Origin of the sequence: Pantoea phytostimulans (assembly GCF_046118715.1) — a bacterium.
Lineage (GTDB): Bacteria > Pseudomonadota > Gammaproteobacteria > Enterobacterales > Enterobacteriaceae > Pantoea > Pantoea phytostimulans.
Genome location: NZ_CP173698.1, coordinates 2306339 through 2420990, shown reverse-complemented (window position 1 = coordinate 2420990; position 114652 = coordinate 2306339). Strand labels below are relative to the sequence as shown.

General features: G+C 52.0%; 107 protein-coding genes, 1 tRNA gene and 1 other RNA gene (1 of these 109 only partly in view). 67 read left to right on the top strand and 42 right to left on the bottom strand.

Features of this window, described 5'->3' with window-relative positions; all coding sequences use genetic code 11:
- The 7 genes from ACF2G4_RS11250 to mrdA form a co-directional block, all read left to right on the top strand.
- Positions 1–690: the 3' portion of a patatin family protein gene (locus tag ACF2G4_RS11250; RefSeq protein WP_409074836.1), read on the top strand. Its footprint begins 363 nt before the window's first position; 690 of the gene's 1053 nt are visible here — the last part of the coding sequence; the start codon falls outside the window, past its left edge; its stop codon occupies positions 688–690.
- Complete coding sequence (locus ACF2G4_RS11245) at positions 687–1463, top strand: TatD family hydrolase (protein WP_409074835.1); 777 nt, start codon at positions 687–689, stop codon at positions 1461–1463. Before ACF2G4_RS11250 ends, ACF2G4_RS11245 begins: the two co-directional genes overlap by 4 nt.
- A 350-nt stretch (positions 1464–1813) precedes the next feature.
- Positions 1814–2593: a deoxyribose-phosphate aldolase gene (deoC, locus tag ACF2G4_RS11240; RefSeq protein WP_243078968.1), complete on the top strand. Its 780-nt coding sequence runs from the start codon at positions 1814–1816 to the stop codon at positions 2591–2593.
- A gap of 61 nt (positions 2594–2654) precedes the next feature.
- The gene (gene deoA / locus ACF2G4_RS11235; protein WP_243078969.1) at positions 2655–3983 is read left to right on the top strand and encodes a thymidine phosphorylase; all 1329 of its coding nucleotides are present in this window, start codon (positions 2655–2657) and stop codon (positions 3981–3983) included.
- Between the two features lie 93 nt (positions 3984–4076).
- Complete coding sequence (gene deoB, locus ACF2G4_RS11230; RefSeq protein WP_243078970.1) at positions 4077–5300, top strand: phosphopentomutase; 1224 nt, start codon at positions 4077–4079, stop codon at positions 5298–5300.
- A gap of 28 nt (positions 5301–5328) precedes the next feature.
- Positions 5329–6042 carry a purine-nucleoside phosphorylase gene (gene deoD, locus ACF2G4_RS11225; protein ID WP_215845615.1) on the top strand — a complete coding sequence of 238 codons (714 nt, stop codon included), beginning with the start codon at positions 5329–5331 and terminating at the stop codon, positions 6040–6042.
- A 473-nt stretch (positions 6043–6515) separates the two neighbouring features.
- Positions 6516–8396, top strand: a complete 1881-nt coding sequence (mrdA, locus tag ACF2G4_RS11220) for a penicillin-binding protein 2 (RefSeq protein WP_215845616.1) — start codon at positions 6516–6518, stop codon at positions 8394–8396.
- Between the two features lie 391 nt (positions 8397–8787).
- Here mrdA and ACF2G4_RS11215 read toward each other — a convergent pair whose 3' ends face one another.
- Positions 8788–10107, bottom strand: coding sequence for a methyl-accepting chemotaxis protein (locus tag ACF2G4_RS11215; protein WP_409074834.1), 1320 nt, complete (start codon positions 10105–10107; stop codon positions 8788–8790).
- Between the two features lie 195 nt (positions 10108–10302).
- Here ACF2G4_RS11215 and ACF2G4_RS11210 point away from each other — a divergent pair.
- Positions 10303–10378, top strand: a tRNA-Phe gene (locus tag ACF2G4_RS11210).
- 542 nt (positions 10379–10920) lie between these two features.
- On the opposite strand, the gene ACF2G4_RS11205 is transcribed toward ACF2G4_RS11210, so the two are convergent.
- Together ACF2G4_RS11205 and ACF2G4_RS11200 are read right to left on the bottom strand one after the other, a co-directional pair.
- Positions 10921–11412 (bottom strand): type VI secretion system tube protein TssD, encoded by a 492-nt coding sequence (locus ACF2G4_RS11205; protein WP_215845620.1) that lies wholly within the window; start codon positions 11410–11412, stop codon positions 10921–10923.
- Positions 11413–11659: 247 nt separating this feature from the next.
- The gene (locus tag ACF2G4_RS11200) at positions 11660–12181 is read right to left on the bottom strand and encodes a DUF2778 domain-containing protein (protein WP_243078971.1); all 522 of its coding nucleotides are present in this window, start codon (positions 12179–12181) and stop codon (positions 11660–11662) included.
- 437 nt (positions 12182–12618) lie between these two features.
- Here ACF2G4_RS11200 and ACF2G4_RS11195 point away from each other — a divergent pair, with 437 nt between their 5' ends.
- Entirely contained in the window at positions 12619–13656 is a 1038-nt protein-coding gene (locus ACF2G4_RS11195) for a sensor domain-containing diguanylate cyclase (protein ID WP_332624854.1), read from the top strand.
- A 66-nt stretch (positions 13657–13722) separates the two neighbouring features.
- On the opposite strand, the gene ACF2G4_RS11190 is transcribed toward ACF2G4_RS11195, so the two are convergent.
- Complete coding sequence (locus tag ACF2G4_RS11190; RefSeq protein ID WP_332624855.1) at positions 13723–14280, bottom strand: antibiotic biosynthesis monooxygenase; 558 nt, start codon at positions 14278–14280, stop codon at positions 13723–13725.
- Between the two features lie 139 nt (positions 14281–14419).
- On the opposite strand from ACF2G4_RS11190, the gene ACF2G4_RS11185 reads away from it, so the two are divergent.
- The 4 genes from ACF2G4_RS11185 to ACF2G4_RS11170 all read left to right on the top strand — a co-directional run bounded on the left by ACF2G4_RS11185 (position 14420) and on the right by ACF2G4_RS11170 (position 18057).
- Positions 14420–15328: a LysR substrate-binding domain-containing protein gene (locus ACF2G4_RS11185; RefSeq protein WP_332624856.1), complete on the top strand. Its 909-nt coding sequence runs from the start codon at positions 14420–14422 to the stop codon at positions 15326–15328.
- Between the two features lie 1030 nt (positions 15329–16358).
- Positions 16359–16523, top strand: a complete 165-nt coding sequence (locus ACF2G4_RS11180) for a general stress protein (RefSeq protein ID WP_215845624.1) — start codon at positions 16359–16361, stop codon at positions 16521–16523.
- Positions 16524–17044: 521 nt separating this feature from the next.
- Positions 17045–17530, top strand: a complete 486-nt coding sequence (locus ACF2G4_RS11175) for a ferritin-like domain-containing protein (protein ID WP_243078975.1) — start codon at positions 17045–17047, stop codon at positions 17528–17530.
- Between the two features lie 14 nt (positions 17531–17544).
- Positions 17545–18057 carry a ferritin-like domain-containing protein gene (locus ACF2G4_RS11170; protein ID WP_215845626.1) on the top strand — a complete coding sequence of 171 codons (513 nt, stop codon included), beginning with the start codon at positions 17545–17547 and terminating at the stop codon, positions 18055–18057.
- Between the two features lie 47 nt (positions 18058–18104).
- Here the strand turns inward: ACF2G4_RS11170 and ACF2G4_RS11165 are convergent, their stop codons facing one another.
- From ACF2G4_RS11165 to ACF2G4_RS11155, 3 genes are all read right to left on the bottom strand, one after another.
- Positions 18105–19058 carry an aliphatic sulfonate ABC transporter substrate-binding protein gene (locus ACF2G4_RS11165; protein ID WP_409074833.1) on the bottom strand — a complete coding sequence of 318 codons (954 nt, stop codon included), beginning with the start codon at positions 19056–19058 and terminating at the stop codon, positions 18105–18107.
- A 115-nt stretch (positions 19059–19173) separates the two neighbouring features.
- Complete coding sequence (locus tag ACF2G4_RS11160; protein WP_215848219.1) at positions 19174–20832, bottom strand: alpha,alpha-trehalase; 1659 nt, start codon at positions 20830–20832, stop codon at positions 19174–19176.
- A 429-nt stretch (positions 20833–21261) separates the two neighbouring features.
- A complete protein-coding gene (locus ACF2G4_RS11155; RefSeq protein WP_409074832.1) occupies positions 21262–22116 on the bottom strand; it encodes an SDR family oxidoreductase in 855 nt (284 codons plus the stop codon).
- A gap of 104 nt (positions 22117–22220) precedes the next feature.
- Here ACF2G4_RS11155 and ACF2G4_RS11150 point away from each other — a divergent pair, with 104 nt between their 5' ends.
- Entirely contained in the window at positions 22221–22589 is a 369-nt protein-coding gene (locus tag ACF2G4_RS11150) for a helix-turn-helix domain-containing protein (protein ID WP_215845628.1), read from the top strand.
- A 101-nt stretch (positions 22590–22690) separates the two neighbouring features.
- On the opposite strand, the gene yghX is transcribed toward ACF2G4_RS11150, so the two are convergent.
- Positions 22691–23578, bottom strand: coding sequence for a YghX family hydrolase (gene yghX / locus ACF2G4_RS11145; RefSeq protein ID WP_215845629.1), 888 nt, complete (start codon positions 23576–23578; stop codon positions 22691–22693).
- A gap of 788 nt (positions 23579–24366) precedes the next feature.
- On the opposite strand from yghX, the gene ACF2G4_RS11140 reads away from it, so the two are divergent.
- From ACF2G4_RS11140 to ACF2G4_RS11110, 7 genes are all read left to right on the top strand, one after another.
- Positions 24367–25779 (top strand): cytochrome ubiquinol oxidase subunit I, encoded by a 1413-nt coding sequence (locus ACF2G4_RS11140; protein WP_215845630.1) that lies wholly within the window; start codon positions 24367–24369, stop codon positions 25777–25779.
- Between the two features lies 1 nt (position 25780).
- On the top strand, positions 25781–26785 hold the full coding sequence (gene cydB / locus ACF2G4_RS11135) for a cytochrome d ubiquinol oxidase subunit II (protein WP_409074831.1): 1005 nt from the start codon (positions 25781–25783) through the stop codon (positions 26783–26785).
- A gap of 1 nt (position 26786) precedes the next feature.
- Positions 26787–26954 carry a DUF2474 domain-containing protein gene (locus ACF2G4_RS11130; RefSeq protein ID WP_243078980.1) on the top strand — a complete coding sequence of 56 codons (168 nt, stop codon included), beginning with the start codon at positions 26787–26789 and terminating at the stop codon, positions 26952–26954.
- 178 nt (positions 26955–27132) lie between these two features.
- Positions 27133–28002 (top strand): helix-turn-helix domain-containing protein, encoded by an 870-nt coding sequence (locus tag ACF2G4_RS11125; protein ID WP_332624859.1) that lies wholly within the window; start codon positions 27133–27135, stop codon positions 28000–28002.
- A 184-nt stretch (positions 28003–28186) separates the two neighbouring features.
- Positions 28187–28390, top strand: coding sequence for a hypothetical protein (locus ACF2G4_RS11120; RefSeq protein WP_215845634.1), 204 nt, complete (start codon positions 28187–28189; stop codon positions 28388–28390).
- A 424-nt stretch (positions 28391–28814) separates the two neighbouring features.
- On the top strand, positions 28815–29606 hold the full coding sequence (locus ACF2G4_RS11115) for a siderophore-interacting protein (protein WP_409074830.1): 792 nt from the start codon (positions 28815–28817) through the stop codon (positions 29604–29606).
- A gap of 78 nt (positions 29607–29684) precedes the next feature.
- Positions 29685–30224, top strand: coding sequence for a PadR family transcriptional regulator (locus ACF2G4_RS11110; protein WP_409074829.1), 540 nt, complete (start codon positions 29685–29687; stop codon positions 30222–30224).
- A gap of 70 nt (positions 30225–30294) precedes the next feature.
- Here ACF2G4_RS11110 and ACF2G4_RS11105 read toward each other — a convergent pair whose 3' ends face one another.
- Positions 30295–30594: a SelT/SelW/SelH family protein gene (locus ACF2G4_RS11105; RefSeq protein ID WP_409074828.1), complete on the bottom strand. Its 300-nt coding sequence runs from the start codon at positions 30592–30594 to the stop codon at positions 30295–30297.
- Between the two features lie 246 nt (positions 30595–30840).
- Between ACF2G4_RS11105 and ACF2G4_RS11100 the strand changes: the two genes are divergently transcribed.
- The 6 genes from ACF2G4_RS11100 to ACF2G4_RS11075 all read left to right on the top strand — a co-directional run bounded on the left by ACF2G4_RS11100 (position 30841) and on the right by ACF2G4_RS11075 (position 37471).
- Complete coding sequence (locus tag ACF2G4_RS11100; protein WP_409074827.1) at positions 30841–33213, top strand: TonB-dependent receptor domain-containing protein; 2373 nt, start codon at positions 30841–30843, stop codon at positions 33211–33213.
- A 52-nt stretch (positions 33214–33265) separates the two neighbouring features.
- Entirely contained in the window at positions 33266–34297 is a 1032-nt protein-coding gene (locus ACF2G4_RS11095) for a hemin-degrading factor (RefSeq protein WP_409074826.1), read from the top strand.
- Positions 34294–35112, top strand: a complete 819-nt coding sequence (locus tag ACF2G4_RS11090; RefSeq protein ID WP_409074825.1) for a hemin ABC transporter substrate-binding protein — start codon at positions 34294–34296, stop codon at positions 35110–35112. The genes ACF2G4_RS11095 and ACF2G4_RS11090 overlap by 4 nt, the downstream gene beginning before the upstream one ends.
- Positions 35105–36094: a FecCD family ABC transporter permease gene (locus tag ACF2G4_RS11085; RefSeq protein WP_409074824.1), complete on the top strand. Its 990-nt coding sequence runs from the start codon at positions 35105–35107 to the stop codon at positions 36092–36094. The genes ACF2G4_RS11090 and ACF2G4_RS11085 overlap by 8 nt, the downstream gene beginning before the upstream one ends.
- On the top strand, positions 36091–36870 hold the full coding sequence (locus tag ACF2G4_RS11080) for a heme ABC transporter ATP-binding protein (RefSeq protein WP_409074823.1): 780 nt from the start codon (positions 36091–36093) through the stop codon (positions 36868–36870). The genes ACF2G4_RS11085 and ACF2G4_RS11080 overlap by 4 nt, the downstream gene beginning before the upstream one ends.
- Positions 36871–36976: 106 nt before the next feature.
- The gene (locus ACF2G4_RS11075) at positions 36977–37471 is read left to right on the top strand and encodes a CinA family protein (protein WP_215845641.1); all 495 of its coding nucleotides are present in this window, start codon (positions 36977–36979) and stop codon (positions 37469–37471) included.
- A gap of 91 nt (positions 37472–37562) precedes the next feature.
- Here the strand turns inward: ACF2G4_RS11075 and ACF2G4_RS11070 are convergent, their stop codons facing one another.
- The 6 genes from ACF2G4_RS11070 to ACF2G4_RS11045 all read right to left on the bottom strand — a co-directional run bounded on the left by ACF2G4_RS11070 (position 37563) and on the right by ACF2G4_RS11045 (position 43311).
- Entirely contained in the window at positions 37563–38546 is a 984-nt protein-coding gene (locus ACF2G4_RS11070) for an MDR family oxidoreductase (protein WP_215845642.1), read from the bottom strand.
- A gap of 337 nt (positions 38547–38883) precedes the next feature.
- On the bottom strand, positions 38884–40194 hold the full coding sequence (locus ACF2G4_RS11065; protein ID WP_409074822.1) for an NAD(P)/FAD-dependent oxidoreductase: 1311 nt from the start codon (positions 40192–40194) through the stop codon (positions 38884–38886).
- 17 nt (positions 40195–40211) lie between these two features.
- Positions 40212–40961 carry an amino acid ABC transporter ATP-binding protein gene (locus ACF2G4_RS11060; RefSeq protein ID WP_243078990.1) on the bottom strand — a complete coding sequence of 250 codons (750 nt, stop codon included), beginning with the start codon at positions 40959–40961 and terminating at the stop codon, positions 40212–40214.
- Entirely contained in the window at positions 40958–41764 is an 807-nt protein-coding gene (locus tag ACF2G4_RS11055; protein WP_243078991.1) for an amino acid ABC transporter permease, read from the bottom strand. The genes ACF2G4_RS11060 and ACF2G4_RS11055 overlap by 4 nt, the downstream gene beginning before the upstream one ends.
- Before the next feature lie 2 nt (positions 41765–41766).
- Positions 41767–42477 carry an amino acid ABC transporter permease gene (locus tag ACF2G4_RS11050; protein ID WP_409074821.1) on the bottom strand — a complete coding sequence of 237 codons (711 nt, stop codon included), beginning with the start codon at positions 42475–42477 and terminating at the stop codon, positions 41767–41769.
- 9 nt (positions 42478–42486) lie between these two features.
- Positions 42487–43311 carry a transporter substrate-binding domain-containing protein gene (locus tag ACF2G4_RS11045; RefSeq protein WP_215845644.1) on the bottom strand — a complete coding sequence of 275 codons (825 nt, stop codon included), beginning with the start codon at positions 43309–43311 and terminating at the stop codon, positions 42487–42489.
- A 241-nt stretch (positions 43312–43552) separates the two neighbouring features.
- On the opposite strand from ACF2G4_RS11045, the gene ACF2G4_RS11040 reads away from it, so the two are divergent.
- The 4 genes from ACF2G4_RS11040 (at position 43553) to ACF2G4_RS11025 (ending at position 49204) form a co-directional block, all read left to right on the top strand.
- Complete coding sequence (locus tag ACF2G4_RS11040; protein ID WP_243078994.1) at positions 43553–44353, top strand: IclR family transcriptional regulator; 801 nt, start codon at positions 43553–43555, stop codon at positions 44351–44353.
- Between the two features lie 155 nt (positions 44354–44508).
- Positions 44509–45213, top strand: a complete 705-nt coding sequence (locus ACF2G4_RS11035; protein WP_409074820.1) for an SDR family NAD(P)-dependent oxidoreductase — start codon at positions 44509–44511, stop codon at positions 45211–45213.
- Between the two features lie 15 nt (positions 45214–45228).
- Complete coding sequence (locus tag ACF2G4_RS11030) at positions 45229–46557, top strand: NAD(P)/FAD-dependent oxidoreductase (RefSeq protein WP_409074819.1); 1329 nt, start codon at positions 45229–45231, stop codon at positions 46555–46557.
- A 490-nt stretch (positions 46558–47047) separates the two neighbouring features.
- Positions 47048–49204, top strand: coding sequence for an ornithine decarboxylase (locus ACF2G4_RS11025; RefSeq protein WP_409074818.1), 2157 nt, complete (start codon positions 47048–47050; stop codon positions 49202–49204).
- 159 nt (positions 49205–49363) lie between these two features.
- Here the strand turns inward: ACF2G4_RS11025 and mltC are convergent, their stop codons facing one another.
- The 3 genes from mltC to mutY are packed head-to-tail and all read right to left on the bottom strand — an operon-like array spanning position 49364 to position 51851.
- Positions 49364–50440, bottom strand: a complete 1077-nt coding sequence (mltC, locus tag ACF2G4_RS11020; protein WP_243078998.1) for a membrane-bound lytic murein transglycosylase MltC — start codon at positions 50438–50440, stop codon at positions 49364–49366.
- 53 nt (positions 50441–50493) lie between these two features.
- Positions 50494–50766: an oxidative damage protection protein gene (locus ACF2G4_RS11015; RefSeq protein WP_243078999.1), complete on the bottom strand. Its 273-nt coding sequence runs from the start codon at positions 50764–50766 to the stop codon at positions 50494–50496.
- Positions 50766–51851 carry an A/G-specific adenine glycosylase gene (gene mutY / locus ACF2G4_RS11010; protein WP_243079000.1) on the bottom strand — a complete coding sequence of 362 codons (1086 nt, stop codon included), beginning with the start codon at positions 51849–51851 and terminating at the stop codon, positions 50766–50768. The genes ACF2G4_RS11015 and mutY overlap by 1 nt, the downstream gene beginning before the upstream one ends.
- A gap of 154 nt (positions 51852–52005) precedes the next feature.
- Between mutY and trmB the strand changes: the two genes are divergently transcribed.
- From trmB to ACF2G4_RS10995, 3 genes are all read left to right on the top strand, one after another.
- Positions 52006–52725, top strand: a complete 720-nt coding sequence (gene trmB / locus ACF2G4_RS11005) for a tRNA (guanosine(46)-N7)-methyltransferase TrmB (protein WP_243079001.1) — start codon at positions 52006–52008, stop codon at positions 52723–52725.
- Entirely contained in the window at positions 52725–53051 is a 327-nt protein-coding gene (locus tag ACF2G4_RS11000) for a YggL family protein (protein WP_215845650.1), read from the top strand. The genes trmB and ACF2G4_RS11000 overlap by 1 nt, the downstream gene beginning before the upstream one ends.
- Before the next feature lie 160 nt (positions 53052–53211).
- Entirely contained in the window at positions 53212–53928 is a 717-nt protein-coding gene (locus tag ACF2G4_RS10995; RefSeq protein WP_215845651.1) for a DUF2884 domain-containing protein, read from the top strand.
- A gap of 54 nt (positions 53929–53982) precedes the next feature.
- On the opposite strand, the gene hemW is transcribed toward ACF2G4_RS10995, so the two are convergent.
- Genes hemW through ACF2G4_RS10975 form a run of 4 tightly spaced genes read right to left on the bottom strand, consistent with a single transcriptional unit; the run spans position 53983 to position 57003 of the window.
- A complete protein-coding gene (hemW, locus tag ACF2G4_RS10990; protein ID WP_409074817.1) occupies positions 53983–55122 on the bottom strand; it encodes a radical SAM family heme chaperone HemW in 1140 nt (379 codons plus the stop codon).
- Complete coding sequence (locus ACF2G4_RS10985) at positions 55115–55708, bottom strand: XTP/dITP diphosphatase (protein ID WP_215845653.1); 594 nt, start codon at positions 55706–55708, stop codon at positions 55115–55117. Before ACF2G4_RS10985 ends, hemW begins: the two co-directional genes overlap by 8 nt.
- Before the next feature lie 20 nt (positions 55709–55728).
- Positions 55729–56283, bottom strand: coding sequence for a YggT family protein (locus tag ACF2G4_RS10980; RefSeq protein WP_215845654.1), 555 nt, complete (start codon positions 56281–56283; stop codon positions 55729–55731).
- Between the two features lie 12 nt (positions 56284–56295).
- Positions 56296–57003: a YggS family pyridoxal phosphate-dependent enzyme gene (locus ACF2G4_RS10975; RefSeq protein ID WP_243079002.1), complete on the bottom strand. Its 708-nt coding sequence runs from the start codon at positions 57001–57003 to the stop codon at positions 56296–56298.
- 14 nt (positions 57004–57017) lie between these two features.
- Here ACF2G4_RS10975 and ACF2G4_RS10970 point away from each other — a divergent pair, with 14 nt between their 5' ends.
- Positions 57018–58022, top strand: coding sequence for a type IV pilus twitching motility protein PilT (locus ACF2G4_RS10970; RefSeq protein WP_409074816.1), 1005 nt, complete (start codon positions 57018–57020; stop codon positions 58020–58022).
- Positions 58023–58095: 73 nt separating this feature from the next.
- On the opposite strand, the gene ruvX is transcribed toward ACF2G4_RS10970, so the two are convergent.
- The 8 genes from ruvX to metK form a co-directional block, all read right to left on the bottom strand.
- Positions 58096–58515, bottom strand: coding sequence for a Holliday junction resolvase RuvX (gene ruvX / locus ACF2G4_RS10965; RefSeq protein ID WP_215845656.1), 420 nt, complete (start codon positions 58513–58515; stop codon positions 58096–58098).
- Positions 58515–59078 carry a YqgE/AlgH family protein gene (locus ACF2G4_RS10960; RefSeq protein ID WP_215845657.1) on the bottom strand — a complete coding sequence of 188 codons (564 nt, stop codon included), beginning with the start codon at positions 59076–59078 and terminating at the stop codon, positions 58515–58517. Before ACF2G4_RS10960 ends, ruvX begins: the two co-directional genes overlap by 1 nt.
- A gap of 85 nt (positions 59079–59163) precedes the next feature.
- Positions 59164–60108 carry a glutathione synthase gene (gshB, locus tag ACF2G4_RS10955; RefSeq protein WP_243079004.1) on the bottom strand — a complete coding sequence of 315 codons (945 nt, stop codon included), beginning with the start codon at positions 60106–60108 and terminating at the stop codon, positions 59164–59166.
- A 106-nt stretch (positions 60109–60214) separates the two neighbouring features.
- Positions 60215–60946, bottom strand: coding sequence for a 16S rRNA (uracil(1498)-N(3))-methyltransferase (gene rsmE, locus ACF2G4_RS10950; RefSeq protein ID WP_215845658.1), 732 nt, complete (start codon positions 60944–60946; stop codon positions 60215–60217).
- A 75-nt stretch (positions 60947–61021) separates the two neighbouring features.
- Positions 61022–61729, bottom strand: coding sequence for a deoxyribonuclease I (gene endA, locus ACF2G4_RS10945; protein ID WP_243079006.1), 708 nt, complete (start codon positions 61727–61729; stop codon positions 61022–61024).
- 77 nt (positions 61730–61806) lie between these two features.
- Complete coding sequence (locus ACF2G4_RS10940; protein ID WP_215845659.1) at positions 61807–62319, bottom strand: SprT family zinc-dependent metalloprotease; 513 nt, start codon at positions 62317–62319, stop codon at positions 61807–61809.
- A gap of 84 nt (positions 62320–62403) precedes the next feature.
- On the bottom strand, positions 62404–63801 hold the full coding sequence (locus tag ACF2G4_RS10935; RefSeq protein ID WP_243079007.1) for a sugar porter family MFS transporter: 1398 nt from the start codon (positions 63799–63801) through the stop codon (positions 62404–62406).
- Between the two features lie 502 nt (positions 63802–64303).
- Complete coding sequence (metK, locus tag ACF2G4_RS10930) at positions 64304–65455, bottom strand: methionine adenosyltransferase (protein ID WP_215845661.1); 1152 nt, start codon at positions 65453–65455, stop codon at positions 64304–64306.
- Between the two features lie 853 nt (positions 65456–66308).
- Between metK and speA the strand changes: the two genes are divergently transcribed.
- Entirely contained in the window at positions 66309–68285 is a 1977-nt protein-coding gene (gene speA, locus ACF2G4_RS10925) for a biosynthetic arginine decarboxylase (protein WP_215845662.1), read from the top strand.
- 175 nt (positions 68286–68460) lie between these two features.
- On the top strand, positions 68461–69381 hold the full coding sequence (gene speB / locus ACF2G4_RS10920) for an agmatinase (protein WP_243079018.1): 921 nt from the start codon (positions 68461–68463) through the stop codon (positions 69379–69381).
- Between the two features lie 188 nt (positions 69382–69569).
- Here the strand turns inward: speB and ACF2G4_RS10915 are convergent, their stop codons facing one another.
- A complete protein-coding gene (locus ACF2G4_RS10915; protein WP_243079019.1) occupies positions 69570–69965 on the bottom strand; it encodes a pantoate--beta-alanine ligase in 396 nt (131 codons plus the stop codon).
- Between the two features lie 146 nt (positions 69966–70111).
- Between ACF2G4_RS10915 and ACF2G4_RS10910 the strand changes: the two genes are divergently transcribed.
- On the top strand, positions 70112–70522 hold the full coding sequence (locus tag ACF2G4_RS10910; protein WP_215845665.1) for a YidB family protein: 411 nt from the start codon (positions 70112–70114) through the stop codon (positions 70520–70522).
- A gap of 398 nt (positions 70523–70920) precedes the next feature.
- Here the strand turns inward: ACF2G4_RS10910 and ACF2G4_RS10905 are convergent, their stop codons facing one another.
- Entirely contained in the window at positions 70921–71676 is a 756-nt protein-coding gene (locus tag ACF2G4_RS10905) for a M48 family metallopeptidase (RefSeq protein ID WP_332624874.1), read from the bottom strand.
- 272 nt (positions 71677–71948) lie between these two features.
- Here ACF2G4_RS10905 and tkt point away from each other — a divergent pair, with 272 nt between their 5' ends.
- The 7 genes from tkt to ACF2G4_RS10870 all read left to right on the top strand — a co-directional run bounded on the left by tkt (position 71949) and on the right by ACF2G4_RS10870 (position 80539).
- Positions 71949–73943 carry a transketolase gene (gene tkt / locus ACF2G4_RS10900; RefSeq protein WP_215845667.1) on the top strand — a complete coding sequence of 665 codons (1995 nt, stop codon included), beginning with the start codon at positions 71949–71951 and terminating at the stop codon, positions 73941–73943.
- 318 nt (positions 73944–74261) lie between these two features.
- Positions 74262–75281 carry an erythrose-4-phosphate dehydrogenase gene (gene epd, locus ACF2G4_RS10895; RefSeq protein ID WP_409074815.1) on the top strand — a complete coding sequence of 340 codons (1020 nt, stop codon included), beginning with the start codon at positions 74262–74264 and terminating at the stop codon, positions 75279–75281.
- A 51-nt stretch (positions 75282–75332) separates the two neighbouring features.
- Complete coding sequence (gene pgk, locus ACF2G4_RS10890) at positions 75333–76496, top strand: phosphoglycerate kinase (protein WP_215845669.1); 1164 nt, start codon at positions 75333–75335, stop codon at positions 76494–76496.
- Positions 76497–76602: 106 nt separating this feature from the next.
- The gene (gene fbaA, locus ACF2G4_RS10885; protein WP_243079021.1) at positions 76603–77682 is read left to right on the top strand and encodes a class II fructose-bisphosphate aldolase; all 1080 of its coding nucleotides are present in this window, start codon (positions 76603–76605) and stop codon (positions 77680–77682) included.
- Between the two features lie 190 nt (positions 77683–77872).
- The gene (mscS, locus tag ACF2G4_RS10880; protein ID WP_409074814.1) at positions 77873–78781 is read left to right on the top strand and encodes a small-conductance mechanosensitive channel MscS; all 909 of its coding nucleotides are present in this window, start codon (positions 77873–77875) and stop codon (positions 78779–78781) included.
- A gap of 126 nt (positions 78782–78907) precedes the next feature.
- Positions 78908–79531, top strand: a complete 624-nt coding sequence (gene argO / locus ACF2G4_RS10875; protein WP_409074813.1) for an arginine exporter ArgO — start codon at positions 78908–78910, stop codon at positions 79529–79531.
- 282 nt (positions 79532–79813) lie between these two features.
- Positions 79814–80539, top strand: coding sequence for an oxidative stress defense protein (locus tag ACF2G4_RS10870; RefSeq protein ID WP_215845673.1), 726 nt, complete (start codon positions 79814–79816; stop codon positions 80537–80539).
- 34 nt (positions 80540–80573) lie between these two features.
- On the opposite strand, the gene ACF2G4_RS10865 is transcribed toward ACF2G4_RS10870, so the two are convergent.
- The gene (locus ACF2G4_RS10865) at positions 80574–81482 is read right to left on the bottom strand and encodes a LysR family transcriptional regulator ArgP (protein ID WP_215845674.1); all 909 of its coding nucleotides are present in this window, start codon (positions 81480–81482) and stop codon (positions 80574–80576) included.
- Positions 81483–81665: 183 nt separating this feature from the next.
- On the opposite strand from ACF2G4_RS10865, the gene rpiA reads away from it, so the two are divergent.
- Positions 81666–82325, top strand: coding sequence for a ribose-5-phosphate isomerase RpiA (gene rpiA / locus ACF2G4_RS10860; RefSeq protein ID WP_215845675.1), 660 nt, complete (start codon positions 81666–81668; stop codon positions 82323–82325).
- A 279-nt stretch (positions 82326–82604) separates the two neighbouring features.
- Positions 82605–83843 (top strand): phosphoglycerate dehydrogenase, encoded by a 1239-nt coding sequence (gene serA, locus ACF2G4_RS10855; RefSeq protein WP_215845676.1) that lies wholly within the window; start codon positions 82605–82607, stop codon positions 83841–83843.
- 178 nt (positions 83844–84021) lie between these two features.
- Here serA and ACF2G4_RS10850 read toward each other — a convergent pair whose 3' ends face one another.
- From ACF2G4_RS10850 to zapA, 3 genes are all read right to left on the bottom strand, one after another.
- A complete protein-coding gene (locus tag ACF2G4_RS10850; protein ID WP_215845677.1) occupies positions 84022–84615 on the bottom strand; it encodes a 5-formyltetrahydrofolate cyclo-ligase in 594 nt (197 codons plus the stop codon).
- Positions 84616–84706: 91 nt separating this feature from the next.
- Positions 84707–84890, bottom strand: a non-coding RNA gene (gene ssrS, locus ACF2G4_RS10845) — 6S RNA.
- A 39-nt stretch (positions 84891–84929) separates the two neighbouring features.
- Positions 84930–85259 carry a cell division protein ZapA gene (gene zapA / locus ACF2G4_RS10840; RefSeq protein ID WP_215845678.1) on the bottom strand — a complete coding sequence of 110 codons (330 nt, stop codon included), beginning with the start codon at positions 85257–85259 and terminating at the stop codon, positions 84930–84932.
- A 171-nt stretch (positions 85260–85430) separates the two neighbouring features.
- On the opposite strand from zapA, the gene ACF2G4_RS10835 reads away from it, so the two are divergent.
- From ACF2G4_RS10835 to ACF2G4_RS10800, 8 genes are all read left to right on the top strand, one after another.
- Entirely contained in the window at positions 85431–86009 is a 579-nt protein-coding gene (locus ACF2G4_RS10835) for a YecA family protein (RefSeq protein ID WP_215845679.1), read from the top strand.
- Between the two features lie 95 nt (positions 86010–86104).
- Entirely contained in the window at positions 86105–87427 is a 1323-nt protein-coding gene (gene pepP, locus ACF2G4_RS10830; RefSeq protein WP_409074812.1) for a Xaa-Pro aminopeptidase, read from the top strand.
- Positions 87424–88602, top strand: a complete 1179-nt coding sequence (gene ubiH / locus ACF2G4_RS10825; protein WP_332624876.1) for a 2-octaprenyl-6-methoxyphenyl hydroxylase — start codon at positions 87424–87426, stop codon at positions 88600–88602. Before pepP ends, ubiH begins: the two co-directional genes overlap by 4 nt.
- Before the next feature lie 14 nt (positions 88603–88616).
- On the top strand, positions 88617–89819 hold the full coding sequence (ubiI, locus tag ACF2G4_RS10820; protein ID WP_215845682.1) for an FAD-dependent 2-octaprenylphenol hydroxylase: 1203 nt from the start codon (positions 88617–88619) through the stop codon (positions 89817–89819).
- A gap of 438 nt (positions 89820–90257) precedes the next feature.
- Positions 90258–91355, top strand: coding sequence for a glycine cleavage system aminomethyltransferase GcvT (gcvT, locus tag ACF2G4_RS10815; RefSeq protein ID WP_243079027.1), 1098 nt, complete (start codon positions 90258–90260; stop codon positions 91353–91355).
- A 22-nt stretch (positions 91356–91377) separates the two neighbouring features.
- Entirely contained in the window at positions 91378–91764 is a 387-nt protein-coding gene (gene gcvH / locus ACF2G4_RS10810; protein WP_215845683.1) for a glycine cleavage system protein GcvH, read from the top strand.
- A 78-nt stretch (positions 91765–91842) separates the two neighbouring features.
- Positions 91843–94716 (top strand): aminomethyl-transferring glycine dehydrogenase, encoded by a 2874-nt coding sequence (gene gcvP, locus ACF2G4_RS10805; protein ID WP_409074811.1) that lies wholly within the window; start codon positions 91843–91845, stop codon positions 94714–94716.
- Between the two features lie 517 nt (positions 94717–95233).
- Positions 95234–95977, top strand: a complete 744-nt coding sequence (locus ACF2G4_RS10800; protein WP_243079028.1) for an SDR family oxidoreductase — start codon at positions 95234–95236, stop codon at positions 95975–95977.
- A 65-nt stretch (positions 95978–96042) separates the two neighbouring features.
- Here ACF2G4_RS10800 and ACF2G4_RS10795 read toward each other — a convergent pair whose 3' ends face one another.
- The gene (locus tag ACF2G4_RS10795; RefSeq protein ID WP_215845686.1) at positions 96043–97482 is read right to left on the bottom strand and encodes a 6-phospho-beta-glucosidase; all 1440 of its coding nucleotides are present in this window, start codon (positions 97480–97482) and stop codon (positions 96043–96045) included.
- A gap of 124 nt (positions 97483–97606) precedes the next feature.
- A complete protein-coding gene (locus tag ACF2G4_RS10790; RefSeq protein ID WP_215845687.1) occupies positions 97607–98326 on the bottom strand; it encodes a MurR/RpiR family transcriptional regulator in 720 nt (239 codons plus the stop codon).
- A 301-nt stretch (positions 98327–98627) separates the two neighbouring features.
- Here ACF2G4_RS10790 and trhA point away from each other — a divergent pair, with 301 nt between their 5' ends.
- Complete coding sequence (trhA, locus tag ACF2G4_RS10785) at positions 98628–99281, top strand: PAQR family membrane homeostasis protein TrhA (RefSeq protein WP_215845688.1); 654 nt, start codon at positions 98628–98630, stop codon at positions 99279–99281.
- A gap of 91 nt (positions 99282–99372) precedes the next feature.
- Here trhA and tal read toward each other — a convergent pair whose 3' ends face one another.
- Together tal and rpiB are read right to left on the bottom strand one after the other, a co-directional pair.
- A complete protein-coding gene (tal, locus tag ACF2G4_RS10780; protein ID WP_409075971.1) occupies positions 99373–100323 on the bottom strand; it encodes a transaldolase in 951 nt (316 codons plus the stop codon).
- Between the two features lie 159 nt (positions 100324–100482).
- Positions 100483–100941, bottom strand: coding sequence for a ribose 5-phosphate isomerase B (gene rpiB / locus ACF2G4_RS10775; protein ID WP_215845689.1), 459 nt, complete (start codon positions 100939–100941; stop codon positions 100483–100485).
- Positions 100942–101373: 432 nt separating this feature from the next.
- Between rpiB and ACF2G4_RS10770 the strand changes: the two genes are divergently transcribed.
- From ACF2G4_RS10770 to ACF2G4_RS10745, 6 genes are all read left to right on the top strand, one after another.
- Positions 101374–102723, top strand: a complete 1350-nt coding sequence (locus tag ACF2G4_RS10770) for an MFS transporter (RefSeq protein WP_215845690.1) — start codon at positions 101374–101376, stop codon at positions 102721–102723.
- Positions 102707–104452, top strand: coding sequence for a dihydroxyacetone kinase family protein (locus ACF2G4_RS10765; RefSeq protein ID WP_409074810.1), 1746 nt, complete (start codon positions 102707–102709; stop codon positions 104450–104452). The genes ACF2G4_RS10770 and ACF2G4_RS10765 overlap by 17 nt, the downstream gene beginning before the upstream one ends.
- 2 nt (positions 104453–104454) lie before the next feature.
- On the top strand, positions 104455–105231 hold the full coding sequence (locus tag ACF2G4_RS10760) for a triose-phosphate isomerase family protein (RefSeq protein ID WP_409074809.1): 777 nt from the start codon (positions 104455–104457) through the stop codon (positions 105229–105231).
- Positions 105231–106043, top strand: coding sequence for a sugar phosphate isomerase/epimerase family protein (locus tag ACF2G4_RS10755; protein WP_409074808.1), 813 nt, complete (start codon positions 105231–105233; stop codon positions 106041–106043). Before ACF2G4_RS10760 ends, ACF2G4_RS10755 begins: the two co-directional genes overlap by 1 nt.
- A complete protein-coding gene (locus ACF2G4_RS10750) occupies positions 106043–106900 on the top strand; it encodes a phosphogluconate dehydrogenase C-terminal domain-containing protein (protein WP_243079101.1) in 858 nt (285 codons plus the stop codon). The genes ACF2G4_RS10755 and ACF2G4_RS10750 overlap by 1 nt, the downstream gene beginning before the upstream one ends.
- Positions 106901–107021: 121 nt before the next feature.
- Positions 107022–107987: a sugar-binding transcriptional regulator gene (locus ACF2G4_RS10745; RefSeq protein WP_243079034.1), complete on the top strand. Its 966-nt coding sequence runs from the start codon at positions 107022–107024 to the stop codon at positions 107985–107987.
- 486 nt (positions 107988–108473) lie between these two features.
- On the opposite strand, the gene ygfZ is transcribed toward ACF2G4_RS10745, so the two are convergent.
- Positions 108474–109460, bottom strand: a complete 987-nt coding sequence (ygfZ, locus tag ACF2G4_RS10740; RefSeq protein ID WP_332624953.1) for a tRNA-modifying protein YgfZ — start codon at positions 109458–109460, stop codon at positions 108474–108476.
- A 241-nt stretch (positions 109461–109701) separates the two neighbouring features.
- On the opposite strand from ygfZ, the gene sdhE reads away from it, so the two are divergent.
- Positions 109702–109968 carry an FAD assembly factor SdhE gene (gene sdhE, locus ACF2G4_RS10735; protein WP_215845694.1) on the top strand — a complete coding sequence of 89 codons (267 nt, stop codon included), beginning with the start codon at positions 109702–109704 and terminating at the stop codon, positions 109966–109968.
- On the top strand, positions 109943–110368 hold the full coding sequence (locus tag ACF2G4_RS10730) for a protein YgfX (RefSeq protein WP_409074807.1): 426 nt from the start codon (positions 109943–109945) through the stop codon (positions 110366–110368). The genes sdhE and ACF2G4_RS10730 overlap by 26 nt, the downstream gene beginning before the upstream one ends.
- Here ACF2G4_RS10730 and fldB read toward each other — a convergent pair.
- The gene (gene fldB / locus ACF2G4_RS10725) at positions 110360–110878 is read right to left on the bottom strand and encodes a flavodoxin FldB (protein WP_409074806.1); all 519 of its coding nucleotides are present in this window, start codon (positions 110876–110878) and stop codon (positions 110360–110362) included. The two genes, ACF2G4_RS10730 and fldB, sit on opposite strands and share 9 nt — an antisense overlap.
- A 102-nt stretch (positions 110879–110980) precedes the next feature.
- On the opposite strand from fldB, the gene xerD reads away from it, so the two are divergent.
- From xerD to recJ, 3 genes are read left to right on the top strand one after another with little or no spacing between them, the layout of a single operon-like run.
- Positions 110981–111874: a site-specific tyrosine recombinase XerD gene (gene xerD, locus ACF2G4_RS10720; RefSeq protein ID WP_215845697.1), complete on the top strand. Its 894-nt coding sequence runs from the start codon at positions 110981–110983 to the stop codon at positions 111872–111874.
- 21 nt (positions 111875–111895) lie between these two features.
- Positions 111896–112609: a bifunctional protein-disulfide isomerase/oxidoreductase DsbC gene (gene dsbC, locus ACF2G4_RS10715; protein ID WP_215845698.1), complete on the top strand. Its 714-nt coding sequence runs from the start codon at positions 111896–111898 to the stop codon at positions 112607–112609.
- A 3-nt stretch (positions 112610–112612) separates the two neighbouring features.
- Positions 112613–114349, top strand: coding sequence for a single-stranded-DNA-specific exonuclease RecJ (gene recJ, locus ACF2G4_RS10710; RefSeq protein ID WP_243079037.1), 1737 nt, complete (start codon positions 112613–112615; stop codon positions 114347–114349).
- Positions 114350–114652: the final 303 nt, after the last annotated feature.

The following is a 114652-nucleotide window of genomic DNA, read 5'->3' as shown; positions in this document are numbered from 1 at the left end:
GCCACTGCGCAAACCCTGTTCAGTAGCGGCCGCGAGTTTTATATGTGTGCGTGCCGCAGCGACGACTATTCACCGGGCTACTTTGCGCCTACCCGCGACAACTGGCTAAACATCATTAAAGCGTCAAGCGCGATCCCTGGCTTTTACCGGCTTGGGGTTGATCTTGAAGGCATCAGTTATCTGGATGGCGGTATCAGCGACGCCATTCCGGTGCGGGAAGCGGCGAAGCGCGGCGCAGATACCATTGTGGTGATACGCACTGTGCCGTCGCAAATGTCTTATACGCCTAAATGGTTCAAACGGATGGAGCGTTGGTTAGGTGAAAGCGCGCTGAAGCCGATGATCCATGTGCTTAATCATCATGAGCAGAGTTATCGGGAAATTCAGCAATTCATCGAACAGCCGCCCGATAACTTACGTATTATTGAGATCTTTCCGCCGCGTGCGCTGGCCAGCAATGCGTTAGGTAGCCGCATATCGTCGCTGAATCAGGATTACCATTTGGGACGTCGTTGTGGTCGCTACTTTCTCGCCACGCTGGGACAATGGTTGAGTGATGCCGAGCCGTTTATGCAGCATGCGGCGATTACGCCGCCTGCGCCGGTAGCGAACGCGCCGGACACGCGTGCCATCATCACGCCGCCGTTGGCGGGTAACGACGCCGATTACGATAAAGGATCGCTGGCATGAGATTTATCGACACCCATTGTCACTTCGATTTTCCGCCCTTCGTTGATGATGCGGAACAGAGCATCGCCCGCGCCGCCGAAGCAGGCGTAGAAAAAATCATTGTGCCTGCGGTAGATGTCAGCCGTTTCGCCGTGGTGTGCCAGCTGGCTGCCGATCATCCGGCGCTCTATGCCGCGTTGGGTCTGCATCCGATTGTAATTGAGTCGCACCAGGATGTGCATCTGGATAAATTGGAAGCCTACCTCAAGCAGCCACCCGAAAAGCTGGTGGCGATTGGTGAGATCGGATTGGATCTCTATCGCGAGGATCCGCAATTCGACAAGCAAGAGCGTTTGCTGGATGCACAGCTCAGGCTGGCAAAAAATTACGATCTGCCGGTCATTTTGCATTCACGTCGCACGCACGACAAGCTCGCACTGCATCTGCGCCGCCACGACTTGCCCCGGCGCGGCGTGGTGCATGGATTTGCTGGCAGCCTGCAGCAGGCGCAGGCGTTTATCAAACTTGGTTACGCTATTGGCGTGGGCGGCACCATTACGTATGAACGCGCCAGTAAAACTCGCCAGACCATTGCCCAGTTACCGCTGGAATCGCTGTTACTGGAAACCGATGCACCGGATATGCCGTTAAACGGCTTTCAGGGCCAACCCAATCGTCCCGAACGGGCACGTCTGGTGTGGGAAACGCTGTGTAGCCTGCGCAATGAATCCCCGCAGCAGATTGCCGATGCACTGTGGCTAAACAGCCAAACGGTATTTCGGTTCTCCTGCTAAATCCTAAATCATTGAAATCACTGAATCTTGCTCAGGCAATTCATCTTCTGCTGTGCGGCATACAGCTATAATCCTTCTTTCCCACATTCGGCCGTGTGATTGACTAAGCTGAATACAAATACTGGCACGATTATTCGGCAAATGTGATAATAATAACATTGTCGCTGTTGGCGTATTGTTACGCTGGCAAGCTGTTATTTGTGATATTTATCACTCTATCAGTACCGAATTTGCAGTCTGACCTTACCTTGATGTGACTCTCACCACATAAACCATCGGCTGCATTTGTTAGTATTGTCACATTCACTCGGCCCGCTTGCTGGCCGCGACCGAACCTGTTGGAGAGCATCATGACCGATATTAAAGCGCAAGCACTGCGCGCGCTGAAACTGATGGATTTAACCACGCTGAATGAAGATGACACCGACGCAAAAGTCATTGCGCTGTGCCATCAGGCGAAGTCACCGGCTGGCAACACGGCCGCGATTTGTATCTATCCGCGCTTTATTCCTGTTGCACGCAAAACGCTGCGCGAGCAGGGTACGCCAGAGATTCGCATTGCGACCGTGACCAATTTTCCACACGGCAATGATGATATCGATATCGCGCTGGCTGAAACCCGCGCCGCCATTGCTTACGGTGCCGATGAAGTCGATGTGGTATTTCCTTACCGTGCGCTGATCGCCGGCAATACGCAGATCGGTTTCGATCTGGTGAAAGCCTGTAAAGAAGCTTGTGCCGCAGCGGATGTGCTGCTGAAAGTGATTATCGAAACGGGCGAACTTAAAGAAGAAGCCTTGATTCGTCAAGCTTCTGAAATTGCCATTGATGCGGGTGCAGACTTCATCAAAACCTCAACCGGTAAAGTACCGGTTAACGCGACGCCGGAAGTGGCGCAGATCATGATGAGTGTCATTCGCGATAAAGGCGTGAAGCAGCAAGTTGGCTTCAAGCCCGCTGGCGGCGTGCGTACGGCGGAAGATGCTGCGATCTATCTTCAGATAGCGGAAGAGACGCTGGGCGCCGACTGGGCCGATGCGCGCCATTTCCGCTTTGGTGCTTCCAGCCTGCTGGCTAACCTGCTGAATACGCTGGGCCATAACAGCGAAACCAGCAAATCCGGTTATTAATTCTTTAGGCGGTCATTGGCCGCCTTTCTAACACCGACCTTCCCTTTGTAAGGGGGCTACCTTGTTCCTGGCTCAAGAAATCATCCGCAAAAAACGTGACGGCCACGCGCTGAGTGAAGAAGAGATTCGCTTTTTCATCAACGGCGTGCGCGATAACAGCGTTTCCGAAGGTCAGATTGCCGCGCTGGCGATGACCATCTATTTTCACGATATGACGCTGCCTGAACGTGTGGCGTTAACCATGGCAATGCGTGATTCCGGTACGGTATTGAACTGGAAATCACTGAATTTAAATGGTCCGCTGGTCGACAAGCACTCAACCGGCGGCGTAGGTGATGTTACGTCACTGATGCTTGGCCCCATGGTGGCTGCCTGCGGCGGTTACATTCCGATGATCTCCGGACGCGGCCTTGGGCATACGGGCGGCACACTGGATAAACTGGAAGCAATTCCCGGTTTTGACATCTTCCCGAGCGACGATCGCTTCCGCCAGATCATCAAGGAAGTCGGCGTCGCAATTATCGGTCAGACTAATTCACTGGCACCGGCTGACAAGCGCTTTTACGCCACGCGCGATATCACCGCCACCGTTGACTCTATTCCGCTGATCACCGCGTCGATTCTGGCGAAAAAGCTCGCCGAAGGTTTAGATGCGCTGGTGATGGATGTGAAAGTCGGTTCCGGTGCTTTCATGCCCACTTACGAAGCCTCGGAAAACCTGGCGCAGGCGATCGTTGGTGTGGCCAATGGCGCGGGTTGTAAAACCACCGCGCTGCTTACCGATATGAATCAAGTGCTGGCATCTACCGCCGGGAATGCGCTGGAAGTGCGTGAAGCGGTGCGTTTCCTCACCGGCCAGCAGCGTAATCCACGCCTGCTGGAAGTGACGCTGGCGCTGTGCAGCGAGATGCTGATCTCGGGCAAACTGGCGGCAGATGACGCCGAAGCGCGTCAAAAACTGATGCAGGTGCTGGACAACGGCGCTGCTGCGGAGATTTTTGGTCGCATGGTGGCCGCGCAGAAAGGGCCAGTCGACTTTGTTGAGCGTTACGATGCTTATCTGCCGGCACCCACGCTGAGTAAAGCGGTTTACGCCGATCAGCCCGGTATTGTTAGCAGCATGGATACGCGTGCGCTTGGCATGGCCGTGGTGGGCATGGGCGGCGGGCGTCAACGGGCCAGCGACAGCATCGATTATAGCGTTGGCCTGAGCGATATGATCATGCTCGGCGAGCGTGCCGATACCGAGCGACCGCTGGCGGTGATTCATGCCAGCAGCGAAGCTAACTGGCAGCAAGCGGCAAAAGCCCTTAAAGCCGCCATTAAACTTAGCGACAGGGCGCCCGCCGCCACGCCGGTGGTCTATCGCCGCGTGACTGAAGCCGGTTAAATAATACAATCGGTGCCAGCCGCAAAGCATTCGGGTATACTGATCTGATCGCTTTTTTTTGACTTGTCACGCGCACAGGCGCAGGAGACTTGCATGAAACGTGCTTTTATAATGGTTCTCGACTCCTTTGGAATCGGCTCCAGCAAAGACGCTGAAAAATTCGGTGACGCAGGTTCAGACACTTTAGGCCATATCGCTGAAGCCTGTTTAAAAGGTGAAGCGGACAAAGGACGCAAAGGTCCGTTGCATCTGCCGAATCTGACCGCATTAGGTTTGGGTAAAGCCGCAGAATTATCTACCGGACGCTTCCCGGCTGGCCTCGATCCAGAGGCAAAAATCACTGGCGCTTATGCTTTCGCCAGCGAACTCTCTTCCGGTAAAGATACGCCATCTGGCCACTGGGAAATTGCCGGTGTGCCGGTTTTGTTCGACTGGGGTTACTTCAGCGACAAAGAAAACAGTTTCCCGCAGGAATTGCTGGATAAACTGGTTGAGCGCGCAGAGTTACCGGGCTATCTCGGCAACTGCCACTCATCGGGTACGGTGATCCTCGACCAACTGGGCGAAGAGCACATGAAATCGGGCAAGCCGATTTTCTACACCTCTGCGGATTCCGTGTTCCAAATCGCTTGTCACGAAGAGACGTTTGGCCTGGATCGCCTCTATGCGCTGTGTGAAATCGCGCGCGAAGAGTTGACCGAAGGGGGCTACAACATCGGCCGTGTGATTGCTCGTCCGTTTGTGGGCGATAAAGCGGGGCATTTTGAGCGTACCGGCAATCGCCACGATTTAGCTGTGGAACCGCCATCGGCGACCATGCTGAAAAAACTGGTAGATGAGAAGGGCGGTCACGTGATTTCCGTGGGTAAAATTGCGGATATTTACGCCGAGCAAGGCATTACCAAAAAGGTTAAAGCCACCGGACTTGATGCGCTGTTTGATGCCACGATCAAAGAGATGAAGCAAGCGCCTGATCAATCCATTGTGTTTACTAACTTCGTTGATTTTGACTCAACGTGGGGACATCGTCGTGATGTTGCCGGTTACGCAGGGGGGCTGGAGCTGTTTGATCGTCGTCTGCCGGAGCTGATGGCATTGGTGGAAGAAGATGACATTTTGATCCTGACCGCCGATCACGGCTGCGATCCTACCTGGGAAGGCACTGAACATACGCGCGAGCACATTCCCATTCTGATCTACGGCCCTAAAGTAGAGCCTGGCTCGCTTGGCTACCGCGATACCTTCGCGGATATCGGCCAGACAATTGCACACTATTTTGGCCTGTCCAGCATGGACTACGGCAAGAACATGCTGTAAAGCAGCTATTTAAAAAGGATAACGAACAATGGCAACTCCTCACATTAATGCAGAAATGGGTGATTTCGCGGACGTCGTACTGATGCCTGGCGATCCGCTGCGTGCCAAGCACATTGCAGAAACCTTTCTGGAGAACCCGGTTGAAGTGAACAACGTGCGCGGCATGTTGGGTTACACCGGCACGTACAAAGGTCGCAAAATTTCGGTGATGGGCCACGGCATGGGCATTCCGTCTTGCTCGATCTACACCAAAGAGCTGATCACCGATTTCGGCGTGAAAAAGATTATTCGTGTGGGTTCCTGCGGCGCGGTACGTGCAGATGTGAAACTGCGTGATATCGTGATTGGTATGGGTGCATGTACCGATTCGAAAGTGAACCGTATGCGTTTTAAAGATCATGACTTTGCAGCGATTGCTGACTTTGACATGGTGCGCAACGCGGTTGACGCGGCTAAAAACCTGGGCGTTGATGCGCGCGTAGGTAACATCTTTTCTGCGGATCTTTTCTATACCCCAGATCCACAAATGTTCGACGTGATGGAGAAGTACGGCATCCTCGGCGTTGAAATGGAAGCGGCGGGCATTTACGGCGTAGCTGCGGAATTTGGCGCTAAAGCGCTGACTATTTGTACCGTTTCTGACCATATTCGCACGCACGAGCAGACCACTGCGGCTGAGCGTCAGACCACCTTTAACGACATGATTAAGATCGCATTAGAGTCTGTCTTGCTGGGCGATTAATCGCGCGTTAAGTGCGAGGTCGTTTGTCCCCCACCTCAGTCCTCCCCCACGCATGGGGGAGGAAGACGCTGCAACATGCGAGTATTGAAGTTAAATGTGGCAGCGTCTCCTTCCCCCGCTTCGCGGGGGAAGGCCGGGATGGGGGACAGCGCGCAGATGAGATAGTTTGTCCCCCACCTCGGTCCTCTTAAGTGCGAGGTCGTTTGCCCCCCACCTCGGTCCTCCCCCACGCGTGGGGGAGGAAGATGCTGCCATATGCGAATATTGAAGCTAAATGTGGCAGCGTCTCCTTCCCCCGCTTTGCGGGGGAAGGCCGGGATGGGGGACAGCGCGCACCTTCCCTCTCGTAACATCTTCATTAAATGACACACTTTTGCCCAGGCTTGTGCATCTTCGCGCTGGCGCTGTGGGGAGAGCGCTTTATTATTAGCGCGACAACGAATAATAAACACACCGCTAAATAATGCCTCCTGATGAATTTTCGTAATTTCGAAGCTGAAGAAAAGCTGTTTGTCCGTCGCGCGGCGGCGGCCTTTGCGCTGGTCGTTATCTGTTTTACTGTTTTGGGTATCAACCTGTATCGTTTACAGGTGCGCGATCACAGCTATTACCAGACGCGATCCAATCAAAACGATATCAAAATGATCCCAATCGCCCCAACGCGCGGGTTAATTTACGATCGCAACGGCATTCCTTTGGTGCGCAATGTTTCCTGGTACGACATCACGCTGACACCCTATAAAATCAATGACATGCAAGCCACGCTGAAAGCGCTGACGCCACTGGTTGATCTCACACCCGACGACCTGGAAAGCTTCCAACGCACGCTGAAACAGAGCAGCCGTTACAAGCCGGTGATCTTGAAATCCGAGCTCACCGACGAACAGGTTGCCCGTTTCTCGGTAAATCAGTTCAATTTCACCGGCGTTAGTATCGATACTTATCAGGACCGCCAATATCCTTATGGCGCTGATTTAGCGCACGTGCTCGGTTATGTCTCTAAAATCAATGATAACGACTACAAACGGCTGAATGCGCAGGGCATAGCGGAAAACTACGCAGCCGATCACAACATCGGCAAGCAGGGAATTGAAGGGTATTACGAGTCGGTGCTGCACGGTAAAACGGGTTATCAGGAAGTGGAAGTGGATAACCACGGACGCATTGTGCGAGTGCTAAAAGAAGTGCCACCGCTTGCGGGTAAAAACATTACGCTGACGCTGGATCTGCACCTGCAACAGTATGTTGAAAGCCTGCTTGCGGGTCAGCGTGCGGCGCTGTTAATTGAAGATCCCCATGATGGATCGGTGCTGGCGATGGTTTCCAGCCCCAGCTACGATCCGAATCCTTTCGTCAAAGGCATCAGCTATAAAGCCTATGAAACGCTGCTACAGGATAAAAACCTGCCGCTGATCAACCGCGTTACTCAAGGTCTTTATCCTCCGGCCTCGACGGTTAAACCTTATATGGCGATGTCGGCGCTGCTGACAAAAGTGATTACGCCGCAAACCAGTTTCTTTGGCGCACCAACCTGGACGTTGCCCGGCACCGATCGGCGTTATCGTGACTGGAAAAAGAGCGGTCACGGCATGTTGGATGTCACTAAAGCGATTGAGGAATCTGCCGACACCTTCTTCTATCAGGTGGCGTTTATGATGGGCATCGACCGTATTCACACCATGCTCAGCCAGTTTGGTTACGGCAAACCCACCGGCATCGATTTGAACGAAGAGTATAATGGCCTGTTACCGAGCCGTGAATGGAAGCTGAAGGTCCATAAAAAAGGGTGGTATCAAGGCGATACGGTGTCGGTAGGCATTGGGCAAGGCTATTGGATAGCGACGCCGATTCAGATGGTTAAAGCGATGGTCACGCTGATTAACAATGGTCACGTAATCGCACCGCATCTGCTGGAGAAAACGCAGCGTGGTAAGCTGGTTGAGATGTATCAACCGAAGCTGCCGCAAGCCCAGGTTGGTGAGGCTAATTCACCTTACTGGTCGCTGGTGCGCCACGCGATGTTTGGCATGGCGAATGCGCCAAACGGCACCGGTTATAAATACTTTCACACTGCGCCGTATGGCATTGCAGCCAAGAGCGGCACCTCGCAGGTGTTTAGCCTGAAACAGAACCAAACCTATAATGCCAAAATGATTCCGGTTCGCTTACGTGACCATATTTTCTACACCGCGTTTGCGCCATTCAACGATCCCAAAGTGGCAGTTGCCTTGATTCTGGAGAATGGCGGCGGCGAAGGCGTAACGGCCGCACCCGTCATGCGGCAGATTCTTGATCACATATTCATTCCGCCGACCACGCCACCGCCGGTGCAAATGGCGCAGCAGAAGCCATGAAAAAAGGGGCTTAGCCCCTTTTTTAATTAAACTATATCCGTTCTCATTTTTTACTTAAATTATGGGCGATGTGGGTTTAATAAATTTTATTGAATTGATGCTGTTTTTACAGCGCCAATTTAAATGACTGGCAAAAAAAAGAATTAAATATATTTGAAGTATAAGGTCTTGAAAGCTTCGCCTAATCAATAAGCAACGTCACACGTTGAGCTTCTAATTCAGGTATCAGGCGCATTAGTAAGAGCGATTGTATGTCGAAAGTTTCCAGGCTCTTACTCAGGTCAAGGCATGAAGACCAGACGTAACGATCTCATTACCCGCGCTGCGGGGCGTATCAAAAATAGAGGTGGGATAAACATAAAAACAGCCGGTTGGCTACCGGCTGTTTACCCTATTTTTTAAGCGCTTCAGTGACGTGGCTAATGGCACGAACCACTTCGGTAGAACTGTTGCGGATATCGGCAATCATGCCGCCCGCTTCCTGTGCGAGAATCACACCTTGATCGGCGCGTTTAAGGTTGGATTCAATTCCTTTTAATGCCTTATTCGCCAGTAGATGGTTCTGCTGCACCCTGTTCTCAATTTCCGTGGTGGCACGGTTAATATTGGCAGCCAGAGTGCGTACTTCATTAGCGACAACGGCAAAGCTACGTCCATGCGTTCCGGCACGTGCAGCTTCAATTGCAGCATTAAGTGCCAGCAGATTGGTTTGATCAGCAATACGGCGAATGCTCTCAACGATAAAGCCAATGCGATCGGATGAATCGCTCAGACCTGAGATATCCCCCGAAATACCGTGTAACTCGCCTGCCAGTTCGTTCATGGTTTGCACGCTGTTAGCAATAACGTCAGCGCCCAGTTTGGTGCTTTCACTGGTTTGCAGCGCAGTTTGATAAGCCTGCTGTGCAGCTTTACGCTCTTGCTGGTTTTTCTCAACCTGTGCGGTGACATCAGTGGCAAATTTCACCACTTTATACAGCTCACCGTTTTCGTTGAAAACCGGATTGTAGGTTGCCCGCAACCACAGGGTGCGGCCTTGCTTATCAACGCGTGGAAACTGACCAGAGACAAATTCACCCCGGTTCAACTGTTGCCAAAGTGCTTTGTATTCGGCGCTTGTACGCATCTCTGCCGAGCAAAATATGCTGTGATGCACTCCCTTGATTTCATCGATGCGATAACCCATGGTTTTAAGGAAGTTATCGTTGGCTTTGAGCACTTCGCCTTTCAGGTTAAAAGCAATCACCGCCATTGATCGCTCGATAGCGGTGGTCATTGAACGCTGCTCTTGCGCATCAATAATATGTTCGGTGATATCGTTGGCGAGTTTGACAATTTTAAACACGCGGCCGCTGCGATCTTGTACCGGCACATAGTTGGCTTCGAGCCACACCGGTAGACTGTTTTTGGCTACGCGCAGAAACTTATCGCTGAAACTTTCGCCGCGATTCAACCGCTGCCAGAAATCGCGATACGCTCTGGATTGAAGCAGATCGGACGTACAAAACATGCTGTGATGCTGGCCTTTGATTTCATCCAGCGTATAACCCATACGCTCAAGAAACAGCGTGTTGGCGGTGAGAATGGTGCCTTCTGGTGAGAATTCGATCATAGCAATCGAATCTTTTAATGAATGCATTGTTGCCGATGAGTGCGCACGCTTTTGCCAGGCAAGGCGTGAAACGACTCCTGATGTAATGGTGGAGAACATGGTTGAACCTTTTTATTAGTGTTAGTCTTCATTACATTTTATCGGCGGTTGCGTTTAAAAATTCAGCGGATGTCGACTTGTTTACACAAAATTTCACCCATGATTCTTAGGGTTGATGGAAAAGGCGTCAGTCGATTTCAATTTTGTTAAAAGCGTTTGACGCTAAAAGTCAGTTAGGGTTTAATGCGCCCCGTTGCCCGAATAGCTCAGTCGGTAGAGCAGGGGATTGAAAATCCCCGTGTCCCTGGTTCGATTCCGGGTTCGGGCACCATATTTAAAGAACCCGCCTCTGGCGGGTTTTTGCGTTTTTGCGGGTCGAACCCGTTCATCGAACGTTCGATGATCTCGCCACATCCCTGTGGCTCGCCCTGCGGGTCATCGCGCAGGCGCGCTGAGCAAAAATGCTCCCGGCATTTTTGTCCGGGTTCGGGCACCCTATTTAAAGAACCCGCCTCTGGCGGGTTTTTGCATTTTTGCGGGTCGAACCCGTTCTCGAACGTTCGATGATCTCGCCACATCCCTGTGGCTCGCCCTGCGGGTCATCGCGCAGGCGCGCTGAGCAAAAATGCTCCCGGCATTTTTGTCCAGGTTCGGGCACCCTATTTAAAGAACCCGCCTCTGGCGGGTTTTTGCATTTTTGCGGGTCGAACCCGTTCTCGAACGTTCGATGATCTCGCCACATCCCTGTGGCTCGCCCTGCGTCTTAGCTGCTGGCTACAGCGCACAAAGCCGAGCTTAGTATGCTGTAGCCAGCTCAGATTTAATGGAATAAGCATCCCCCTCTAGCCCTGCTACAGCATAGGCATTTGCTAACTAAGCAGTAGGACGTTCATTCCATGCATCAGTGTACTGGATGTTGCCATCCACAATGCACCAGGTGATTTTTTCATACTGCATACTGACGCTTTCCGAGTGATTCATCTTATCGTTGCCAGACAATTTCACATTGGGTACACCACAGTGAACGCTAGTAATTTTCACATTTTCTAGTAGCACCGTGTAGTAACAGACCTCTTGCCCCGCATCGCTGATATTATAGAAGCGGATTTCAGCACTTTTTAATGTCTGCCCGGTAGCGGCGGCTTTATAAAGATACGGCGTTGAGCTATCAACTTCCTTTTCAATCCGCAATGGAGAGTGCTGGCGGGTGCCATTGATTTTTCCGGCTGCGGTGTCAACCGGTAGGCTGATGCCGTGACTTAATCCGATGATCTCAATGCTGCCTTCACGATCATGCACATCGACAGGACCTCTAATGTCTGCGCCGCCATCGTCTTTAAGCCACATATACGGAGGGATTGGCATTTAACTGCTCCTTATTTTTCGTATTAACTTCATTGTTAAAATGTAAATAATTAGGGTTATAGAAAACACAGAGATTATTGAGATATAAAAATACAGGTCGTAAAAGTTGTCAGCCCCTATTTCACCGTCGCCATAAAGGAATTTCGCAATGCGAGTGGCTAAATCTTGGTCAAACCATAATTCAGGGCTGCCCAGCATTCGTCCGACGATTAAAGAGATAGCGAAATAGAAAATAACTTTTGATGCTCTACGGACAAGTGTTGTTATTGCCACTGGCAATTACCTCAATCCATCCGCGCGCCATCAATGATTTCATGCAGGGAACCGGCATAGGTGTAGTCTGCATTAGTGCGTCACGAATCAGCGCGTAATCGGCGTTATGGACTAAGGTGATACATCCCTCCGATATACGCCCGGGGTGCAACCTGAACAATCCGCGTTTGACTCCCTCAATCCATGAGTGGTCGTCAATAGTCCAGTCATCCCTGAACAAAGCAAACCATTCGTCACGACCAAACTCAGCGCCGTTATAAATTCTGTTATAGAGATCTTGTGACTGCGCTTTTAACCGCGAGAAGATCCCTCCACCACCGCGCTCTACAATCCAGTATTTACCCGGTGGTATGGGTCCCTCATCAGGGATTGCTCCACACGCAGCGTTATTCATGTATACGCCTTTGCCGGAGAACGCCATGAAAACGCCAACGCCGTATAGGTTAAAAGGCACGTAATCTGCGCCGTTCAGAATCAGTGTTCCATTCAAAGCCATAGCTCATCCAATATCCATATAGTAACCATGCGTTACCATATCGATAATTGAACTTTAGAGCCATCAGTTATTAGAGTTATTTATCAAATGCGTTTAGGCTGCGCCTGCGTTGCAGGCTCGCAATAAGGATAAAGGTACTTTTTAAACGAAGCCGCCAGCGCCCTACACATCAATTCTTACGGACCCTTCTTGGTGACAACACGCCCGGCAATTTAATAAATGAATGAATAAAGGAATTTGTCGTAGTCAGGATTTATTAACCAGAACCGCCGATAAACGCAACAGTGGGCATTGCTCTGTGCTGATTTGCCTGTGGCTAACCGGCTAATATCCTGTTCGGTCTGCAATTATCCGCTGCTAATCGTGTTTTAATGCGCTCTCTTTACAGAAATAAACGGGCAGGCAAAATACCCTTTTTAATATTCAGCCTAATAGCCATGTCTGACGAAGCGCTGCACCAACAGATACAGAATCTGAAAAAGCACAATGCGCGGCTTAAGCGTATAGCGCATGACGCGCGCAACAAATTAAGCGCAGCGCTAGATGGCACCGGTTTATGTCTGTGGCAACTCGATATTCCCAGTGGAAAGTTAGTGATTTTTAATCGTCGCTGGGGCGCAATGCTTGGCTTTCAGCCTAAAGAGACCGATGCCAACTTTGAATCGTGGAAAGAGAGCCTTCACCCTGATGACGCCGCTGAGGTGTTAAAAGCCTTTTACGACCATATTGAAGGCATTGCGCCTTACTATGAGGCGTTGCATCGGATGATCGGTAAAAACGGAAAAGTCACTTGGGTATTGGATCGCGGCCGCATTAGCGAATGGGATGACGCAGGAAGACCTGTCAGAGTTACCGGCACGCATATCGACATGACGAAAGAGAAGCAATATGAAGAGCAACTCTCAACGTTGGCGCTGCACGATCCCCTCACGTTATTAACCAACCGTCATGCGCTGCAAACTCACTTTCGCGAACTGAAAGCGCAAGGTCAGTTGTGCGTGGCTTTTATCGATTTAGACAATTTCAAACACGTCAACGATACCTTAGGACATCGCAGCGGCGATGAAGTATTGATTCAACTGAGTCAGCGCTTGCTTGAAGCGTGCCCATCTGAAGTGGTGATTGGCCGATTAGGCGGTGATGAGTTTGTTCTGCTCATGCCTTATGCGCTGGATAATCCCTTGATACATCAAATGGCATACGCCTGCCTGGATGCCGCGCTAACGCCATTCGACATGGCCAACGGCAGCGCCAATATCGGTGCTTCGGTTGGTGTTGCACAGGTTGACGCAAAAGAGAGCTTTGATGAAGCGTTAGCGCGCGCTGATGAAGCGATGTATCGCATTAAAAAGAATGGCAAACGCGGCGTCGCGCTGGGGAGTGTGACTACGCTGCGGCATTATCAGCAAGCGAAGCTGGAACAACCTGGCACGACGCCGAATATCTTGTGGTCGGACACCGGCACCGACGACTGATACGCTGTTTTTTTGAATGGCAGGATTAAAGTGCCAGAAGCAGAAAGCCGCGTCCAGAAACCTCTCTTAGCGGCGTGGGATCAGCCAGTTTCTTAATAACCGCGTCAGCAGCGGCATCCACAGCCACACCACTAAAGCCACCACACACGCATCATCTAAAAAATGTCCCCACAACGTGCCGCGACTCATCGGCAGCAGCGCATCTACAAGCTGAGGAATCAGCAAGGTAGAAGGAAAGATAACGGCCAATGTCAGCAGGAATTGCTTCCATCTGGCGGGGCCGGGTTTCGCTTTGTCTACAGGCGTAAACCAAAACGCTGCACCGGGACGCACTTCAGTATGTTCAGGCGCGGCCAGCATGGCGGGCAGTGTGGCGATCAACGTTTTACGCTCAGCGGATTGCGTCCATTTAAACAGGTTGTCGAGGTTGTCAAAGCGAATCAATACCGTGTAAGTGTTTTCGCCATGCACCGGACGCAAGACGTTAACCCCTAAATGCCCTGGAAACTGCGCCGCCTGCGGCATGATCAGTTCTAGCCAGGCTTCATAATCGGACTGTTTACCGGGCTGCACGCTGTGAGTGATAACCAGCGTGACGTGATTAGCCTGTTGTGGATTGATCATGTCATTCTCCTGAATGCGCGACATCAGTGAAAAAGGTTTGCAGAGCGTCTGCCGTTGAATAAAAAATACGAGATAACACCGCTTATTGTTAGCGGAATGTTTTTGGGTTGTTGTTCAACAATTTTTGAGGAAAGGAAACATGCGGTTAAACCTTGAGGCGCTGCTGATTTTAGATGCGCTGGATCGCCACGGCACCTTTGCTGCTGCCGCGGCACGGCTGTTTAAAACTGCGTCTGCGCTGAGTTATACCGTACAAAAAATGGAGAGTGATCTGAAAATTACGTTGCTCGATCGTTCCGGGCATCGTGCGACTTTTACGCCGACTGGCCGCTTAATGCTAGATAAAGGGCGAGCATTGTTGCGTGCAGTCAATGAGCTGGAGCAGCAGGCGCGCTATGTCGAGAGCGGCTGGGAGAGCAATTTAGTGATCAGCGTTGATGCGTCGGTGCCGTTTTCGCTGCTCACACCGCTAGTTGATGAGTTTTATCAGCAACATCCGCATACGCAGCTGCAATTTCGCCACGACGTGCTGGCGGGCTGCTGGGAAGCGTTAAGCTATGGCGAAGCGGATATCGTCTTTGGCGCAGTACAAGAACCGGCGACGCGCAAAGATATTGGTTGCGTGGCGCTGGGTTGGCTGGATTATGTCTTCGCCGTTGCACCTGAACATCCCCTGGCGCAGGCACCGGAACCGCTGCTGCGTGAGCAGATCCGGCAGTATCGCGCGGTAACGGTGCATGATTCATCACGTCACAGCGCTGGTATTGATTTACGGGTACTGGATGAGCAAAAGACGCTCAGCGTCCATGATTTCTCTACAAAGCTGCAGGCGCAGCTGGCGGGGCTGGGATGTGGCTTTCTACCGTGCTATTTAGCTGAACCCTATTTGGCGGATGGCAGACTCGTGGCGCGTCAGTTAGATAGCGAATGCCGCCGTGATATGGCGTATCTGGCATGGAATGAGAATGCCAGCGGCAATGCGGCCCGCTGGTGGCGCGAGAAATTGCAGACGCTACCGGGATTACGCGACATTTATAGTGCGGCATAAAAAATGCGCACTGCGCTCCGTAAAGAGGAGTGCAGTGCGCAACAGGATTAAATGATTCGCTTTCGGCGCATCCTCGCCCTGATGATAGTGCAATACGTCACGTTGTAGCTCGGCATCGGCACGAGGCTCACTGATGCTGACGCAGACATTGAATTTGCCCTGCTTGCCTGGCTGAAGAGCAACAGGGATTACGTCACCGCTTTTACCAAAATATTCCCTTAGCGACATCGTCAAAATGGGCAGGCCGACGTGGGTGATTCACGGCAGCAAACACCCACTCGTTCCGTTCAAAGCCACAGGAAAACGTGTACACGAAATGATGGCCGGTTTAGATCTTAAAGTTTATGAGAATGGTCCGCCCGGATTCGCTGCTACGCATCCAGATCAGCGGAACAAGGCTCTGTTAGCCTTCTTACAGAAATACCCTTCTAAGAACTATTCCTAAAAGCACCCATCTGGGCGTTTTGTTTATTTATACTTGCCGCTTCGCTTATTCAAATCGATCTTTGGTCGATCTTTTCTTTTCACTATTCGCTTATTTAATTCATTCCGAGAAATAATTGATCATTTATTGATCAGATTGCATTTTTTTGAACATTCGATAGCACGCTTACCGCTTCGCTTATAATTATCCTCTTGATCAGCGCTTTAATTACTAATTTATTGCTTCTTTTAGCTAAAAAGATAATTTGTTGATCAAATTTTATGCTGAATAAGCGAAGCATGCCGCTTCGTTTATAGGAGTTTGTAGTGGACTTTTTGACGAAATGATCGATTAATACGAAACGGAAATGATCGGAAATTGAATGTAAATTTCCCCGATTCTTTTTTGTGATGTCATGACAAAATAATTTCATGGCTAAATCATTGATCATTATGTTAGGGCCGTAAATTAACCAAAATTTTGCATGGCTGAGTAAGCTAATCCGCTTGATCATGTAAATTTTATGGCTACATTTACTTTGTATTACCAGCCTGACGAAGTATTGTCTGTGATTGCTATATTATTAAACCTCATGAGGAATACAGGATGACTCAATATCGTGGTGGGGCAGGAAACTTTGCTGCAGACAAAGAGCGCGCAGCCGAAGCTGGCCGCAAGGGTGGCCAGAAGAGCGGCGGTAACTTTAAGAACGATCCTGAGCGCGCTATTGAAGCAGGTCGAAAAGGAGGTAAGATCAGCCGTCGCAGTTGAGTCTACATAACTCTTTTATTACAATAAGTTATGTAAATATCAAGGTGGCTATTTTTATATTTCCCTTCCCTTTCTGATAAAAGCCAGCTAATCCAATATGGCTGAGCGGCTTATTGCCTTCAGTCATAACTTATTTGAACCGGAATAGAACTCTATTCCGGTTTTTTTGTTTTTCAAAAAATAATCTGTACAGGAAAAAGTAATTGCGTACACATTTTATAAAAATAAAATAACGTCGGAAACTATTTATTTAGGCGTTATATGTATACGGTCTAACAAAAGTCTGTACAACTTTAGCCGATAAAGTCGAGGGTTACTGATTCAACAAAGTTAACTATTTAATGCCACTAACTCTATGGTGCAAAAAGAAAAATGCATTTTATATGCCAGTTTTGTTCACAATTCCAGCAGCAGCGACTCGCAAGATGGCGTTAATACGCTAGAGTTTTATTGAGTTCCCTTGATGACCATCAAGCGGCGTTAACAATTACCCTATCGAAACAAAATATGAGGCAAGAGTGATGACAGTTAAGACATTGAACGATCTCTTTATCCATGACCTCTCTGATATTTACAGCGCTGAAAAACAAATTACCCGCGCCTTACCTAAAATGGCGCGTGCAGCCACTGATGAAAAACTTATCGCCGCGTTTAATCAGCACCTCGAAGAGACACGAGGCCAAATAGAGCGGCTGGATGAAATCGTTGAAGTAACGCCAGAACTTAAAATTAGACGGATGAAATGTCATGCGCTGGAAGGCTTAGTCGAAGAAGCGCAGGAAATTATTGATTCTGTGGAAAAAGGTGAAGTGCGGGATCAAGGATTGATCGGTGCAGCACAGAAAGTTGAGCACTACGAAATTGCCACCTACGGTACGCTTTATGCGTTAGCGACTAAACTAGGTTATACCAAAGCTGCCGAGCTGCTGGCAGAGACGTTGAATGAAGAGAAACAAACGGATCAAAAGCTGACTGATGTCGCTGAGTCCATCACTGTGGCTTCCTGATAAGGAGAGAGACCATGTCTACATCCCCAGAAGAGCACTATCATGACTGGCTACGCGATGCGCATGCCATGGAAGAGCAAGCGGAAAGCATGCTCAATAAAATGGCCGATCGCCTTGAGCATTATCCTGAGTTGAGACAGCGTATTGTCCAACACATTGAGGAAACCAAACAACAGCAGAGCCTGCTCAAGCAGCTGCTGGATCGCCATGATATCCACAACTCCACCCTTAAAGATGCCATGGGCAAAATGGCTGCATTTGGCCAAGCCGTGGGCGGCATGACCACGCCAGATGAAGTGGTTAAAGGCGGTATCAGTGGCTATGTGTTTGAGAATTTCGAAATCGCTAGCTACACCAGCCTGATTGCCGCTGCAGAGCATGTCGGTGATGCGGAAGGCGTGACTATCCTGACGCAGATTCGTGAGCAGGAAATCGCGATGGCGGAATGGCTTTATACGCATCTGCCTGATGTGACGCAGCAGTTTTTACTGCGCTCGTCACAGTCGGGAGTAGAAGCGAAGAAATAAGTTTGAAAGGCTGGAGATGCGTTTAATCAGCATCCCCGGCAAATAGATTAAGGCGAGGCGGGCTGCCAGGTATTAACCGCTTGCGTGTCGATCGGTTTTGGCAGCAGCTTCGCCTGATAAAAAGCGTCAGCAATTTTTTGCTGTTCTGCCAGATCGGCTGATTTTACTGGCTCGATGTGATAACTACGCTGCGCATTGGCTTGTACTACGGTTGATATCGGTAATTTTCCCCACAGCGGTGACAGCAGTTTCGCTGCCTCAGCAGGATGCGCTTTCAGCCATTCAGCTTGGGTTTCCAACGCGTTATAGACAGCATTTAACACGGCAGGATGCGCTTTAGCATACTCTGTCGATGCCAGATAATAGCGTTGATAACTCGCCAAACCTCTGCCGCTCGTCAATACCCGCACATGCTGTTCAGCCTTCGCGCTGGTCACATAAGGTTCCCAGGTTACCCAAGCTGCGACGCTGCCATTTTCCATTGCAGCCCGCCCATCAGCAGGCGTTAACCAAGCGGGGGAAACATCACTGAATTTCAAACCCGCTTTATTCAGCGCAGCGATCAGCAAATAGTGGCTGCCTGCCGCCTTGGTGACAGCAATCTTTTTCCCTTTCAAATCCTGCAGTGTTTTAATCGATGAATCCGCCGGAACCAAAATCGCCTGCGCATCTGGTGAGGGTGTTTCGCGGGCGTAATACGTCAGATTAGCGCCTGCCGCCTGCGCAAAAACCGGTACGGTATCGGCGACATCAGCAGATAAATCAACATTATTCAGATTGAGCGCTTCGAGTAGCGGTAAGCCGCTAGAGAATTCATGCCAGCTGACTTTTACCCCTTGGCTGGCAAGAGATTTATCCAGCTCGCCACGCTGTTTAATCAGCGTCAGCAAGGTAGATGATTTTTGATAACCGATACGTAGGGTTTGTTCTGCGGCGTGGAGTGGAAAGGAAAACAAGGCGGCGACCAACAGGGCGCCGCCAAGAGCGTTAAGGCGGGTCATGATGCATCCTTATGAGTTACTAAGCCTCAGGCGATAATAGGGGAGGGTCCTCTATCCACTAAACGCCGTTTTCTCATAAGCTTTGCCGCGCAGCAGATAACTCGCTGCGCAACGATTAATCCGCCATTAAGTGGCCGTACATCACCATCAAGCGGCGGGTAACGCCGTTGGTCCAGCCAAACCCATCTTGCAAAGGATATTCACCGCCGCCACCAGGACGTGCACGATCGCCGCTGATATCATATTTCTCAACCAGCTTATGGTGTAGCTGATAGAAATTATTGACGGTGTTTAGCCAGTTCACCGCTATTTCGCTGGCAAGGGTCTCTTCGCCGTAGTTATTTAAGCCAACCACCGCCATCCACTGCATGGGAGCCCAACCGTTGGGTGCATCCCACTGCTCACCGCTGTCGACCATAGATGTTAATAATCCACCATTACTCAGTAGCAGCTGGCGCAGGGCGATAGATTGCAGATGCGCCTGATGCGGCGTAGCAAGGCCAACAAACAGCGGCACCACAGAAGCCGCGGTAAAAGCACCGAAGCGCGCACGTCGCCAGTCATAATCGCGGAACACGCCTGCGGTGCTGTCCCACAAGTAGCGGGTAATCGCACGTTTACGCGCCTCAGCTTTCTTTTGCCAGGCGAGTGCAGTTAACTCTTCACCTTTGGCGTGCGATAACGTGGCAATCATCAACTCAAGCTTGTAAAGAAACGCATTGAGGTCAATGGGAATAAATTGCGTGGTGCGAATGCTTGACAGACGTTTTGGATTACGCAGCCAGCGCGAAGAGTAATCCCAGCCGGATGCGGCACCAGCACGCAGGTCACGATAAACCTCACTTGCCGGACGTTTTGACTGACGCGCGGTTTCCACGTCTTCAATCCACGACTCGTCACGCGGCGTGTCGCGGTCATCCCAGTAACGATTCAACAATGAACCGTTTGGCATGCGCACCACATGACGATAAGCCTGGTTTGGCATCAGCTCACCCGCGCCATCCATCCAGAAGTGGTATTCCTTCATCAGCTGCTCAAGATAGCGCTTTGCGCCTCGCACACCATCTTCTTCAAACAGCTCAACCATGAGCGCAAATACCGGCGGCTGAGAACGGCTGAGATAATAGGTGCGGTTGCCGTTGGGAATATGGCCGTAATTGTCGATTAACCAGGCAAAGTTATCCGCCATGTGACGCAGTAAATCGTCACGACCTGATTCCGCCAGGCCCAGCATGGTGAAATAGGAATCCCAATAGTAAGTTTCACCGAAGCGTCCGCCTGGCACGACATAAGGTTTTGGCAGCGGCAGCAGTGAGGAATGCGGCATGTGTTGCTGCGGCATTTTGGTCAGCACCGGCCATAAATCATCGATGTGCTCGTTAAGCGTTTTGTCAGGGTTCGAGACATAAAAGCTCTCGTTAACGCCTGGCAAATAGAAGTGATCGGCCACGAAACGCGACAGGTCAAAGTCGCTGCTGCGTTTTTGACGGCGATAGCGCATCAGCACGTCGAGCGGATCATACTTTGGCGAACAGTCAGGAAAGGTTTTGCTATCTTCAAAAATGCGCGACATCTGAACATTTTCAAACAGTTCAAGGTAGCGATCTGCTGGCGTCAGCGCGTCTGGAGCCGGTAAGCCTTCGATCAGCTCGGGCTCTGGTTCAGAATCTTGCATGCCGTCCAATTTCAGTTCATGGGGATCGTATAGATACTCAACGTCCGCACCTGCACGAACTTCTTCGAATGCATTGAGTTGCTGGCGATTAGTATTAATAGCGGCCTCCAGAGCAGTCCGGTTTGCATAAAGAGAAAATTATAGACCTCTCAACCTGCCAAACAACAATGCAGATTGCCTATGAACGTAATAAAAATTGTCTATTAATCGGTTTTTTTGCATAAATTATAGCCATATCAACTAAATATGCGGTGGTTCACAAAAAATGCATTTCAGATGAATCTCTTAGGTAACTAAAGAAATCAGTTTAGTCTGACAAAAATGGGTATTTATTAACATTTAGACAAGTTTTACAGCCTAAAAAAGGGTGCATAACGTGGCATACGAAGCGACGAATGCAATAAATTAAGTGCTTAGGCGATGTCATTTATCAGTGTGTAATGAGGCCAATTGTTCAGCATGGGGAAAGCTGAAGAGGAATAATGCTATTAAGCACGATGTTCCCACGAAAGGGAACATCGCACTGACTCATTTTTTCATCGCTGCCCGAATCACATCTTGATAAGGGGTGGTTGCGCGACCAATCAGTTTACTCAGCGTATGGGAATCATCGAACAAACCGCCTTGCGCTGCGCCAGCGTCAGAATCCGCCAGCATATCAGCCAGCCCTTCTGGTAAGCCTGCGTTTTTGAGTGCGTCAGCAAACTCCGCTTGTGGCAGATTGATGTAATCCACTTTCTCGCCGCTTTGTGCCGCAATCTCTGCGGTGAACTGTGCCAGCGTATAATGATCATCGCCAGCCAGTTCATAAACCTTACCGGCCTGATCGTCGCGTAGCATGACTTCTGCGGCGGCCTCGGCATAATCCTGACGTGATGCCGACGCGATGCGGCCTCTATCTGCTGCGCCGATAAACGCATGGTGTGCCAGCGCCGGAGCAATACTTGCGGCGTAATTCTCGCTGTACCAACCGTTACGCAGCAGCGCGAACGGCACGCCTGAAGCCTGTAATAAGGCTTCGGTAGCGCGGTGCTCAATACCTAATCCCAGTGGCGATTTATCGGCATGCAGCAGGCTGGTGTAGGCAATGAATTTTACGCCTGCGGTTTTGGCCGCATCGATCACCGCTCTATGCTGAGCTTCACGCTGGCCGACTTCGCTGCCAGAGATCAGCAGCAGTTTTTCAACGCCCGCAAACGCGGCAACCAGCGTCTCTGGCTTATTGTAATCGGCTGCGCGCACCTGCACACCTTGCCTGGCGAGGTCAGCGGCTTTTTCCGGTGAGCGTACGGCGGCAATCAGCTGTCCGGCAGGAATCTTCTTCACTAATGCTTCAATCACTAAACGGCCTAATTGGCCAGTCGCGCCTGTTATTGCAATCATTTTGGTATTCCCTTTAATTTTGCTGTTGGTGAAAAACAGCCTACGAGATAAGCTAACTTTTAGTAAGTACTTACCTAATTGTTAGTATCAAGAGAACAGATTAAATGTCTGAAAAGCTAAGTGAAAAATTTAACCGTGGTGCGCTGTTAAACGTAAATTGCCCTTCCCGTGAGGTGTTAAAGCGTATTACCAGTCGCTGGAGCGTGCTGATTTTGCTGGCACTGAAAAAGGAAACGCTGCGGTTTAGCGAACTGCGGCGCACCGTGGGTGGCGTCAGTGAACGCATGTTGTCGCAGACGCTGCGTCATATGGAAGAGGATGGCTTTGTTGAGCGTATTGCTTACGAAGTGGTGCCGCCGCACGTGGAATATCGCCTTACGCCGCTGGGGCGTGAAGTCGAAGCGCAAGTCACCGGACTTGCCGATTGGCTGGAGGAGAATCTCAGTCGCATTCTGGCGCAGCGCGAGAATTAATTGACCGATAAGCGGATGCAATGTGAAGAGCAGGGCAGTGGTGAGAATCGATAAATGCGCGCTGCTTCCACAGCGCGCATGCGTGAAATCAAGCATGAGGTTTAGTGCAGATACTTTTCAAACCACGCCAGCGTTCGGCTCCAGGCTAACTCCGCTGCGGCTTTGTCATAGCGTGGCGTTGAATCATTATGGAAACCGTGATTCACGCCGGGATAAATATACGCTTCATAGACTTTGTCATTCTGCTTTAAAGCGGCTTCATACGCAGGCCAGCCAGCATTGATATTCTTATCCAGCTCAGCGTAATGCAGCAGCAGCGGCGCTTTGATCCGTGGCACATCTTCAGCCTTGGGCTGACGACCATAAAACGGTACGGCACAGGCTAAATCCGGGAAGGCCACCGCTGCCGCATTTGACACACCGCCGCCGTAGCAAAATCCGGTGATGCCGACTTTCCCGGTCGCTTCCTGGTGGTGCATGAGAAAATCGATCGCGGCGAAAAAATCGTTCATCAATTTGGTGGGATCCACTTTGGCCTGCATTTCTCGGCCTTCATCGTCATTGCCTGGATAGCCGCCTAGCGAACTCAATCCATCCGGTGCCAGCGCAATATAGCCCGCTTTCGCCACACGGCGCGCCACGTCTTCTATATAGGGATTCAATCCCCGATTCTCATGCACCACAACCACCGCAGGCACTTTGCCTTTGGCATTGGCCGGTTTCACGAGATAGCCGCGCACCTCACCATGACCTTGCGGCGAAGGGTAGTGAATGTATTCCGGTTTGATGTCGGGATCGGTGAATTCAACCTGACTGGCCAGCGCATAGTTAGGACTCATCATGCCGAGCAGCGTAGCGCCAGTCATGCCGCCAATCGCCAGCTTGCCTGCCATAGAAATGAATTCGCGTTTACTGATTCTGCCGTGTGCGTAGTAATCGTAGAGTTCGAGTAATTCCTGAGGGAAATCTTGTGCTGTTAGACGTGTCATAACAATTCCTTAACCCAGATTAACAGGAGGCGATGCCGCTTTAACAAAGCACAGCTTGTCAGCTGAGGCAACCGGGATGACTCATCGGGTTAAATGTAATTAACGTAACGGTAGGTGAAAATAACGTGATCGCTCACGCAAATTTTTTTATTGGCTATTTCCAGGTGGATTTATCTGCTACGCGCCAATAAGCTTCTTTACAAACTAATCTGTTAATTTAGTAAAGGAAATAAACTCAATTTATTAACATTAGCCGTTTGCTGAAAGCGTATGAATTGGCTCATTCCGCACCCCTTTATAATCGTGGCAAATTAACCTTAAGCACCTAAAAAAAGGCTAAGGCGCTGGTTGAAGTGGAAATCTGTCTAACGCATTAAAAAATAGGATTTTTGCATAACAAGCTCTACGATTAAGCCCCTGTTTTTGACAAGGTTTATACCAGAATAAACCGTAAAAACAGGATGTTGTCATGATTTTTATTCCTAAGCTTTTCTTTGCGAAATCAGCGTTTTTGCTGCTATTTGATATAACATTTATGTCACATAAAGGTGTTTGAATTAACTTTTGCGCCTTGTTTTTAAATAGATAATTGCCGCGAAAAACAATGACCAAAATCAAAAAAGACTGTTATAGTTTTTGCTCTCCCGATTGTTTCTGTTTCTCTTAGGCGAAGTGTTCTACATTTCGCGGCGGAAATTTAATTAAGCGCAATGTGAAATATTTACATTGTGCTTAACTTGTTAATTATAAGTAAATATATGGTGTTCTATGTGGCAAAGAGGTAAGCAATGTTTGGATTAGATGCCTTTCATCTGGCCAGGATACAGTTCGCATTTACTGTTTCCTTCCATATTATCTTTCCCGCCATCACCATCGGCCTGGCCAGTTTTCTGGCAGTGCTCGAAGGTATGTGGCTGAAATCCCGTAATCAAACTTATCGCGATCTCTATCATTTCTGGTCCAAAGTCTTTGCCGTGAACTTCGGTATGGGCGTGGTATCCGGTTTGGTGATGGCGTATCAGTTCGGGACTAACTGGAGCGGCTTCTCGCAGTTCGCGGGCAGTATCACCGGTCCGTTACTGACCTATGAAGTATTAACCGCATTCTTCCTTGAAGCGGGCTTCCTTGGAGTGATGCTGTTTGGTTGGAACCGCGTGGGTCCGGGCCTGCACTTCTTTGCCACCTGCATGGTTGCACTCGGCACCATTATCTCCACTTTCTGGATATTGGCGTCTAATAGCTGGATGCACACGCCGCAGGGTTACATCATCGAAAACGGTATTGTGATCCCGCAAGACTGGTTCAAGATTGTCTTTAACCCATCGTTCCCGTATCGATTGTTGCACATGTCTACAGCGGCATTCCTTGCCAGCGCCTTCTTTGTTGGCTCTTCGGCTGCGTGGCATTTGCTGAAAGGAAATGATAATCCAGCCATTCGTAAAATGTTCTCGATGGCGCTGTGGATGGCGCTGATTGTGTCGCCAATTCAGGCGATGATCGGTGACGCGCACGGCTTGAATACGCTGGAGCATCAACCGGCGAAAATCGCTGCCATTGAAGGCCATTGGGAAAACCCGCCAGGCGAAGCCACGCCGCTGATCCTGTTTGGCATCCCGGATATGGAAGAAGAGCGCACTAAATATGCGCTGGAAGTGCCTTATCTTGGCAGCCTGATCTTGACGCACAGCCTGGACAAGCAGGTTCCGGCGCTGAAGACTTTCCCGAAAGAGGATCGTCCGAACTCCACCGTGATTTTCTGGTCGTTCCGCGTGATGGTCGCGATGGGGCTGCTGATGATTACGCTTGGCGTGGTCAGCCTGTGGTTGCGTTTTAAAGGTCGCTTGTATGAGTCGCGTCCCTTCCTGTGGTTCGCCCTGTTCATGGGGCCGAGTGGTCTGCTGGCCATATTAGCCGGTTGGTTCACCACAGAAATTGGTCGTCAACCTTGGGTGGTTTACGGCGTGCAGCGCACCATTGATGCGGTCTCCGCGCATGGCGACCTGCATATGAGTATCAGCCTGCTGGCGTTCATCGTGGTCTACTGCTCGGTATTTGGTGTCGGTTATCACTACATGATGCGTCTGATTAAACAGGGTCCGATTACTGGCGAAGGTCACGTGGTTGAACACGGTGGTCCGGGTCAGAAGAAAACCCCTGCGCGTCCGCTGTCTGCAGCAACGCATAAGGAAGGAGACCTCTAAGATGATCGATTTCTCTATTATCTGGTTCACGATTATCGTCTTCGCCACGCTGATGTACATCGTGATGGATGGCTTCGATCTCGGTATCGGCATTCTGTTCCCGTTCAACAAAGATCCGGTTGAGCGTGACATGATGGTGAACACCGTTGCACCGGTTTGGGATGGTAACGAAACCTGGCTGGTGTTGGGCGGCGCGGGCCTGTACGGCGCGTTTCCGCTGGCGTATTCGGTGATTGCCGATGCGTTGTCGATTCCATTGACTGCCATGTTGATTGGCCTGATTTTCCGGGGCGTGGCGTTTGAATTCCGCTTCAAGGCAATCGAAGAGCATCGCGCGTTCTGGGATAAATCTTTTATCGCCGGTTCGCTGTTGGCCACCTTTAGTCAGGGCGTAGCAGTCGGCGCGATGCTGAACGGCATTCCGGTTGAAGGCCGCGCTTTCGCCGGTTCAGCAATGGATTGGTTCGCGCCATTCCCGCTGTTCTGTGGTGTGGGCTTAGTGGTGGCGTATGCGCTGCTGGGCTGCACGTGGTTGATCATGAAAACCGAGAACGAGCTGCATCGTAAGATGTCAGCACTGGCGACACCGCTGGTGATTACGCTGTTAGTGATTGTGGGCATTATCAGCTTGTGGACGCCATTCTCGCATGCCGATATCGCGCATCGCTGGTTCAGCCGTCCGAATCTGTTCTGGTTCCTGCCCGTTCCAGTGCTGGTGCTGCTGTGTTCATGGGGCATCATGCGGGCTATCAAGCGTGAAGCGCACTATTCGCCGTTCCTGTTAACGCTGGCGCTGGTTTTCCTGGGCTTCTCCGGTTTAGGCATCAGCATCTGGCCAAACATTATTCCGCCGTCGGTCTCCATCTGGGCGGCAGCATCACCGCCGCAAAGCCAGGCATTTATGCTGGTGGGTAGCCTGCTGATCATTCCAATGATCCTGGGTTACACCTTCTGGAGCTACTACGTGTTCCGCGGGAAAATCAAAGCAGACGAAGGATACCATTGATATGCAAACCGAGGTCAGCAGCACGAAAACCCACAATGAGACGAAAGCCCCATGGTGGAAACGTATAATGTGGCTGGTGATCATCTACGGCGCAAGCGTGCTGGCACTTGGTGTGGTGGCATCACTGTTTCGTATGATGATGACAGCGGCAGGTATGCGAAGTCATTAAACGAACTCTGCTGTAAAGGCTGGCTCTGCCAGCCTTTTTTAATTAGTACCCTAAGCAATTAATGCGATTTATGCTTGAGAAGCCTACGGTTTCTTTACCCTTCCTTACATTCTTTATACGTTTTTGTTATTCTTTTGTGACGAATCTCGCAGTACAACTCACTTCGACGTAAACCACCATGCTCAGCCTGACCCTTAAGAAACAGTACATCAACGATTTGGTGGACTGGATAGAGGCGAATCTGACCGACGATCTCAACATCGATCTGATTACCCTGAAATCTGGTTACTCTAAATGGCACATGCAGCGCATGTTCAAAGAGATGACCGGACAAACGCTGGCGGCTTATACGCGCAAGCGCCGTTTAACCCTGTCTGCAATGGCGCTGCGTTTAACCCGGATGCCGCTGATCGACATTGCGGTGCGCTTTGGTTTTGATAATCAGCAGAATTTCACTCGCGTATTCAAGAACCATTTCTCCGTCACGCCAGGTGCATTTCGCCGTATTCCCGATCTGCCGGTGAAGCATTTCCACGGTCGCATTCCGGTGCGTTCACCCATTGAGCAGGCTGAATTGGTGATGCGTGAAGACGATCTGCAATTGTGTGGTGAAGTGGTGGAATGGGAATGTAAGTTTGGCGATTACATTCACGACAGCGAGCAGCGTGTTGCCGAGCAGGCGCGGCATTTTGTCCGTTTCGCTGGGCAATATGTCGAACGCGGTTGGCTCGGTTTTCAATACAGCCCGGGCAATTCTTCCGCTGAACAGCAACATATCAGTCTGTTTCAAGCCCTGGAAAGTCAGCATGCTGAAAAGCTGAGTTCGCAAGTCGTGAACTGGACGGCGAATCGCGGCCTGTATGCGATGATCCGCTGGAGTGGTACACCGGAACAGCTCACGCGTTTTATCTCCGATATTTATTACCTGCACCTGCCAGCACTGGGTGTGGCGCGCCGTCCGGGTAAAGATTTGCTGCGTTTAGATCTTAAAGCCTCCAAGCCAGATTGGCTGATCGGCGTGTTCGCCATTCCGGTAACAAAAGACTAAATGCATAATTCGTGCGGTAATCTGTGACTAACCGCACGATTTTATAAAAAAATCGCCGATTCTGGCGTAAAATCCTCTCTTGAAACCCTGACGTTGCGCATTCATCGGGCAACCATCCTTCAGGGCTGGAATATTCATCTGCAATTCAGGCCGCTTCCGGCTAAAAATGATAAAGACCTCAATTATGCGACTCTCAATGTTGTTCCTTGTTACGGCGCTTTCTGCCATCCCAGCTCTTGCTATGGCGCAGATGGCTGAACCTTTTAATCCGCCTGCTGGGCTGCACCCGCATTCGCAGGGTACTCAGCATGAAATTCTGGGTGATGGTCAGTTGCCGCAACACAGTCAGGGTAATCCCGCTACAGCAGGTTTTGCCGATACGTTTTAATCTGACAGAACACGCGCGCGTGCAAACGTGATATGTGCTTTAAGCTCCGCTTCAGGCACAAACGCATGAACGGCTTTTACCTGAGTCCTGTTACGCGCTCATCTGTTATTAGCGAGCCGTAAATCAGGCTTTCTGACCCGCTTTTCTGTACTTTTTTTCTGTACTTCGACGCGCTTCTCCTCCTCTCTTTAAGACGCCTCTTCCTGCGTCACTTCACACCTTTTATTGCGCTTCTCCCAATTCATAAAATATGTTTTAGGCGTGCCGATCGCATTTTTCGTCATTGTGGTTAAGATATATCATAGCTATCTTACTGGCGTTAGATGAGAATGATTTTGATTTCATAACCGGAAAATGGGTTGCGGTGGCTAGCGGTGTAATGCGCTGTGGCGCTGACAATCTGCATCGTGACAGGAGCTGAATTTTGCGAGATAACAAGAAAGAGATCCCAGGTCGTGCGCCACAGCGCGTGCGCAACGAATTACGTTTTCGCCACATCACCGTGACGAGTAAAACCAAGGTCGCTAATCATTTCTGGCGCATCGTTTTTAGTGGCAGCGATCTGGCTGGCTTTAACTCGCCCGGTTTTGATGATCACATCAAAATCTTTTTCCCTGAAGCGGGTAGCGGCGAGTTAGCGCTGCCGCAGATGACTGATGAAGGCATCGTATGGAAAGAGGGCGTGCGTCCTCCGGCGCGTGATTATACGCCGCTGGAGTTTGATGGTGAATCTTCCCTCACTATCGATTTTTATATTCATGAAAGCGGTGTCGCCAGCGATTGGGCAACGCGAGCAAACGTTGGCGACACGCTAATCATGGGCGGCCCGCGTGGTTCGCTGGTGGTTCCAACGGATTACGCTTTCCAGCTTTATGTCTGTGACGAAACCGGTTTACCGGCTTTTAAGCGTCGTAAAAAAGATCTGCAGGCTGAAGCGCTGCATCTTTTCGCTTACACCGACGAGCAAACCGGGCGCGGTTATCTGCCGGATCTGGCCGAGGTGAATGTCAGCTGGCTCGGTAACGGCACCATGCAAAGTGAAAACCTGGGCACGCTGATCGCCGCGCTGGATAATATCGCTATTCCGCAGGATGAGTCTTTCATCTGGCTGACCGGTGAAGGCAATTTCGTCAAAACGCTCAGTGATTATTTCACTGTAGATCGCGGTATCGATCCCGCTTACGTACGCGCCGTTGCCTATTGGCACCAGAAGTAGCGCTCCCCGCCGCCTGTGTTGAATTTTGCCAGGCGGCAGACTACTATCAACCTCCTTTTCCCCATCTCCAGGCAGGCAATGAAACAGGACTCAGCATTCTCATGTCATCGCGACAGCGCACCGCGTTCAGGAAGCTGTGGCGGGCGTCGTAAACGTCGGGAAAAAATGCTGGATGCCAGTGATATTCGCCTGTTGATGCTGCACTTTCTTGGGCAGAATGCCGCGCACGGCTACGAACTGATTAAATCAGTTGAGGAACTGTCCAAAGGCGAATATTCCCCCAGTCCCGGCATTATTTATCCGAACCTGACGCTGCTGGAAGAGATGGACGCCATTCGCGTGGTTGATGCGCAGGCATCACGTAAAGCTTATGCGTTAAAGGCGGCCGGACGTGTATTGCTGGAAGAGAACCGCGAGCATATCGCTAGTCTGATTGAACGCTTAACGTCGCTGGCGATTTTGGTGAATAATCGTTCTATTCCTGATGTTGATCAGGCGATCCATCAGATGAAAGCGGCGTTAAATAGTCGTCTTTCGCAGGAAGATATTTCAGAAGAGACGTTGCAGAGCATCATTTCAACCCTCAACGAAGCGGCAAAAAAAATCACAACCAGCTGATTAACACGTCTGGTTGTGATCTCTCTGTTTTTAGCGCTGCACTAAGTAAATCTTCTCATTCACCTCAATGTTATGCGTTGGCGTCAGGCTTTTTCCTGTCAACGTGCCCCAGCGAGCGTTCTGGAAAACAGTAATCGCGCACCCGCTGTTTCAGCATTGAAGCATCGGGGAAGCCACCATCGCGCTTGCGCTCCCACAACAAAAAATTATCGACCTTAATTTCAAATATCCCGCCAGTGCCTGGTTTCAGCGTCACCGACGCGAGATCGTCGGCAAACGTGTGCAGCAGCTCTTGCGCCATCCATGCTGAACGCATTAGCCAGTTACATTGCGTGCAGTAATGTATTTCGATGGTCGGTTTCGGCGTCATGGGGATTACCTCAATAAGATGTTGATTATTCACTTAGAAGTGCAGATTAACAAAATGTGCGCTGTAAGAACCCTCTTAATGTAAATGCTATTGATAATGATTACCACTTGCATTAGATTCTCGGCAAATAATTCATACCTAAAAATAAGTTCAATTTTTTTATGGCTTTATTGTGCGAAGCCATCTTTTGATACTGTCTGCAAGCGTGTGAGCGAATACTAACAATTAATCAGGACTTTCGCGCTCATGTCACTACTTTTTCAGGGAATTACGCCACAGCGGCTGTTTAAAACGGCGCTGATCGCCTCTGCAATTCATACAGCCTGCGGCTACGCCGCCAGCTCGGATCCTTCGGTTCTTGCACTTTCAGCCAGCAAAAGCAGCAGCAGCGAACCGGTAATGACCGTTAACGCACCCCAAGACGAAAAACGGGCGGGCAGCAAAATCTCGCTCTCTGCGGCAGAGCTGCGTCAGCGTGGCGCAAACGACTTTGGTTCTATCATGCGTTACGAACCGCTAATCAGCGCAACCGGCTCCAGCGGCGGTTCGTCTGCTGGAAAAAGTGGTTTCGACCGCGCGGGTTATACGGGTTACAACATTCGTGGGCTGGAAAGTAACCGTGTAGGTCTGGACGTAGATGGCATTCCGCTGCCGCAAGCCACCGGACGCAGCTATGTTGGACGCGCCGGCCTTGACAGCTTTGGCATCGGTCGTGATTACATTGATCCCTACATGTTTGGCCGCATCGACATTGAAAAGGGCGCAACGGCGGTCGATCAACCCAACACCTCAATCGGCGGCAATGTCTCTTTCCGCAACAAAACAGCGGATGATTACCTGCGTCCGGGTAAGGAAACCTACTTCGGTTACCAAAGCGATTATGACTCTTCGAACCGTAGCTGGCACAACGGCATTACCGCTGCGGCGGGCGATGATGAGCTGCGCGGTATTTTCGTTTACAGCCGTCGCGACGGGCAGGAAACCGAAAACAACAGCGGCGAGCTTGACGCTTACCCAGCGAACTGGCATTCCGATGCCTTTATGACTTCCGGCATCTGGCAACCCAATGATGAGCACAAACTCAGCGCGACGCTGGATTACTACCACAAAACCAATCATTCGCATTACGACAGTTGGGATACATCCGGTAATACCGTTTGGGGCACTGCGCAGCAGCAAAGTGACACGCGCCGTTTCGGCGCGAGCCTGAGTGATGAATACACGCCGTATAATAATGTTATCGACAGCCTGATCACGCGCGTTTACTGGCAGAAAACTGAAGCGCATGACAACACCTACATGCCGTCGAGCGCCAGCGCCTATCAAACGGTTTACTCCGATTACAACAGCGATACTTACGGCTTTGACACGCGGCTGGCGAAGAGTATAGGTCGTCATGAACTGAGCGGCGGCCTTAACGCACGTCTGATCGAAACCGAACGTCCGTTCCGCCAATCGCCTACGCCAAGTGTTTATAGTGTGATCATGCAGCCGCAGGCCAACAGCCGTAGCTACACGGTGGGCGGTTACGTACAGGATAAGATCAACGTTGACTTCGACAGTCATAATTTCGCGGTGATTCCGGGCGTACGTGTGATGTACCAGAACACCAAGCCGCGAGATGTCTCCACCTTGACCACCAACAGCAGCGCGCTCGACTCCTCAGACGTGTCAGCGCTGTACGGATCTGCGAACACCGATACACAGGTTCTGCCGTCAATTGCTTTCCAATATGATCTGACACCAACGCTAATGACCTATCTGCAATATAGCCGTGGCGCGCAGTTCCCGAATGACACCCAGCTGTATGGTTCGTGGAACCTGGGTTCCAGCTATGCCGGCACAGCGCAATATGCGTTGATAGGTAATCCCGATCTTAAAACCGAAACCAGCAATAACTACGAATGGGGCGTGAAAGGTCTGTTGACCGAAGGCGTCAGCATCAACGCGGCTGCCTTCTATAACGACTATAAAAACTTCATTGCCTTTACCCGTTACACCCGTTCAGGCAATCCCGATAAATTCGTTAATGTACCGAGCAACATCTACACCACTTATGAAGCTGAGAACCGCGATAAGGCATACATTTACGGTGCAGAAATCAGTAGCAAAATTAACTTCGGCACCTGGTTCCAGCAGGTCGATGGTCTGAGCGCCAATCTGGCCTTCGGTTACACCCAAGGCGCAGCGAAGTCGAGCTACCTTGGCGACCGTTATGTCGATCTGGAGAGCGTAGCGCCGATGAAAGCCATCGTTGGCCTGGCGTGGGATGACGTTGATCGCGGTTATGGTGCGGCAGTCACCGCTACTTTCGTGAAAGGCAAGAAAGCGACAGCGACGAACCGGGAAAGCTTCACCAATACGGGTAACGCCATAACGGATTCCAGCACTGATTATATGCGTGTGCCGGGTTATGGCATGGTGGATATGACCGCGTACTGGAACGTCACTAAAAACGTTAAGTTGAGCGGCGGCCTCTATAACCTCACCGATCGTAAATATTGGGATTACCTCAGCAGCCGTGAGTTGACCAGTGATTCACAGCAGGATCGCAACGATCAATCGCTGGCGGTGATGCCAGGCCGCACCTTCCAACTGGGTGTTAACGTCGACTTCTGATAATAATTTAGCTCTGCGATAAAGCAGGGCTCATTCATGGGAACAACGCGCAATGAACCAGACTTACCAACACTATTTAGCCCTGAAGGGTGAACAGCCGAAGAAGTATGCCCGCGATCTGGCAGCGCTGATGGGCATCAGCGAAGCACAGCTCTGCGAAGCGCGTATCGGGCACGACGCGCAGGCGATAAAAAGTGATTTCCCGGCGCTGCTGGCTACGCTGGAAGCGGTCGGTGAAACCAAAAGCATCACCCGCAATGAATATGCGGTACATGAGCATCTCGGAGAATATAAAAATCTGCATTTAGGCGGTCACGGTGGTTTGGTTCTTAATCCACGCGCGTTGGATTTGCGCCTGTTTCCGTCGCAGTGGCAGAGCGCGTTCGCATTGCGTGAGCAAACTGCGCATGGCGAACGCCAAAGCATTCAGATCTTTGATCGCCACGGCGATGCCGTGTTGAAAGTCTATATGACAGACAACAGCGACAAAGCCGCGTGGCAGGCATTGATCGCGAATTTTGCTCAAGAAAATAGCGCACCGATTAGTGTTCAGCCGTTTACGGCTGCGGAACGCAATCGCAACGTTGATGCAGCAGCTATCGACAACGAATGGCGCGCGATGACTGACGTGCATCAATTCTTTGGCCTGTTGAAGCGTCACAACGTCTCGCGCCAGCAGGCATTCCGCGCTGCGGGTGACGATCTCGCCTGGCAAGTCAGCAATGATGCGCTGGCGAAAGTGCTGAATCTGACGTTGCAGGATGCCAATGAAATCATGATTTTTGTCGGCAATCGCGGCTGCACTCAGATCTTTACCGGCGTTGTAGAAAAACTGATGCCAATGGAAAACTGGATCAACATCTTCAATCCGCAATTTACGCTGCACCTGATGGAAAACCACATTAGCGAAAGCTGGGTAACACGCAAACCCAGCGGCGATGGTTTTGTCACAAGTCTGGAACTGTTCGCCGCCGACGGCACGCAAATTGCGCAGCTGTATGGTCAGCGCAGCGAAGGCACGCCGGAGCAGGCGCGCTGGCGTGAGCAGGTCAACTCGCTGCGTGCGGCAGGAGACGGCGCATGAAATCGCTGTTATTGATGGTGCTGGTGGCGCTTCCCTCGTTTGCGGCGGAGCGGGTGGTGTCGATTGGCGGTGACGTCACACAAATCGTTTATGCGCTGGATGCTCAGCAAAATCTGATCGCCCGCGACAGCACCAGCCAGCAACCGGCGCAGGCGAATAGATTGCCGAACATCGGCTATATGCGCCAGCTCAACGCCGAGGGCATTCTGGCGCTGAAACCGACGTTGGTGTTAAGCAGTGAGCTGGCTAAGCCTTCGCTGGTGTTGCAGCAAGTAGAGCAAGCGGGTGTGAAAGTGGTGGAGATAACCGGCGAAAACAGCGTGCAAGCTATTCCGAAGAAGATTGCTGCCATTGGCAAAGCGCTGAATCGTGACGCTCAGGCACAAACCCTGGAAGCACAGGTTGAGAAGCAGCTGGCGCAACTTCCGCAACAGACATTACCGGTCAAAGTGCTCTTTATCATGGCGAACAGCGGCATGAAATCACTGGCGGCGGGTAATCAAACTGCTGCAGATAGTGCCATTCGCAGTGCGGGCTTGGTGAACGCCATGGCTTCAGTACCGCATTATCAGGCGCTGTCACAGGAAGGCGTGGTCGCTGCTGCGCCCGATTTAGTGGTGATTGGGGATGATGGACTGAAAGCGTTCGGCAACGAAGAGAAACTGTGGCAGCTGCCAGGGCTGGCACTAACGCCCGCCGGGCAGCACCACAACCTGCTGGTGATCGATACCATGGCGCTGCTGGGTTTTGGTCTGGATACGCCGCAGGCTATTGTCAAATTGCGCCGTGCGGCAGAAGCCATCCGGCATGATTAATCTGCGCTGGCTGCTCTTGATGCTGATCAGCATGTTGGTGGCGATGGTGATTGCGGCGAATCTCGGTGCCATGTCGCTGTCGCTGCGTGCGCTGTGGCAAGCGCCGCTCAGCGACATCAGCTGGCAAATCTGGCTGAACATTCGTTTGCCGCGCGTGTTGCTGGCGGTGCTGTTGGGTATGGCGTTGGCGGTATCGGGTGCAGTGATGCAAGGGCTGTTTCGCAATCCGTTGGCCGATCCCGGATTGCTTGGCATCAGCAGCGGCGCGGGTTTAGCGGTGGCGCTAGCCATCGTCATCCCGCTGGCGCTGCCAGCAATGTTAGCGATGTGGCTCCCGACAGTCGCTGCGTTTCTTGGCAGCCTGTTGGTGACGCTGCTGATCTTCAGCTTTAGTCGTCTGGCGCGCGGCAATTTGTCGCGGTTGCTGCTGGTCGGCATTGCCATTAATGCCCTGTGTGGTGCAGCGGTCGGCGTGCTTTCATGGCTGAGCAACGATCAGCAACTGCGTCAGCTTTCGCTATGGGGCATGGGAAGTTTAAGTCAGGCGCAGTGGCCTTCGTTGTTGGTTTGTGCGCTGTTGATTGTGCCAGCGCTGCTGCTGCTGCAGACGCGTGCGCGTCGCCTCAACTTGCTGCAACTGGGTGAAGAAGATGCGCATTACATGGGTATTGATGTCAAACGCACCCAGCGCCAACTGCTGGTGCTCAGCGCGTTACTGGTTGGCACCGCCGTATCGGTCAGCGGGATTATCGGTTTTGTTGGCTTAGTGGTGCCACATGTGATGCGTTTTTGCCTGGGCAACGATCACCGCTGGATGTTGCCGGGCTCGGCGCTGGCAGGCGGTATTCTGTTGCTGCTGGCGGATACGCTGGCGCGCACGGTGGTGATCCCCGCTGAAATGCCGGTGGGATTACTGACCAGCCTGATTGGTGGACCCTGGTTTCTCTGGTTGATCCTGCGCCAGCAGCGAGGAACGGAATGATGAAGCAGCTTCAGGCTAGTGGACTGCATTTTGCGCGCGGCACACGGATGCTGATCGATAATCTGGATGTCACGCTTAACGCCGGTGAAATGGTGGCGCTAATCGGCCCCAATGGCGCGGGGAAATCAACGTTGTTACGCCTGTTAACCGGTTTCCTGTCCCCGGATCATGGGGAATGCCGCCTTGACGATCGCCCGTTAGATCAGTGGCCGCGTGAGCAGCTGGCACGACGACGCGCGGTAATGCGTCAGCAAAACACCATGACCTTTTCGCAATCGGCGGCGTCAGTGGTGGCAATGGGTCGCGCGCCCTGGCCATCAACGCAGTCGGCTGCGATTGTTGCAGAGGTGATGATGTTGACCGGGTGTGATGCGCTGGCGCAGCGCGATTATCGTCAGCTTTCCGGCGGGGAGCAGCAGCGCGTGCAGTTGGCGCGCGTGCTGGCGCAGCTGTGGCAGGATGGCGCGCCGCGAGGCTGGCTTTTTCTCGATGAGCCGACTTCGGCCTTGGATCTGTTCTGGCAGCAGCAGACGCTGCGCTTGCTGCATAAACTCACGCGCAAAGGTGACTTTAGCGTCTGCACCGTGCTGCACGATCTCAATCTGGCTTCGCTGTGGGCCGATCGTATTTTGCTGCTGCATCAGGGCAAATTAGTGGCGCAGGGCACACCGCAGCAGGTGATGACGGAAGCAACACTGATGCGCTGGTATCAGGCCGAATTACAGGTAACGCCACATGCTGAAAGTGGACGACCACATATTCAGCTGCGGGTTTAGGCCGTTTCGCTTATAAAACATTACCTTGTCTTAGCTGCCAACTGTTTTTTTCAGCCATACTTTTCTCTAAACAGTCAATAAACAGTCAATAAACAGGGAGAAAACGATGGCGAATACGCTAAACGAGGCTGCTGAAAAGTTAGGTAAAATTTTATTATCTTCTGGTCTGCATCTTGCCACCGCAGAATCTTGTACTGCCGGTCTCATCAGCATGACGCTGGCGGCGGTTGAAAACAGCGGCAACTTTTATACCAGCGGTTTTGTCACCTATAGCGAGAGCGCAAAAGTGCGTTTGCTGGGTGTGAGCGAAAGGGTGCTTGAACAATACACCGCGGTGAGTGAACACACCGTACGCGAGATGGCGCAGGGGGCCTGCGATCGGTCCAAAGAGCCCGTTAGTTTGGCCATCAGCGGCTATGCAGGACCTGACGGGGGCGAAGATGGCACGCCCGCAGGCACCATTTGGGTCGGTTGGAAACTGGCGAACGGCGACATCTACGCGGAATGTCAGCAATTTGACGGCGAACCAAAAGAGGTGATGGAGCAGGGCGCGCTGTTTGCTATCAACGGTTTAATCAAACGCCTTCAACCTTCCCGCTGAAGCCAGAAAAATGCGCCACATTCAGGCGCATTTTTACGAAACCATTATTGCTGTGAAGGGTTAACAGCAATATGTGGGCAACCGCAAAGCCTCAGCGGCAATCGACAATCAACCGACCGCGCACTTTACCTTCCAGCAGATCGTGCGCACCTTGCCGCGCTTCACTCAACGGAATGACGTGGGTAAATTTGCTGAGCTGCGTGGTGTCGAGGATTTCACCAAGGCGTTGCCACGCCTGCTGGCGCAGCGCTTTAGGGCACATTACGCTGTCAACGCCCGCTAAGGTGACGCCGCGCAAGATAAACGGCGCCACGCTGGTGGGCAGATCCAGACCTTGCGCCATGCCGCAAGCGGCGACCACGCCGTCGCGCTGAGTTGCGGCTAGCACATTGCTTAAGGTATGGCTGCCGACGCTATCAATCGCCGCCGCCCAGCGCTCTTTAGCCAGCGGTTTGCCGGGCTCTGCCAGTTCAGCGCGATCGATAACTGACGATGCGCCGAGTGTAGTGATCAAATACTCTTCGTCGCTGGCGCGACCGCTGGACGCGATGACGTTAAAACCGAGTCGAGCCAGCAAGTTGACGCTGAAGCTGCCCACGCCGCCGCTGGCACCTGTCACCAATACCGGGCCATGATCGGGTTTAACGCCCTGTTTCTCCAGCGCCAGCACGCACAGCATTGCGGTAAAACCTGCGGTGCCGATCGCCATGGTTTGCAAAGGGCTTAGCGTGCTCGGCAGCGGCACTAACCAGTCGCCGGATACGCTGGCTTTTTGCGCCAGCCCGCCCCAATATTTTTCTCCAACGCCCCAACCGGTGAGTAACGCAACGTCATCGTGTTGCCAGTCGGGATGGCGGCTTGAGGTTACACGGCCAACAAAATCGATGCCGGGTACCATCGGGAATTGACGCACGATAGGGCCTTTATTGCAGATAGCTAAGGCGTCTTTGTAGTTCAGAGTGGAGTAGCTAACGTCGAGTGTGACGTCTTGATCGGGCAGTTGTGATTCGGGGAGATCTTTCAGCAGTGAACGGTAACCTTGTTCGTCATTTTCAATGACCAGTGCCTTAAACATGCAGCCTCCGGCAGGTTTGGAAAGAGATCAACGAGTTTACGCTTCCATGGCGGATTTCGGTAGGGATTGGCGTCGTTAATCTCAGCGTCGCGCCTTTAACGTGAGGCGTCGTCTGTCCCCCATCCCAACCTTCCCCGTTTTGACGGGGGAAGGAGACGCTGCCTCACTAACATATAGCAGCATCTTCCTCCCCCACGAGTGGGTAAGGAGACACCGCCACAAGCTACTTCCTTACTAACATATAGCAGCATCTTCCTCCCCCACGTGTGGGGGAGGACCGAGGTGGGGGACAGCCAGCACCAACTCACGAGCAGCCAGCACAAACTCGCCAACTAACCTAATCTCGTACCTTATCAATTGCATCGCGCAGTCGATACCATCCGCTGACCAGCGGAACAAACCATGGCTTACCGTTATAAAGTGGAATAGGCCGGAAGTTGCTGCGTTCAAACGATAAGGGCCGCGGTTCGGTGCCAAGCAGTTTCTGCGCGGCGCGAAAGCCCAGCCAGCTCATCAGCGCCACGCCATTGCCGTTACAACCCACGGCGAAGCGCGCATTGTCCATTTCACCGGCGTAAGCCGTTTTATCACGCGTCATTCCTACAAACCCGCTCCACGCGTGGCTGATACGATAGGGTGCGAGTTCTGGCCAGATCGCCAGCATGCGTTGGCGAATGCGAATCGCCGCCGTTTTCTCATCGCAATCCATTATGCCGGGGCGCGACCCAAACAGCAGGCGCGTGCCGTCCGGGGAAGGGCGCGTATAAATGAGATCGCGGCGACTGTCGGTGATCATTCTGCCGCTGGGAATCAATCTTTCCAGTAACTCTCGCGGCAAAGGCTCAGTAGCAATTTGATAACTCTTCACCGGCACAATGCGTTTCGCCAGATTTGGCGTGGCGTCCTTTTCGGTATAGCCGTTGGTCAGGAAAATCACCGATTCGGCCTGAACGGTGCCGCGTTCGGTATACACCACTTTGCCGCCGCCTTCTGCTTTCACACTTTTTACTCGCGCATGTGAAAACAGCTGCGCGCCGTGCTGACGCGCCAGCGCCCGCAGCGCCCGATTGTACTTGCCAGGATGCACGCCGCCATATTCATCCACCAGAATGCCGCCGTGATAAAAGCGTGAGCCGATGATCGCCGCCTGATTTTCCTGATCCACTTTGTGTACCGTCACGCCCGTCACGCGGTGCAGGATATCGCCCATTTCATATAGGCTGGCAAGCTGCTTCTGCGTATGCGCGCCGAAGTAGCGTCCGCCGATAAACAGGTCGGCATCCAGCTGCTCACTGCGCACTAACGTCTGAATAAACGCGAACGACGCGATGGAGTCGGCAATCATGTGCTGAAACAGGTCGGGTGGAATGCCTTTTATCGCGCCGCCAACCACCAATTTTTGTCCGCTGCTGATCATGCCGCCGGTGCGCGTGCTGCCGCCGCTGCCGAGTTCATTAGCCTCCAGCACCACCACGTTTTTCCCGTGACGCGCCAGCTCAACGGCTGCATTTAAACCGGCGAAGCCGGAGCCAACTATAACGACGTCTGCGCGGGCAGGCAGCGCATCCAGACAGGTTTCCGGTGGCGCAGCGTCCCACCAATAGGGCGTGGTTTTGAAATCTTCAGTAAAAATGGCCTGATCGGACATGATCTCTCTCTTCACTGTTACAACACCTGACCGAGGAACTCGCGGGTGCGTGCATCCTGCGGGTCGTCAAAGAGCTGCGCCGGTGGCGCCATCTCCACAATTTTGCCGGCATCGGTAAAGCAAACCCGATGCGAGACTTCGCGGGCGAAACGCATTTCGTGCGTCACCAGCAGGCAGGTCAGCCCTTCATCCACCAGTTCGCGAATAGTATTCAGCACCTCTTTCACGGTTTCTGGATCGAGTGCGGCTGTCACTTCATCGAACAGAATGATTTCCGGCTGCATCGCCAGCGCACGCGCAATCGCGACGCGTTGTTGCTGTCCGCCTGAAAGTTCCCCGGGATAGCGGCTCTCTTTACCGCTTAGCCGCACTTTTTCAAGCAGACGAATCGCGCGCTCGCGCACCGCTTCACGCTCATGTTTCAATACTTGCATCGGTGCCATCATCACGTTGTCGAGTACCGTGCGATGCGGAAAAAGGTTGTACTGCTGAAACACCATCGCCACTTGATGACGCAGCGGGCGCATCGCTTTTTCGCTGTTGATCTCATGAACGCGATGTTCACCCACGCGCACAAAGCCTTCATCAATCGGCAGCAAACCATTTATGCAGCGCAGAATGGTGGATTTACCCGAGCCGGAAGGCCCGATAATGCAGACCGCTTCGCCTTTGGCGACCTCCAGCGAAATGCCTTTCAACACCTCGGTTTTGCCGAAAGATTTATAAATGGTGTCCAGTTCAATCAGGGACGAAACGCGATCGATCATAGGGCATCCCCTTTGGTGTTGTTTTCCAGTCGACGCGCCAGCAGGGCGATCGGGTAGCAATAGCAGAAGAACATCAGCAGCACGGTGACGTAGAAATAAACCAGCGTGCTTTCGCTTTCGGTTGCCAGCGTGGTGCGCAGCAGCGTAACGACCTCTTGCACGCCAGTGACGGTAGCCAGCGCAGTGGAAATGGCCAGCAGCGCATACAGGTTCATCCAGCCGGGAATGATGCGGCGCAGCGCCTGCGGTAAAATCACGATGCGATAAATCTGCCACTGGCTATAACCAAACGAGCGTGCAGACTCCCATTGTCCGCTGTGCACCGAGTTCACCGCACCACGGATCACTTCGGCGAAGTTAGCGGCAGTAGGCAAACTCAAGCCAATAATGGCTTTGAACAGCGGCGAAAAAGTGAAGTGAATACCCAGCAATTCCACGCGATAAGGCAGCAGATAAAGCATTGAAAACAGCAGCACCAACCACGGCGCGTTACGCAGAAAGTTCATCACCGCACGCGCGGGCAGGCTTAACCAGCGCCGTTTCGCCATCATCGCCAGCCCAAGAAACAGACCGAGCACGGTGGCGAACGCCATGCTGACGATGCTGATAAAGATGTTAAGCACGAAGCCGCCGCTCAGCGGCCAGCCCTGCATCGATCCGGTCAGCAGCAGCGGCAGTTTCTGCCAAACCTGATGCCATTCGCCGCCGGGATCGTTGAAGATGCTAAACAGCAAACCCAGCAGCGTCAGGATGAAAAAGGCCTGCTTGGTCTGGGTTTTGCGTTTTTGGTAAAGCATGTCCATGTTTAGCCTCCATATCCTGGGTAGGCGAGGCGACGTTCAACCCAGCCAATCAGCCACACCAGCGCACTCACCAGCACCACGTAAATCACCAGTACCAACAGCATCACTTCCAGCGTGCGGAAGGTGTCGTTATAAATCTGTCCGGCGGCGTACATCAGTTCCGGTACGGTAATCACCGACGCTTGCGAGGTGGTTTTAAACAGATTGGTTAACACATTGGTCAGCGGCGGCAGGCAGATGCGTGATGCAATGGGAACCTGTACATGACGAAACAGGCCCCAGCGCGAGTAGCCGAGTGAACGCGCCGCTTCCAGCGTGGCTTTAGGAATAGCATCGAATCCTGATCGAAAGGCTTCTATGCACAACGCGCCACCAAACAGGCTGAGTGAAAGGGCCGCTGACATAAAGGCGCTGACCATCGGCACCTGCAAGCCGGTTAGCGGATCCTCCTGCGTAAAACCGATCTGCGTCAGCGTGAAATAAAAGAACAGCATTTGCAGCAGCGGCGGCGTATTGCGGAACAGCTCAACAAACAGCTCAATGGCGGCATCCAGCCACGGCAGCTTTAACGTCAGCGCCAGCGTGCCTGCCAGACCAATGAGGATCGCCAGCAGTGAGCAAAGCGCTGCCAGCTCCAGCGTTTGTATCACCCCCTGAAATAGCCACTGCTGATACACCGGATCCAGCAGCCAGGAATAGTCGAGTCCAAACATAGTCAGGCCTTAGTTCGCCGCTGTGCGAGCCGCTTCTGCACGTTTTTCAAGGTACGGCGATTTCGGCATGTCGAACGCTTTTTCCCATTCGATGAGCTTGTTTTCGCCTTCGGCTTTCACGATCGCTTTGTTCACTGCGGCCAGGAAAGCGGTGTCATTTTTGCGCACGCCACCCGCCATTGGGGTGAACTCATAGGGCTTTACGGCAATTTTGTAATCAGTCCAGCCCGCCTCATGGGTTTTGTTTTGCAGCGTCATGTCGTCGAACACCATCGCAATGCAACGGTTGTCCTGCAATGCACGATAGGCTTCTGGCAGTGCGGTAAAGTTCACCAGTTGCAGACCATACTTCTGGGTCACGGTTTTATTGAAGTAAGAGCCTTGAATGCCGCAGATTTTCTGGCCTTTCAGCTGTTCCCACTGGGTGAATTTCGCAGTTTTACGCGCCAGGATAGAAGGGCCCGCTGCGGAGACGTACTCTTCACTGAAGTCGATCTCTTTGGCACGCTCAGGCGTCACGCCCAGCGTGGCCATGATCATGTCGATCTGACCCGCGTTTAAAAACTGGATGCGGTTCGACGCGTTGACCGGCACCAATTTGATTTTGTCTGGTGAACCCAACAATTCGTTGGCGATATAGCGCGCCAGGCTGATTTCAAAGCCCACGGTTTTGCCGTCGTTATCCATGTAGCCGTAAGGTGGATAATCATTTTTCACGCCGACGGTAAGCACACCCCGACTTTTGATATCAGAAAGCGTGTCGGCATAGGTAATGGCGGGAGCAGCCAGCAGCAACAGTGACGTGGCCAGAAAACGCATACGATGTTTTGTCATTTTCTTATCCTTCGGTAGTGATGGTTTGCAGGTTTTATGATGTTTTTTATAGGGATACGCGTTGTTTTTGCACTGCGTCACTGTCGTCTTAAAGACAATTTAGGGTTCGCAGATGGGCAAAAAGTGCGACTCACTTGTCAATCGAATATGAAATCTGATAGATATTTAGTCAACAAAAAACCATATATTGAAATCTTATAATTAAAAGTTTCACATTATGGAACTTATTGGGGCGAATAGGATGAGCGATAGCGCGGGAAAAAATGGCGTGCAGTTACTTGATCGGGCAGTCACGCTGCTCGATTTTGTCGCAGATGCGGGCAGTGAAGGCTTAACGCTGAAATCGTTATGCGAATTATCGGGACTGAATAAAGTGACTTGCCATCGCATTTTAAATTCGCTGGTGGAGCATCAGTTGCTGCACAAAATTCAGGGTGACAAGTGCTATCGGCTGGGCACCAAATTACTCATTTTCGGGGCGAAGGCTGCGCGTGGCCCGGGATTGCGCCGTCAGTTTCAGCCAGCGCTGGAAAGATTGCGCAAGCAGACCGGCGAAACGGCCATGTTAATGGCACGCGATCGTGATGATTCTGTCTGTATTGATCGCTATGACAGTGAATATCAAATGCAAACGCTGACCGGCTCGGTGGGCGGTTCGGTGCCGCTGGGATTAGGGCCGGGAAGCCTGGCGATTTTATCGTTTCTCGACACTGAACAGCAGCAGGAGATGTTGCAGCGAAATCAGGCGCGGCTCGAGAGCTGGCCAATGCTGACACCGCCACGTTTAGCGCGTTGGATTGCGGAGACAGCAGAACAGGGTTACGCGTTGGATACAGGCGAACTGATTCCGGGTATTGCCGGTATCGCAGTGCCAATCCGCGTGGCAGGGGCGGGCGTAGTCGGTTCGCTCGGCCTGACTTTTTTGTCCCCACGGCTTAATGATGACGTTTGTCAGCGCTATGTAGCGCTGCTTAAACAGGAAGTGGCAGAAATTGAGCCGCTGCTAAGTCCACTCGATACGCGGTTACGTGCGTCGATGTAGGCGAGGATTTTGCATGATCTTTCTCAGAGGATTGTGCTGGCTTTTCCCCATCCCGGCCTTTTCCCGTGAAGCGGGGGAAGGCGATGCTGCCATATGCACGTTCAGAGCGAGCCCAAGGCAGCGTCTTCCTCATAACAAACATCAGGAGCTAAAACATGTCTATTTCTGGCAAGAAAGTCGCACTCATCAGCGGTGCCAGCCGCGGTATTGGGGCAGCGATTGCCGCTAACTTACTGGCCAACGGCTGGGCGGTGAGTTTGGGGTGTCGCTCGCCAAACGATGTACCGATTACCGACGAAGAAAGCCAGCTGATCTGCGCTTTTGACGCCTTTGACCCCGACAGCGAAAAAGCCTGGATCAGCGCGACTATCGAGAAATTTGGCCGCATCGATGCCGTGGTTCACAACGCCGGTATGATGTTGCCCGTTTCAATCCTTGAAGCCAGTGATGATGAGTTTGATCGTACTTTTGACGTCAACGTTAAATCGCCAATGCGCTTGAGTCGCCTGGTCTGGCCGCATCTGCAAGCCAGCGGCGCCGGACGCATCGTGATGTTGGTGTCGCTGTCGGGCAAACGCGTTAAAGCAGAGCGCTCCAGCCTCTACTCAATGAGTAAATTTGCCGCCTTAGCGCTGGCCCACGGATTACGCAAAATTGGCGATGTCGATAGCATCCGCTGCACGGCGATTTGTCCTGGTTTTGTCGCCACCGATATGGGAACAGCACTCACTGAAATCTCAGCCGAAAAAATGACGCAGCCGGAAGATATCGCGCATCTGGTGCGTACTGTGCTTGAGCTGCCGAGCACCACCAGCATCGCCGAAATTCCCGTTAACTGGACGGTAGAAGATAGCTACTAACTGACGAGGTCAATCATGGGTCCAGGCGTTGATGCGGTGGCTTCATCAGATAACTTTCCAACGGAAACCGATGTCGTCATAGTTGGAGGTGGGATCATTGGCGTTGCTACGGCGCTGTCGCTGGTTCAGCGCGGCATTCGTGTGGTGCTGCTGGAAAAAGGCACCGTAGCGGCAGAACAATCAAGTCGTAACTGGGGTTGGTGTCGTCGCACAGGCCGTGATCTGCGTGAATTGCCGCTGATCAATCTCAGTATGCAGTTATGGGAAAACATGAACGCCACGCTGGGGCGTGAAACCGGTTTTCGCCGTAACGGCATCGTTTATGGGACGCGTACCGAAGCGCAATATGCGCGCCATCAACGCTGGATTGCCGAAGCTAAACAGCACGATATTCACAGTGAATTACTCTCATCGTCACAATTACGTGAGCATCTGCCGCAGTTACAAGGCGAGTTCATTGGCGGATTGTTTACCGCGCTGGATGGTCGCGCAGAACCGCAAAAAGCGGCACCGGCGATGGTGTTGAAAGCAATGGAGCATGGCCTGAATCTGCAACAACATTGTGCAGTACGCACCATTGAACGCACCAATGGACGCGTCAATGCGGTGATCACCGAACATGGCGCGATACGCTGTCAGCAAGTGGTCACGGCGGGTGGTGCCTGGACGCGATTGCTGCTGCAAGGGCTGGATGTCACGCTTCCGCAGCTTAAGGTTTTATCTACCGTGTTGCGCACCCGGCCAGTGGATTTCGATCCAGGCGTTTGCGCCAGTTTTGGTAGCGTAGCGTTACGCAAACGGCTGGATGGGGGGTTAACCGTTGCCAGTTCTGCCACCAATACCGCTGATATCACGACCGATTCGCTGCGTTTCAGCCCACTGTTTATGCCGGCGTACTGGGTTGAGCGCCAGGCGCTGAAGCTGCGTTTAGGCAAACGCTTTGTCGATGAATTAGTTAACTGGCGGCCTGGCGTGGAAGATAAGCGATCGGTGTATGAGGCGGTTCGCGTGCTGGAGCCGCAAATCGATCCGGCTATTGTTCAGCGGATGCGGGAGGCTCTCGGCAAGGTGTTGCCGCCGCTGGCCAATTTGCCGGTAGCACAAAGTTGGGGCGGTTTGATCGATACTCTGCCTGATGCGATCCCCGTGATCTCTGCGGTAGATGAAGTGAAAGGACTTTACGTCGCTACCGGATTTTCTGGTCACGGCTTTGGTATTGCGCCAGGCGCTGGGCAGCTCATGGCTGATCTCGTATTAGGCAGCACGCCCTCGGTAGATCCTCATCCTTTCCGCTTATCACGCTTTAGTGACGGTGAACGGATTCGGGCGCAACACTGGTTGTAGCACGTAACTGCACCTTATGCGCGGCTGCATAAATTTGCATAAGGTGCAGATATTTAAGCGTTTTACTCTCGGGTTATTTTAATAAAACATTATTTATCAACGAGTTGTGTATTTATCATTTTGACTGATTAATTATCGCTGGCGGGTTGTCGCTGTTTAAAAAAAGTGACATCATGACCGCCAATTTTTGACACCCATTTTCATCTTTACAGAGGACGCCGCCATGGCCGGTACAATGCGCATTTGCACTTGTTCCCGTTCGCTACTGCGAAAGCGCGCGCTGTTTCCCTCGATCATTTCAGTGACACACTCCTCGCTCACCATGCGGTGAGGCCAGCCTGACGCACGCTGTTGGACATGCGTAAGGGCAGAGCTCATCTGACTTTACTGATGTCTATCGGTTTAATCCGTCTGACGTTATTCGCCGGGGAATCATCCCCATTGCTGTGCCTTTGGCACCCACTCATCCTTGACGCTAGGGATTTGTGCTATGACACCACTAAAAATTGCTGCCAGCGCCGCTGTGGCGCCTAACTTGACTCTCAACACCGCGCGCGACGTGGTGACGCTGGACAACACTGATTTTACCGACGTGGCGGCTGTCGTCGTCTCTTTGGCTGATACGCGCAGTGGCGTGCTGGCACTGTTACGCCACACCGGTTTCAATTTGCCGGTCTTCGTGACCAATGCCTTTGAAGAAGAAGTGCTGCATTTACCTGGCGTCACTGGCGAATTAAACGGCGAGCCCGAAGAGTGGGCTGCGCTGGAAGCCGCTGCGCAGGCCTATGAATCTGAGCTGCTGCCGCCATTTTTTGAAACCCTGACCAAATATGTCGACATGCAAAACAGTACTTTTGCCTGTCCGGGACATCAGGGCGGGGCGTTCTTTAAAAAGCATCCGGCAGGACGGCAGTTTTATGATTTCTATGGCGAAAACGTATTTCGTTCAGACATGTGCAACGCCGATGTAAAACTGGGCGACCTGCTGATTCATGAAGGCTCAGCGAAAGACGCGCAGAAGTATGCGGCCAAAGTCTTTAACGCGGATAAAACCTATTTCGTACTGAATGGCACGTCAAGTGCCAACAAAGTGGTGACCAACGCGCTGCTGACGCGGGGTGATTTGGTGCTGTTTGATCGTAATAATCACAAATCCAATCATCATGGTGCGCTGATTCAGGCGGGTGCTACACCGGTTTATCTGGAGGCAGCCCGCAATCCGTTTGGCTTTATCGGCGGCATTGATGCGCACTGTTTTGATGAGGATTATCTGCGTCAGCAAATCCAGAAAGTTGCCCCGCAGCGTGCCAGCGATGCACGTCCGTTTAGACTTGCCATTATTCAGCTCGGTACTTACGACGGTACGGTTTATAACGCGCGTCAGGTGGTGGATCGCATCGGCCATCTCTGCGACTACATCCTGTTTGATTCAGCGTGGCTGGGCTACGAACAGTTTATTCCGCTAATGGAAGGGTGTTCACCGCTGACGCTGGAATTGAACGAAAACGATCCCGGCATTTTTGTCACGCAGTCAGTGCATAAGCAGCTGGCGGGCTTTTCGCAGACCTCGCAGATTCACAAAAAAGATAACCATATTCGTGGGCAAAAGCGTTTTTGTCCGCACAAACGCCTGAACAACGCGTTCATGCTGCACGCCTCGACCAGCCCGTTTTATCCGCTGTTCGCCGCACTGGATATCAACGCCAGAATGCATCAGGGCGATGCAGGTCGTCGCATGTGGGATGAGTGCGTGATGATCGGTATTGAGGCGCGTAAAGCGATCTTTGAGCGCTGTGAAATGATCCTGCCGTTCGTACCGGAAACCGTAAAAGGTAAAGCCTGGCAAGATGCACCCACAGAAGAGATCGCTCGCGATCTGCACTATTTCAGCTTCGAACCTGGCGCGAAATGGCACGGTTTTGCCGGTTACGATCGCGATCAATACCGTGTTGATCCCTGTAAATTACTGCTGACCACGCCAGGGATTGATGCAGCGAGCGGCGAATATGCAGCGTTCGGCATACCCGCAACCATTCTGGCTAACTACCTGCGCGAGAATGGTATCGTGCCAGAAAAGTGCGATCTTAACTCAATTCTGTTCCTGCTGACGCCTGCGGAAAGCCCAGAGAAAATGGCGCATTTGGTGACGATGCTGGCACAATTCGAGCAGCATGTGAAAGAGGATGCGCCACTGGCTGAAGTGCTGCCAACTATCTATCGCAAGAATGCTAAACGTTATGCTGGTTACACGCTACGCCGCTTGTGTCAGGAGATGCATGATCTCTATGTCAGTCATGATGTGAAAGGTTTGCAGCGCATGATGTTCCGTGAGGAGGGTCTGCCAGCGGTGAAAGTGAATCCGCAGGATGCGCATCAGGCGTACATTCGCGGTGACGTTGAACTGGTGCCGATTGCCAAAGCCGAAGGGCGAATTGCTGCTGAAGGTGCGTTGCCGTATCCGCCGGGCGTGCTGTGCGTTGTGCCGGGTGAAGTATGGGGCGGAGCGGTACAGCGTTATTTCCTGGCTCTGGAAGAGGGCGTGAAGTTGTTACCAGGCTTCTCACCTGAATTGCAGGGGGTTTACACTGAAGAAGATAGAACTGGAAACAAATACTTAGTCGCAAATATGATGGTGGCTGGCCGCTAGGACGAGCCTGGGCTGCGGCGGGTTGTGGCCCGCCAGCCTTTTGTTATTGCCGTAACCGGGTGAGCTCGTTTCGTTCGCCCGGCAATTAGGCAGTTTCATTTTTCCCACGGCCTGACGAACGAAACGTCTGTTGTCTCTCGGGCTCGAGCCCGAGAGTGATTAAAACTGCCGGTAGCTGCGTTGCGCAGTGCTCACCTTAGTCAGATAACGACGCGATTCAGAGCTGGGGTGCTGCTTGGTCAGCGTCTGATAAACCTCGTTCGGCGACATACCATTGATAATATTGAACGCACGATCCTTATCACTGGAGAAGACCCGTAATACGCTGCCTGCACCGCCGTTATAGGCGGTAATAACCGCATAGCGACGTGACAACGGATCCTGAATTCCGCCTAAATAACTCTTCTGCAGAATCGAGATATAAGCCGTTCCCGCATCAATGTTGTTCTCGGGATCAAGCAAATAGCTGCGGCTCGGTTTGCCCCATTTGCCCTTCATGCGGAACACATCAACGCCGGCGGTATGCTGCACAACCTGCATCAAACCCAGCGCATCAGAGTGGCTAACCGCATAGGGGTTGAAACTCGATTCAGTTTGCATGATCGCTAAAATCAGTGAGGCATCCACGCCATACTCTTCAGCCGATTTGCGCACCATCGGCAAATATTTATGCGCACGTTTGTCGAGGTGGTTCGGCACCATTGGAATGGTGATCGAGTAAATCACATGCAGGCCCGAAGTGCGGCGCTTCAGCTTATTTTGGATCAAATAGTCAGCAAAGTTTTCAGCGCGACCTTGCCAGCGAATGGCCTGTCCCGTGTTATCCAGCACCTGACCATACAGCAGCGGCTCTTTGCTGATCACGATATCGTTGGCATCTGAATAGAGGTCAACGTTGCCAGGATCTTCACCAATCAACAGCGTGGTAACGATCGCCTGGCGCAAACTGGCCATGGGATCGGTGCCCGCGATGGTTTCAATCGTGATGCTACCGCTTTCAAAGTTGATGTGACTGCGGGTGTAATAGTTGTCGCTGTACTTGACGTAATCTTTCGGTCCGGCGATCAGAACCTCATTAATACCCCAAATGTTTTCGATGTTATGGGCGAATTGCCCCATCAAAATGTCAAACCCGTTGGTGTCTTTAACCCATTCTTCGTGAGACTGCTGTTTTTTTCCGGAGCAGGAAGCCAAAAGTGGTGCAATCACCAGCAGGGCTATCAATCTTTTATTCATTGGAAATATATGCCTGACCTGGATAACGGCCTCAACGAGGAGGCCAAAAATGTTTACGCTTCTGGCGGCGTGTAGCCTTCAATGTGCACGTCTTTGCCTTCAAACAGGAAATTAACCATCTCCTTTTCCAGCACTTTGCGGTCTTCTGGGTTCATCATGCTGAGCTTTTTCTCGTTGATTAGCATGGTCTGCTTGGCCATCCATTTCTGCCAGGCTTCTTTGGAAATCTCGTTGTAAATGCGTTTACCCAGATCGCCAGGGTAGAGCTGAAAGTCTTGGCCTTCAGCGTCGCGTTGTAAAAAGGTACAAAAAATAGTGCGGCTCATTATTCTTCCTCATTGATCTCACAACTGTGCAAAGCCAGTTGCTGGGGATGGCGCAACTCGTGCAAAAGTCGCTCGACAGGTGCGGCTAATCCCACTGCCGGTGGCTGCGCTAAGTTATACCAGAGACCGTCCGCTTCATCCATCGCCGACCCGACAGAAGGCCATGCCAGCCACATTGGCACGATGTCCAAATGGAAGTGGCTAAAGGTATGGCGAAACGCGGTCAGCTGCTGCGGTTTTGCGTGAATACCCCGCGCGATTAACCAGTCAATCAGCGCCTCTTCGGTGGTGAATTGCGGGAAGCAAAACAGGCCGCCCCATAATCCCACTGGCGGACGCTGCTCTAGCCAGACGTCATCGCCATGCTGGATCATCAGGAACCAGCCGCTGCGCTCTGGCAGGGTTTGTTTCGGCTTTTTACCGGGATAGCTCGACCAGCTGCTGTCGGCATAAGCCATACAACCACTGTTAAGCGGACAAATTTCGCATTTCGGTTTTGAGCGGGTGCAAACGATGGCGCCGAGATCCATCATCGCCTGATTGAACTCACTGACGCCTTCAGCAGGCGTAACGGTTTCGCTGATCTGCCATAAGCGCTTTTCGACCTCTTTTTTGCCCGGCCATCCCGCCACCGCGTAGCACCGTGCCAGCACGCGCTTCACGTTGCCATCGAGGATGGGGAAATGTTGTCCAAGCGACAACGACAACACCGCGCCTGCCGTTGAACGGCCTACGCCAGGCAGCGCCGCGACATCATCAAAATTGCGTGGAAATACGCCTTTGTGCACATCAACAATCTGTTTCGCCGCTTTGTGCAGGTTGCGCGCGCGCGCGTAGTAGCCTAAACCGGTCCACAGATGCAGCACTTCATCTAACGGCGCAGCGGCTAAATCGCTGACCGTAGGAAAACGTGCCATAAAGCGTTCGAAATAGGGAATAACAGTAGCAACCTGGGTTTGCTGTAACATCACTTCGGACAGCCACACCTTATAAGGTGTTTTCTCCAGCTGCCACGGCAGGGTTTTGCGGCCAAAGCGCTGATACCAATCCAGCACCTGTTGCGCGAACTGCGGCGCTTGCATCATAAGAAGGAAATTTTCCGTGGTTACTCTACACTCAGGCAGGAATTCCAGCACATGCGCATCTGAGTGTAAACCGGAAGATGGCAAAGGCTTGCTTCTGCTTATGAACTTTGCATAATGCCCGTTTCCCAGAACAGGCTAACCAGCAGGCTTCGACATGATTAATGACGTCATCACCCCAGAATTTGATGAGAATGGACGCCCATTGCGCCGCATTCGCAGTTTTGTACGCCGCCAGGGCCGCTTGACCAAAGGCCAGCAGATGGCGCTCGATAATTACTGGCCGGAGATGGGCGTGGAATACCAGCCGGAGCCCATCGATCTGCTGCAACTCTTTGGTCGTGAAGCACCGATTACCCTGGAAATTGGTTTTGGCATGGGCGCTTCTCTGGTGACTATGGCGCAAAACACACCACATCAGAACTTCCTGGGTATAGAAGTTCATGCGCCGGGCGTAGGCGCATGTCTGGGTGCAGCAAAAGAGGCGGGCGTAGAGAATCTGCGCGTGATGTGCCATGACGCGGTGGAAGTGCTGGAGAAGATGATCCCAGATAATTCGCTGCGTATGGTGCAACTTTTTTTCCCCGATCCATGGCACAAAGCGCGCCACAACAAGCGTCGCATTGTACAAGTGCCGTTTGCCGAGCTGGTTATGCGTAAGCTGAAGCTGGGCGGCGTGTTCCACATGGCGACTGACTGGGAAGCCTACGCGGTTCATATGCTGGAAATCATGAACAGCATCGACGGTTATAAGAATCAGTCCGAAAGTCAGGATTACGTGCCGCGTCCTGAGACGCGTCCATTGACTAAATTTGAGCAACGCGGGCAGCGTTTAGGCCATGGCGTATGGGATTTAATGTTTGAGAGGGTGAAATAATGGCCACACAACGCAGCCGCCGTTTACGTAAAAAAATGCATATCGATGAATTTCAGGAACTCGGTTTTTCTGTTGCCTGGCGCTTTGCCGAAGGCACGTCTGAAACTGAAATCGATGAAACGCTGAATCAGTTTATTAATGAAGCGATTGATCCAAATGGTCTGGCGTTTGACGGCAGTGGTTATCTGGCGTGGGAAGGGCTGGTTTGCCTGCAGAAAGACGGTAAATGCACCGATGAGCACCGTGAACTGGTGCGCAAATGGTTACAGGATCGCAACCTGCACGATGTGCAAGTGACTGAACTCTTCGATATCTGGTGGGACTAAGTTCTATATCTGCCTGGCTTACTGGCGACTTGAGCATCGTGCAGGGCTCGCATTCTCACGTATTTATGTACGCGCCGAATGCGCTGCGCTGGTCGGCATCCAATTCGCTGCGACGCACGGCAGACCTGTCGTTATAGTTTCAGTGAGATCGGGAGAGTTTATGGTTCGTAAAACGGTTCTTGCTGCGCTGCTGCTGGCGGCAACACAGGCTCAGGCTGCCTATGAATGCAGCGTGAAACCTCAAGATGATGTCGTCATTAAGCCGCAGAGCGTGCAGGTGGTGGGGACTAACGGCAATCTGGAAATCACGCCGCAGGGTGACATAACATTCAATGGTCAGCCAGTGACAGTGGATAATGCCAGCCGCCAGAAAGCAATTGATTACCAGAATGGTTTACGCCGTGATCTGCCTTGGATCGATAGTGGCGCAACGTCACGGCTTGAAAAGAGCCGCGTGGCGCTGGATCGCGTCATTGTTGAGAAACTGGGTGCGAACAGCAACGTGCGTAATCGCCTGACTACGCTCAATAGTCAGCTGAAGCAGCAGATGAACCGCATTATTGAACATCGTGCCGATGGTTTAACCTTCCATCATCAGGCGATTGATCAAGTACGTGCAGACGGCGAACAACTGGTGCAAACCACGTTAGGCGGCGTGATGCAGGACAGCCTGAACGAGATGGGCAGTAAGCAGGCCGTCAACGGCAGCAATCCGTTGCAGGCGATTATGGGAAATCTTGGCGGGCTTCAGCAGTCAATTCAGGCTGAGTGGAGCAATCAGGAGCAGGATTTCAAGAACTTCGGCCATGAAGTATGTAATCGCGTTATTACGCTAGAGGATCAGCGTAAGGGCTTGGTTAGCGGTCTGAAAAAATAAATAAAAGCCTCAGCCTGAAAGTTCGGACTGAGGCTTCATTATTTCTTTTCGCCGCTATTCTTCGGCTAAAAACAGTTCTAATAGCGAATTCAGAAACAATTTTCCTTTCTCACTGATCTGCCAGTGCTCTTCAGTCTCAATCACATAGCCTGCCGCAATGGCTGCGTCTATCTGTGGACGAATGACCTCTTCCGCTAAGCCGGTATAAAGCGAAAATTCATGGCGTGGTGCCGCTTCCAGCAAACGGAAACGATTCATGAAAAATTCGAACGGCTTTTCGGCATCGGCAACCTCGTACTGTTTATCCAGATAAGTGCCTTTCATGAAACCGCGTGGATGCTTGGTTTTCACCGTGCGCACAATGCGGCCATCGGGTTGGGTTAACTTGCCGTGTGCACCGCACCCGATACCGAGGTAATCACCAAAACGCCAATAATTGAGATTGTGTTCACAGCGATAACCCGGTTTGGCGTAAGCCGAGGTTTCATATTGCTGATAACCGGCTGCGGTCAGGAGTTGATCTCCCTGCTCGAAGATATCCCACAGCGCATCGTCATCGGGCAGTACCGGCGGACGCGAACTAAACAGTGTGTTTGGCTCGATGGTCAACTGATACCACGACAGATGCGGCGGATTCAGCGCAATTGCCTGACGCAGATCGTCGAGCGCTTCCTCAAGCGTTTGGTCAGGCAAGCCGTGCATTAAATCAAGATTGAAGCTGCGCAGCCCCAGCCCTTCAGCGAGATGAGCGGCGCGCTTCGCCTCTTCTGGACCGTGAATGCGCCCCAGACGTTGAAGCTTCTGCGGGCTAAAGCTCTGCACCCCGATGGAAATGCGGTTGATACCGGCGCGCTGGTAAGCACTGAAACGATCGGCTTCTACCGTGCCAGGATTCGCTTCCATGGTGATTTCAGCGCCAACCGCCAGCGTCAGACGCTCACGTACGCCGTCCATCAGCATCTGCATCGCGCTGCTGCTTAACAAGCTTGGCGTGCCGCCACCGATAAAAATGGTACGGACTTCTCGTCCATTTATCAGCGGCAGATCGTTATCCAGATCGTTGAGTAAATGCTGTACATACTCAACGTGCGGCATCTCATCTTTCAACGCATGGGAATTGAAATCACAGTAGGGACATTTCTGTACGCACCATGGAATGTGGATATAGAGACTGAGTGGCGGCAAATTAGGCATTACGCATCGCTTCCAGCAACAGCGTCAATGCTTTACCCCGATGAGAAACCGCGCCTTTTTCCGCTTTGCTCAGCTCAGCGGCGGTTTTACCTAAAGCCGGAACGGCGAAAATGGGATCGTACCCGAAGCCACCGACACCCGCTGAAGCACGCGTGATTTCACCTTCCCAACTGCCGTGAAACACCAGCGGTGTAGGATCTTCAGCATGGCGCAGATAAACCAGCACGCAATGGAATTGCGCCTGACGCTGATCGTCGGGAACATTTTCCATCGCTGCGAGCAGCTTCTCAAGGTTCTGCTGATCGCTGGCCTCTTCGCCAGCGTAGCGGGCCGAATAGATGCCCGGCGCGCCGCCAAGCGCATCTACCGCCAAACCCGAGTCATCGGCAATGGCGGGTAAACCAGTAATTTGCGCCGCATGACGCGCTTTGAGAATAGCGTTTTCGATAAAGGTCAGACCGGTTTCTTCAGCGGATTCCACGCCAAGCTCGGTTTGCGCCACGATATCCAGGCCAAAGGCGGACAGCAGGTCCGCCAGTTCACGTACTTTGCCGGGATTACCGGTAGCGAGCACAACTTTTTGCATAACAGTTCCAGTTAATTCGATTACAGCAAATACCAGAGACCTGGGAACAGGTCCATGCCGAGGAAGTTCAGGGCATACAACACCAGAATCACGATCATCGCTGAGAAGTCGATGCCGCCCATAGCAGGCAGAATACGGCGAATGGGCGCCATCAAGGGTTCGGTCAGTTGAATCAGCACCTGATCGACAGGGCCGCGGCCTTGGCTAATCCAGCTCATGAGAGAGCGAATGATAATGACCCAGAACACCAGATAACCGGCAGATTTCACCAGTGACAGCAGGCCAACCAGCAGGTTAGTAGGATCAAGCGAGAATACGCCCACTTGAATCAATAGCAGGATCGGATATTTGAGTGTAGTCAGCACAAAAGCCAGCAGCAGCGAAGCGGTATCAATCGGCCCTAACGCAGGAATGATACGGCGTAACGGCTTGATAATAGGCTGAGTAATCTTGACGACAAACTGCGCCAGCGGGTTGTAAAAATCACAGCGGGACCACTGCATCCAGATACGCAGCAGCAGCACCATGACGTAGAGATCGATCAGCGTTTTGACTAAAAACGTCATTGTTAACATGAAGTTCCTCAATTATTGTTGTGGTTTGCTCGCGTAATCTCGCGCGCCAAAGATTGCAGTGCCGATGCGCACCATGGTGCTGCCTGCGGCAATAGCGGCTTCCATATCATCACTCATCCCCAAAGAGAGTGTGTCGACATCGGCATAATGCTGTTTCAACTGCTGGAACGCGTCGGCCATCTGCTGGCATACCGCCAACTGCCGATCGTAATCACTTTCTGGTGCGGGAATGGCCATTAATCCACGCAATCGCAGCTGCGGCAATTCTGCTATTTGCTGCGCCAGCTCGGAAAGGGCCTCCAGCATGATGCCAGATTTGCTGTTCTCGTCACTGATATTTACCTGAATTAACACATTAAGCGGCGGCAACGTTAACGGACGCTGGTCATTCAGGCGCTGCGCAATACGCTGGCGATCAACGGTATGACACCAGGCAAAGTTTTCCGCCACCAAACGACTTTTATTGGACTGCAACGGACCAATGAAGTGCCATTCCAAATGAGGATGTGCGGCCAGTGCCTGAACCTTTTCAACCCCTTCCTGCACGTAATTTTCCCCAAAGGGAATTTGTCCGGCTGCGGCGGCTTCTTCGACGGCGCTCGCAGGTTTAGTTTTGCTTACTGCAAGTAAGGTGATTTCTTCTGGCGCTCTGCCGCAACGCGCGGCAGCGGCAGCGATACGCTGCCGCACTTGCTGTAGGTTGTGCTGGATTGAGGTCATAGTCAGGAGAAATTATGGATCTGGATGAAATGGTGGGCCTTAGTGTAAAGCATAACGCCGCCGATCTGCACCTTTGCAGCGGACATTTGCCTTACTGGCGACGGCAGGGCAGGTTGGAAGCGATACCCGACTGGCCGAAAGTCAGCGCGGCGTGGATGAATACGTTTATTGAGCAATGGCTGGACGATCCGCAGCGGCGGCAGCTTGAAGCCGAAGGTCAGCTTGATTTCGCCTTGAGTTTGCCGGGTGGACAGCGACTGCGTGCCAATCTCTTCCGCCAGCGGCAAGGCTTGTCTTTGGCATTACGCACTATTGCCAACCAGTGTCCAACGCTGGCGAGCTTGCGCTTACCCGCTATTGTGCCCTTGCTGTTGGAAAAAGAGGAGGGACTGATTTTGATCACTGGCGCGACCGGCAGCGGCAAATCCACTACGCTGGCAGCGATGGTCGATGCGCTCAACAGACAGCAGGCGCGGCACATCATCACGCTAGAAGATCCCATTGAGTTTATTCATAACAGCCAGCAATCACTGATTCAGCAGCGAGAAATTGGTGTGCATTGCACTGCTTTTAACCAAGGGATTAAAGCGGCATTACGTGAAGATCCTGATGTGATTTTATTGGGCGAACTGCGCGACAGCGACACGATTCGACAGGCGCTGACAGCAGCAGAGACCGGGCATCTGGTGCTGGCAACGTTGCATACGCGCGGCGCTGCGCAGGCGGTTGATCGGTTGGTCGATCTCTTTTCCGCTGAGGAGAAAAATCTGGTGCGTACGCAACTGGCGGGCAGTCTTAAAGCGGTGATCGCTCAGCGATTAGTGCCCTCACTCGAAGGTCAACGCATTGGCTTGTTTGAAGTCCTGATAGCAACGCCCGCAGTGGCGAATTTAATCAGGGAAGGCAAGATGCATCAAATTCCTGGTGTTCTCCAAACCGGCGCGCAAGCGGGTATGCAGACCTTTGAGCAAAGTTTACTGGCACGAAAGGCGGAAGGGCTCATTAAGGACACACCGTGACGTGCCGCGCTTCATTGCTTAGTAAGCGCGGGGTGCGGGTCATGGATAAGTTAGGTGATGATGAATAACGTGCTTAGTAGTGCGTTTCAAACCAGTCTTGCAGAATGATCGCCGCTGATTGCGAATCGACTGAACCTTTGTTTAGCGCACGATAACCGCCGCGTTCAAACAAGCCAGCACGTGCTTCTACCGTACTTAGACGTTCATCTTGCAGCTCAACACGAACGCCAAAGCGGCCATGCAGCCGATTAGCAAACTTACGTGCTCGCGCGGTTAACTCTTGCTCGGTGCCGTCCATATTCAGCGGCAATCCGACAACCACAAAATCGGGCTGCCACTCTTTCAACAGCTTTTCGATTTGTAGCCAGTCTGGCGTGCCATCCTGCGCTTTAAGCGCTGCGAGCGGGCGGGCGCTACCGGTGAGTTGCTGACCTATCGCCACGCCAATGCTCTTGGTGCCGAAATCAAAACCTAACAGTGTTTGATTTGACATCAGGCGTGTCCGGCGTCGCTGGCCATGTTGTGAATATCAACGCCAATACTGCGCGCTGCTTCACGCCATCGCTCAGAAATGGGCGTTTTAAACAAAATATTGCTATTGGCGGGCGTGGTCAGCCAGGCATTCTCCATGAGTTCGTTCTCCAGTTGGTCTTTTTCCCAGGCACAGTAACCCAGTGCTACCAACACGTTTTCTGGCTGTGATTGTGTACCAATCGCTTCCAGCACATCACGCGAGGTGGTGATGATGGTGGTATCAGAGATGCGAATACTGGAGGTAAAAATGCGTTGTGCAGAGTGCAGGATAAAGCCGCGATCTTCCGCTAACGGACCGCCGGTAAACACCGGTTTGTCCAACTTAATAGCAGGATCGCGATCTTCAGAAGAGATCTTGAGCTTTTTAAGAATGCCTTCCACCGTCAGGTTTTCCATGGGTTTGTTGACGATCAGTCCCATCGCCCCTTCTTCATTGTGTTCACACACGTAAACCACAGAACGTTTAAAGAAAGGGTCTTGCAGCGAAGGCATGGCAATCAAAAAATGATGCTGTAAATTCATTCTCACTCGATGTACCAAAAATAACCGGCGCGCAGTTGCCGCGCCGGTGTTGGGTTGATCACGGAGCAGAGCTCCGACGTCATGCTCAGCCCAGACGCTTCTCGATAGCATCCATCAACATGCCGGTGATGGAGATCGGGAATGCTGCTTCAATTTCACGCACGCATGTTGGGCTGGTCACGTTCACTTCAGTCAGTTTATCACCGATGATGTCCAAGCCTACAAAAATCAGCCCTTTTGCTTTCAGCGTTGGACCCACGCGACGGGCAATTTCCCAATCGCTTTCGCTTAACGGACGCGCTTCGCCACGTCCGCCAGCGGCGAGATTACCGCGGGTTTCACCCCCTTGTGGGATGCGCGCCAGGCAATAAGGCACAGGCTCACCGTCGATGACCAGAACGCGTTTGTCGCCTTCTTTAATCGCCGGGATAAAGTTTTGTGCCATGCAGAAGTAACTTCCGTGGTTAGTCAGGGCTTCAACAATCACTGAAAAGTTAGGATCATCTTTTTTCACACGGAAAATTGACGCGCCACCCATGCCATCCAGCGGCTTCATGATGATGTCACCGTGCTCTTGCCAGAACGCGCGCAGCTTCTCTTTATTGCGAGTTACCAGCGTATCTGGCGTGAACTCCGCAAACCATGCGGTATACAGCTTTTCGTTACAGTCACGCAGGCTTTGCGGCTTGTTCACGATCAGCGTACCCAACTCTTCTGCGCGCTCCAGAATATAGGTCGCGTAAATGAATTCCGTATCAAACGGCGGATCTTTACGCATCAGTACAACATTCAGCTCAGAGAGTTCAATCTCTTGCTCGCTGCCGAACTCATACCACTTGTCATAGTTTTGGTCGACGCTCAGCAGACGCGTGCGAGCATAGGAGACGCCGCCACGCAGCGAGAGATCGCCCATCTCCATGTAGTGAATTTCATAACCACGACGCTGTGCTTCCAGCAACATGGCGAAGCTGGTGTCTTTTTTAATGTTGATGGACGAGATGGGGTCCATCACGATGCCAAGCTTAATCATTATTATCTCCTCAATGAGGCGGCATTTACCGTCTCGTTCCATGCGTCAGCGTTGGGCTGAACAGTCAGGACGCCGTGTGTGCTGCGTGCGTCTTAGAAATTATCGCTTAACCCAGGTCACCAAACCTCACCTGAAGTGCCGTAATGGCCGTCAGCGCGGTTGTTTCGGTGCGTAACACCCGTGGGCCGAGCAGAATGTCAGTAAAATCGTGTTGCGCTGTCATTGCGATCTCTTCTGCGGAAAGGCCGCCTTCTGGGCCAATCAACAAGCGTACTCGCTTAACCGGTTGCGGCAACGTGTTGATGCTGTGGCTGGCGCGTGGATGAAGGTTAAGTTTCAATCCTTCGTCTGCTTCTGCACACCAGGCTTCCAGCGTCATGGCTTCGCGAATTTCCGGCACGCGGTTGCGACCACACTGCTCGCAAGCCGCAATCGCAATTTTCTGCCACTGCTGAATCTTCTTCGCCAGCCTTTCAGCATCCAGCTTTACGCCGCAGCGTTCGGAAAACAAGGGCGTGATGACATTAACGCCGAGCTCAATCGATTTCTGAATGGTGAATTCCATCTTTTCACCGCGTGACATCACCTGGCCCAAATGCATAAACAGCGGTGATTCACGATCATCGGGTTGGCTCTCTAAAACAGTTACTTTTACACGCTTTTTATCAACATGCGTGATCTCTGCTGCAAAAGTCAGATTAGTGCCATCAAACAGTTCAAGGCGTTGACCGCTGGTCATGCGCAGCACGCGGCCTACATGATTGGATGCGTCTTCATCCAGCGTAATTTCACTGCCTACACTAAGCGGTTCGGCCTGATAAATGCGAGGTATGCGCATAAGGTTCCTGAGAACTGAACGCCGCGCTGTATTACGCGGCGGAATAGAAGAAACAACTAGTTTAGGGCAGGGATTTTAGCGCTGGCAAGCCTGCTGCACATAAGGATTGTGATTACCCTGTATGCGAGCGATGCGTTTGTCACGTTCACACTCCCATGGCGTAACGGGATAAAGCTTGTTCCATACGGTAAATAGCTGGGTTTGCTGACGAGAAAGGCGCAGATGATATTGATCGCGCATATAGAAATAGGTCCGCGCAATAGCCCCCCGCGCGCGCGCTGGCGGCTCGGCAATCTTATTTTTGAAATCGACTTTCATACCGCATTGTCCATAAGGCTGCTCACCGCCGTTCCATTGGCTGTATGCCAGATTCCCGCGATCACCATTTACTTCACCCACCGCAGGTTGCAGGTTATGCAGATCGGTTTCGATTCGGCGATATTCAGCATCTTTACTGCAATTCTTGCGTCCACCGTTTTGCCAACACTGGCGCTGATGACCAAACTCCCACGCTGGCATGACGTGTTCCCATTCAATCCGCTTGGCGCGATTCGCATTTTTACGAACCTTGTAGCCACAGCTGTTGAGATCGGGGACGCCTTTTTTCCCCTGCCAGTTGATTTTACAGCCACAGTAAAACGTTCCTGGCGCATCAGCATTGATTTGCGCCGCATAGGCTTTGGCCTGCTGGAAGTTGTTTTGATGATAGTTATTCAGGCTTAGGGCGCTGGCAACAAACGGGGCAAATAACAGCGAAACAGCAACAATAATTTTGCGAGACATATTCCAACAATCTACGTAGAGCCAAAAAAGGGCGGCAGGGTAACAGAATGAGGAATCACGCGGAATGAGAATCCTGGTCAGGATGGCAAATAGTCGCCTGGCTTTAACAGACTGCCGCAGCTCACGCAGCGATATTCGCTTTCTCCACGCACGACGCGATTATGACGACGCACAGTGAGATGATGCTGCTGGCACTGACAGCGGTAGTTGAAGGTGCGACTGCGCACCGATTCCACCTCAAAGCGGTGAGTACGCTGGGCAGGCACGCCAAGCACGCTTTCCATCATCCATTTCCACTCTTTGCCATGGGGCGCAACGCGACCAAAATGTTTCCACACCAGCAGATGAGCCAGCTCATGCGGCACCACTTCATCAATAAAAGCTTGTTGATTCTCTAACAGCAAAACGGGATTGAGACGGATTTCCCACTTTTCTAGCCAGGCGGTGCCAGCTGCGGTTCCACGCTGTTGATAAATCAGTTTGGGTTCGGGATAGCTGCGCGCTAATTTTTGATTAGCCAACTCAAGCGAGTGGCGCAGCGAGCGCATCACGGCTTGCTGTAGCGCGATGGGAAGACGAGGTGTTTTCATGGGGCCAAGAATAAGCGGGCGCGGGCGGGAACTCAATATTGGAAAAGAAAACGGCGGGACTTTCCCGCCGTTGTTGCTTGCTAATTAGTTCTGAGAACCAATATCACGCAGCTTTTTGCCTTTCATCAGGTTGCGTTCGATGTGTTCCAGCGAGATGTTCTTGGTCTCCGGAATCAGCATTACCGTCAGCAGGATGAAGAACAGGTTCAGCAGGGCATAGACCCAGAAGGTCGACGCGTTGCCCAAGGTGTTCAGCATCGTGAGGAAGGTAGCGCCCACAATCATGTTCGCAATCCAGTTGGTGGTGGTGGACACGGTGATACCGAAATCGCGGCCTTTCAGCGGTTGAATTTCAGAACACAGTACCCAGATCAGCGGACCGGCAGACATTGCAAAACCAACGATAAACATCAGCAGCATGCCAATGGCGAAGTACTGCGCGCCCTGAGAATCAATGCCAATATGCAGCATCGTACCCAAAATGCCCATGCCTGCCGCCATCACCATGAAGCCCAGAATCAGCGTTGGCTTACGGCCCCAACGATCCACCAGACCAATCGCGATGAAGGTCGCCAGCACATTGACCAGACCCACAATCACTGTGCCCCACATCTGCTCAGTGGTGTTAGAAAAACCCGCAATCTCAAAGATTTTCGGTGCGTAATACATGATGACGTTCATACCGGTGAACTGTTGCATCACCTGTAACAGAATGCCGAGGAACACCGCACGACGGAAGTTGCTGTTTTCTTTAAACAGACCCCAGCCAGATTGCTTGATTTTCAGGCTTTCACGGATTTCATCCAGTTCACGCTTTGCTTGCTCGCTGGTGTCACGCAGACGATCCAGTACACGCTGCGCATCGCGGAAGTTACCTTTAGCCGCTAGCCAGCGCGGGCTGTTTGGCAGGAAGAAAACGCCGATCAGCAGCAGCAGGGCTGGAATGGTGATTACACCCAGCATCCAACGCCAGTTGCCGGTAAAGCTGAATGCGGTATCAGACAAATACGCGCCAAGAATACCAATGGTAATCATCAGCTGGTACAGCGAGATCATACTGCCGCGAATCTTTTCTGGCGCAATTTCGGAAAGATAAAGCGGGGCAGTGTAAGAAGCGATGCCCACCGCCAGGCCCAGCAGCACGCGTGCCCAAATCAGCATTTCAGGGTTCGGCGACATTGCCGACCACAAAGAACCGATAACGAACAGAATCGCACCCGCCATCAGGCTTTTCTTACGGCCCAGACGCGAAGACATCCAGCCGCTACCAATAGCACCCACAGCCGCACCAAACATCATGGAACTGACGATCCACTCTTGTTGGTGTGCCGTAACGTTAAAGTCTTTAGCGATAAACGGCAGTGCACCGGCAATAACGCCGATATCCAGACCGAACAGCAGGCCAGCGAGAGCCGCCAGAAAGCAGACAAATAAGGTCATCGCCTTATTTGAAGTTCTGCTTTTTTGTGTATTGCCAGGCATTGTTGCCTCCAAGTTTATCCATCGTTGTTTTTATCAATGTTAAAAAACCTTTTGCCGGAAAAAAGTGAGGGCGATCACATCAGTGTAATCGCTTACACAAGCTGAAACCCTGAAATTCAGCATTTATAACCCGGAAAGGTCAAGTAACCAGAGAGGTATAGCACTCTTTAAGTTTCTGACAATGCTCTTATTATCGGCAATCAGATGACGCTGAAAATAACGCATTTTTATTACAATAACTACGCCGTTTAATTCCTAAATTGCAGATAACTAAAGCGTTTCAAATTGTAATCGTTAACATTTTGTTGTCAGGATTGGCGAAAGAAGTGTAGTTGAGATAACGAAAAAAGCTGTCTGAAGAGATTTGAAAGCAGCGTAATCCGTTTTTTTGACTCGTAACTTTGTAGCGTTAGGGATGAGAAGGCGATCGGTTAGCAAAAAACAGGCAATAAAAAAACCCTGCTTCATCAACAGGGTTTTCGGATGGGACCCGAGAGAAAAATTACAGGCCCGCAGCGTCGCGCAGTTGAGCAGCTTTGTCTGTTTTTTCCCATGGGAAGTGCTCACGACCAAAGTGACCATAAGCTGCGGTCTCTTTGTAGATCGGGTGCAGCAGATCCAGCATCTGAATCAAACCGTATGGACGCAGGTCGAAGAACTCACGCACCAGCAAAGTCAGCTGTTCGGTAGAGATTTTCTCGGTACCAAACGTTTCAACCATGATGGAGGTCGGTTCAGCGACGCCAATTGCGTAAGAAACCTGGATTTCACAACGATCCGCCAAACCCGCAGCCACGATGTTTTTAGCCACATAGCGCGCAGCATAAGCCGCTGAACGGTCAACTTTTGATGGATCTTTACCTGAGAACGCACCGCCGCCATGACGTGCCATGCCGCCGTAGGTATCAACGATGATTTTACGACCCGTCAGGCCACAGTCGCCCATTGGGCCACCGATAACGAAACGACCCGTTGGGTTGATGTGATATTTGGTTGAAGCATTCAGCCATTCTGCTGGCAGAACCGGTTTGATGATCTCTTCCATTACCGCTTCTTTCAGATCTTGCTGGCTAACATCTTCAGCGTGCTGAGTTGACAGGACAACAGCATCGATACCGACGATTTTGCCGTCATCGTACTGGAAAGTGACCTGGCTTTTCGCATCTGGACGCAACCACGGCAGTGAACCATTTTTACGGACTTCAGCCTGACGCTGCACCAAACGGTGTGCATAAGTCACTGGCGCAGGCATCAGCACGTCAGTTTCGTTGGTTGCGTAGCCAAACATCAAGCCCTGATCGCCCGCGCCTTGTTCCAGCGGATCGGTGCGATCAACGCCTTGGTTGATATCAGGTGATTGCTTGCCAATCGCGCTTAAAACGGCGCAAGAGTTGGCATCAAAGCCCATATCGGAATGAACATAGCCGATTTCACGAACGGTGTTACGGGTGATCTCTTCGATATCAACCCAGGCGCTGGTAGTGATTTCACCCCCAACCAGAACCATACCGGTTTTAACGTAAGTTTCGCAGGCCACGCGCGCTTTAGGATCCTGCTCGAGGATCGCATCAAGTACGGCATCAGAAATTTGGTCAGCGATTTTATCAGGATGTCCTTCTGATACAGACTCGGACGTAAAAAGGTGTTTAGCCATTCTGTTCTTTACCTTACAAATGGTTTGAATTCGACTGCATAGCGTAAGTGAGGCTGAACCTGACTTAACGCCCCTTCAGGCAAAGCCGCGAGCAGTTTAGGAAGTATCAGCACATCAGGCTAACATCGCCTGGAGTTTAACCTGTTTAGATGGAAAACCATCTGGACGTCTATTTTAGGTTACAGAATGCGCGAATTACCAGCCCTTTTTCTGTTTCAGCATTTTACGCAACGGCAAAACTGGAAGATTTTCCTGACAGTACACGCAATAACCAAATAATCTTTTTGCTATTTTTGACCACAAACTGTATAAAACGCCGCTGCTTTTAGGCAGCAAAAAGGATGACGTCACCACGCGTCGCGCCCGTCAGAACAGTGAGGCTTCTGGCGTTCACCCAGGTTGTTTTCCATGTGTCTTTGGCATATGTGGAGGTGATTCAAGTAATGAACCACGCTTTCTTTCCTTTCGGTTCTCTGCGCTGTTGCGCCGCGCTGGCTTTCTCCTGTTTCCCATCATTTTCAGTGTCCTGCCGACATTGTGTTCGTAGCGGTCATTCTACCGACACGAGTACCCGTTAATCTGTACTGCTATCCTTACGTTTTTGTTCCTTCTCTGTGCTTATGCAGATGAACGACGCACGTTATCCGTGGTCCTTTTTATACGTTTCTCTTTTAAACGTTTTCTATTTAAACGGACAGGCCAAGGTGTTTTACACTTACTTTCATGCGTTAATCGCGCTGACGGCAACGTCAGGTGAACAGGACATTGCGTCACATGTGGCAACGAATTTCTAACTTAGCGGCAGTTAAGCCGATTAACAGTTTCATCTTTCAACGGAAAATTGAGGTTCGTGATGTCTGACGACATGAAGAATATCAAGGGTTCGTCAGCTGGCGAACAAGGTGCACTCCGCTCAATGCAGGAGGTAGCAATGAACGATCAAGATGCCAGCAAAATGCTGCGTACTTATAACATCGCCTGGTGGGGCAATAACTATTACGACGTCAACGAACTGGGCCATATCAGTGTGTGCCCGGATCCGGATCTGCCGGACGTACGCGTCGATTTAGCCAACCTGGTGAAAGAGCGCGAAGCGCAAGGCCAACGCCTGCCCGCGCTGTTCTGTTTCCCGCAGATTCTGCAGCATCGCCTGCGTTCAATTAACGCCGCCTTTAAACGCGCGCGTGAATCTTACGGTTACAAGGGCGATTACTTTCTGGTTTATCCGATCAAAGTTAACCAGCACAAACGCGTCATTGAGTCGCTGATCCACTCCGGCGAACCGCTGGGACTGGAAGCGGGATCCAAAGCGGAGCTGATGGCGGTGCTGGCACATGCGGGTCAAACCCGTTCCGTGATCGTCTGTAACGGCTATAAAGATCGTGAATATATTCGTCTGGCACTGATTGGCGAAAAGATGGGGCACAAAGTTTATCTGGTGCTCGAGAAAATGACCGAAGTGCGTCTGGTGCTGGAGGAAGCGGAGCGTCTGAACGTGGTTCCGCGTCTGGGCATCCGCGCACGACTGGCGTCTCAGGGTTCCGGTAAATGGCAGTCGAGCGGCGGTGAAAAATCGAAGTTTGGTCTGTCGGCAACCCAGGTGCTGAAACTGGTTGAGATCATGCGTAACGCAGGTCGTATCGACAGCCTGCAGCTGCTGCATTTCCATCTCGGTTCACAGATGTCGAATATTCGCGATATCGCGACCGGCGTGCGTGAATCGGCGCGTTTCTATGTTGAGCTGGCGAAGTTGGGCGTCAACATTAAGTGCTTTGACGTCGGCGGTGGTTTGGGCGTCGATTATGAAGGCACGCGTTCGCAGTCAGATTGTTCAGTGAACTATGGCCTGAACGAATACGCCAACAACGTGATTTGGGCGATTGGCGATGCGTGCGACGAACACGGTTTGGAACATCCAACGGTGATCACCGAATCGGGTCGTGCCGTCACAGCGCATCACACGGTGCTGGTGTCGAATATCATCGGTGTCGAACGCAACGAGTTCAGCGAGCCTGAAACGCCAGCAGCAGATGCGCCGCGCCCGATTCTGAGCATGTGGGAAACCTGGCAAGAGATGCACGAGCCGAGCACGCGTCGCTCGCTACGTGAATGGCTGCATGACAGCCAGATGGATCTGTTTGATATCCACACCGGTTACTCATCCGGCACTTACGATCTTAAACAGCGTTCATGGGCTGAACAGCTTTATCTCAGCATTTGTCATTACATTCAGCAGCATCTTGACCCAAGTAATCGCGCACACCGTCCGATTATCGACGAACTGCAAGAGCGCATGGCGGACAAAATGTACGTCAACTTCTCGCTGTTCCAGTCGATGCCGGATGCATGGGGTATCGATCAGCTATTCCCGGTGCTTCCGCTGGAAGGGCTGAACAAGAAGCCGGAGCGCCGTGCGGTGCTGCTCGACATTACCTGTGATTCCGACGGCACTATCGATCACTACGTTGATGGCGACGGCATTGCTACCACCATGCCGATGCCGGAATACGACGTTGATAATCCGCCTATGCTGGGCTTCTTTATGGTGGGTGCTTATCAGGAAATTTTGGGCAACATGCACAACCTGTTTGGTGATACCGAAGCGGTTGATGTCTATGCGCGTCCAAATGGCGACGTTGAAGTGCAGCTTTCTGACGAAGGCGATACCGTTGCGGATATGTTGCGCTACGTTCAGCTTGATCCCAACGAGCTGATGACGCTGTTCCGTAATCAGGTTACTGAAACTGAACTGGATGAGGAGCTGCGCGAACAATTCCTGCAAGAGTTCGAAAGCGGCCTTTACGGCTATACCTATTTAGAAGACGAGTAATAGTAGTGCTGCACAGGATGAAAATCCCGTTGCAGCCTGTTTTCTCTACGTCGATAATCTAGCTAATACCTATCCCTTCCTCGTCGGGTTTAACGACGCGGAGGGGATTTTTTTCATCTATACCTTAAGCTGCATGCGGGCTTGGCCCGACTCACGGATATATAGAGGACGATTTATGTATAACACCCTGGGCAATCAGTACGATAACTCCCTGGTCTCTAACGCCTTCGGTTTCATGCGTTTCCCGATCAACTTTCAACCCTACGAAAGCGATGCTGAATGGGTCATCACTGGCGTTCCTTTTGATGCCGCAACGTCGGGCCGTCCGGGAAGCCGTCTTGGACCGGGCGCGATTCGTCAGATCTCAACCAACCTGGCGTGGGAAGGCTGCCGCTGGCCGTGGGATTTCGATCTGCGTCAGCGTTTAAATGTCGTGGATTGCGGCGATCTGGTTTACGCCTTTGGTGATTCACAGGATCTCTCAGACAAGCTGCAGGCACACGCCGAAAAACTGCTGGCAAACGGCAAGCGCATGATGACTTTTGGTGGCGACCATTACGTCACGCTGCCGCTGCTGCGTGCCCATGCGAAGCATTTCGGCAAGATGGCATTGGTGCATTTTGATGCACACACCGATACCTATTCCAATGGCCCAACTTTTGATCACGGCACAATGTTTTTCACCGCGCCGAAAGAAGGTTTGATCGATCCGCAGCACTCGGTGCAAATCGGCATTCGTACCGAATTTGATAAGAGCCTGGGCTTTAACGTGTTGGATGCGGCGCAGGTTAACGATCGCAGCGTGGACGACATCCTGGCGGAAGTGAAACGCACTGTTGGCGATCTGCCGGTTTATCTCACCTTTGATATCGACTGTCTGGATCCGGCGCATGCGCCTGGCACCGGCACGCCGGTAATTGGTGGATTAACCACTGATAAAGCGACCAAGCTGATTCGCGGCCTGCAAGGTATGAATATCGTCGGGATGGATTTGGTTGAAGTCGCGCCGGGTTACGATCACGCTGATTTGACTGCGCTGGCTGCGGCTACCCTGGCGCTGGATATGCTGCATGTTCAAGCAGCGAACAAAGGCTGATTTGGCGTAAAGTCCCTTGCCGGCGGTGTTGACCCCGGCAAGGGTTGATAGGGTTATTAATAAGCCTCTATCAGGTATTCATATATCCGGTAACAATGGCTGGCAGCTTTAAGAGAGGAATTTAGTTTTAATCAGCCAATAATGCGTAGTGAGAATAATGACATCTATCTAAGAATAGAAGGGATGAATTAAGCGTATTTTCTAATTTGCGTAATGATTTGCGTGGTAGATATATTTTCCGTTCTCGGCAGGTAAACCACTTCGCATATAGTTTTATAGTTGTCGAATTTCCCTTCCCAATCATTGCCCATGACAAGGGTATGCGCCGCGTACTTCTTAATGTATTCCGCTTTAAGCTCGAGGGATTCTTCTATAAACACCTCATCCACACAACCTATCGATGCAATGATCGCTTTTCTTTCCTGTTCTGGATAAACCGGATAACGATTTTTCTTCGCGAAATTTAAAGCATCCGATGAAATGCCAACAATTAGCCTGTCACCCTGCGATTTAGCACGTTGTAATATATTGATATGCCCAATATGTAATACATCGAAAGTACCAAAAGTGATGACCGTTTTCATTTGCGTTCCGAGTGTGGGCTACTGCAGTTACTTCATCGACTCAATTTAAGCGAAACTTAAATAACTGCTCGGGGATGGATGTCAGCAGCGTGACAGGTGATCAGCAACTAGACTTACTGGCGGAAGATTAATCTCTGGAGGCAGTTATGAGTTTTCTTGACGAATTGGTTGGATCGCTGGGGAACGGACAAGGGCAGGGCAACAAGCTTGGGCAGTTGCAGGCGATCTGGAATTGGGTGCAGGAGCAGGGCGGTATAGAAGTGCTGCTGCATAAATTTCAGCAAGGCGGTTTGGGTGAAGTGCTGGGTTCATGGATCGGTACTGGGAATAATCAGCCAGTGGGTGGGAACGATATCCAGTCTGCGTTTGGACAAGGTGAATTGCAGTCGCTGGCAGATAAGCTGGGCACTGATGTGCAAGGTGCATCCGGCACGTTAGCCGCGCTGCTGCCGCAGTTAATTGATAAGATGTCGCCACAAGGGCAGATGGATGAACAGACATTGCATGATAAGCAACTGGATTTAGGAACGATGGTTGATCAACTGTTTAAACGTTAGTCAAAAGCGGGCTTTAATGAGTATGTGCTGGCTTTCCCCCACCTCGGTCCTCCCCCATAAATGGAGGAGGAAGACGCTGCTTTATGTAAGCGTTTAAGCTGTTTTTGGCAGCGTCTCCTTTCGAAACGGCATTGTGCTAACTTTTCCCCGCTTCGGTCCTCTCCCATAAAGGGAGGAGGAAGACGCTGCTTTATGTAAGCATTGAAGCTGTTTTTGGCAGCATCTCCTTTCGAAACGGCATTGTGCTGACTTTTCCCCGCTTCGGTCCTCTCCCATATAGGGAGGAGGAAGACGCTGCTTTATGTAAGCATTGAAGCTGTTTTTGGCAGCGTCTCCTTGCTCCGCTTGGCGGGGGAAGGCCGGGATAGAGGACAGCACGCACTATCTCAAACAGAAAACTACTTACTGTCTGCCGCGATACGATCGCGAATATGCTCCGCACGCTCTTCAGAGGCAGGATGCGAATCAAACATTGTGCTTTGGCGTCCTTCCTCTAGCTTCGCTAATTTCTCAAAACTGGTGACCAATCCATTTGGATCGATGTTGCGTTTCTTCATCAAGTCATAGGAGTAATCATCAGCCTGCGATTCTTGCGTCTGCGAGAATTGCGCGTTAACCAGTTTCTCACCCAACTCGCCTAACTGAGATTGCGAAAGCGAACCGATTACGCCACCCACCGACGCGGCTGCAGTGCGCGCAGCGGTAGTGCCGTAAGCAACCTGCATCGCTTTGCGCGTATGGCCCAAGGCAACGTGACCCATTTCGTGGCCGAGTACACCTTCTACTTCATTATCGGTCATCATATCCATCAAGCCGCTGTAAACACGGATACAGCCGTTGGCCATTGCCCATGCGTTAACGTCTTTGGTTTGATAAACCTTGTAATTGGCAGGAACGCCATTGATGTTGTCACCGAGTGCGGCGGCAATCTTATTTAAACGCTGCTGATATTCACTGTTGGCAGGCGCAATCTGGTTCTCTTTATCCATCTGTTCACAAGATTGATTGCTCAGCTGTTTCACCTGATCATCGCTCAGCGTGTAAGCCTGATACGCCTGCGCACCAGATTGCAGTAGCGCATTATTGTCAAACCCGGCGCAGCTACTCAGCAGCACTGCAATTCCAAGAGCTACAGCCGTTTTTTGGATTTTCATTCCATCGTCCTTTTGGTAACAAGGTAAGAAAAACAAACACCTGAAACATAGGCAGGTATTTAAAGGTGTTTTTTATAACGCGGTGTCTCACACTTTGCTAGCAGACTACGCTGAGAAAGCCAGACGAAGCGGAGACATTTAGCCATTTGCAGCATGTACTTTTGCCCTTAGTTTCATGTACATTGATGTGCAACTTTTTCCTTGCTTCGCTTGATAACTGATTAATTACAATAAGTTAAGACGCTAAGCATTAATCCGACCTGGAGTAGAAAATGCCCTCTCGTAAAGAGCTCGCCAACGCCATTCGCGCATTAAGTATGGATGCAGTACAGAAAGCTAAATCGGGACATCCGGGTGCCCCAATGGGCATGGCGGATATCGCCGAAGTACTGTGGCGTGGCTACCTGAATCACAACCCAACTAACCCACTGTGGGCCGATCGCGACCGTTTTGTCCTCTCTAACGGTCATGGCTCCATGCTGATTTACAGCTTGCTGCACCTTTCCGGCTATGATCTGCCGATGAGCGAGCTGGAAAACTTCCGTCAGCTGCATTCTAAAACTCCAGGTCATCCGGAATACGGCTACACCGTTGGCGTTGAAACCACCACCGGTCCGCTGGGCCAGGGCATCGCTAACGCAGTAGGCTTCGCCATTGCCGAGCGTACGCTGGCAGCGCAGTTCAACCGTCCAGGCCATGACATCGTAGATCACAATACCTACGTATTCATGGGCGATGGTTGCATGATGGAAGGCATCTCACACGAAGTTTGCTCGCTGGCGGGTACGCTGAAATTAGGCAAGCTGGTTGCCTTCTATGATGACAACGGCATTTCTATTGATGGTCACATTGATGGCTGGTTCACCGATGACACCGCTAAGCGCTTCGAAGCGTATGGCTGGCACGTGGTGCGCGGCGTTGATGGTCATAACGCAGATGCAATTGCTCAAGCCATCGAAGAAGCGAAAGCGGTTAGCGACAAGCCTTCACTGCTGATGTGCAAAACCGTGATCGGTTTCGGTTCTCCAAACAAAGCCGGTACGCACGATTCACACGGCGCACCGCTGGGCGACGACGAAATCGCACTGACCCGCAAACAGCTGGGCTGGGAACATGCGCCGTTCGTTATTCCTTCAGAAATCTATGCTGAATGGGATGCGAAAGAAGTTGGCCAGGCGAAAGAAGCAACCTGGAACGAGAAGTTTGCGGCCTATGCTAAAGAAAACCCAGAGCTGGCGGCTGAATTCAAGCGTCGCGTAAGCAACGAACTGCCTGCTAACTGGCAGGAAGAGTCGCAGAAATTTGTTGAGCAGCTGCAGGCTAATCCAGCCAAAATCGCCAGCCGCAAAGCGTCACAGAATGCTATCGAAGCTTTCGGTAAGATTCTGCCAGAATATTTAGGCGGTTCCGCTGACCTGGCGCCAAGTAACCTGACTATTTGGTCTGGATCCAAGCCAATCAATGAAGATGCAGCCGGTAACTACATTCACTACGGCGTGCGCGAATTTGGTATGACCGCAATTGCTAACGGTCTGGCGCTGCACGGTGGTTTCCTGCCTTACACCGCAACCTTCCTGATGTTCGTTGAATATGCGCGTAACGCGGCGCGTATGGCGGCGCTGATGAAGATCCGTCAGATCATGGTTTATACCCATGACTCTATCGGTCTGGGCGAAGATGGCCCAACGCACCAGCCGGTTGAGCAAATGGCGAGCCTGCGTACCACGCCAAACATGAGCTTGTGGCGTCCATGTGACCAGGTTGAATCTGCAGTGGCATGGAAATATGCCATTGAGCGTAAAGACGGCCCAAGCGCGCTGATCTTCTCGCGTCAGAACCTTGCACAGCAGGAACGTACCGCTGAGCAGCTGGCAAACGTAGCGCGTGGTGGTTACGTGCTCAAGGATTCTGCAGGCACGCCTGAGTTGATCCTGATCGCCACCGGTTCAGAAGTTGAGCTGGCCGTAGCTGCTTACGACAAGCTGACCAGCGAAGGCCGTAAAGTGCGCGTCGTGTCTATGCCATCTACCGATGCATTCGACAAGCAGAGCGATGAATACCGTGAGTCTGTGCTGCCAAAAGCCGTCAGCGCACGCGTAGCAATCGAAGCGGGCATTGCAGATTACTGGTTTAAATACACCGGTCTGAACGGCGCAATCATCGGTATGACCAGCTTCGGCGAATCCGCTCCGGCTGACCAGCTGTTTGAACTGTTTGGTTTTACCGTCGACAACGTCGTGGCAAAAGCCAAAGCGCTGTTAGCGTAACGGGATACTAAAGCAGCGCAGCCGCGCTGTTTAGCCTGTTTATAAGGGACGAGCACATTCGTCCCTTTTTTGACGCTTTATTCCTACAGTAATAATCGTTTTTTATGCATATTTGTGACGCAGATCCAAATATAAGCAGCGTAATTGATCACAATCATTCCTGTTATTCCTTCCTTCCCTTATCCTCGCTGAACCGTTTCAGTTATTGCTCCAGATAATCCAGTTTCGGACGATGCCGGGTAATAATCTCCTGTACAAAACGCAGGAGAACGCTCAGGCTAACGGCACGTTTTTTCAGTCAGATTTGGCAGGAGAAAGATGACCGTCCGGGTAGCTATAAATGGTTTTGGCCGTATTGGACGCAACGTATTGCGCGCACTGTATGAAACAGGGCGACGTGCTGAAATCACCGTGGTGGCGATCAACGAGCTGGCAGAAGCTGTCGGCATGGCGCATTTGCTAAAGTACGACACCAGCCACGGTCGTTTCGCGTTTGATGTGCGTCAGGAGCGCGATCTGTTGTGGGTGGGTGATGACACCATTCGCATCTTGCATCAGGCTGAACTGAGGGGGTTGCCGTGGCGCGAACTGAACGTGGATGTGGTGCTGGATTGTACTGGCGTTTACGGATCACGTGCGGATGGTGAAGCACATCTGCAAGCGGGTGCGAAAAAAGTCTTGTTCTCCCATCCGGGTGGCAACGACCTCGACGCAACAGTGGTGTTCGGTGTTAACGAACAGGCTCTTAAACATTCTGACCGCATCGTGTCCAATGCATCCTGTACCACGAACTGCATTATCCCCGTGATCAAGCTGCTGGATGACGCCTTTGGCATCGAATCTGGCACAGTAACGACAATTCACTCGGCGATGCACGATCAACAGGTGATTGATGCTTATCACAGCGACCTGCGCCGCACGCGTGCGGCAAGTCAGTCAATCATTCCGGTGGATACGCGTTTAGCGGCTGGCATTACCCGTATTTTTCCGAAATTCAACGACCGCTTTGAAGCGATAGCGGTGCGTGTGCCGACCATCAACGTGACAGCCATTGATCTCAGTGTTTCTGTGCGTCAGGGCGTAAAGGCGTGTGAAGTTAACGCTTTGTTGCAAAGCGCGGCAGAGGGTGCATTTCGTGGTATAGTTGACTATACAGAATTACCGTTAGTCTCAGTCGATTTTAACCATGATCCGCACAGTGCCATTGTGGACGGTACGCAAACGCGGGTCAGCGGTCAGCACCTGATCAAGACCTTGGTTTGGTGTGACAACGAATGGGGCTTTGCTAACCGAATGCTCGACACGACGTTAGCAATGGCCGCAAGCGGTTTCAGGTAAGACGCGGTCTGCGTCTGGCAAAACTTACGAGAATCAACGAGAGGATTCACCATGTCTGTAATTAAGATGACCGATCTGGATCTTGCTGGCAAACGCGTTCTGATCCGTGCCGATCTCAACGTACCAGTGAAAGAAGGGAAAGTGACGTCTGATGCACGTATCCGTGCTTCTCTGCCTACCATCGAAGCGGCGTTGAAACAGGGCGCGAAAGTGATGGTTACCTCTCACCTGGGTCGTCCGACCGAAGGTGAATACAACGAAGAGTTCTCTCTGCTGCCGGTCGTTAACTATCTGAAAGATAAGCTGAGCGGCACCAACGTTACCCTGGCTAAAGAATACCTTGAAGGCGTTGAAGTCGGCGCAGGTGAGCTGGTGGTTCTGGAAAACGTTCGCTTTAACAAAGGCGAAAAGAAAGATGACGAAGCACTGTCTAAAAAATACGCTGCACTGTGCGACGTATTCGTGATGGACGCTTTCGGTACTGCGCACCGTGCACAAGCTTCAACCCACGGCGTAGGTAAATTCGCGCCTATCGCATGTGCAGGCCCGCTGCTTTCTGCCGAGCTGGAAGCCTTGGGTAAAGTGATGAACAACCCGCAGCGTCCGCTGGTCGCAGTCGTGGGTGGGTCAAAAGTATCGACCAAATTCGACGTGTTGCAGTCACTGGTTAAAATCGCTGACAAGGTTATCGTCGGCGGCGGTATCGCTAACACCTTCGTCGCAATCGACAACAACGTCGGTAAATCGCTGTACGAGCCAGACTTTGTAGCCGCAGCAAAAGAGCTGCGCGATCAGTACGGTATTCCGGTTCCAACTGATTCTCGCGTTGGCACAGAATTCTCTGAAACTGCCCCGTCTACCGTGAAAAAGGTTTCCGAAGTGGCGGATAACGAAGAGATTATGGACTTCGGCGACGAAACTGCACAGGCGATGGCTGCCATTCTGAAAGATGCGAAAACCATCCTGTGGAACGGCCCGGTGGGTGTGTTCGAATTCCCGAACTTCCGTAAAGGCACCGAAATCGTTGCCAACGCCATTGCAGACAGCGAAGCTTTCTCTGTTGCAGGCGGCGGCGATACCTTAGCGGCAATCGACCTGTTCGGCATTGAAGACAAAATTTCCTACATCTCAACCGGCGGCGGCGCGTTCCTGGAATTCGTCGAAGGCAAAAAATTGCCAGCGGTTGCCATGTTGGAAGAGCGTGCGAAGCAGTAATCCTTTGGGGGCGATGCCAGATGGCGTCGCCTGAAGACTTGCCCGATTGGGCGTTTAAATCGTACCCCGTTTAAGGGGAAGCACGATCACGAAACAGGACACAATCATGTCTAAAATTTTTGATTTCGTTAAACCCGGCGTAGTCACTGGTGACGACGTACAGAAGATCTTCAAAGTGGCGAAAGAGAATAAATTCGCCCTGCCAGCGGTAAACTGCGTCGGCACCGATTCTATCAACGCGGTTCTGGAAGCGGCAGCGAAAGCGAAAGCGCCCGTTATCGTTCAGTTCTCTAACGGCGGTGCTGCATTTATCGCCGGTAAAGGTTTCAAAACCGACAAGCCACAGGGCGCGGCAATTTTCGGCGCTATCGCCGGTGCCTATCATGTTCACCTGATGGCTGAGCAGTATGGCGTGCCTGTTATTCTGCATACCGACCACTGTGCGAAGAAACTGCTGCCGTGGATCGACGGCCTGCTGGACGCTGGCGAAGAGCACTTCAAGAAAACCGGTAAGCCGCTGTTCTCTTCACACATGATCGACCTGTCTGAAGAATCACTGGAAGAAAACATCGAAATTTGCAGCAAATATCTTGAGCGTATGGCCAAACTGGATATGACGCTGGAGATCGAACTGGGCTGCACCGGCGGTGAAGAAGATGGCGTCGACAACAGCCATATGGACGCATCTGCACTCTACACCCAGCCAGAAGACGTTAACTACGCTTACGAAAAACTGAATGCCATCAGCCCACGTTTCACTATCGCTGCGTCATTCGGTAACGTTCACGGCGTTTATAAGCCAGGTAACGTGAAGCTGACGCCAACCATCCTGCGTGATTCTCAGGAATTCGTGACCAAGAAACATGGCCTGGCGCATAACGCACTGGACTTCGTTTTCCACGGTGGTTCAGGTTCATCTGCTGCAGAAATCGAAGAGTCTATCGGCTACGGCGTGATCAAGATGAACATCGATACCGACACCCAATGGGCAACCTGGGACGGCATCCTGCAGTACTACAAAAAGAACGAAGGCTATCTGCAAGCGCAGCTGGGTAATCCAGAAGGTGCTGACAAGCCGAACAAGAAATACTACGACCCACGCGTATGGCTGCGCTCTGCTCAGGCATCCATGGTGGTGCGTCTTGAGCAAGCATTCAAAGAGCTCAACGCAGTTGACGTACTGTAATTAATTCTACGTTACAGTACAAAAAAGGCCCGAAAGGGCCTTTTTTTATGCCCGTTATTCTGGAAATTTCACTTAATTCCTCTGCTGTTTGGCGCTTCGCTGGATAATTGATTACCCTTGATCACGGGTGTCGGATTACATCTGGCAGTTTTTGTGCTTTCCCGACGGGAATTAACAACAGGGCTTACTAATGGAAGACTTAAACGTCGTCAATGGTATCAACACTGCAGGTAGCTGGCTGGTACGTAACCAGGCGCTGCTTCTGAGCTATGCAGTCAATATTGTGGCGGCAATTGCCATTATTATCGTCGGGATGATCATCGCCCGCATTATATCTAATGGGGTGAATCGCCTGCTGCTGGCACGTCACATTGATGCAACCGTAGCGGACTTTCTTTCTGCGCTGGTGCGCTATGGCGTAATCGCCTTTACCGTGATTGCTGCGCTGGGGCGCGTTGGGGTGCAAACCGCCTCCGTCATTGCCGTACTGGGTGCTGCCGGTTTAGCCGTAGGTTTGGCATTGCAGGGTTCGCTTTCGAATCTCGCGGCTGGCGTGCTGCTGGTAACCTTCCGTCCGTTCCGTACTGGCGAGTTTGTCGATCTCGGCGGCGTAATGGGTACCGTACTGAATGTGCAGATCTTCTCTACTACGCTGAGAAGTGCTGATGGCAAGATGGTTGTGGTGCCAAACGGCAAAATTATCAGTGGCAACATTGTTAACTTTTCACGTGAACCGGTTCGTCGGAATGAGTTCATCATTGGTGTAGCGTACGACGCGGATGTGGATGAAGTGATCGCGCTATTGAAGGAAGTGGTTGAAGCTGACGATCGCGTCTTGAAAGACAAGGGCATCCAGATTGGCTTGAATGAGCTTGCTGCATCATCACTTAACTTTGTGGTGCGCTGCTGGAGCAACAGCGGTGATCTGCAGGATGTTTACTGGGACCTGCTGAAGAACTTTAAACGCGCACTGGATGCAAAAGGTATCGGTATTCCGTACCCGCAGATGGATGTGCATTTCCATCACACCAAGCAAGCCGACGCAGCAGAATCGGCTGAACCCGCCAAAGCGGAACAACCCGTGCAAACGAACATTTAATGACACAATGGGCGGTGCGATGCCGCCCATTAATTTATCTAATCAAACATTAAATTTTTCAATTTCCACTAATCATCTCGCGTCACTATAATCCTTTGCATCGCACCGATGTAAGGATATCTCCCTGTGTTATCTGTATTTTTTCAAGGGGTTGCGCTTGGCGCAGCACTTATTCTGCCGCTTGGCCCCCAAAATGCTTTCGTCATGAATCAGGGTGTTAAGCGCCAATATCACTTTATGACAGCAGCCCTTTGCACGTTGAGCGATATCGCGCTCATTTGTGCCGGGATTTTCGGCGGAAACGCATTACTGAGCCAATCGCCACTGCTGCTCATGCTAATTACTTGGGCTGGCGTCGCGTTTTTGCTGTGGTATGGCTGGGGAGCGTTACGTACGGCCTTTAGCGGCGATGTGACGTTATCAGAGGAGACAGCCATCAAGCAGAGCCGTTGGCGCATCATTGCCACCGTGCTGGCGGTTACATGGCTTAATCCGCATGTTTATCTGGACACCTTTGTGGTATTGGGCAGTTTAGGCAGTCAGTTTGCATCAGAATCAGCACGACAATGGTTCGCGTTCGGCACCATTAGCGCCTCTATTCTGTGGTTCTTTGGATTGGCGTTGTTAGCGGCCTGGCTTTCTCCGCTGCTGCGCACCGCACGCGCTCAGCGCATTATCAACCTGCTGGTGGGCACGATCATGTGGTTCATCGCCTTCCAATTGGCAAGTCAGAGCATAACGAGCTTCTAATTTAACTGCTGTTTCTCAAGCGCAGGCAAATCGCCTGCGCTTGCTACGTTTTAAAACTTCAACCCCGCAAAAAGCCAGCCTTCAGCTCATAAGAACACTGCTCGAAACATGACGTCACTGAATTAGCGTTATGTGCACACGTCACTGCGATAGTTCTAACGTTTAAGCGGCGTTGAGCAGAACTTTTGCCATAATCACCACTCAAAGCATGGCGCATCGCTATGCGTTTTGGGCTTCGCCACGTTGGAAGCTATTGAATTGACATCTTCAAGGAGGACTTTCATGAAACTGAAAGCATTGGCTTTGGCCGCAATGATGAGCGCTGGATTACCTTTAAGCGCACAAGCTGATGAATTACCTAATGGACCGCATGTCGTCACTTCAGGCAAGGCAACGGTTGATGCCCGCCCGGATATTGCGACCTTATCAATTGTGGTGAACGTGTCGTCAAAAGACGCCGCTGATGCCAAAAAACAAGCAGATGGGCGCGTTCAGCAATATTTTGATTTTCTGCAGAAAAACAGCATTGAGAAAAAAGATATTGATGCCGCAAATCTGAGCACACAGCCAGAATACGACTATACCAAAGAGGGTAAATCGGTTCTGAAAGGCTATCGTGCTGTGCGTGAAGTGCAGGTGACGTTACGTCATCTCGATAAGCTTAATGATTTGCTGGATGGGGCACTGAAGTCGGGTCTGAATGAGATTCGCAGTGTTGAGTTGGGCGTAGCCAATCCAAACGACTATAAACAGCAAGCGCGTAAAGCCGCGATTAAAAATGCAACTCAGCAAGCCTCAGAACTTGCAGAAGGATTTAATGCCAAGCTGGGCTCGATTTACAGCATTCGTTATCAGGTTTCAAATTATCAACCGATGCCAATGGCCCGTATGTATAAAGCGGCGGCGGCACCTGCGGATACCTCTGCACAGGAAACTTATGATCAGCAAAGTATCAACTTTGATGATCAGGTTGATGTGGTGTTTGAAATCAAACCCAATACGCCATAAAGCAAAACGGGGCATTTCGCCCCGTTTCTTCATCTTACGCTGCAACATCATCCTGTCGCAAAACGCGATGTCCATGCGCAATCAGCGCATCAGTTACCCGACGCATCAAACGACTCTCTGGCGCAAAGCGATGCCAGTAAAGCATACGACGTTGCTGCAGGCCCGGCGTCAAGTCGATCAGCTCGCCGCTAGCCAGTTCACGCTCAATTTGCAGGTGCGGAATCATACAGCAGGTTGAACCCTGACGGGCCATCTGCACAAACGCTTCCGATGAGTTCACAATATGACAGGGCACGCTGCCCGGTGATAAGTCGAAATTCTGCTGCAAAAATGCCTGGTGCATATCATCAAGATGATCAAATGCCACCGCAGGCGCCTTTAGCAGCGCTGAACGCGTCACGCCATTTGGAAAGAAGCGATCGGCGAAATCGGGTGAGGCGACAAACAGATAATCTAAAGCGCCAAGCTGATCAACCAGACAGCTGGGTAGCGGCTGAGGTTGAATACTCACTGCACCCACCACTTCGCCGCGACGCAGGCGTTCTTGCGTGCGGGTTTCATCTTCGACCTGTAAATTGAGTCGCACCGGCGAATCAGCCAGTACATCTTTCAGTGCGGGTAACAGCCAGGTGGCCAGACTGTCAGCGTTAACTGCCAGCGACAGCAGCAGCGGCGCAGTACCGCTGTTATCATCGCCACCGAGCCATTCTTCTTCCAGCAACTCTACCTGATGCAACAGCGCAAGTAATTTTTGCCCTTGTTCGGTTGGGCGGGGCGGTACGGTACGCACTAACAGTGGCTGACCAAACAGGTTTTCCAGCTGTTTGATACGCTGTGAGACCGCAGATTGGGTGATACATAATTTTTGTGCGGCGCGCTCAAAGCCGCGTTCACGAATCACAGCATCCAGCGCCTGAAGCGTTCGGTAATCGGGGCGTTTCATTCTTGTTCTCTCTCCTTCAGGATGGACGTTACTATGCCATAAAAGTGCCACATGTGACGGATGTCTAACTTTTTTGTGGGCTGGCTTCCAAAGCGATTAATCCAGCACACTCACCCGAGCATTTTTAACAAGCCTTGCTTTATACTACGCGCACCCCGTTGTCGCACAGGTTTTAAACATATCATGACCCAGGATGAACTGAAAAAAGCCGTAGGTTGGGCTGCACTCGATTATGTGCAGCCAGGAACAGTGGTTGGCGTTGGCACCGGTTCGACCGCTGCACACTTTATTGATGCGCTTGCTACGATGAAGCATCAAATTGAAGGCGCTGTATCGAGTTCGGAAGCCTCTACCCAGAAACTGAAAAGCCTAGGCATTCAGGTATTTGACCTGAACGAAATCGATAGCTTATCGATCTACGTTGATGGGGCCGATGAAATCAATCCACAGATGCAAATGATCAAAGGCGGCGGTGCGGCACTTACGCGTGAGAAGATTGTGGCTGCGGTAGCGGACACCTTTATCTGTATCGCCGACACCTCTAAAGAGGTGGATGTACTCGGCCATTTCCCGCTGCCGGTTGAAGTCATTCCTATGGCGCGTAGCTTCGTGGCGCGTGAGCTGGTTAAGCTGGGCGGCCTGCCTGAATACCGTCAGAAAGTGGTTACCGACAACGGCAACATCATTCTTGATGTGCATAATCTCCGCATCCTTGACCCTATTGCTTTAGAAAAAGCGATTAATGCTTTGCCTGGCGTGGTGACCGTTGGACTTTTTGCTGCACGCTCCGCGGATATTGCACTGATCGGCGGCCCAGATGGCGTTAGAACCATCAAAAAATGATCTGCCCGGCACTGTCGGTATGCCACTAATTTCTTCTCGTGAAACATCTTTTCTTACAGGGATGAAATTTGGTGACTTATGTCACATAAGCGGCATTGACAGCGGGTTCGTTCTCCCTTAATTGCTCAGATCCCGATTTTGTACGGCAATGTGCTGCTGCTGGACGTTGCCGTGCTGGTAGCCAGGCAATCGTTTGTATTGCCGGACGCGTAAATTTTGATATTTTGACAGAAGGCTGGCTTATGGTAGCCCTCGTTGAATACTGAATAGGGTCGGGAAATGGCAAAGGTATCACTGGAAAAAGACAAAATTAAGTTCCTGCTGGTGGAAGGTGTCCATCAGAGCGCGCTGGATAATCTGCGTGCAGCAGGTTACACCAATATTGAATTCCACAAAGGTGCATTGGATTCGGAGGCGTTAAAAGCATCCATCCGCGATGCGCATTTTATCGGTATCCGTTCCCGCTCCCAACTGACTGAAGAGATCTTTGCAGCAGCTGAAAAACTGGTCGCTGTTGGCTGCTTTTGCATTGGGACCAACCAGGTCGATCTGGATGCTGCTGCCAAACGCGGTATTCCGGTCTTTAATGCGCCATTCTCAAATACCCGTTCGGTAGCCGAACTGGTCATTGGTGAAATGCTGTTGATGCTGCGCGGTATTCCAGAAGCCAATGCCAAAGCGCATCGCGGTATCTGGAACAAAAACGCGAAAGGCTCGTTTGAGGCTCGCGGCAAGAAGCTTGGCATCATTGGATATGGCCATATCGGTATGCAGTTAGGCGTGCTGGCTGAAAGCCTGGGCATGCATGTTTACTTTTATGACATCGAAAATAAACTGCCGTTGGGCAACGCAACACAGGTTCGTGGTCTTAATGAACTGCTGAACCTGAGCGATGTTGTCACGCTGCATGTGCCTGAAACACTGTCGACGCAAGATATGATCGGTGCAGATCAGCTGGCGCAGATGAAGCCAGGCGCGCTGCTGATTAACGCTTCACGTGGCACGGTTGTTGATATTCCAGCCCTGTGTAATGCATTGGCGAGTAAGCATGTCGGTGGTGCTGCAATCGACGTATTCCCGGTTGAACCAGCAACCAACAGCGATCCATTTATCTCCCCGCTTAGCGAGTTTGATAACGTGATTCTTACGCCACACATTGGTGGTTCTACCGAAGAAGCGCAGGAGAATATCGGGATCGAAGTAGCCGGTAAACTGGCGAAATATTCCGACAACGGTTCTACGCTTTCTGCGGTGAATTTCCCAGAAGTGTCGCTACCAATGCATGGTGTCAGCGCCAGCCGTTTGCTGCACATCCACGAAAACCGTCCGGGCGTGCTGACGGCAATCAACCAAATATTTGCTGAACAGGGCATTAACATCGCTGCGCAGTACCTACAAACGTCGCCATATATGGGTTATGTGGTGATTGATATTGATGCTGAGAAAGAGCTGGCTGATAAAGCACTGAACCTGATGAAAGCCATTCCGGGCACGATACGCGCTCGTTTGCTTTACTGATCATTATCTCCGTCATAGCTCAAGCCGCAGATGCGTTGGCTATGTTAGCTCACCCGGGTCACTTACTTGTGTAAGCTCTTGGGAATGAGCTAACGTGTCGCCTTCCTGCAACGCCCATTATTTAGGGTATAGAAGCGGATATACATACGGTAAGAGGCGCTGTTTAGCGCCTCTTTTTTTATTCCCATTGCCAGAGCTTTGACGGTGTTAACACCGCAGGCAGCGGTACATCCCATTCCGCAACCGGCAGCGCATCGACCAATTGACAATCATGCGCCAAACCAACCGGTAAAAAGCCATGCTGTTTCCAATTCTGCAACGTGCGGTCATAAAAACCGCCGCCCATGCCCAACCGTTGTCCCTGACGATCAAACGCCACCAGAGGCACCATCATCACATCAATTTGATCAAGCGTAATCAGATGCCGGATATCGAGTGGTGGCTCAGGAATGCGCAGCTTGTTGAGCGTGAGTGAGGTCTCTGGCGTGTAGCGCATAAACAGCAGATTTCCGGGTGAAAAGGGATGCAGCACCGGCAGGTAAACCTGTTTTCTTTGTTGCCAGAGTTTAGCAATCAGCGGGCGCGTGTTGAGTTCACCATCTACCGATAAAAACAGGGCGACGTTTTGTGCTTCAGTGATGGGGGCGAGATTGATGGCATGTTCGGCAAGAAGGTCAGCAGCATTTTCTTGCTGATCGTCGGTTAAGGCACGGCGCAAATGACGCACATGTTGACGAATATCCTGACGCAGTAAAAAAGAGGGTTCTGACATGGTTTCCCCACAGGATAAGCCGCTGAAGAAGCAAACTATATCATGCATTGCAATCATGCAACGTGGGGAAGAAAACCGGGACTACAAAGAAGAGATCTCCGAGATGCCGCCGTAGGCTGTAACCCTTGAACCCTTGGTTCAAGGTGAATATGCCGTCGCAACCATCAGGCTTCTCGGACGGACCGAGCATGCTCACAGGTTACGGAGCGTCACATTCTGTTTTTTTGAAATATCGGCTCAGGGGACTGGCCCACATGCAAACATCTCAGAGAAAATTTACCTCACCGTTACTCTATCATAGCAACCATGAAGTTTTATTCGAACTTCGCATCTTCGCGATCAGTAATGCGACCTTGCTCAACTAATGCCTGTTCAATCGTCTGCTGCAACATTCTAATACGTTGTTCCATATTAGCAGCATAATCGCGCGTCTTGCCTTTTTCTTGTGCCAACTCGTGGCAGACGTTTAACGCGGCGATGAACACCAGTTGTTCTGTATTGGTGACTCTAGTGCGAACTTTTAAATCTTGCAACCGTTGATTGAGATCTTCGGCCGCAGTATTCAGCGCATCTTGCTGTTCAGGCGGACAATTCACTCTCAACGAACGACCAAAAATTTGTAAATCTACCGGTTGTGCAGACATGCCACCCTTCCTGACTGATTACTTAGCCCGCAACTCCCTTAGCAGTCAATGGCTTGGGAGGCGGGCAACTATATAGACCCGCGAAATAAGTTACAACCCCTTTTCTGGAAACCTTGAGGCAGCTAGTGGTAGCATAACACGAACTTATTCCGCCAACGACGATGAAAACTTATGTCCTTACAGAACGCAACTCCTGATTACAACGCACTAGCGGCGGCGCTCTCTCAGCAGGGTGTTGGCATGACACCGGCAGAAATGCACGGACTGATTAGCGGCATCCTGTGTGGCGGAAATCAGGACACGAGCTGGAAAGCGCTGGTCCACGATCTGGCCAACGAAGGCATGGCTTTTTCGCAAAGCCTGTCGCTGCCGCTGGAATCGCTGCACGAAAATATTGCCACTGCCTTGGAAGATGACGGTTTTCTCTTTCAACTGATGTTGCCAGATGAAGATGACATCACGGTATTTGACCGCGCCGACGCGCTGGCTGGCTGGGTAAATCATTTCCTGCTTGGCCTTGGTGTGACGCAGCCTAAGCTTGATAAAGTCACAGGCGAAACCGGCGAAGCGATTGATGATTTACGCACCATTGCGCAGCTTGGTTATGACGAAGATGAAGATCAGGAAGAGCTAGAGCAGTCGCTGGAAGAGGTGGTTGAGTATGTGCGTGTAGCGGCACTGCTGTGTCATGACACCTTTACCCGACCGCAACCGACTGCGCCTGAAATGCAGAAACCAACGCTACACTAAGCCAGGTATTTCAGGACGCCGACGGGCGCATTTCAACAGCGTCTTCTTTAACCGCGTGCTTGTAAACCGCGTTCTTATCAACAGGGAGTGCAGACATGATTTCACTGGAAACTTTTCAGCAGCGTCGTCAGGCGCTGTTAGCTAAGATGGCACCCGGCAGCGCAGCATTGATTTTTGCCGCGCCGGAAGTGACGCGTAGCAATGACACCGAATACCCGTTTCGTCAGAACAGCGATTTTTGGTATTTCACCGGTTTCAACGAGCCGCAGGCGTTGTTGGTGCTGATTAAAAGCAATGAAACGCATAATCACAGCGTGTTATTCAACCGTGTCCGCGATCTCACTGCTGAAGTCTGGTTTGGACGCCGTCTGGGGCAAGACGCTGCCCCCGCTAAACTGGCCGTGGATCGTGCGCTACCCTGGGACGATATCGGCGATCAGCTGCATTTGCTGTTGAATGGCCTGGACGTGGTTTATCACGCACAAGGCGAGTATGCCGAAAGCGACACTTTGGTGTTTAACGCTCTCGAAAAATTGCGTCGTGGTTTTCGCCAGAACTTGAGTGCGCCCGCAACGGTCACCGATTGGCGTCCTTGGGTGCATGAAATGCGCTTGTTCAAAAGCCCGGATGAGATTGAGATCCTACGCCGGGCAGGAAAAATCAGTGCGCTGGCGCATACCCGCGCCATGGAAAAATGCCGTCCTGGGATGTTTGAATATCAGCTGGAAGGCGAAATTCTTCATGAATTTAGTCGCCACGGTGCACGTTTCCCTTCCTATAACACTATCGTCGGCTCAGGCGAGAATGGCTGCATTCTGCATTACACCGAAAATGAATCTGAATTGCGTGACGGCGATTTAGTGCTGATTGACGCCGGCTGTGAATTCCACGGTTATGCAGGTGATATCACCCGCACCTTCCCGATAAACGGTAAATTCAGCCAGCCACAGCGCGAAATCTACGACATCGTACTCGCTTCGCTCTACACCGCATTGTCGCTGTTCCGTCCCGGAATCAGCATTCGCGAAGTGAATGATGAAGTGGTGCGTATCATGATCACCGGCCTGGTCGAGTTGGGCGTACTGCAAGGTGATGTTGATGCCTTGATCGCTGAAGATGCACATCGTCAATTCTACATGCACGGTTTGAGTCATTGGATGGGATTGGATGTCCACGACGTGGGGCATTACGGCACCCCAAGTCGCGATCGTATCCTTGAACCTGGCATGGTGTTAACCATCGAACCGGGTCTCTACATCGCGCCAGACGCAGACGTGCCAGCCGAATACCGCGGCATTGGTATCCGTATCGAAGATGACATTGTGATCACTGAAACCGGTAACGAAAATCTCACCGACAGCATAGTGAAAGACCCGGAAGCGATTGAAGCCCTGATGGCGGCGGCACAGCGCGCATGAGTATTATCATTGCTGGTGGCGGTATGACCGGCGCAACGCTGGCGCTGGCGATTTCACATCTTACGCAAGGCACGCTGCCGGTGACGTTGATTGAAAGTATCGAACCCGCCAGTCGCGCCCATCCCGGTTATGATGGACGTGCAATTGCGCTTGCCGCAGGAACATGCCAGCAGTTAGCGGATATCAATATCTGGCGCAGCCTTGAAAGCTGCGCAACGCCGATTACGCGCATTCACGTTTCGGATCGGGGCCATCTCGGCTTTGTTTCCATGACCGCAGAAGAGCAGGCTATTCCGGCGCTGGGGCAGGTGGTAGAACTGTTTGATGTTGGGCAACGTTTATTTGCCGCGTTGAAAAAGGCGCCTGGTGTGACCTTGCGTTGCCCGGCCCGCGTTATGCAGGCGACGCGCACGCAAGATAAGGTGCAGGTGACGCTGGATAACGGCGAACAGCTGGAAAGCGCTTTATTAGTGGCGGCAGACGGTTCACGTTCTGCGCTTGCTGCATCATGCGGCATTCAGTGGCAAACCGAGGATTATCATCAGTTGGCGTTGATTGCCAACGTCACTACGCAGCTTCCACATCAGGGCCGCGCTTTCGAGCGTTTTACGGAACACGGTCCTTTAGCGTTATTACCGATGTCAAACAATCGGCTATCGCTGGTGTGGTGCCATCCGCTTGCTGCACGCAGCCAGATTGAAAGCTGGAGCGACAGCGAATTTCTTTTTCAGCTACAGCGCGCATTCGGTTGGCGTTTAGGTAAGTTTATTCAAACGGGTCAGCGCGAATGTTATCCGCTGGCCTTACAGCAGGCGACGCAGCAGGTTACGCATCGCGTCGCGGTGGTGGGCAATGCAGCACAAACGCTGCATCCAATTGCAGGACAGGGCTTTAACCTTGGACTGCGTGATGTGATGTCACTGGCGGAAACTGTGGCGGCGGCGCATCGTCACCAGCAGGATGCTGGCAGTTACGCGGTATTACACCATTATCAGCAGCGTCGTCAGCACGATCGCGACACCACAATTGGTATCACGGATGGATTAGTGCGCCTGTTCGCCAATAGTCACGCGCCGCTGATTGTTGGCAGAAATCTGGGCTTACTGGCGATGGATCATCTGCCGTGGCTGCGAAATCAACTGGCTGAGCGCACGCTTGGCTGGGTTAAGCGTTAATTTAAGGGGCAGCGATGCAAACTTTTGATGTGGTGATCGCCGGTGGCGGTATGGTAGGTCTGGCCGTTGCCTGTGGTTTGCAGGGCAGTGGACTGCGCGTTGCCGTGCTAGAGAAGGCGGCTGAACCGCAATTTACTGCCAAAGCCTTGCCTTCGATTCGCGTGTCGGCTATCAACGCCGCGAGCGAACGCTTGCTGCAAAAGCTGGATGTCTGGCCGACGATTTTGTCGCTGCGCGCCAGCGCTTATCACGGCATGGAAGTCTGGGATAAGGATAGCTTTGGCTCCATCTCATTTGACGATGAACACCAAGGGTTGTCGCATCTTGGCCATATTATTGAAAATCCGGCGATCCACAGCGCCTTGTGGCAACGCGCCACTGCCTGCAGTGATGTCACGTTAATCGCACCCTCACAGCTGCAACAGGTCGCTTTTGGTGACAATGAAGCCTTTATCACCCTGCAAGATGGCAGCATGGTAAGCGCGCGCTTGCTGATTGCCGCTGACGGTGCTAATTCGTGGCTGCGCAACAAAGCCGATATCCCCGTCACCTTCTGGGATTATGATCATCACGCTTTGGTTGCCAATATTCGCACCGACTTGCCGCATGATGGCATCGCGCGGCAGGTGTTTCATAGCGACGGCATTCTGGCGTTTCTGCCTATGCAAGATCCGCATCTTTGTTCCATTGTCTGGTCGCTGTCACCGCAAGAATCAAGCCGTCTTGAAACCATGCCTGAAGCGCTGTTTAATCAGCAACTGGCGGTGGCGTTCGATATGCGTCTTGGCTTGTGTCATTTGGAGAGTGAGCGCAAATCATTCCCGCTTACGGCGCGCTATGCACGTAACTTTGCAGCACACCGTCTGGCGTTAGTCGGCGATGCCGCGCACACCATTCATCCGTTGGCAGGCCAAGGGGTAAATCTCGGTTTTATGGATGCGGCAGAGTTGATTGGCGAAATTCGTCGCCTTCATCAGGAAGGTAAAGATATCGGCCAGCACCTCTATTTGCGCCGTTACGAGCGCAGTCGCAAACACAGCGCGGCGCTGATGCTGGCGAGCATGCAGGGCTTTCGTGAACTGTTCGCGGGTAATAACCCAGCGAAAAAGCTGCTACGTGACGTTGGCCTGAAACTGGCAGACACGTTACCAGGTGTGAAACCAATGATGTTAAAGCAGGCGATGGGCCTGAACGATATGCCGGACTGGCTACGTTAATTCCTTATCCCATTGTTTATGAAGCCAGCATTTTGCTGGCTTTTTTTATGCCTAAAAAGGCATTGCACCATAAAAAGGCAGGCCCGCACCGCGATTGTGCCTCGTTTGATTTATTCTAATTTTGCGCGCTTGTTCGCATTACTTTTATTTATCCAAAAGCTTTTTCGCCAAAGTGATTTTTTAACATCCTTCGAGTCATTACGCATAAATTTACTGCATATAAACTCCACAACTGCATTTAATGCGTGATAAATCACAAAATTGTGGTTTTTTATCCTGACACAATAAAAAGTTCGCTACGCTAGGTGCCTCGTTTCGACCTCGTTCTGCTTATGGTTAAACGCCACATTCGGTGGTAACGTCAACCCAAAGAGAACGTTTGCGTCGGCGCTAAATTTGACGCACGTTGAACCTCACTCGCTTTTGCACAGGATGGTTATGACTCAGCAAACCCCTTTGTTTGAACAGCATCAAACCTGCGGTGCCCGCATGGTGGATTTTCATGGCTGGATGATGCCGCTGCATTACGGCTCTCAGATGGATGAACATCATGCCGTGCGTAATGATGCGGGCATGTTTGATGTCTCCCATATGACTATTGTCGACCTTAAAGGCCCACGCACGCGTGAATTCCTCCGCTATCTGTTGGCCAATGACGTCGCGAAACTGACCCAACCTGGCAAAGCGCTTTACACCGGGATGCTGAACGCATCGGGTGGCGTTATTGACGATTTAATTGTTTACTTTATGACCGAAGAGTTTTTCCGTTTAGTGGTGAACTCCGCGACGCGTGAGAAAGATCTCGCCTGGATCGCTGAACACGCGGAGGGCTACGGAATTTCGCTGACCGAGCGTGACGATTTAGCGCTGATTGCTGTTCAGGGGCCACAGGCGCAGCAAAAAGCGCAGACGCTGTTCAGCGCCGAGCAGCGTCAAGCGGTAGAGGGCATGAAGCCATTCTTCGGTGTGCAGGCGGGCGACTTATTTATCGCGACGACCGGTTATACCGGCGAAGCGGGCTATGAAATTGCACTGCCTGCAGGCGAAGCAGCAGATTTCTGGCAGCGTTTAGTCGCCGCTGGCGTTAAACCTGCTGGTTTGGGCGCGCGCGATACGCTGCGTCTGGAAGCGGGGATGAATCTCTACGGTCAGGAAATGGACGAAGGTGTCTCTCCGCTGGCGGCCAACATGGGTTGGACGGTGAGTTGGGAACCCAGCGATCGTCAGTTCATCGGTCGCGAAGCGCTGGAGTCGCAGCGTAAGCAGGGCACTGAAAAACTGGTGGGTCTGGTCATGACTGAAAAAGGGGTGCTGCGTAACGGCTTAACAGTTCGCTTTACTGATGAACAAGGTCAGCCACAACAAGGCATTATTACCAGTGGTTCCTTTTCTCCCACTTTGGGTTACAGCGTCGCCCTTGCCCGCGTTCCGGCTGGCGTAGGCGACAGCGCAGTGGTAGAAATTCGTAACCGCGAAATGCCGGTGAAAGTAACCAAACCCATTTTTGTCCGCGCCGGTAAACCGGTCGCACAATAAATTTTATTCAGGAGAAATGGCGATGAGCAATGTGCCAAGTGAGTTGAAGTACCGTGATAGCCACGAGTGGGTGCGTAAAAACGCTGATGGTTCTTATACCGTTGGCATTACCGAGCACGCACAAGAGTTACTTGGCGACATGGTGTTCGTTGATTTGCCAGAAGTTGGTGCAACGTTTAGCGCAGGTGAAGAGTGCGCGGTAGCGGAATCTGTTAAAGCCGCTTCCGATATCTACGCGCCAATCAGCGGTGAAATTGTTGCCGTCAACGAAGCCTTGGGCGATTCGCCTGAAACGGTTAACAGCGATCCTTATGAAGGTGGTTGGCTGTTCCAAATCAAAGCCAGCGATGAGTCAGAGCTCGACTCGATGCTGGATGCTGATGCTTATAAAGCGTCCATCGACGAGTAATCGTTGAGCGGCCTCATGCAGAGGCCGCCATTATTTTTGCACTTTCAGTTCCCCAGCCCGATTCAGGATTTACTGCTAATGACCCAGACTCTCAGCCAGCTTGAACATAACGGTGCATTCATTGAGCGCCATATCGGTCCTTCACCTGAGCAACAAGCGGTGATGCTTGACGCTATCGGCGCCAGTTCGCTGGAGGCGTTAATCGGCTCCATCGTTCCTGCGGATATCCAACTCCCGGGGCCACCAGCTGTAGGTGAAGCCGCTACTGAGCAGCAGGCGCTGGCGGAGCTGAAAGCTATTGCCAGCCAGAATCTGCGTTACAAATCCTGGATCGGCATGGGATACAGCGCGGTCATCACACCGCCCGTTATTTTGCGTAACATGCTGGAAAATCCAGGCTGGTACACGGCATACACGCCTTATCAGCCTGAAGTTTCACAAGGTCGCCTTGAAGCGTTGCTGAACTTTCAGCAGGTAACGATCGATCTGACCGGTATGGATATCGCCTCTGCATCATTACTCGATGAAGCCACCGCCGCTGCCGAAGCCATGGCGATGGCAAAGCGCATCAGTAAGCTGAAAACCGCGAACAAATTCTTTATTGCCGATGATATTCATCCGCAAACTCTGGATGTCGTACGTACCCGTGCAGAAACCTTTGGTTTCGAATTGATCATCGATCGCGCCGATAAAGCGTTGGATCACGACGATCTGTTTGGTGTATTGCTCCAACACGTGGGCACAACTGGCGAAGCGCATGACTACAGCAAACTGATTACCGAGCTGAAAGCGCACAAAGTAATTGTCAGTGTCGCCGCCGACTTTATGTCACTGGTGATGTTAGAAGCGCCAGGCAAGCAGGGTGCAGATATCGTTTTCGGTTCTGCGCAGCGTTTCGGTGTTCCGATGGGCTACGGCGGGCCACACGCCGCTTTCTTCGCCAGCCGTGATGAGCACAAGCGTTCTATGCCAGGCCGCATTATCGGGGTTTCTCGTGATGCTGCAGGCAATACTGCGCTGCGTATGGCGATGCAAACCCGTGAGCAACATATTCGCCGTGAGAAAGCTAACTCCAACATTTGTACTTCGCAGGTGCTGCTGGCCAATATCGCGGGCCTTTATGCGGTATTCCATGGTCCGGTCGGCTTGAAGCGCATCGCTTCGCGTATTCACCGTTTCACCAATATTCTGGCTGCGGGCCTGCAAAATGGTGGCTTGAAGCTGCGTCATCATCACTGGTTTGACACGTTAACCGTTGAAGTTGCGGACAAAGCAGCGGTGCTGAGTCGTGCTGTCAGCTTTGGCGTTAACCTGCGCAGCGACATTCATAATGCTGTTGGCATCACATTGGATGAAACCACCTGTCGTGAAGACATCAGCGCGCTGTTCGCCATTCTGTTAGGTGATACGCACAATCAAGATATCGATAAGCTCGACGGTGAAGTCGCCGCAGACAGCCAGTCAATCCCGGCAGGTCTGCAACGTCAAAGTGAAATCCTGACCCATCAGGTCTTCAACCGTCATCACAGCGAAACTGAGATGATGCGTTACATGCACAGCCTGGAGAAAAAGGATCTGGCGCTGAACCAGGCGATGATTCCACTAGGTTCCTGCACCATGAAACTCAACGCCGCAGCGGAAATGATCCCTATTACCTGGCCTGAGTTTGCTGAACTTCATCCATTCTGCCCGGCTGAGCAGGCAACCGGTTATCTGCAGATGATTGGTCAACTGTCGCAGTGGTTAGTGCAACTTACCGGTTACGACGCACTGTGCATGCAGCCGAACTCTGGCGCGCAGGGCGAATACGCGGGTTTATTGGCAATTCGCCGTTATCACGAAAGTCGCAACGAAGGCGATCGCCACCTTTGCCTAATCCCAAGTTCAGCACACGGTACTAACCCCGCTTCTGCGCAGATGGCAGGCATGGACGTGGTGGTGGTGGCGTGTGATAAGCAGGGCAACATTGATCTGGGCGATTTGCGCGAGAAAGCCGCGCAGGCTGGCGATAAACTTTCCTGCATCATGGTGACTTATCCGTCAACGCACGGTGTGTATGAAGAAACCATTCGTGAAGTGTGCCAGATCGTTCATCAGTACGGCGGTCAGGTTTACCTTGATGGCGCAAACATGAACGCTCAGGTCGGCATCACCACGCCAGGTTACATCGGCGCGGATGTTTCGCACCTGAACCTGCACAAAACCTTCTGCATTCCACACGGCGGCGGTGGCCCAGGCATGGGACCGATCGGCGTGAAAGCGCATTTAGCACCGTTTGTGCCAGGCCACAGCGTAGTACAAATTGACGGCGTACTGACACAGCAGGGCGCAGTATCCGCTGCCCCGTTTGGTAGCGCTTCAATTCTGCCAATCAGCTGGATGTATATCCGCATGATGGGCGCTGAAGGTCTGAAGCAGGCGAGTTCTGTCGCGATTCTGAATGCCAACTACATCGCCAGCCGTTTGCAATCCGCTTATCCGATTCTCTACACCGGCCGTGATGGTCGCGTGGCGCATGAATGTATTCTCGACATTCGTCCGCTGAAAGAGCAAACCGGCATCAGCGAGCTGGACATCGCTAAGCGTCTAATCGACTACGGCTTCCATGCTCCAACTATGTCCTTCCCGGTTGCCGGCACGCTGATGGTTGAGCCAACCGAGTCTGAAGGCAAAGTGGAGTTGGATCGCTTTATCGACGCGATGCTTTCAATTCGCATGGAAATTGATCGCGTAGCCGACGGCGAATGGCCTGCGGAAGATAACCCGTTGATCAACGCGCCGCACACCCAGATGGAAATTGTTGGCGAATGGGCGCATCCGTACAGCCGCGAACTGGCGGTATTCCCGGCAGGTAATCACAACAAATACTGGCCGACGGTAAAACGTCTGGATGATGTGTTTGGGGATCGTAATTTGTTCTGTTCCTGTGTACCGATGAGCGAGTACCAATAATTTACCCGTCCTACCCGTCATACTTCGCGCTGCAGGTGCGTTGGCTGCGTTAGCTCACCCCGGTCACTTACTTATGTAAGCTCCCGGGGATGAACTCACTTGCCGCCTTCCTGCAACGCGAATTATTTAGGGTAAGCCCGTCATACATAACGCTGCAGATGCGTTAGCTGCGTTAGCTCACCCCGGTCACTTACTTATGTAAGCTCCCGGGGATGAACTCACTTGCCGCCTTCCTGCAACGCGAATTATTTAGGGTAAGCCCGTCATACATAACGCTGCAGATGCGTTGGCTGCGTTAGCTCACCCCGGTCACTTACTTATGTAAGCTCCCGGGGATGAACTCACTTGCCGCCTTCCTGCAACGCGAATTACGTAGGGTAAATATTGTGTTAATGAACAAGATTTACTCGCCATTCTTAGTGCAGCAGATGTACTGGCTATGAATTATTTAGGGTAAAAGATGTGATTTCCTTTAATTTAAGGACCGAATCTTCGGTCCTTTTTTATGGAGGCAATAATGGAACTTGCATTAGTCACAGGTGCCAGTCGAGGTATTGGTCGCGCGACAGCGTTAATGCTGGCAGCAAAAGGCTATCGGGTAGCGGTCAATTATCGTCAGCGTGAAGCGGAAGCGTTACGTGTGGTGGAAGAAATTCAGCAGCAGGGCGGCGACGCTTTTGCGGTACAAGCTGATATCGGCAATGAAGATCAGTTGATGGCGATGTTTGAACGGCTGGATGAACAAGACGCGCCGTTAACCGTGCTGGTTAACAATGCCGGTATTCTGTTCAAGCAGTGTCGCGTGGAACAACTCGATGCGGCACGTATTCAACAGGTGTTTGCTACCAATGTCACAGGCACCTTTCTCTGCTGTCGTGAAGCGGTAAAACGTATGGGAACCCATCATGGCGGAAAAGGAGGAGCCATCGTCAATGTCTCTTCTGCGGCATCACGGTTGGGGGCGCCGAATGAATATGTCGATTACGCAGCCTCAAAAGGCGCAATGGACACGCTAACAAAAGGGCTATCGCTGGAAGTTGCGCAGCAGGGCATTCGGGTAAACGCGGTTCGGCCAGGACTGATTTACACTGAAATGCATGCTGATGGGGGTGAACCGGGCCGAGTTGATCGGCTAGGCAGTGCACTTCCAATCGGGCGCGGCGGTCAGGCGGAAGAGATTGCTGAAGCGATAGTCTGGTTAGCCAGCGATGCCGCTTCCTACATCACCGGAAGCTTTATTGATGCTGCAGGCGGTCGCTAAGACAACAACGCCGCAGAGATAAGCTGCGGCGTTTTCGCTTTAAGCAATCGTTCTAATTTTCTGCGTTAAAGAACTTCACCGTTGCTGGTAATCACTTGTTGATACCAGTTAAAGCTTTTCTTCTTCGAGCGTGAAAAATCACCGCTGCCGTCGTCGTTTTTATTCACGTGAATAAAGCCGTAACGCTTATCATACTGACCGGTGGTGAAAGAGACGCAATCCAGGCAGCCCCACGGTGTATAGCCCATTAAATCAACGCCATCGTGCGTCACCGCTTTTTTCATCTCTTCGATGTGCGCGCGCAAATAGTCGATGCGGTAGTCATCTTCGATCACGCCTTGCGCGTTTGGTTTATCAATGGCGCCAAAGCCATTTTCCACGATAAACAGCGGCTTCTGATAGCGCTCGTAGAGTTCGTTTAACGCGTAACGCAAACCCACTGGATCAATCTGCCAGCCCCAATCGGACGCTTTAACGTGTGGGTTTTTCACCACGCCTTCAAAACCGGTAATCGGGTCATCAACGCCGCGGGCGTCGGTTTTCACCGCGTTGCTCATGTAATAGCTGAAGCCAACGTAGTCAGCACAGCCGTTACGCAGAGTTTCAGCATCGTCGGCTTCCATTTGAATCTCGTAGCCTTTGCGTGCCCACTCTTTCAGCGCATAGGCGGGATAATAACCGCGCATCTGCACATCGCTGAAAACATAACGTTGATGCATTGCTTCCTGCGCCATTACCACATCATCAGGATGACAGGAGAAAGGATAAACCGGCACCATCGCAATCATGCAGCCAATCTGGAAGTCTGGGTTGATGTCATGGCCTAACTTCACTACTTTCGCGCTGGCAACAAACTGGTGGTGCATCACTTGATACATTGCCTGTTCCGGCTTCTCATGGTCAGTAAAGATCACGCCTGAGCAGCAGTAACCAAACAGGGGATATTGCCAGTTACGCTGGTTATTGATCTCGTTGAAAGTCATCCAGTACTTCACTTTATTTTTGTATCGCTCTAATACCACTTCGCTAAAGCGTACAAAAAAATCGACCACTTTGCGGTTGTGCCAGCCGCCATACTCTTTCACCAAATGATAGGGCATTTCGAAGTGGGAAAGGGTAATCACCGGTTCGATGCCATATTTCAGCAGTTCGTCGAAAAGGTCGTCATAAAATTGCAGGCCCGCTTCGTTGGGTTGCTGTTCATCGCCATTCGGGAAGATGCGGGTCCAGGCAATGGAGGTGCGGAAGCATTTGAAGCCCATTTCAGCAAACAGCGCGACGTCCTGTTTATAGTGAGAATAAAAATCGACTGCCTGATGATTGGGGTAAAAATTGCCGGGCTGCACGCCGTCGGTAATCACGCGATTCACGCCGTGTGAGCCGCCGGTCAGTACGTCACAAATACTGACGCCTTTGCCATCCTGATCCCAGCCGCCTTCAACCTGATGTGCCGCGACCGCGCCGCCCCAAAGGAATCCTTTTGGTAACTGTAATGCTTCACTCATGTTTAGCCCTCAATATCAGACAGAGATAAAATAAATTGGCCTGAGTGTAGCAAAGCACTCTTTAAAGTCACGATATAACAACGTGTTAGAATGGTAATCTGTTACAGCTAAAAAACAGGATGTTTTATTTATTAAGCTGCCGACCAATCGCTTCCAGAATATAGATAACCGGCACCTGAGTAGTGATATCAAAATTATCTGCCATGCGAATAAGAGGCACGTGATAAGAGAGATTAAAGTCGCTGATTTTTGCCAGCGAACAGCTTTCATTATTGGTAATAGAGAGCGTTTTGCACTGATGCTGGCTGAACTGGCTGGCCAGTCGCAGGATCTCTTCCGTTTCGCCTGATACCGACAAAATAATCGCCACTGCATTTTCATTCAGACTTGGGCTAACCGGATAATAAGGATCGTCGATGGCGTGGCTGAATTTCCCGACGTTAGAGAAAAAACGCGCAGCATATTTAGCTAAGCTCCCGGAGGTTCCTACGCCAATAAAAAATATATGCTCAGCCTGATTAATCATCTGCGCGGCCTGACTAATTAACTGCTCAAACTCCGCGTTATTAATACTTTTGAAAAAGCTCAGCATCTCATTCACGCCGGAGGTGTTCATCAGTGGCTGAGTTTTTTCATCTGCCAGACGCAGGCGAATGCGAAATTCTGACCAGCCGTCACAATGCATCTTGCGGCAAAAACGTAAAACAGTGGTGGTAGACACCTCGGCCTGTTCCGCCAGCTCGCGAATCGTCATATAGCTGACGCTTTCACGGTGTTTGATGATGAATTGGTAAACCTGCATTTCGAGGTCATTGAGACTGGCTAGATCGCGGTGCGAGAACATCAGAAAGTGCTCATTGTGCAGTGAACCGGCAGGCAGTTTATCAGATTCAGTCAGCGTGTGGATGGTTACAACGGTTCACAGATTAATTTTAGCGTACAAGTGTACACTGAAATCGTTCCCGGTTACTCTGGTGCGCAGATATTTGCAATCACTCTACCTGTCATACTTCCAGCTGCAGATGCGTTGGCTACGCTTGCTCGGCCCGGTCACTTACCCCAATAAGTTCTCGGGACTGGCTCCCTTGCCGACTGCCTGCAACGCGAATTAATGAGGGTATATACCTTTGAGGGCTCCCTTTTTTATGACCGAAAACCGCGTATTGCTACCGGGTTATTCATTGGCAGAGGAAATTGCCAACAGCATCAGTCATGGTTTGGGCTGCTTGTTCGGCATTGTAGGGCTGGTGTTACTGCTCAATCAGGCGATTGATATGGGCGCAGATGCCACCGCAATCACCAGCTACAGCTTGTATGGCGGCAGCATGATTTTGCTGTTTCTCGCCTCAACGCTTTATCACGCAATTCCCCATAAACGTGCCAAGCCTTGGCTAAAAAAGCTCGATCACTGCGCCATTTACCTGCTGATCGCTGGAACCTACACGCCATTCCTGTTGGTGGGTTTGAAATCGCCGCTGGCACATGGATTGATGGTCGTGATTTGGGGCCTGGCGCTGGCCGGCATTATTTTTAAACTGACCATCGCGCATCGCTTCAAGGTGCTGTCGCTAGTGACTTACATGAGTATGGGTTGGCTGTCGCTGGTTGTGATTTATCAACTGGCGATGAAACTCTCGTCCGGCGGGATTTGGCTACTGGCCGCAGGTGGCATTATTTATTCGCTGGGCGTGATTTTTTACGTGTCGCGCCGCATTCCTTATAACCACGCCATCTGGCACGGCTTTGTGTTGGGCGGCAGCGTGTGTCATTTCTGCGCAATCTACTTCTACGTAATGTAACTTTTTAGCCAACAAGAAAGGCGGGAGCCACTCCCGCCTCTTATCTGAGCATCAAACAGATCGATTAAAACCTAAAGCCCGTAAATGCGGATCAAAGCTTCGCGGCCAGCAGATCTTCCAGCTTCTGTTGATCCACTGCGAACTGACGGATCCCTTCTGCCAGCTTTTCTACCGCCATTGCATCCTGATTATGTTCCCAGCGAAAAGCCGCCTCTGTTAGCGGCGAAGGTGGATTCAGTACCGCAGTTGATGGCGTAAGTTTACGTTCAAGTGGCGCATCACTGGCTTCAAGTTCTTGCAGTAAATTAGGCGACAGCGTCAGGCGATCGCAGCCCGCCAGCGCCAGAATCTGTTCGATTTTACGGAAGCTGGCGCCCATGATAACCGTGTTGTAGCGATGGGATTTGTAATACTGATAAATGTTACGCACGGATACCACGCCAGGATCGTTTTCAGCGTCATAAATGCTTTGCGGCTCGCGGCTCTGATAGAAGTCGTAGATGCGGCCAACAAAAGGCGAAATCAGAAAAACGCCCGCTTCGGCGCAGGCGCGTGCCTGAGCAAAGGAAAACAGCAGCGTTAAATTACACTGAATACCGTTGCGTTCCAGCTCTTCGGCGGCGCGAATGCCTTCCCAGGTTGCGGCCAGTTTGATCAAAATTCGCGAGCGACTAATACCCTGATCTTCATACATGCGCACCAACTTTTCAGCCTTGGTCACGCACATGCCGCGATCAAAGGAGAGGCGAGCATCCACTTCCGTCGAGACGCGGCCCGGTACGCTTTTCAAAATTTCCAGTCCCAGATTCACCGCTACGCGATCGCTGGCATTGATAATTTGCGTTTGCTTGCTGCCGCCTTGGGTTTTGGCGTAATCAATTGCGTCGTCAATTAGGTGCTTATAGCCTTCAAGGCTGGCGGCTTTAAGGATCAACGACGGATTCGTGGTGGCATCCTGCGGATGATAATGCCGAATCGACTCGATATCGCCGCTGTCCGCGACCACGGTGGTGTACTGTTTTAACGCCTCTAGCTGGTTCATCATTTTACTCCGTAACGAGAGAACAGGGCGGCCACAGAAAGACGCGCGCACTTATCCCTGCGAAAGCGATGTCGCAATGGAATGAGCGAGAGCTGAAGACGCCTGAATCAGGCGAAACCGCAGGTAAATATCGGGTTTCGCCGGGTGAGAAAAGGGTGCTTATTTGCTCTGGCACGCCTGTTCGTAATACTCGATTTTTTCGACTTTAGCGGTTGAACCGCCACCTTCAAACTCTGACGCCATCCAGGCGTTGACGATATTTTTCGCCAGCTCTGAACCAATAACGCGCGCACCCATGGTCATGATCTGTGCATTGTTACTTTTACGTGCACGTTCAGCAGAGAAAGTGTCATGGCATTGCGCAGCACGCACGCCCGGCACTTTGTTCGCAACGATAGCCACGCCGATACCGGTTCCGCACAGCAGGATCCCACGATCGTGTTTGCCCTCTTTAACGGCATTAGCCAACGCAAAAGCGACATCCGGGTACATTGGGCGATCGTTTTGCGCATCGTTGCTGTAATCCAGCACGTCGTACTGCTTCTCTTCTAAATGACGTTTGATCAAATTCTTCAGTTCAATGGCTGCATCATCAGCGCCAATAGCGATTGTTTTCATCGTTTTCTCCAGCAGGTTACGCGGTTCAACCTGCATCAGATGCAGGCTAAAAGATGTTCATCACTAGCCTGCCACAAACTTGTTCATATGTTCAATATGCGTTCATTTGTTTTTGGCCGATTTTTCTGATCACCCCCTTTACTCCACGCCATGCTACGCCTGCCCTGCGGCTGAAATGGTGACGTGAATCTGAAAATTGACCTATTTCAAATCATTTGAACGGGTTCACAGTTTTGGGAAGTGCGCTTGAGTGATGAGCAATTATACGTGTAGTGTTCATTTGTTCGCGCAGTGTTACCAATGTACAAGAAGACCCATCGAGGACTCGAACATGCGTTACCCAAACCCTACTCAATGCACCTGCATCGACAATGCGTACTGCGTATTGCCAACACCAACTTTCTCTTATCGCGCCCGTATCGGAGGTGCGTCATGACCCAGACAACCATGACGGCGGTTGAACAATCCGCCATTCGTAAAATCTCCTGGCGACTGGTTCCGTTTGTCGCCTTGATGTTCTTTATTAACTTCCTGGACCGTACCGCAATCTCCTTCGCCGGCCCGAACGGCATGACCCAGGATCTCGGCCTGACTGCGGTGCAGTTTGGTTTGGCTTCAGGCGTGTTCTTTATTGGCTACATCCTGTTAGAAGTGCCGAGTAATTTGGCGCTACATCGCTTCGGCGCACGCCGCTGGCTGGCGCGCATTATGATCAGCTGGGGTATCGTCTCGCTGCTGTTTACCTGGGTGAGCAGCGTGCAAGGGTTGTACGGCTTGCGTTTGTTGCTGGGTATCGCTGAAGCGGGCTTCTTCCCGGGTGCGATTCTCTACCTGAGCATGTGGGTTCCGGCACGCCATCGCAGCAAAATTCTGTCGCTGTTCTATCTCGCCCAACCGTTGACCGTGGTGTTCGGTGCGCCGCTGGCGGCAGCCTTTATTGAGCAACATGGTTTGTTTGGACTGGAAGGCTGGCGTGTGATGTTCCTGGGCGTCTCCATCCCGGCCATTCTGATTGGTTTCGTGGCGCTGTTCTGGCTAGTGGATTCACCGCGTCAGGCGAAATGGTTGACCAGTGAAGAGAAAACCTGGCTGACCAAAGAATTGGAAGCGGAAAACAACGCGAAACAGCAGAAAAGTCATCAGAGTGTGCGCACGGTGATGGGCAACGGTCGCGTATGGATGCTGTGCCTGATCTACTTCGGCTTCATTTACGGTTTGTATGCGCTGGCGTTCTTCTTGCCAACCATCATCGGCGGCTTCCAGCAGCAGTTCGGCACCACTTTTAACGTGATGCAAAAAGGAATGATTACTGGCGTGCCTTATCTGGTTGCTGCGGTGGTGATGTTCTTCTGGTCACGAGATGCTTCGCGTCGTGGTTGCAAAACCTGGCACATCGCTATCCCGGCGTTAACCGGCGCAATCAGCGTGCCGCTGGCGCTCTACATGGATTCACCGTTCACCACCATTTTGGTGATTGCGATTACCGCCAGCTCGATTTTCGCTGCCTTACCTAACTTCTGGACTTTGCCGACGCAGTTTCTGACCGGTGCCTCTGCCGCCGCGGCGATTGCCTTGATCAACACGCTGGGCAACGTGGCGGGATTCTCGGCAGGTTACATCACCGGTGCGCTACACGATGCGACCAACAGTTACACCATCCCGATGTTTGTGGTGGGTGGATTCATGCTGCTGTCAGCCGTGCTGATGCTGTTGTTGAACCGCCGCCGCCAGATTCAGCCGACCCCTTTAGCCAGGAGCACGAACAATGACCTACCTGTTTAACCAACCTTCAGCCTTTGCCTCCGAACTTATCGAAGGATTTGTCGCCGCGAATGCAGACAAAGTGCGGCAGGTACCTGGCGGCGTCGTACGCAGTACACGCAGCCAGGCGGGCAGCGTCGCGGTGATTGTCGGTGGTGGTTCAGGTCATTATCCCGCCTTCGCCGGATTAGTCGGACAAGGTCTGGCGCACGGTGCGGCGATGGGCAATCTGTTTGCCTCGCCTTCCGCGCAGCAAATCTACAACGTGGCGCGCATCGCAGATAACGGTGGCGGCGTGCTGCTGATGTTTGGTAACTATGCGGGCGATGTGCTGCATTTTGGTCAGGCTTGCGAGCGTCTACGCAGCGAAGGCATTCCCTGCGAAGTGCTGGCGGTAACTGATGATATCTCCAGCGCCAGCGTTGATGAAATTGAAAAACGTCGTGGCGTAGCGGGCGATCTCACCGTGTTTAAAGTGGCCTGCGCCGCCGCGGAAGCGGGCTACGATTTAGCCCGCGTGCTCAACGTTTCACGCCACGCCAATGACCGCACGCGTTCTTTTGGCGTCGCGTTTTCAGGCTGTACCTTACCTGGCGCGTCTCATCCACTGTTTGAAGTGGAAAAAGGGCGCATGGCGTTAGGACTGGGCATTCACGGCGAGCCGGGCATCAAAGAAACCGACGTGCCGACCGCCGACGAGCTGGCTGAGATTTTCGTTGATCGCTTGCTGAGCGAGCTGCCGCAAGGCATCAATACGGTAGAAGGTCAGCGGGTCGCGGTGATCCTCAATGGGCTAGGTACGGTGAAATACGAAGAGCTGTTTGTGGTTTACCGTCGCGTCGCGCAGTTGCTGGATGCCGCGAAGTTACACGTCGTTGAACCTGATGTCGGCGAGTTCGTCACCAGTTTCAATATGGCAGGCGCATCATTAACTCTGATGTGGCTTGACCAAGAGCTGGAAACCTTCTGGTGCGCACCCGCTAATGCTCCAGCCTATCGCAAAGGCAGCGTGATCGTTGCTGAAGCGCTAAGTCCAGCGGAATGTGTAGAGCAGACAGAGGAAACGTTACCGCAGGCGAGCGCAGAATCGCAGGAGAGCGCACAGCGCGTGCTGCAACTGCTGGAAGCCGTAGCGCAAATGCTGCAAGCCAACGCCGAGAAACTGGGTGATATTGATGCAGTGGCCGGCGATGGCGATCACGGTATTGGTATGGAGCGCGGCGTATTAGGCGCGGTAGAAAAAGCCCGTGAAGTGGCGGCGCGTGGCGCAGGCGCGGGAACGCTGCTGTGTCGTGCGGCGGATGCCTGGGCAGATAAAGCAGGCGGCACCTCGGGAGCATTATGGGGCGTTGCGCTGACCGCGCTGGGCACGGCGTTGGGCGATCAACATCAGCCTGATGCGCAACGTGTTGCCAGCGGGGTACGTCACGCGCAAGAAGGCATTATGCATTTTGGTAAAGCCAAAGTGGGCGACAAAACCATGGTCGATGTGCTGGTGCCGTTTGCCGACAGCCTGAACGACGCTGTGGCGCAAGGCGCCTCATTAACCGATGCCTGGTTAACAGCGGCGCAGGTGGCGGATAGCGCCGCACAAGCGACCGCACAATTATTGCCAAAGATGGGCCGTGCCCGTCCGCTGGCAGAAAAAAGTTTAGGAACACCCGATGCTGGCGCCATTTCGCTAGCGATGATCGTCAACACCGTGGGAAACCTGCTCAACGATAACGCGACCGCAGATCAAGGAGTTTAAGCATGTCTCAACCTGCCATCTGGCTGGGCGTCAGCCTGAAAATGTACTTCAGCTATCAGCAAACGCTGACATGGTGCCGTGACGTCGCCGAGCTGGCGCGTCGTCATCCAGCCATCCAGCAAGGTGAGGTTGGGCTGTTTGTGTTACCGGCTTATCCGGCTATTCCGGCGGTTGCTGAGATTTTTGCCGATACGCCTGTTCGCTTTGGCGGCCAGGATGTCTGCCAGGCAGAAAATGGTGCCTGGACCGGTGAAGTCAGCGCCAGCATGTTGCAGGAGTTGGGCTGTTCGCTGGCTGAGATTGGTCATGCTGAGCGCCGTCGTCATTTCCATGAAGACAAAACACAGATCGCGGCCAAAGTGGCGATGTCTTTACGCCACGGCTTAACGCCGGTGTTGTGCATCGGTGAAGAGCAAGAAGGCGAACCGGCGCAGGCGATTGCGCTGTGCCAACAGCAGCTTGCTGAGGCCCTGGACAATGCCGGGCAGCAAGGTTTGCAGGGCAGCGTGTTCTTCGCTTACGAACCGCAATGGGCGATTGGCGCTCCGCAACCCGCGCCGGACAGCTACATTCGGGCGGTGTGTGCCGGTTTGCGTGACCTGCAAACACCCGATGGCATCGATTTGCAGGTGATTTACGGCGGCAGCGCCGGTCCCGGCCTGATTCAGCGCCTGGCGGGTGATGTCGATGGACTGTTTCTCGGACGTTTCGCCCACGATCCCAAAGCGCTGGCGCAAATCATTGATGAAGCCAGCGCGCTGCTTAAGGAGATCCGTTAATGAGCCGTATCGGACTCAGCACGTATGCTTTTTTCTGGCGCATGTCATCGCAAGTGCCGGAGCCGTTAACGTTGGCGCAGATGCTGGAGCAAACGGCCGCGCTTGATGTTTCTGTCTTTCAAATTTGTGATTATCCGGCGATCGAGAGTTGGCCTGATGCACAGCTACAGGCGTTGCGTCAGCAGGCCGATGCGCTGGGCATCACACTGGAACTGGGCACTCGCGGTCTGGGTACGGCACATCTGCAACGTTATCTGCACATGGCCAATATTCTGGATGCCCACGTTGTTCGCTCCATGTTCTATACCGCCAGCCATCGTCCGTCATTGGAAGAGGCCGCGCAGTTGATCGGCGCCATTCTGCCGGACTATGAGCGCCAGCAGGTGATGCTGTGTTTGGAAACTTACGAGCAGGTCAAGACCGCCGACATGATGTCGGTGATCAATCAATTTCCGTCACCTTGGCTTGGCGTTTGCCTTGATCCCGCCAACTGCGTCGCTGGGTTGGAGCTACCGGAACAGGTTATCGCCAACACCGCTGCACGCGTCGGTAATCTGCACATCAAAGATTTTGCATTTTCCCGTCGTGACGGTTGGGTGGGATTCACCTACGCCGGTTGTCTGATGGGGGACGGCTTACTCGACTATGACCGGATGATCGCCAGCGTGCGCCCGGCAGAAAAAGGCATCAATCAAATCGTCGAACACTGGCTACCGTGGCAGGAAGATGCAGCGATCACCTGCCAGCGTGAAGCCGAGTGGACACTTCGCACCGTGGAATTCTTACGTAGTAAACAAGCTCAGGAGTCATAATAATGAACCAATTAAAAACCATCACCGTGATTGGCGCAGGCGGCAAAATGGGCATGCGCATTTCTGCCAACTTCCAGAAAAGTGATTACCAGGTCTTTTATTGCGAGAACTCACCCAAGGCGCAGGAGCAAGTTACCGCGCAGGGCCGGGAGCTTTCCGATGCAGCTTCCGTTGTCCCCTTGAGTGATGTTGTGATTCTGGCGGTGCCGGATATTGTCTTGGGTAAAGTGTCGGAAGGCGTTGTACCGCAGATGAAGAAAGATGCGGTGCTGTTAACCCTTGATCCCGCAGCGGCCTATGCCAACCTGATTGCACACCGCGATGACATTGATTACGCCGTGGCGCACCCCTGTCATCCCTCCGTGTTCCTGGAGCGTTATACCAAAGAGGAGCACGCCGACGCCTTTGGTGGCATTGCGGCTATTCAGCACGTTGCGGCCTCTTATGAAGCAGGCAGCGACGAGCAGAAAGCGGAACTGAGCAACGTCATCAGCGTGATGTATGGCCCGGTTGAGCAGGTACATTGGGTTACCGTTACCCAATTGGCTTACCTTGAGCCTACGCTGGTTGAAACCGTGGCCTGCATGGTGGGTGCCTTCATGAAAGAAGCGCTGGATGAAACCGTTAAGCACAGCGGCGTGCCGGAAGAAGCAGCTAAAGCGATGCTGTATGGCCATATTCAGATTGCCTTGGCTGTTGCATTCCGCGCTACCAACCCGTTCTCCGATGCCTGCATGATCGCCATGGAATATGGACGCGAGAAAATCGTTAAGCCAGACTGGAAACAGATCTTCGATCAGAAAGAACTCGATATCGTGATTGCCCGCATGCTGAAAATCGATGCTATTCGTCGCTAATCTGTGAAGTTGTCGCGGCTCATATTGCCTATGCCTGGCGATTTGAGCCGCATCAGTGATATAAATCCCCTCCTGAAACGCCTGTGCTTAGTCAGGTAACTCACTGCGAGACAGATAACGCATGGAAAAACACACGCTTTCTCAGGATTCAGAACTGCTGACGGAAATCGCGGTCGCCTATTATCAGGACGAAACTACCCAGGAAGAGATAGCGCGTAAGTTTGGCATTTCACGCATCAAAGTCGGAAGATTGCTGAAACGCGCCCGGGAAGAGGGCATTGTTGAAATTAATGTGCGTTACCATCCGGTGTTCAGTACCCGCCTCGAGCAACAACTTCTTGATCGTTTTCCCCAGTTACAACGTGCGCTGATTGCGCTGGATTTACAGGACAGCGATGAGCAACGTCGCCAACTGGCTGCGCTGGTATCGACCCATCTTGAGCAATCATTGAAAGAAAATTCAGTGGTTGCGGTAGGTCAAGGGCGCAACGTGGCGGCGATTGCCGATCATCCTGGCCAGGTGCCAACGCGTAATTGCCACTTTATCAGCGGCATTGGCGGTACACATCGGCCCGGCGATGCGATCAATGCCGACCATATCAGCCGTCGATTGGCGAAAAAATTTGGTGGTATTAGCGAAACGCTGTATGCCCCGGCGTATGTGGAAAACCGTGCGTTGAAAGAAGCTTTTATGCAGAACGGCACCATTAAAGAGACGCTGGATCGCGCGCGTAAAGCGGATATCGCGCTGGTCGGTATCGGTGACATGAATGAAAACAGTTATATGGTCAAGCTGGGCTGGTTTAGTCCGCACGAAATCATTGATGCCAGCCTGAACCAGGGCGTGACCGGTGATATCGCGGGCTACGACTTTTTCAATTCGCAGGGCCAGCACGTTGACACGGTGATGAATGACCGGGTTATTGGCTTGAGCATTGATGAGTTACGCAAGATCCCCTGCGTGATTGCAATTGCTTCAGAGAACACCAAAGCCTTGGCGATTCTTGGTGCATTGCGTACGGGTGCGATCGATATTATTGCCACTACCGCGCAGAATATCCGCACCATTTTGAATATGACGCAGTAGTCCTCTGCGCGTTGTCCCCCATCCCGGCCTTCCCCCATGAATGGGGGAAGGAGACGCTGCAACATGCAGCTTCACTACTCGCATGTGGCAGCCTCTTCCTCCCCCACATGTGGGGGAGGAGTGAGGTGGGGGACAAGCGACGACTGACTTTATTGGGTTGTGCTGGCTGTCCCCCATCCCGGCCTTCTCCCATAATTGGGGGAAGGAGACGCTGCAGCATGCGGCTTAAATACTCGCATCTGGCAGCATCTTCCTCCCCCACATGTGGGGGAGGACAGAGGTGGGGGACAAACGACGCCTGATTTTATTGGCTTGTGCTGGCTGTTTTCCATTCCGACCTTCCGCCATAAAGGGGGGAGGACAGAGGTGGGGGACAAGCGACGACTGACTTTATTGGGTTGTGCTGGCTGTTTTCCATCCCGACCTTCCCGCATAAATAGGGGAAGGAGACGCTGCCACATGCAGCTTGATCGCAACCAGGCAGCGTTAACCCTCGGCTAATGAATAAGGCAGCGGTTGAATAGTCAGCTTGCCACCTTCATCACCTTCAACCCGCAACACGCTGTCTGGCTCAAGATCGTTGTTCATCACCACCTGCACCCAACATTCGCCATCATCCAACTGCACAGCGCTAAGCACGGTGCCGGTACGGCGCCAGCGCTCGCCCATTTGCAGTTCCAGTGAATCACTCGCCGCCGGGATATGGCTTGCCTGGCCTGCCAGCCAGTAAAGTGCACGCTTGTTAGCGCCGCGATATTTGGCGCGCGCCACCATTTCCTGCCCGGTGTAACAGCCCTTTTTAAAGCTGATGGCATCCAGCGCTTGCAGATTAGTCGCCTGCGGAATTAATTGCGCACTGGTTACGGCGTCAATCACCGGAATACCGGCTTCAATATCCAGCGCCAGCCATTGGGTGCTGTCATTTAACTGTGCATCATCTGCCAGTTTCTGTTTCAGCACTTCGGCCTGTTCCAGCGAAGTCACCACTAAGAAACGCTCCGCCGGATGCGCAAACCACAGCAGCGTGGTTTCGCCCTGCTGTACCACTGGCGTTTCACTGTCTGGCAGCGTGTCAAACAGATTGGCTAAGGCGGCGCGCGCCTGAAAACCCGCGACGCCCAGCAGCACGGCGTCATCATCAGCGGTTAGCGTCACTTTGGAGAACACCGCGTACTTTTTCAGCTCTGGCAACTGGGTGTCGCGCAACTCGCGTCGAACCAGATAAGCGTAACCTTCGCCGCGATGAAACAGACGCAGGTTGCTCCACATTTTGCCCTTGGCATCGCAGTGCGCCGCCAACGAGTGATGCGCGGCGTCCAGTCCAGCGACATCCAGCGTTAGCTGACCTTGTAGATAACTGGTGCTGTCAGCGCCATAAACAGAAACCAATGCCCAAGCCTCGAGCGAAATCAGCGTTAAAGGCAGACGTGACGACGCGGCAGGTTGGCGCGGCGGTAAAGTATAAGTAGGCATGGGGATATCCTGAGTTGAAAGGTTCATCCGAAACGGTGTTTTTCACTGTAATGTCTTCAATGTTAAAAGAGCCGGGAGGCATTGCAACCTGTTTACCGAAAACGCCGCACAAATCGCGTGATAACCCTGAAAATCATAGTCATAAATTGCGGCCTGCTGCACAGCACTGTGTGGAGCGCCTGCAGCCCAACGGAATCCAGGTTACACTAGCCGTCATTGTTTGAACTGTGGAAATTGACGCATGGATATTCATGAAAAATCGCGTATTCACTGGGCTTGCCGTCGTGGCATGCTGGAGTTGGATATCGCTATTATGCCGTTCTTCAAGTACGAATTTGACTCGCTGTCGGACATCGACAAGCAGGTCTTTATCGCGTTATTAAAAAGTGACGATCCCGATCTGTTTAACTGGATGATGAATCACGGTGAACCCAGCGATCCTGAACTGAAGCGGATGGTAAATCTTATCCAGCAGCGTAATCGTGAACGTGGCCCAGTGGCAATGTAAGCTGCACCCTTCGCGCCGCGCACGCCATATTCAGTGGGCGCTGTTAAGCGGCGCGATGATATTTGTTGCGCTTATGCCTGCGGCTGAAAACGGTGTGCTCTTCAAGATGGCGTTGTTAGCATTAATGCTTTGGGAAGGGTGGCGCAATGATCGTCGCTTACGTCAAAGAGAGGGCTGGCTGCAACGGGAAAGCGCACATTGCTGGTGCTGGCAAGGCATCCGCTGGCAGCTGCAACAGCCGCTGCGCTGGTTACCCAACGCGGTGTTGCTGGTGGGAAAGAGTGAGCAGGGAAAAAAGCTGCGGATGTGGCTGATGCAAGACAACATGCAGCCCGCTGAATGGCGCGCCTTACGCGCCTGCTGTCTCAGCGAACCGGCTGCAACGGCTCCGTTAAAATAGCTCGGCCGTTTCGGTTAACACCTGCTCGCACCACTGTTCGACTCGCTCGTCGGTCACTTCAAACTGATTCACATCGTCGAGCGCCAAACCCACGAACTGTTTACCGTCAGCCGTAAGCGGTTTCGGGCTGGTAAATTCATAACCCTCTAGCGGCCAGTAACCCACGAAGCGCACGCCCATTGGCTGCAATAGCTCATGCAACATGCCTAGCGCATCAAGAAACCATTCGCTGTAGCCAATCTGATCGCCCATGCCGTACAGCGCGACAATTTTGTTTTGCAGGTTAAGCCCGGGTAATTGCGGCCAAATCGCTTCCCAGTCTTCCTGCAACTCGCCGAAATCCCAGGTCGGAATGCCCAGAATAAGCAGATCATACTGCTCCATTAGGCTGGGATCGTCGTCCCTTACGTTGTGCAGCGTGACCAATTCTTCACCAATAAAATCACGCATTTTCTCCGCTACGATTTCGGTGTAACAGGTACTGGAACCGTAAAAAAGACCGATCTTCATGCAGTTAATGCTCTGTTTAGGCTGACTTTGGCGCAATTGTATCAGAAGTGGATTTGAATCAGGCATAATGAGCACGATTTCACATCGAATGGCGGGGATAACGTGCAAGACAGCGAACTGACAGAACAGTTTCTTGATGCGCTCTGGATTGAGCGTAATCTGGCGCAAAATACCTTGTCATCTTACCGTCAGGATTTGCAAACGCTGACCGGCTGGCTTGGGCATCATGAGCTCACGCTGCTCAACGTCAGCGCACTCGATCTCCAGCAGTTTCTCTCTGAGCGCGTTGAAGGCGGCTACAAAGCCACCAGTTCAGCACGTCTGCTGAGCTGCATGCGGCGCATGTTTCAATATCTCTACCGTGAGAAGCTGCGTACGGATGATCCCAGCGCCATGCTTTCTGCGCCCAAATTACCGCAGCGGCTGCCAAAAGATCTCAGTGAAGCGCAGATTGAACGCCTGTTACAGGCACCCAACATTGATGTGCCGCTGGAACTACGCGACAAAGCGATGCTGGAGCTGCTTTACGCCACCGGCCTGCGTGTTACCGAACTGGTTGGCTTGACGATGAGCGATATCAGCCTGCGTCAGGGCGTGGTACGCGTGATCGGTAAAGGGAATAAAGAGCGACTTGTGCCTTTAGGTGAAGAAGCGGTTTACTGGATCGAGCACTATCTGGATCACGGTCGGCCTTGGCTGCTGAATGGGCAGACGCTGGATGTGATGTTTCCTAGCAATCGTGCGCAGCAAATGACGCGGCAAACCTTCTGGCATCGCATCAAGCACTATGCCACGCTAGCGGGCATTGACAGCGAAAAGCTGTCGCCACACGTGCTGCGCCATGCATTTGCGACCCATTTGCTGAACCACGGGGCCGATTTGCGTGTCGTACAAATGTTGCTGGGTCACAGCGATCTCTCGACCACTCAAATTTATACGCATGTCGCGACTGAGCGCCTGCGTCTGTTACACCAACAACATCATCCGCGTGCATAACCGGCGGAAATAAGGAAGACGATGAACAAGCATTTTGCCATGCTGGCCTTGTTGGCTGGCACCTTTTCCGGCCTGGCTCAGGCTGACGACGCCGCCATACAGCAATCGTTAAAAAAGATAGGTATCCAGCAAGCTGAAATTCAACCCGCGCCAGTGGCAGGGTTTAAAACGGTGCTCACCGAAAGCGGCGTGTTGTATGTGACCGACGATGGCAAACATATGGTCCAGGGCCCGCTGTATGACGTGAGCGGAGCGCAGCCTGTTAACGTAACCAACAAGCTGCTGGATAAAAAAGTGGAAGCGCTGGTTCCACAAATGATCATTTATAAAGCGCCGAAAGAGCAGCACGTCGTGACGATTTTTACCGACATTACCTGCGGATATTGCCGCAAGCTGCATGAGCAAATGGCGGATTACAACGCGCTGGGCATCACCGTACGTTATCTGGCGTTCCCGCGTGAAGGTGTGCAAGGGCAGGTTGAAACCGCCATGAAAGCGATTTGGTGCAGCGCCGATCGCAATAAAGCCTTTGATGAAGCCATGAAGGGCGATTCACCAAAAATGTCTGCACCCGACTCCTGTAATATCGATATCGAGCAGCACTACAAGCTGGGCATTCTGTTCGGAATTCAGGGAACCCCTGCGATTCTTACCGACAGCGGCATGATGATCCCTGGTTATCAAGGCCCGAAAGAGCTGAAGCAAGTACTGGATAGTCAAAAACGTGGTGGTTAACCGGTGTTGAATAAAGAAGTTGAATTGCGTCGCCGCGAGGTACAGATCGCGGACAATTTACCGGCGGATCTTCCGCCGCTCTTAAAGCGTCTTTATCTGCAGCGCGGCGTGTGCGATCCGGTCGATCTGGAACGCGGCGCAAAAAATTTGCTGCCCTTTCAGGCATTAACCGGTATCGATAAAGCGGTTGCGCTGCTGCATCAAGCTTTGCTGGATGGTCGCCGTATTATGGTAGTGGGTGACTTTGACGCCGATGGCGCAACCAGCACCGCGCTAACCGTATTGGCATTACGCAGCATGGGCGGCGGCAACGTGCAGTATCTGGTGCCAAACCGTTTTGAAGATGGTTATGGACTCAGCCCTGAAGTAGTCGAACAGGCGCGTACGCGTGGCGCTGAAATGATCCTGACGGTTGATAACGGCATCTCGTCACATGCGGGTGTGGAATATGCCCATCAGCATGGCATTCCTGTGCTGGTTACCGACCACCACTTGCCTGGTGAAACGCTGCCGGATGCTGATGCCATCGTTAATCCCAACCTGAATGATTGTGCATTCCCTTCGCGTTCGCTGGCGGGCGTTGGCGTAGCATTTTATCTAATGATGGCGCTGCGTGCGCATTTGCGGTCACTTAACTGGTTCGGCGAGGCGCGAGCGGAGCCAAACCTGGCCGGTTTGCTGGATTTAGTCGCGCTCGGCACGGTGGCCGATGTCGTGCCGCTTGATGTGAATAACCGTATTTTGGTGTGGCAAGGTTTAAGCCGCATCCGCGCGGGGAAATGCCGTCCTGGCATTCGCGCACTGCTGGAAATTGCTAATCGTGAGGCACGCCAGTTGGTGGCCAGCGATTTGGGCTTCGCGCTCGGCCCGCGCCTGAATGCCGCAGGAAGGCTGGATGATATGTCAGTTGGCGTGGCGTTATTGCTCACCGACGATCTCAGCCAGGCACGCATGCTGGCCAGCGAACTCGATGCGCTTAATCAAACGCGGAAAGAGATTGAGCAGGGGATGCAAAGCGAGGCGTTGGCGCTGTGTCAGAAATTAGAGCGCGAACAAACCGATTTGCCGCTGGGGTTGGCTTTTTATCATCCTGAATGGCATCAGGGCGTGGTAGGGATTTTGGCCTCGCGGTTAAAAGAGCGCTTTCATCGTCCGGTCATTGCGTTTGCCCCTGCCGGAGACGGCACCTTGAAAGGCTCGGGCCGCTCGATTGCCGGTTTGCATCTGCGTGATGCGCTGGAGCGGCTGGACACGCTTTATCCTGGCATGATGTTGAAGTTTGGTGGCCACGCCATGGCAGCAGGATTGTCGCTGGAAGAGGCGCGTTACGACGAGTTTCAGCAGCGCTTTGCCGAGCTGGTAGGTGAGTGGCTGAAGGGGGAAGCTTTGCAGGGCATTATCTGGTCGGATGGTGCGCTGCATCCCTCGGATTTTTCGCTGCAAACCGCAGAAATGCTGCGTGAAGCGGGGCCTTGGGGACAAGCTTTCCCTGAACCTGCCTTTGACGGAAAATTCAAGCTACTGCAACAGCGTTTGGTTGGCGAGCGCCATTTGAAAGTGATGGTTGAGCCGCTGGATGGAGGGCCGCTGATTGATGGCATCGCGTTTAACGTTGATACCACCTTGTGGCCGGACAGCAGCGTGCGTCATGTCGAGTTGGCGTTCAAACTCGATATCAATGAGTATCGCGGCAACCGGACGGTTCAGCTGATTATTGATCATCTGTGGCCGCTGGGCTAAAAAAGAGCGCGCCCGCACGCTAAAAAGAAACAAGACAGATGAAATTCGACGTGATCCGAGTGGCAGGGTACTAAATAATAGAGATATACACACTTCATCACCTGGAATGAAGTGTTTCACTCTCCACGTGGTATTGGCTAAAAAGTCGTTCCGTGTTGAGAGCGGCATCCGTTGCTTACATGTTGAATTGACGATTGAAAACAGAAGTTAAGAAAACCGTTTTTGACGCGTGTGGATGTTTTATTGGATCTTGCTGGGTGTTATGGGTTTTTCATCGATAAAACGTAATTTGAAAACCCGACA

What these genes read in the sequence shown, in the direction of transcription:
- ACF2G4_RS11245 (WP_409074835.1), top strand. Translation starts at nt 687, where the DNA reads ATGAGATTTATCGACACCCATTGTCACTTCGATTTTCCGCCCTTCGTT.
- deoC (WP_243078968.1), top strand. Translation starts at nt 1,814, where the DNA reads ATGACCGATATTAAAGCGCAAGCACTGCGCGCGCTGAAACTGATGGAT.
- deoB (WP_243078970.1), top strand. Translation starts at nt 4,077, where the DNA reads ATGAAACGTGCTTTTATAATGGTTCTCGACTCCTTTGGAATCGGCTCC.
- deoD (WP_215845615.1), top strand. Translation starts at nt 5,329, where the DNA reads ATGGCAACTCCTCACATTAATGCAGAAATGGGTGATTTCGCGGACGTC.
- mrdA (WP_215845616.1), top strand. Translation starts at nt 6,516, where the DNA reads ATGAATTTTCGTAATTTCGAAGCTGAAGAAAAGCTGTTTGTCCGTCGC.
- ACF2G4_RS11215 (WP_409074834.1), bottom strand. Translation starts at nt 10,107, where the DNA reads ATGTTCTCCACCATTACATCAGGAGTCGTTTCACGCCTTGCCTGGCAA.
- ACF2G4_RS11205 (WP_215845620.1), bottom strand. Translation starts at nt 11,412, where the DNA reads ATGCCAATCCCTCCGTATATGTGGCTTAAAGACGATGGCGGCGCAGAC.
- ACF2G4_RS11200 (WP_243078971.1), bottom strand. Translation starts at nt 12,181, where the DNA reads ATGGCTTTGAATGGAACACTGATTCTGAACGGCGCAGATTACGTGCCT.
- ACF2G4_RS11195 (WP_332624854.1), top strand. Translation starts at nt 12,619, where the DNA reads ATGTCTGACGAAGCGCTGCACCAACAGATACAGAATCTGAAAAAGCAC.
- ACF2G4_RS11190 (WP_332624855.1), bottom strand. Translation starts at nt 14,280, where the DNA reads ATGATCAATCCACAACAGGCTAATCACGTCACGCTGGTTATCACTCAC.
- ACF2G4_RS11185 (WP_332624856.1), top strand. Translation starts at nt 14,420, where the DNA reads ATGCGGTTAAACCTTGAGGCGCTGCTGATTTTAGATGCGCTGGATCGC.
- ACF2G4_RS11180 (WP_215845624.1), top strand. Translation starts at nt 16,359, where the DNA reads ATGACTCAATATCGTGGTGGGGCAGGAAACTTTGCTGCAGACAAAGAG.
- ACF2G4_RS11175 (WP_243078975.1), top strand. Translation starts at nt 17,045, where the DNA reads ATGACAGTTAAGACATTGAACGATCTCTTTATCCATGACCTCTCTGAT.
- ACF2G4_RS11170 (WP_215845626.1), top strand. Translation starts at nt 17,545, where the DNA reads ATGTCTACATCCCCAGAAGAGCACTATCATGACTGGCTACGCGATGCG.
- ACF2G4_RS11165 (WP_409074833.1), bottom strand. Translation starts at nt 19,058, where the DNA reads ATGACCCGCCTTAACGCTCTTGGCGGCGCCCTGTTGGTCGCCGCCTTG.
- ACF2G4_RS11155 (WP_409074832.1), bottom strand. Translation starts at nt 22,116, where the DNA reads ATGATTGCAATAACAGGCGCGACTGGCCAATTAGGCCGTTTAGTGATT.
- ACF2G4_RS11150 (WP_215845628.1), top strand. Translation starts at nt 22,221, where the DNA reads ATGTCTGAAAAGCTAAGTGAAAAATTTAACCGTGGTGCGCTGTTAAAC.
- yghX (WP_215845629.1), bottom strand. Translation starts at nt 23,578, where the DNA reads ATGACACGTCTAACAGCACAAGATTTCCCTCAGGAATTACTCGAACTC.
- ACF2G4_RS11140 (WP_215845630.1), top strand. Translation starts at nt 24,367, where the DNA reads ATGTTTGGATTAGATGCCTTTCATCTGGCCAGGATACAGTTCGCATTT.
- cydB (WP_409074831.1), top strand. Translation starts at nt 25,781, where the DNA reads ATGATCGATTTCTCTATTATCTGGTTCACGATTATCGTCTTCGCCACG.
- ACF2G4_RS11130 (WP_243078980.1), top strand. Translation starts at nt 26,787, where the DNA reads ATGCAAACCGAGGTCAGCAGCACGAAAACCCACAATGAGACGAAAGCC.
- ACF2G4_RS11125 (WP_332624859.1), top strand. Translation starts at nt 27,133, where the DNA reads ATGCTCAGCCTGACCCTTAAGAAACAGTACATCAACGATTTGGTGGAC.
- ACF2G4_RS11120 (WP_215845634.1), top strand. Translation starts at nt 28,187, where the DNA reads ATGCGACTCTCAATGTTGTTCCTTGTTACGGCGCTTTCTGCCATCCCA.
- ACF2G4_RS11110 (WP_409074829.1), top strand. Translation starts at nt 29,685, where the DNA reads ATGAAACAGGACTCAGCATTCTCATGTCATCGCGACAGCGCACCGCGT.
- ACF2G4_RS11105 (WP_409074828.1), bottom strand. Translation starts at nt 30,594, where the DNA reads ATGACGCCGAAACCGACCATCGAAATACATTACTGCACGCAATGTAAC.
- ACF2G4_RS11100 (WP_409074827.1), top strand. Translation starts at nt 30,841, where the DNA reads ATGTCACTACTTTTTCAGGGAATTACGCCACAGCGGCTGTTTAAAACG.
- ACF2G4_RS11095 (WP_409074826.1), top strand. Translation starts at nt 33,266, where the DNA reads ATGAACCAGACTTACCAACACTATTTAGCCCTGAAGGGTGAACAGCCG.
- ACF2G4_RS11090 (WP_409074825.1), top strand. Translation starts at nt 34,294, where the DNA reads ATGAAATCGCTGTTATTGATGGTGCTGGTGGCGCTTCCCTCGTTTGCG.
- ACF2G4_RS11085 (WP_409074824.1), top strand. Translation starts at nt 35,105, where the DNA reads ATGATTAATCTGCGCTGGCTGCTCTTGATGCTGATCAGCATGTTGGTG.
- ACF2G4_RS11080 (WP_409074823.1), top strand. Translation starts at nt 36,091, where the DNA reads ATGATGAAGCAGCTTCAGGCTAGTGGACTGCATTTTGCGCGCGGCACA.
- ACF2G4_RS11075 (WP_215845641.1), top strand. Translation starts at nt 36,977, where the DNA reads ATGGCGAATACGCTAAACGAGGCTGCTGAAAAGTTAGGTAAAATTTTA.
- ACF2G4_RS11070 (WP_215845642.1), bottom strand. Translation starts at nt 38,546, where the DNA reads ATGTTTAAGGCACTGGTCATTGAAAATGACGAACAAGGTTACCGTTCA.
- ACF2G4_RS11065 (WP_409074822.1), bottom strand. Translation starts at nt 40,194, where the DNA reads ATGTCCGATCAGGCCATTTTTACTGAAGATTTCAAAACCACGCCCTAT.
- ACF2G4_RS11060 (WP_243078990.1), bottom strand. Translation starts at nt 40,961, where the DNA reads ATGATCGATCGCGTTTCGTCCCTGATTGAACTGGACACCATTTATAAA.
- ACF2G4_RS11055 (WP_243078991.1), bottom strand. Translation starts at nt 41,764, where the DNA reads ATGGACATGCTTTACCAAAAACGCAAAACCCAGACCAAGCAGGCCTTT.
- ACF2G4_RS11050 (WP_409074821.1), bottom strand. Translation starts at nt 42,477, where the DNA reads ATGTTTGGACTCGACTATTCCTGGCTGCTGGATCCGGTGTATCAGCAG.
- ACF2G4_RS11045 (WP_215845644.1), bottom strand. Translation starts at nt 43,311, where the DNA reads ATGACAAAACATCGTATGCGTTTTCTGGCCACGTCACTGTTGCTGCTG.
- ACF2G4_RS11040 (WP_243078994.1), top strand. Translation starts at nt 43,553, where the DNA reads ATGAGCGATAGCGCGGGAAAAAATGGCGTGCAGTTACTTGATCGGGCA.
- ACF2G4_RS11035 (WP_409074820.1), top strand. Translation starts at nt 44,509, where the DNA reads ATGTCTATTTCTGGCAAGAAAGTCGCACTCATCAGCGGTGCCAGCCGC.
- ACF2G4_RS11030 (WP_409074819.1), top strand. Translation starts at nt 45,229, where the DNA reads ATGGGTCCAGGCGTTGATGCGGTGGCTTCATCAGATAACTTTCCAACG.
- ACF2G4_RS11025 (WP_409074818.1), top strand. Translation starts at nt 47,048, where the DNA reads ATGACACCACTAAAAATTGCTGCCAGCGCCGCTGTGGCGCCTAACTTG.
- mltC (WP_243078998.1), bottom strand. Translation starts at nt 50,440, where the DNA reads ATGAATAAAAGATTGATAGCCCTGCTGGTGATTGCACCACTTTTGGCT.
- ACF2G4_RS11015 (WP_243078999.1), bottom strand. Translation starts at nt 50,766, where the DNA reads ATGAGCCGCACTATTTTTTGTACCTTTTTACAACGCGACGCTGAAGGC.
- mutY (WP_243079000.1), bottom strand. Translation starts at nt 51,851, where the DNA reads ATGATGCAAGCGCCGCAGTTCGCGCAACAGGTGCTGGATTGGTATCAG.
- trmB (WP_243079001.1), top strand. Translation starts at nt 52,006, where the DNA reads ATGATTAATGACGTCATCACCCCAGAATTTGATGAGAATGGACGCCCA.
- ACF2G4_RS11000 (WP_215845650.1), top strand. Translation starts at nt 52,725, where the DNA reads ATGGCCACACAACGCAGCCGCCGTTTACGTAAAAAAATGCATATCGAT.
- ACF2G4_RS10995 (WP_215845651.1), top strand. Translation starts at nt 53,212, where the DNA reads ATGGTTCGTAAAACGGTTCTTGCTGCGCTGCTGCTGGCGGCAACACAG.
- hemW (WP_409074817.1), bottom strand. Translation starts at nt 55,122, where the DNA reads ATGCCTAATTTGCCGCCACTCAGTCTCTATATCCACATTCCATGGTGC.
- ACF2G4_RS10985 (WP_215845653.1), bottom strand. Translation starts at nt 55,708, where the DNA reads ATGCAAAAAGTTGTGCTCGCTACCGGTAATCCCGGCAAAGTACGTGAA.
- ACF2G4_RS10980 (WP_215845654.1), bottom strand. Translation starts at nt 56,283, where the DNA reads ATGTTAACAATGACGTTTTTAGTCAAAACGCTGATCGATCTCTACGTC.
- ACF2G4_RS10975 (WP_243079002.1), bottom strand. Translation starts at nt 57,003, where the DNA reads ATGACCTCAATCCAGCACAACCTACAGCAAGTGCGGCAGCGTATCGCT.
- ACF2G4_RS10970 (WP_409074816.1), top strand. Translation starts at nt 57,018, where the DNA reads ATGGATCTGGATGAAATGGTGGGCCTTAGTGTAAAGCATAACGCCGCC.
- ruvX (WP_215845656.1), bottom strand. Translation starts at nt 58,515, where the DNA reads ATGTCAAATCAAACACTGTTAGGTTTTGATTTCGGCACCAAGAGCATT.
- ACF2G4_RS10960 (WP_215845657.1), bottom strand. Translation starts at nt 59,078, where the DNA reads ATGAATTTACAGCATCATTTTTTGATTGCCATGCCTTCGCTGCAAGAC.
- gshB (WP_243079004.1), bottom strand. Translation starts at nt 60,108, where the DNA reads ATGATTAAGCTTGGCATCGTGATGGACCCCATCTCGTCCATCAACATT.
- rsmE (WP_215845658.1), bottom strand. Translation starts at nt 60,946, where the DNA reads ATGCGCATACCTCGCATTTATCAGGCCGAACCGCTTAGTGTAGGCAGT.
- endA (WP_243079006.1), bottom strand. Translation starts at nt 61,729, where the DNA reads ATGTCTCGCAAAATTATTGTTGCTGTTTCGCTGTTATTTGCCCCGTTT.
- ACF2G4_RS10940 (WP_215845659.1), bottom strand. Translation starts at nt 62,319, where the DNA reads ATGAAAACACCTCGTCTTCCCATCGCGCTACAGCAAGCCGTGATGCGC.
- ACF2G4_RS10935 (WP_243079007.1), bottom strand. Translation starts at nt 63,801, where the DNA reads ATGCCTGGCAATACACAAAAAAGCAGAACTTCAAATAAGGCGATGACC.
- metK (WP_215845661.1), bottom strand. Translation starts at nt 65,455, where the DNA reads ATGGCTAAACACCTTTTTACGTCCGAGTCTGTATCAGAAGGACATCCT.
- speA (WP_215845662.1), top strand. Translation starts at nt 66,309, where the DNA reads ATGTCTGACGACATGAAGAATATCAAGGGTTCGTCAGCTGGCGAACAA.
- speB (WP_243079018.1), top strand. Translation starts at nt 68,461, where the DNA reads ATGTATAACACCCTGGGCAATCAGTACGATAACTCCCTGGTCTCTAAC.
- ACF2G4_RS10915 (WP_243079019.1), bottom strand. Translation starts at nt 69,965, where the DNA reads ATGAAAACGGTCATCACTTTTGGTACTTTCGATGTATTACATATTGGG.
- ACF2G4_RS10910 (WP_215845665.1), top strand. Translation starts at nt 70,112, where the DNA reads ATGAGTTTTCTTGACGAATTGGTTGGATCGCTGGGGAACGGACAAGGG.
- ACF2G4_RS10905 (WP_332624874.1), bottom strand. Translation starts at nt 71,676, where the DNA reads ATGAAAATCCAAAAAACGGCTGTAGCTCTTGGAATTGCAGTGCTGCTG.
- tkt (WP_215845667.1), top strand. Translation starts at nt 71,949, where the DNA reads ATGCCCTCTCGTAAAGAGCTCGCCAACGCCATTCGCGCATTAAGTATG.
- epd (WP_409074815.1), top strand. Translation starts at nt 74,262, where the DNA reads ATGACCGTCCGGGTAGCTATAAATGGTTTTGGCCGTATTGGACGCAAC.
- pgk (WP_215845669.1), top strand. Translation starts at nt 75,333, where the DNA reads ATGTCTGTAATTAAGATGACCGATCTGGATCTTGCTGGCAAACGCGTT.
- fbaA (WP_243079021.1), top strand. Translation starts at nt 76,603, where the DNA reads ATGTCTAAAATTTTTGATTTCGTTAAACCCGGCGTAGTCACTGGTGAC.
- mscS (WP_409074814.1), top strand. Translation starts at nt 77,873, where the DNA reads ATGGAAGACTTAAACGTCGTCAATGGTATCAACACTGCAGGTAGCTGG.
- ACF2G4_RS10870 (WP_215845673.1), top strand. Translation starts at nt 79,814, where the DNA reads ATGAAACTGAAAGCATTGGCTTTGGCCGCAATGATGAGCGCTGGATTA.
- ACF2G4_RS10865 (WP_215845674.1), bottom strand. Translation starts at nt 81,482, where the DNA reads ATGAAACGCCCCGATTACCGAACGCTTCAGGCGCTGGATGCTGTGATT.
- rpiA (WP_215845675.1), top strand. Translation starts at nt 81,666, where the DNA reads ATGACCCAGGATGAACTGAAAAAAGCCGTAGGTTGGGCTGCACTCGAT.
- serA (WP_215845676.1), top strand. Translation starts at nt 82,605, where the DNA reads ATGGCAAAGGTATCACTGGAAAAAGACAAAATTAAGTTCCTGCTGGTG.
- ACF2G4_RS10850 (WP_215845677.1), bottom strand. Translation starts at nt 84,615, where the DNA reads ATGTCAGAACCCTCTTTTTTACTGCGTCAGGATATTCGTCAACATGTG.
- zapA (WP_215845678.1), bottom strand. Translation starts at nt 85,259, where the DNA reads ATGTCTGCACAACCGGTAGATTTACAAATTTTTGGTCGTTCGTTGAGA.
- ACF2G4_RS10835 (WP_215845679.1), top strand. Translation starts at nt 85,431, where the DNA reads ATGTCCTTACAGAACGCAACTCCTGATTACAACGCACTAGCGGCGGCG.
- pepP (WP_409074812.1), top strand. Translation starts at nt 86,105, where the DNA reads ATGATTTCACTGGAAACTTTTCAGCAGCGTCGTCAGGCGCTGTTAGCT.
- ubiH (WP_332624876.1), top strand. Translation starts at nt 87,424, where the DNA reads ATGAGTATTATCATTGCTGGTGGCGGTATGACCGGCGCAACGCTGGCG.
- ubiI (WP_215845682.1), top strand. Translation starts at nt 88,617, where the DNA reads ATGCAAACTTTTGATGTGGTGATCGCCGGTGGCGGTATGGTAGGTCTG.
- gcvT (WP_243079027.1), top strand. Translation starts at nt 90,258, where the DNA reads ATGACTCAGCAAACCCCTTTGTTTGAACAGCATCAAACCTGCGGTGCC.
- gcvH (WP_215845683.1), top strand. Translation starts at nt 91,378, where the DNA reads ATGAGCAATGTGCCAAGTGAGTTGAAGTACCGTGATAGCCACGAGTGG.
- gcvP (WP_409074811.1), top strand. Translation starts at nt 91,843, where the DNA reads ATGACCCAGACTCTCAGCCAGCTTGAACATAACGGTGCATTCATTGAG.
- ACF2G4_RS10800 (WP_243079028.1), top strand. Translation starts at nt 95,234, where the DNA reads ATGGAACTTGCATTAGTCACAGGTGCCAGTCGAGGTATTGGTCGCGCG.
- ACF2G4_RS10795 (WP_215845686.1), bottom strand. Translation starts at nt 97,482, where the DNA reads ATGAGTGAAGCATTACAGTTACCAAAAGGATTCCTTTGGGGCGGCGCG.
- ACF2G4_RS10790 (WP_215845687.1), bottom strand. Translation starts at nt 98,326, where the DNA reads ATGTTCTCGCACCGCGATCTAGCCAGTCTCAATGACCTCGAAATGCAG.
- trhA (WP_215845688.1), top strand. Translation starts at nt 98,628, where the DNA reads ATGACCGAAAACCGCGTATTGCTACCGGGTTATTCATTGGCAGAGGAA.
- tal (WP_409075971.1), bottom strand. Translation starts at nt 100,323, where the DNA reads ATGAACCAGCTAGAGGCGTTAAAACAGTACACCACCGTGGTCGCGGAC.
- rpiB (WP_215845689.1), bottom strand. Translation starts at nt 100,941, where the DNA reads ATGAAAACAATCGCTATTGGCGCTGATGATGCAGCCATTGAACTGAAG.
- ACF2G4_RS10770 (WP_215845690.1), top strand. Translation starts at nt 101,374, where the DNA reads ATGACCCAGACAACCATGACGGCGGTTGAACAATCCGCCATTCGTAAA.
- ACF2G4_RS10765 (WP_409074810.1), top strand. Translation starts at nt 102,707, where the DNA reads ATGACCTACCTGTTTAACCAACCTTCAGCCTTTGCCTCCGAACTTATC.
- ACF2G4_RS10760 (WP_409074809.1), top strand. Translation starts at nt 104,455, where the DNA reads ATGTCTCAACCTGCCATCTGGCTGGGCGTCAGCCTGAAAATGTACTTC.
- ACF2G4_RS10755 (WP_409074808.1), top strand. Translation starts at nt 105,231, where the DNA reads ATGAGCCGTATCGGACTCAGCACGTATGCTTTTTTCTGGCGCATGTCA.
- ACF2G4_RS10745 (WP_243079034.1), top strand. Translation starts at nt 107,022, where the DNA reads ATGGAAAAACACACGCTTTCTCAGGATTCAGAACTGCTGACGGAAATC.
- ygfZ (WP_332624953.1), bottom strand. Translation starts at nt 109,460, where the DNA reads ATGCCTACTTATACTTTACCGCCGCGCCAACCTGCCGCGTCGTCACGT.
- sdhE (WP_215845694.1), top strand. Translation starts at nt 109,702, where the DNA reads ATGGATATTCATGAAAAATCGCGTATTCACTGGGCTTGCCGTCGTGGC.
- fldB (WP_409074806.1), bottom strand. Translation starts at nt 110,878, where the DNA reads ATGAAGATCGGTCTTTTTTACGGTTCCAGTACCTGTTACACCGAAATC.
- dsbC (WP_215845698.1), top strand. Translation starts at nt 111,896, where the DNA reads ATGAACAAGCATTTTGCCATGCTGGCCTTGTTGGCTGGCACCTTTTCC.